This is a genomic window from Nocardia sp. NPDC050412, assembly GCF_044458825.1.
In the GTDB taxonomy this organism is placed as follows: domain Bacteria; phylum Actinomycetota; class Actinomycetes; order Mycobacteriales; family Mycobacteriaceae; genus Nocardia.
In genome coordinates this window covers 287,272-402,614 of sequence record NZ_JBITIJ010000003.1, presented here as the reverse complement: position 1 = coordinate 402,614, position 115,343 = coordinate 287,272, and the positions used below count along the sequence as shown (strand labels likewise).

Below are 115,343 nucleotides of genomic sequence, written 5' to 3'. Positions count from 1 at the left end.
CGGCAGTACCCCGGACAACAGCTGATACAGCATGGTCGCCAGCGCGTAGACATCGGTGGCGGGCGAAAGCGGCTGTCCGCGTGCTTGTTCCGGCGCTATATAGGACGGAGTCCCGACGATCTCACCGGTCCTGGTAACCAATGTCTCATCGCCACCGACGATCTTGGCGATCCCGAAATCGGTCAGCTTTATCGCACCGCCGGTACCGAACATGAGGTTCGACGGCTTGACGTCGCGGTGCAGAATCTTGTGCCGGTGTGCCGCTTCCAGCCCCGCGGCACAGGCCAGCCCGACCGCGACCGCGGTAGCCGCGTCGTATCCCTCGGTCGCGAACCGACTCCCAACGGTCCCACCGGGCAGATACTCCATAACCAACAGACACAGCTCATCGGCCTCGATGTAGTCGAAAACCCGCACCACGTGTGGATGATCGATTGCCGCAAGCAACCGCGCCTCGGCGACGAACCGACGCCGCACCTGCTCGTCATGCGCGAACTGCGGTGGAATCTGTTTGATGGCAACCGGCCGCCCCAACTGACGGTGCGTACCCGCGAGCACCACACCGCATCCGCCCCTGCCGACCTGCGCACCGATGTCATACGCGGGCAGCACGGCCCGCATTCGGCCGGTTTCAGATGTCAAGATGTCGCCCCATCCGGGAAGCGCACGGTTTCCACATCGGCGACTTCGTCGACCTCCTCGGTCGGCGGCAGATCCCCGACTTCCGGTGTCGGCGAACAGTATCCGAGTAGGAAGCCGACCGACGCCGCCACACCGGCAACCGTGAGCCACAGCCCGGTATCCGGAACCCACCACCGCAGTGCCGACGCGGTGAACCCGAATATCAAGCCGATGCCGATACCCGGCGCCAGTAACCGCAAGCCGCGCTGCCACCGGTTAGTGGACAGCCGGTGCCGGGCAATGGCCAACGTCGCGTCGGCAATGGCGAGCATGGTCAGCACCGCCAGCGCAATCCCGAACAGTCCGTATACCGAATACAACGAGCCGCGCACATCGGTGTCCATCGGTATCGAGGCGACCTGCGCGCCATCCTCGCCGATCACCGCCAAATCCGCGACGATCAGTCCGGTCGCCTGACCTTCGAGTCCGGTCAGATCGAGCCGATACTTCAGTGCCTCGGATTTTCCTGGTGCGATGGTCAATTCGACGGCGGTCGAGTACGAGAAGAAGGTCAGTCCGAGCACATGCCCGGCCAGGTCGACCTGCCGAATATGCAACGCCCCATCGCTGTTGTTGGTCAACGCGATAGCCACCCGAATGATGCTGTTCGGTTGCAGCCGTAGCGGTTCGGTGGCGGAGGTTTCGGCGATATCGCGATCGTCGATGGTCGCCGACATATCGACACCCTGCGGTTCGGCCGCTGCCGGTGCCACCGACAGCCCGACGAGCACAAGCGCGAACACACTGGGCAGCAGGATAATTCGCGTCGCCGCCGAGACACGGACTCGCATCATGGTTCCCTCCGCGCGGGTAGGTGCGAGACGAGCCGATGCCCGTAGAACCAGGCACCGATCAACAAGAAGAACAGAATCAGCGTCAATGTCGAAGTGGCGGAACTGATCCGGCTGACCAGCACAACATCCAACGGCGCGGTCAGCGTGCGCCCGCAGCGCGCCGTCACCTCATATCGCCCGACTTCGATCGACGTCAACGCCAGCGGTGCCCGAAAACCACCATCGGCCCCGGCGACGGCATTACCCACCGGCGTCTGCCCGACCAGCAAGCTGACCTGTGACTGCGGATCACACCCCGATCCGGCCGCGGTGACATCGCCACCGAGTCCGATCGCTGTGGGCGTGAGCTCGAGCGCGGCGGGTTGCGGCGCAATCGAGGGCGCCGGTGCCGTAGCGGCGGGCGTCGGCGGATCCGCAGGCCGAACGGTCGGCACAACCACCGTGGGCTGCCTCTTCGACGGATTTTCCGGTGGCCGTGGATCCGCCGGTATCTGCTGCTGCGGCGGCACCGTGGACGAATTCGCAGGTGGGTCCGCCGGGATCGGCGGCTGTGGATTCGGCGGCAAGGTGATGGTGATCGGCGGCAGCACAATATCGGGCAGCCGCGGTTGTTCGGGAGTGGAAGTCGGTCCGGAGCACCCATCCGACGTCCGTCCGGCGCACGGATCAGTCGGCACCGGACTGGTCGTCGTCTGCGTCCCGGTGCCGTCGTGCGTCCCGGTACCGTCACGCGTCCCACCACCGTCCGAATTGTCATTCGGCACCGCCGTGCTGGTCTGTGCCCCGGCCCCATCCCGCGTCCCCGGCCCGTGGTGTCCGGGCGCGGGTGCCGGCGAAACCACCGACGAAGTCGGCTCTTCCGACGCCGGAACCCCGAAAGCCGCTACCCTGCCGAACCCGACCGGCGCCGCCGCGACCAATAGCGCGGCGGAACAGAGAATCCCCCACCGCACACGCCGAGACGTCGCGTGTCGACGCTCCCCGCCGGCACGCGTCGGAATAGCCGCCAGCGTCCCCATCGCACATGCCTCAGATCAGCGATTTGATCAGTAGTTATGGTAAGCCGACAGCCGCCGACGCGGAGCCTTCTGGCTGAGCTCGAACCCAGCTAAAACCGCCGGCTACCAGGTAGCGTCACCGCTGTACCCGGCAATGCGCAAACCCTGCCGAACCGGCCACGAGTGCATACGATCCGAACCGGATGGCACCCCTCGGGCAGGGACCCCACCACCGCGACGGGAGCGTCCGGAATCAGGACAAACGGGTAGGTCCGCGACAAACTTCGCGGGGAGAGGACAATATCGGGCATGCACCGCAATGGGCCGACACAGGACATCGACGAGTCCGAATTGACCGTCACCCAGCCGAAGGAGCAGGCCGCGGGTGTGACGGCCGTTGCCGTTGCGCTCAAACGCGGGGTCGAGGAGATGGGTGTGCTGCGCACCGCGCGCACGCTGGCCCGCCTCAACCAGGTGCACGGCTTCGACTGCCCGGGCTGTGCCTGGCCGGAGCCGACGGGGCATCGCCGACCGGCCGAATTCTGTGAGAACGGCGCCAAGGCCGTCGCCGAGGAGGCGACGCTGCGCACCGTGACCCCCGAATTCTTCGCGCAGCATTCGATCGAGGAACTGGCGAGCAAATCCGGTTATTGGCTCGGCCAGCAGGGTCGGCTGACCCATCCGATGGTGCTGCGCCCAGGCGCGACCCATTACTTGCCCATCGAGTGGGACGAGGCCTACCAGCTCATCGTCGAGCACCTGCGCGCGCTGGAATCCCCCGACGAAGCGGTGTTCTACACATCCGGCCGCACCGCCAACGAGACCGCATTCCTCTACCAGCTGCTGGTCCGCAGCTTCGGCACGAACAATCTGCCGGACTGTTCGAATATGTGCCACGAATCCTCCGGCGCCGCACTGACCAGTTCCATCGGCATCGGCAAAGGTTCGGTCTCGATCGACGACTTCGGCAAGGCCGATCTGATCATTGTCGCGGGCCAGAATCCGGGCACCAATCATCCGCGCATGCTCAGCGCGCTGGCGGGCGCGAAGGCTAACGGCGCCAAGGTCATCGCGGTCAACCCGCTGCCGGAGACCGGACTGCTCGGCTTCCGCGACCCACAGACGCTCACGGGTTTCACCAGCGGTGTCGCCATTGCCGACGACTTCCTGCAGATCCGGCTCGGCGGCGATATGGCGCTGTTCCAGGGGTTGGGCAAACTGCTTTTCGAGGCCGAGGACCGCGCACCGGGCACGGTGGTCGACCGCGAGTTCGTCGATGCGCACTGCGCTGGCTTCGCGGAGTACGAAAAGAATGTGCGCGCGGTCGATCTCGGCACGGTGCGCGCGGCAACCGGACTCACCGACGACGATTTGTACCGCACCGCAACACTTTTGGCCGAATCCAAGAACATCATCATCTGCTGGGCAATGGGCCTGACCCAGCAGAAGCACGGCGTCGCCACCATCGAGGAAGCGACCAATCTGCTATTGCTGCGCGGCATGATCGGCAAGCCCGGCGCGGGCGTGTGCCCGGTGCGCGGCCACTCCAACGTGCAGGGCGACCGCACCATGGGCATCTGGGAGAAGATGCCCGATACCTTCCTCGACGCACTCGACCGCGAACTCGGCATCGCCAGCCCGCGCAAACACGGCTACGACACCGTTGATGCGATCCGCGCCATGCGCGCGGGCGCGGCGCGGGTGTTCTTCGGCATGGGCGGCAATTTCGTCTCCGCCACCCCTGATACCGGGGTGACCGAGGCCGCGCTGCGCAGTTGCGCGCTGACCGTGCAGGTCTCCACCAAGCTCAACCGCAGCCACGTCGTGCACGGCACGACCGCGCTCATCCTGCCCACCCTCGGCCGCACCGATCTCGACCTACAGAATGGTGCGAAACAGCAAGTTTCGGTGGAGGATTCGATGTCGATGGTGCATCTATCAACCGGTCGGCTGAAGCCGGTGAGCGAGCATTTGCGCAGTGAAGTCGCCATCGTCTGCGAACTCGCGCAGACGCTGCTCGGCGCGGATCATCCGGTGCCGTGGGCGCAGTATCAACTCGACTACGACAAGATCCGCGATGCGATCGCCCGTGTGGTGCCCGGCTGCGACGACTACAACAAGCGGGTGCGTGATCGCAACGGCTTCGTACTGCCGCATCCACCGCGCGACTCCCGCGAATTCCGCACTGCCACCGGCAAAGCCAATTTCGCGGTGAACGAATTGACCTGGACACCAGTCCCCGCGGGACGGTTGATCCTGCAGACCCTGCGCAGCCACGACCAATACAACACCACCATCTACGGCCTGGACGACCGCTATCGCGGGGTGCATGGCGGCCGCAAAGTTGTCCTGATGAATATCGACGACATCACCGAATTCGGTTTCGTAGACGGCGATCTGGTGGATCTGGTCTCCGAATGGACCGACGGCACCGAACGCAAGGTGACCGGTTTCCGCATCGTCGAATACTCGACCCCGCGCGGCAATGCCGCCGCCTACTATCCGGAGACCAATCCCCTCGTTCCGCTCGATCACGTTGCGGCACGGTCGAATACACCAGTTTCCAAGGCTGTGACCATCCGGTTGGAGCCGCACGTTCATGTGGGGCAGGACCCGAGCGCCAGCGAGGCGCGGTCGTGAGCAGAGTGACCGCGCGCCGCAAGACACGCCGCATCTCACCGAACGGCGTGATCGAACGCCCGGATTCCGTTGCGGTAGAAGAACCATTGGAGCTGCGCCTGGACGGACAATCACTCACCGTCACCATGCGCACCCCGGGCAGCGATATCGAACTGGTGCACGGCTTCCTCTTGGGCGAGGGCATCATTCAAGCCGCCGAGGATGTGGTGAGCGCCCGCTATTGCGCGGGCGCCGACGAGAACGGCCAGAACACCTACAACGTGCTGGATGTCCAACTGCGCACCCCTATCCCGGTGCACGGCCGCAACTTCCTCACCACCGGCGCATGCGGACTCTGCGGTAAGACTGCGCTCGACGAGGTCCGCACCCGCACCAGATTCCCGCTGCCGACAACCTCGATCACGGTCGACACCGAGACCCTCGCCGCCATGCCGGACCAATTGCGCACCCGTCAAACGGTTTTCGACGCCACCGGCGGTCTGCACGCTGCGGGACTGTTCACCCCCGACGGCACCGCACTCGCTGTGCGCGAGGACATCGGACGACACAACGCTGTCGACAAGGTGCTCGGCTGGGCGGTACTCGAAAACCGTATCCCCGCAAACGATCTCGTGCTCATTGTCAGCGGCCGGGCCTCCTTCGAGCTGGTTCAGAAGGCCGTGATGGCGGGCATCCCGATGCTCGGCGCCGTCTCGGCCCCCAGCTCGTTGGCCATCGATCTGGCCGCCGAATCCGGCCTCACCCTGGTCGGCTTCCTGCGCGGGGACACCATGAACATCTATTCCCGCTCCGACCGGCTGACCGTCAGCGACGAGGTCGCCGCCTATTGATCGTGACCCGAGGTCCGACTTACGGTTGCAGCACCAGATCCCTGGTTCGGCGATGAACGGAGAGACCGATGCGGATCACGGTAGATGGCAAATCCGGCGGGCTACGTGTGCGGATGCGGTTCCAACAGCAGCGCAATCGCTGGCTCGCCGTGCGAATCATATTGGGGGTGTTGGCATTTCAGGGCGCGGTCGTCGGACTGTGGGCGGTCTTCGCGCCGCACTCCTGGTACACCAGCTTCCCGGGTTTCGGTATGCAGTGGATCGGCGCGGACGGCCCGTACAACCACCATCTCGCCTCCGATGTCGGCTCGTTCTTCCTGGCGCTGACCGCGGTGACACTGGCCGCGCTATTCCTCGGCGGCAGCGCACTTGCCCAGGTCGCGGGCCTCGGCTGGCTGGTCTTCGGCGTGCCACACCTGATCTATCACGCCTTTCACAAACCCGCCGACATGGGTGGGGGCAGTTTCACCCTCAGCGTCATCGGTGCGGCATTGATCGTCGCCCTCGGCTTGGCCCTGATCCTGGTCACCCCGCGTGGGCCGCAGTTGCGCGATCCCGCCCCGATCAACTTCCAACGCCCCCGCCGCCGTACGAACCGCTAGACCGCCGAAACAGTAACGCCCCACAGCGCATGCTGTGGGGCGTTCTCCGTGCGAAGTGAGCGTTCAGGCCGCGTGCCACCCACCAACCTCGGTCAAATGGTTGAGGGCCTGCACAACGGCCGGCGCGCACAGGTGTCCGTCGTCCGGCCCGAGCCACGCCATCTCGGCGATCTCCGCCGCCGGAGCCGGCGCGCCGTGACCGGGTGCGCGGAAGCAGTGCATCTCGACCAGCGTTCCGGGACGCCCGTGGGCTGGGGCCGTAATGGTCACCACGGGCGTTATCCGGTGCGCCTCCAATTCGACGCCGACTTCCTCGCGAACCTCCCGAACGAGCGCTCCCGCCAGGGTTTCTCCGGGTTCGGGCTTGCCGCCCGGCAGATAGAAGGCGTCGCGTCCCTCGGTCCGGACCGCGAGCAAGCGGCCGTTCTCGACGCACAGCCACGCCACCGACGTGAGCGTTCGTTTCCTGAGCATGGTCCTGCTGACCCTTTCGAGCGACCTGCAAGCAATCGCTACGGACGACGTGTCAGTCCTTCAGCGCTTCGAGCAACGCCGCACGCTGGCGCGCGCCAAGTCCACCGATGCGGCGGTCCTCGGGAATTTCCGCCTGGTCCATCAGCTTGGCCGCCTTGACCGGTCCGACACCGGGCAGCGCCTTGATCACGGCAGCGACCTTGGTCTTCTTGACCAGGTCGTCGCTGTCCGCCTTCTTCAACAGGTCGGCCACCGAAACCTTGCCGGCCTTCACCTTGCCGATCAGTTCGGAGCGCGCCTTGCGGACCGCAGCCGCCTTGGCCAACGCCTCAGTGCGCTGTTCCGCGGTCATGGTAGGCAGTGCCATGTCTCCTCCGCTTTCACTCGTCACTCGAACATCTGGTTGACCGGACCGAGTAAACAGCACGACGAGCACCACACAAGCTCGACACACCGGGTTCCGACAGCGAGAAATGGCGACAAGTTTTCTGAACCACCCGGGCCCCACCAGGCTCCAGACCCACCCGGACCAGGCGAAAAGGACAAAATGAATCCGGTCATGAACCCCGCGGCGGCATTCAGCGAGGCCGCCGTCGGCCCCTGAGGCTTCACCAACAGTGATCGGACCGGACCGAGCGCACCGCCTTCGGGCACAGAAAAAGGCGGCGGCGCGGTAACACATGGAGGGTGAATAGCGACACCAAAAGCAGACGCACAAGTGCGGGACAGAAGGTTCAACGGCGAACCAGGGAGTCAATGGGGACTCCGAGTCCGGGCGCGATCGGCAACCTCAGTGATGCGGAATCCGACCGTCACCGTATCCCACATCACTAGCGCGCCAACAAGATATCCGAGGGGTATCGATCGACGAGTACTGGCGCGGGGGGCCATCTGCGCCAGTACGTCTGCCCCGCCCAACGGGATTCCATGCCACGCGATCACCGGACACTGCTACGCTCCGAATTAGAACACGTTTCAATTCGTGAGAGGTTTCCATGGCAGCCAAGATCCGCGATGTGATCGAACAGTACGTCAAGCTGGTCGGTTCCGGCCCGACCGAGGCGATCGTCGACCTCTACGCACCCGATGCGGTGGTGGAAGATCCGATCGGCACCGAACCCAAGCGCGGCCACGACGCCATTCGCGAGTTCTACGAGGTGCTCGGAAACCTCGATCGGGAAACGCAGCTGCACGCGGATTCGGTTCGAATCGCGGGCAACCACGCCGCCTTCATGTTCACTCTCGTCACCAAGTTCGGCGATCAGCGCTTCACACTCTCGCCCATCGATGCGATGGACTTCGACGACGAGGGCAAAATCGTCGCCATGCGCGCCTACTGGAGCCAGGACGATATGCGCAACGAAGCGTCCTGAAGCCACCGCACGGGTCCATACAGACCGCGGGTGCGGCAGCCGAATTCGACTGCCGCACCCGCGTTTTCGGTATCAGGCGCTCGCGCGAGCCAACTCCAGCGGTTTCGGCCGCGCAACCGCGGCCAGGCTCGGGATGACATCGAAGACCGCGGCATGCCCCGCGACCTCGAGTAGCCGATCCACGCAGCGCGGACCCGTGATCAACTGGAGTTGCCGGCCGCTGTGGCCGAGCCAGGATCGGGCCTCCATCAACGCCCGCAGCCCGGCAACGCCGAAGAACGTCACCTGCGATAGATCGATAACGACCACCGCGCCCGCCGTAGGTAACGCTTCCAGCAGGGACTGCCGAAAGGTCTCGGCCGTCAGGTAATCCATTTCGCCGCCGACGGCACACAAGGTGACCGAATCCACCGGCGGTGACACGACTACGCACAGACGGTCGGCAGACCGCTGGGGTCCGGATCCGTCTGCGGCAGCGATACTTTGATCTGAAGAAACTAGAACTGTCGACATGAGGACCTCGGTCCGTCGAATCCGCCGGGCAGACACCTTGCGGCGGGAAACTTTTCGCCCCGATCATCCAGGACCAGGACTGGGCTGGTTACTCAACCGTGCCCTACGGATACCCAAACCGCCGGCCCGATACACATCGAGTGGGCCGGAAATTTCTCCGGCCCACTCGCGAGGTATGCGTACTGCGGTGCTACGCCGACTTCTCCCGGCGCTCGGCGCGCTGTGCCTTGCGCGGCACGATGGTCGGCAGCACATTGTCGTTGACGGTGTCGGCGTTCACGACCACCTTGGCGACGTCGTCACGGCTGGGGATGTCGAACATCGCCAGCTGCAGGACCTCCTCCATGATGGCGCGCAGACCGCGGGCGCCGGTGCCGCGCAGGATCGCCTGATCGGCGATCGCCTCCAGCGCGTCATCGGTGAATTCCAGGTCGACGCCGTCCATCTCGAACAGCCGTACGTACTGCTTCACCAATGCGTTCTTCGGCTCGGAGAGAATCTTGACCAACGAATCCTTGTCCAGATTCGTCACCGAGGCGACGACCGGGAGGCGGCCGATGAATTCGGGGATCAGACCGAATTTGATCAGATCCTCCGGCATTACCTCAGCGAAGTGGTCATCGGTATCGATATCGGCCTTGGAGCGCACCTCTGCGCCGAAGCCGATGCCGCGGTGGCCGGTGCGATCGGAGATGATCTTCTCCAGCCCCGCGAACGCACCCGCAACGATGAAAAGCACGTTGGTGGTGTCGATTTGGATGAATTCCTGGTGCGGATGCTTGCGCCCGCCCTGCGGCGGCACACTCGCCTGCGTACCCTCCAGGATCTTCAACAGCGCCTGCTGCACACCCTCACCGGAGACATCGCGGGTGATCGACGGGTTCTCGCTCTTGCGGGCGATCTTGTCGACCTCATCGATGTAGATGATCCCGGTCTCGGCGCGCTTGACGTCGTAGTCCGCGGCCTGGATCAGCTTCAGCAGGATGTTCTCGACATCCTCACCGACATATCCGGCCTCGGTCAGCGCCGTCGCGTCGGCGATGGCGAACGGGACGTTGAGCATCTTGGCCAGCGTCTGCGCCAGGTAGGTCTTGCCGCAGCCGGTGGGGCCGAGCATGAGGATATTGGACTTGGCCAGTTCGACGGTCTCGCCGCGGCTGTCGCGACCCTTGTCACCCGCCTGGATGCGCTTGTAGTGGTTGTAGACGGCCACCGCGAGGGTGCGCTTGGCGGTGTCCTGCCCGATCACGTAGTTCTCCAGGAAGTCCCGGATCTCGGCGGGCTTGGGCAGCTCATCGAGTTTGACCTCACTGGACTCGGCCAGCTCTTCCTCGATGATCTCGTTGCATAGATCGATGCACTCGTCGCAGATGTACACCCCTGGTCCCGCAATGAGCTTCTTGACCTGCTTCTGGCTCTTTCCGCAGAACGAGCACTTCAGCAGATCGCCGCCATCTCCGATGCGCGCCATCTCGTGGGTCCCTACTTCCTTGTCCGCCTGCAACCGTCTATCCAGGTTGCCAGCAATCCGCCACCCTCGGGTGTATTCACGAACACCTCGAGCGATTCCGACGGTTCGAGCACTGCCGTCAACCGGGAGCAAAGGTCCCTAGGTCGACCGTACCCGGTGTGTGCGACGGAGGTCGACAACTCGAGCATGTTTCTCACGGGGGTCGTCCGAGTTCTTACCACTATGGAACACGTTCACCCCGATCGACGGCCATCCGACACTCCTGGCCGCCCGCCTCGGAAACCCTTCCGCCCGACACCCTTCCGGCCGGTCGGCTCCCCTGAAGCAGTCCGGCCGGGGCACATGCCGAGCGGCATGCGGCCCGGCCGGATTTTCCTGACATAGAGCAACTTACGAGCGATCAACGCGCCGCGTCCGGCGCGTCCGCCCTACTTCTGTCCGCACTACTTCTGGGCGCACTACTTCTGGGCGCTGAGCTTGCGGTAATCGAAGACCGTGTCGATAATCCCGTATTCCTTGGCCTCCTCGGCCGTCAGGATCTTGTCGCGGTCGGTGTCCTTGCGGATGGTGTCGGCATCCCTACCGGTGTGGCGCGCCAGCGTGGTCTCCATCAGGCGACGCATCCGCTCGATCTCGGCGGCCTGGATCTCCAGGTCCGAAACCTGCCCCTGAATGCCACCCTCCAGCGACGGCTGGTGGATCAGCACGCGGGCATTGGGCAGGCACGCGCGCTTGCCGGGGGTACCGGCGGCGAGCAGCACGGCCGCGGCGGAAGCGGCCTGCCCCAGGCAGACGGTGGCCACATCGGCGCGCACGTACTGCATGGTGTCGTAGATCGCCATCAACGAGGTGAACGAACCACCGGGCGAGTTGATGTACATGGTGATGTCGCGATCGGGATCCAGCGACTCCAGCACCAGCAGCTGCGCCATGACGTCGTTCGCCGAGGCATCGTCGACCTGCACGCCGAGGAAGATGATGCGCTCCTCGAACAGCTTGTTGTACGGGTTGGACTCCTTGACACCGAAGCTCGAGTGCTCGATGAACGAGGGCAGGATATAGCGCGACTGCGGGCTCGCCGGGGCGGTGCCGCCGAGACCGGCGCGCGGGTCGAACAGATTGGCCATCTTCGTCTCCAAAGTCTGGGTGGGTGAGCGGTCTGCGGCGCCGACTTACTTCGCGCCGTTGGCCTGATCCGCGTGGCTGATCACGTGGTCGATGAAGCCGTACTCGAGGGCCTGCTTCGCCGTGAACCAGCGGTCGCGGTCAGCGTCGACGGTCACCTGCTCGATGGATTTACCGGTGTGCATCGCCTGCAGCTCGTTCAGCTCCCGCTTGGTGTGTGCGAACTGTTCGGCCATAATCGCGATATCGGCCGCGGAACCACCGATGCCCGCCGACGGCTGGTGCATCATGATGCGCGCGTGCGGCAGGGCGTAGCGCTTGCCCTTGGTGCCCGCGGTGAGCAGGAACTGGCCCATCGATGCGGCCAGACCCATGCCGTAGGTGGCGATATCGCACTCGGCGAACTGCATCGTGTCGTAGATGGCCATACCCGCGGTGACCGAACCACCGGGCGAGTTGATGTAGAGCGAGATGTCCTTGGTCGGATCCTCCGCCGACAGCAGCAGGATCTGCGCGCACAGCTTGTTGGCGATGTCGTCGTCGACCTGGGTGCCGAGGAAGATGATGCGCTCACGCAGCAGGCGCTCGTATACCGAATCACTGAGGTTGAGACCAGCAGTGGGGGAACTCATGACGACCCCTGCCTTGTTCATTGTCACGGATACCTGCCTTCTCTTCTCACCGGCTCTGATTGCTACACAGCCATCACTGGTTCGCTGTCACAAACATTAACGAAGCCGGGCGGCACCGAACTCCCGGTACCGCCCGTCTTCGCTCACAGCGCAATCTCGCTGACGCTCGATTGCGCTGTGCGCGAGAGCGCGCTGTGCTTCTGGTTCACTCGCTACGCTCCTTCACAGCGCAATCACACAACCACACGGCAGTCGATCGCGCTGTCCTTCCATGGAATTATTCGGCGCTCGCGGCGGCGGTCTCTTCGTTGCCGTCGGACTCGGAACCCTCAGGGGCACCGAACATTTCGGCGGTGTCGACGGCGTTGCCGTCGGAGTCGGTGACCTTCACCTTGCCGACCACACCGGCCAGCGCCTTACCGCGACGCACGTCCGCGAAGACCGCGCCGAGCTGGCCCGCCTGCTGCACCTGCTGGATGAACTGTTCGGGCGAGAGGCCGTAGCGCTGCGCCTGGAACAGGATCCGCTCGGTGAGCTCCTCCTGGCCGACCTGGGTGTTGTCCGCCTCGGCGATGGCATCCAGCAGCAGCTGGGTCTTCACCGACTTCTCGGCGGACTCCTTGGTGTCCTTGTCGAATTCCTCGCGGCTCGAGCCCTGGGCCTCGAGCGCCTCGGCGAGCTTGGCCTCGTCGTGGTCGAAGCCGTGCACGGCATCGTGCACCACGGCGTCGATCTCGGCCTGCACGACCGCCTCCGGCAGCGGCACCTCGACCTGCTCGAGCAGGGTCTCGAGCACCTTGTCGCGGATCTGACCGGCCTGCTCGACCTTCTTGACGCGCTCGACCCGGTTGCGCAGGTCTTCCTTCAGCTCGTCGAGGGTGTCGAATTCGCTGGCCAGCTGGGCGAACTCGTCATCGGCCTCGGGCAGCTCGCGCTCCTTGACCGAGCGCACGGTGACGGTGATGACCGCTTCCTTGCCCGCGTGCTCACCGGCGACCAGGGTCGAGGTGAACTCCTTGGACTCGTCCACCGAAAGGCCGATAAGCGCCTCGTCCAGGCCCTCGATCAGCTGGCCGGAGCCGACCTCGTGGGACAGGCCGGTGGTGGCCGCCTCGGGCACGTCCTCGCCGTCGACGGTGGCCGAGAGATCGATGGAGACGAAGTCGCCTTCCTGGACCGGACGCTCGACACCGGTCAGGGTGCCGAAGCGCTGGCGCAGCGACTGCAGCTGCTCCTCGATGTCCTCGTCGCCGATGGTGAACGAGTCGACGGTCACCTCGATGCCGTCGTAGGCGGGCAGGGCGATCTCCGGGCGCACGTCGACCTCGGCCGTGAAGGCCAGCTCCTGGCCGTCCTCGATCTTGGTGATCTCGATCTCGGGCTGGCCGATGACCTTGACTTCGGAGGTGGTGACGGCCTCGCTGTAGCGGCCGGGCAGCACATCGTTGACGACCTGCTCGAGGATCGCGCCGCGGCCCAGGCGGGCCTCGATGAGCTTGGCCGGGGCCTTACCCGGACGGAAGCCGGGGATGCGCACCTGGTTCGCCAGCGCCTTGTAGGCCTTGTCGAAGTCCGGCTTCAGCTCCTCGAAAGGCACCTCGACGTTGATCCGGACCCGGGTCGGGCTCAGCTGCTCGACGGTGCTCTTCACGGACATGCTCCTTGTTCGTTGGTCCTGGTCGACTTGCTTGTGGCCGACTTGCTTGGGGTTATCACGAGCGAAATCGCCGCACGGCTTAACGTGCGTATCTCGACCAGGTTAGTTGACCCGTCGCGACGGGCTGCAGGCAGCACCGCCGCGGCGAGATTACTTGCCGACGGCGACCGCGTCGGTGACGAAGACCAGCGTTTCGTTGGGCTTGATGCCATTGCCACCCGCGCCGTAACCGAGGTTCGGCGGGATGATCAGCAGCCGCCGCGCACCCGCCTGCACGCCGACCAGGCCCTGCTCCCAACCCGGAATGACCTTTCCGGCACCAAGGGTCAGCTGAAACGGCTTGCCGCGGTCGAACGAGCTGTCCAGCTTCTTCTTATCCGACCAGGTGATCAGCGTGTAGTTCATGGTCAGCGGCTGACCGGCGACCGCGCCGGGCCCGGTGCCGGGGACCAGATCCTTGACGACGAGCTGGGTCGGCGGGGTGCAAGTGTCCGGGATGGTGATCTTCGGCGTGGCGCCGAAACCGCCGACCACCACGATGTCGTCGGCGGTGCATTCGGCGCCGGTGTTCTGCGCGGGCAGCTGACCGAAGGTGGGCTGCGCCGACGCCGCGGCCGATGACGTGGCCGCAGACGTGGTGGTGCTCGAGCCCTTGTCGTCGTCCGAGCCACAGGCGGCCAGCGCGAATGTCGCGGCGGCGATGGTGCCGATACCGATGATCCTGCGCAGTGTTTGCATGCGGCGGACCATAATCCACCGCTGCTCGCCCCACCCAGCCACCCGCCGATAGTGCGACGACCGACGGCATCCGATCAGGTGACTTCCGGCACCAGACGCCCCCCGCCTCGACGCGAGACCGTGAGAACCGATTGACACGGACACACGTGGGTAGGCTGGCTGTGAATTCTCCATCCGGCGTTATCAATCCAACGTCGGCAACCGTGCAGGACCTGGTAACCGGCGGTCCCTCCAGGTGCCGCCGCCGATGCCCGAGTGAGGAGAGTCGGCGCATGACCCAGATGGCCAGTGTCGGGGGCGATACCTCGGCCGACAATGTCGAAAGCGGCGGCGGTGCGACCGTCGCGCCGCAACCGTATCGGCTCGCGGAAGTGCCAGGGCCGCTCGAGCGCGCGGAACTGGAAACACTCGACGCGTGGTGGCGGGCCGCGAACTATCTGGCGGTGGGCCAGATCTATCTGATGAGCAATCCGCTGCTGCGCGAACCGCTGCGGGCCGAGCACATCAAACCGCGGTTGCTCGGACATTTCGGCACCGTGCCCGGCCTGAATCTGGTCTGGGTGCACGCCAATCGGGCGATTCGGCAACGCGATCTCGACGCGGTCTTCGTGGCCGGGCCAGGTCACGGCGGGCCGGGACCGAATGCCTGCGCCTGGTTGGAGGGGACGTACTCCGAGCTGTACAGCCATGTGCCGCAGGACGAGCCGGGGATGGGCGCGCTGTTCGCACAGTTCTCCTTCCCCGGCGGAGTGCCGAGTCACTGTGCGCCGGAGACGCCGGGTTCCTTCCACGAGGGCGGCGAGCTCGGTTATTCGCTGTTGCACGCGTTCGGGGCGGCGCTGGACAATCCGGATCTGACGGTGTTCTGTGTGGTCGGCGACGGTGAGGCGGAGACCGGACCGCTGGCCACCAGCTGGCACGCCAATAAATTCCTCAACCCGATGCGCGACGGCGCGGTGCTGCCGATTCTCGCGTTGAATCAGTACAAGATCGCCAATCCGACCATCCTTGCGCGCATTCCGGAATCCGAATTGCTGTCGCTGATGCGCGGATACGGCTACGAGCCGATCGTCGTCTCGGGCAGCGACCCCGCGGCCGTCCATCAGGAGATGGCCACTGCCGTGGACACCGCCCTGGATCGCATCACCGAGATTCAGCGGGCCGCACGCACAGGGACCGATGGGGTGCGCCCGAGCTGGCCGATGATCGTGCTGCGCACACCGAAGGGGTGGACCTGCCCGCCGATGGTCGACGGCGATCCGGTCGAGGGCACTTTCCGAGCACATCAGGTGCCATTGGCGGGTGCGCGCACCGATGATGGGCATCGGGCCGTGCTCGAACAGTGGTTGCGGTCCTATCAGCCGGAACAGCTCTTCGATGAGTCGGGCAGGCCGGTCACGGAGCTGCTCGACCTGGTGCCGGACGGCGATCGACGCCTGAGCGCGAATCCAATTGCCAACGGGGGCATGCTCGTTCGGGATCTGCGGCTGCCCGATTGGCGGTCCTACGGCGTCGAGGTGCGCGAGCCGGGAGCGACCCAGCACGAGGCGACCCGGGTGCTCGGCGCCTGGCTGCGCGACGTCACCGCGCGCAATGCGAACAACTTCCTGACCTTCGCCCCCGACGAATTGGCCAGCAATCGACTGCAGGACATTCTGCAGGTCACCGGCCGTAACTGGCAGGCCGAAATCGGCGAATTCGATGTGGATCTCGACCGCACCGGGCGGGTGATCGAGGTGCTGTCCGAGCATATGTGCCAAGGGCTGCTCGAGGGCTATCTGCTGACCGGCAGGCACGGGGTGTTCACCTGCTACGAGGCATTCATCCACATCATCGACGCGATGTTCAACCAGCATGCCAAATGGTTGGACGCGAGTGCGGCGGTACCGTGGCGGCGCCCCATCGCGAGCTTGAATTACCTTCTGTCATCACATGTTTGGCGACAGGACCACAATGGATTCACCCATCAGGATCCCGGGTTCCTCGATGTGGTGCTGAACAAGAAACCATCGATCGTGCGAGTGTATCTGCCGCCGGACGCGAATACGCTGCTGTCGACCTACGATCACTGTCTGCGTTCACGGCACTACGTCAATGTGGTGGTCGCCGGGAAACAGCCACAAGCGGACTGGCTTTCGGTTTCCGATGCCGCCGTGCACTGCGCGCGCGGCGCCGGAATCTGGGGCTGGGCCGGACAGAACGACGATCCGGGCACCACGCCCGATGTCGTGCTCGCCTGTGCCGGGGATGTACCGACGCTGGAAACGCTCGCGGCGGCGGCGATTCTGCGTGCGCGTCTGCCGGAACTGCGTATGCGAGTGGTGAATGTGGTCGACCTGATGCGGCTGCAACCATCCGACGAACATCCGCACGGCCTGTCCGACAGCGAGTTCGACTCGCTGTTCACCCGGGACCGACCGGTGATCTTCGCATTCCACGGATACCCGTGGTTGATCCATCGACTCACCTACCGGCGCACCAACCACAGTGAGCTGCATGTGCGCGGATACAAAGAAAAGGGCACCACGACAACACCTTTCGATATGGTGATGCTCAACGATCTGGACCGATACCACCTGGTCATGGATGTGATCGATCGGGTGCCGACCCTGCGGGAGAAGGCGGCGGGACTGCGGCAGGAGATGGTCGACGCACGCTGGAATGCCCGTGCCTGGACTCGAGAACACGGCGAGGACATTCCGGCGGTCGCGAACTGGACCTGGCCGAACCTCAGTCTCTGATAAGGCCCGCGAAACTTCCTTGCGTGCGGTGTGCGGCTCGGCGACGATCGCAAGATGCTGTTGACGATCACCTGCACACCGCCGGAAGGCGCGGCTTGGCCCGCGACCGATCTGGGCTTCTTGCTGCATAAGAACCCGGACCGAGTGCAGGCGTTCGAGCAGTCCTACGGCACCGCGCATGTGATGTACTCGGAGGCGACCGCGGCGCGCTGTACCGCGGCGCTGCTCTTGGAGGTGGATCCGATCCGATTGGTGCGCGGGCGCTCGCGCAGCACACCGGATTTCAGTCTCGGACAGTATGTCAACGATCGGCCGTATGCGGCGTCGTCGCTGCTGTCGGTGGCGCTCGGCGCGGTATTCCGCACCGCACTGCACGGACGCTGCGATCAACGGCCGGGATTGGCGCAGACCGCGCTGCCGTTGCGGATCGCATTGCCCGCGGTGCCGTGCAAGGGCGGCCCGGAAGCGGCCGAGCGGGTCTTCGCACCGCTGGGCTGGACCGTGATCGCTGAACCACTCCCCCTCGATCCGGCCTTTCCGGAGTGGGGCGATTCGCATTACGTACGACTGGAACTCACCGGAACCATCCGCCTTGCCGACGCACTCGCGCACCTGTATGTGCTGCTGCCGGTGCTCGATGGGGCCAAGCACTACTGGCTGGCCGCAGACGAGGTCGACAAGCTGATTCGCGCGGGGGCCGGGTGGTTGGCCGAGCATCCGGAACGGAGCTGGATCACGCGGCGGTACTTAGCGCGCCGTCAGTCGCTGGTGCGGACCGCGCTGGCGCGGTTGGCCGAGGTGGACGATGTCGAGGCCGAGGAGCTCGATGCGGTCGAGGAGGGGGTCGACGGGGCGGACGAGCCCGCTGAAAATGGCGCGGCCGTAGCAACCGAGATCGCCGTGGAATCCCCCGCGTCGACGGAGGCTGCGCCGGTAGCCGATAGCGAAGAGCGTGCACCGTCGTTGGCGGTGATGCGGCGGGCGGCGGTCCTGGCCGCGCTGCGGGAGGTCGGGGCACATCGGGTGCTCGATCTGGGCTGCGGCGAGGGGGCATTGTTGCGAGAACTACTGGTCGACAAGGCCTTTACCGAAGTCGTCGGTGTCGACGTATCGATGCGAGCGTTGAATATCACCAAGCGGCGGTTGCGGCTGGATCGGATGCCGGAGCGGGTGGCGCAGCGGTTGACGTTGCTGCAGGGGGCGTTGACGTATACCGATGCGCGCCTGCGCGGCTATGACGCTGCCGTACTGATGGAGGTCGTCGAGCACATCGACGAGCCGCGGTTGGGTGCGCTCGAATCCTCCGTATTCGGTTCGGCCGCACCGGGTTCCGTGGTAGTAACGACGCCGAATGCGGAGCACAATGTGGTGTACGAGACGCTGCCCGCGGGCAAATTCCGGCACTCCGATCACCGATTCGAGTGGACCCGTGCGGAATTCGCGGACTGGGGGTCTCGCGTGGCCGAACGGTACGGGTACACGGTGCGCTTGGTGCCCGTCGGTGTCGAACATCCCGAATTCGGCCCGCCCACCCAGCTGGCCCTGTTCACGAAGGCCGCGACCGATAGCAGTACGAGAGGAGCCGCGTAATGACCGAGCTATCCGTCCCGGAGCTCTCCCTCGTCGTGCTGATCGGCAGTACCGGATCGGGCAAATCGACGTTCGCACGCAAGCACTTTCGGCAGACCGCGATCGTGTCCTCGGATGCGTGTCGCGGGATTGTCAGCGATGACGAGAACGATCAGTCGTCGACGCCGGACGCCTTCGCATTGCTGCACCACATCGCCGGTATCCGGCTGCGGCGCGGCCTACGCACCGTTATCGACGCCACCAATGTGCAGCCCAAGGCGCGTCAGGAGCTGATCGCGGTGGCGCGAGCGCACGATGTGCTGCCGGTAGCGATCGTGCTCGACGTCCCGGATGGCGTGTGCTTCGAACGCAATACGCAACGTCCCGACCGGTCGCACCTGCCCAGGCACGTGGTGTCCCGGCAGCAGCGCGAACTGCGCCGGGGCATGCGCGGTCTGGAACGCGAGGGCTTCCGGAAGGTGTACATACTGCGCGGTGTCGAGGAGATCGACTCGGCGACCATCGTCGACGAAAAGGCATGGAACGACAAGCGTGAGCTCACGGGGCCGTTCGATGTGATCGGCGACGTGCACGGCTGCCGCACCGAATTGGAAACGCTGCTGGGCGAACTCGGCTACGACCTAGCGCGTGACGACGCCGGCCGGGCCGTCGGCGCGAGTCACCCGGCCGGGCGAACCGCGGTATTCGTCGGCGATCTGGTCGATCGCGGGCCGGATACGCCGGGTGTGCTCCGACTCGTCATGGGGATGGTGCGCGCGGGAACCGCGATGTGCGTCACCGGAAATCATGAGAACAAGCTGGTGCGCGCACTCGACGGCCAGAAGGTGCGTATCGCGCACGGACTCGCGGAATCACTGGCCCAATTGGAGGCCGAGGACGAGGATTTTCGCAAGGCGGCGCTGGACTTCTGCCGTGGCCTGATCAGCCACTATGTGCTCGACGACGGCCGACTGGTGGTCGCGCACGCCGGGCTCAAGCAGGAGTACCACGGGCGCGCTTCGGGGCGGGTTCGCGCCTTCGCGATGTACGGCGAATCCACCGGGGAGACAGACGAATACGGTCTGCCGGTGCGTTATCCATGGGCCGAGGATTATCGCGGTCGCGCCACCGTGCTGTACGGCCACACGCCGGTCACCGATCTGCGCTGGGTGAACAACACTCTGTGCCTGGATACCGGGGTCGTCTTCGGTGGCAAGCTCTCGGCTCTGCGGTATCCGGAGCGCGTGCCGGTTTCGGTTCCGGCCGAACGGGTTTGGTACGAACCGGTACGTCCGCTGCAGGCCACTACCATCGCGACGCCCGACGGTGTGGTGCATCGCGATCCCGGCGTGCTCGATCTGGACGATGTGATGGGCCGCCGCGTGGTGGAAACCCGGCAGCACGGCCGCGTCGGCGTGCAGGAGGAAAACGCCGGGGCCGCATTGGAAGTGATGAGCCGCTTCGCCGTCGACCCGCGCTGGCTGGTGTACCTACCGCCGACCATGGCGCCTTGTGCGACCACCCAGCTGGACGGCTACCTCGAACATCCCGCCGAAGCCTTCGACTACTACCGGTCCGAAGGTGTGCGGCGCGTGGTGTGCGAGGAGAAGCATATGGGCTCGCGCGCAATCGTCCTCGTGACACGCTCAGCGCAGGCCGCGGCCGATCGGTTCGGTGTCGATGACGGCAGCACCGGCGCGCTCTACACCCGCACCGGGCGTCCGTTCTTCGACGACACCGCGCGGACCGAGGAGCTGCTCGCCCGGGTTCGTACCGCGGCCGAAACGGCGGGCCTGTTCGATGAACTGAACACCGAATGGCTGCTGCTCGATACCGAGCTGATGCCGTGGTCGGCCAAAGCCGTTGGCTTGCTGCGTAATCAGTACGCCGCCGTCGGTGCGGCCGCCCGTGCGGCACTCGGCACCGCGGCCGATCTGCTTGCCGACGTCGCAGCCCGCGGCTTGGATGTAACCGATCTCGCGAACCGCACCGCCGCGCGCAAGACCGACGCGGTGGCCTTCACCACCGCCTACGGCCGCTACTGCTGGCAAGTCGACGGCTTGGCCGGTCTGCGCATCGCACCGTTCCATATCCTGGCGGGCTCGGGAATCAATTATGCAGTGCGCGATCATGATTGGCATTTATCGACGGCCGACCGGCTGGTCGCCGCCGATCCCGACCTGTTCACCCCGACCGGCCGAACGATCGTCGATCTGACCGATCCGGACAGCGAAGCCGCCGCCACCAGCTGGTGGACCGAGCTGACCACGGCGGGCGGCGAGGGCATGGTGGTGAAGCCGTACGCCGCGATGGTCCGTAACGAAGGCGACCACCTGGTTCAGCCGGGCGTGAAATGCCGAGGCCCCGAATACCTCCGGATCATTTACGGCCCGGAGTACCTGCGCGACAACAACCTACACAGGTTGCGCACCCGCGGTCTGGGCCGCAAGCGCTCAATGGCGCTGCGCGAGTACGCGCTTGGCCTGGAAGCGCTGGACCGTTTCGTCGCAGGTGAACCGCTGTGGCGCGTGCACGAAGCGGTGTTCGCGGTCCTCGCCCTCGAATCGGAGCCGGTCGACCCACGCCTGTGAAGGATCACCCCCACGGCCGGTACCTGGTCATGGCTCGACCACCCGGCCGTGGGCAGATCCCTCGATCAGCTCCACATAGGCCCGGACAACATCGGCCACCGGAGTGCCCGCAGAACCGTTACGCCCGAGTGCGGTGAGGGTCTCCGAGATCCAGCCCGGACTCACCGAATTCAAGCGGATTCCGCGCGGCAGTTCCAGCGCCGCCGCGGGCACGAAGCCGCCGAGACCCGCATTGACCGCAGCCGCGAAGGACAGGCCCGGCTCGGAGAAGGTCGAGATGCCATTGGTCAGCGTGATGGATCCGGAGTCATTGAGGTGCCGGATAGCGTGGCGGACCAGGTGAATTTGGCCTAGGAATTTGCCTTCCAGGCCGAGGAAGTACTCGTTGTCGGTCGAGTCGGCGAGTTCTGCGAGTTGGCCGCTGGCGGCTACGGCGACGACCGCGTCGATATTGTCCACGGCATCGAACAACGCGGCGATCGACCCCGGGTCGGCCAGGTCGATCTGGACCGGTCCGCGCCGCGAAGCGCGAACAACCTGATGATCCGGGTTCGCCTCGAGGGCGTCGACGAGGGCCGAGCCGATGGTTCCGGTAGCACCGATCACAACAATCTTCACGGGTCAGCCAAACCTCGTCGGGCCGCGCGCTATTCCGCCCACCGGTGCTTGCCATTGCATCTATCGCGTAACGCTGGTTACAGTAAGTTAGCAGGCTGCTTGCAACTGTTAGCAGCAGCCTGTGTGGCGTTATCTGACAGACAAAGGAGTCTGACCATGCCAGCTGCGAGCACCGATGGCGCGGGCGTGCCCGGCCACATGCTGGTCGACGATCGATTCACCGCCGTCGCGGCCAAGTTCCTTTCGATGTTCCGGCGGAAGAGCCAGGGCGGCGGCGCGCTGGCGGTGTACCTCCACGGAGAGCCGGTGCTCGATATCTGGGCAGGGTGGGCAGATAGCGACCGGCGGTGGCGAGCCGATTCCATGGCACTGTCCTATTCGACCGGTAAGGGTGTCACCGCGACGGTCGCGCATCGGCTGATCGAGCGTGGTGTGCTCGAGTTGGACGCGGCGGTGGCGGACTATTGGCCGGCATTCGCGGCGCAGGGCAAGGGCAATATTACGATCCGCGAGGTGCTGAACCATCGCGCCGGAATGCAGCGCACCCGCGGTCTGGTCGCCGATTCGGACGATCTGCTCGACCACGATGCCGTGGCCACCGCGATGGCCGCATCCGCGCCGGATCCATTGCGGCGGCGGGCTTCCGGATATCACGGCCTGACCTTCGGCACCCTGGTCGCGGAAATCGCGCAGCGCGCCACCGGCCGCGACTTCATCGACCTCGTCCGCAGCGAACTTCGAGATCCACTGGGCGACAATGATTTCTGGTTCGGCGTACCCGAGAATCAGCGGCAGCGACTTGCTCGACTCTCGCCTCGCCTCGGCATCGCCAGGGTCCCGTTCGACACGCTCATCGCACCGTTCGCCCCAGTGAAGATGATGAACTCCGCCCGCGGCGCGGTCTACGACGGCTGGGCCGATATGACCCTCGGCATGCGACCCTACGATGCGATGATGCCGGGCTGGAACGGCGTGTTCACCGCCCGTGCCATCGCCAAGATGTACGGCGCAATCGCCAATGACGGCTTGGTCGGCCACCGCCGCCTGCTCCGTCCCGAAACCACGCGGCGCATCGCGGAAATGCCGCCGAACAGCCGCTACGACTACGTCCTCGGCGCACCACCGCATTTCGCACTCGGCTACCACCGCGCCATCGTCGGAACCCGCCTCACCCGCCAAGCCCTCGGTCACTTCGGCATCGGCGGCTCTGGCGGTATCGCCAATCCCGGTCTCGGCCTGGGCATCGGTTTCGTCACCAACCATTTGGGCAACCACGCCATGTCCCTCGGCGACGCCCGCCTCCCCTTCCTCGCCGCGCTCAGCGAGCGCGCCGCCCGCGTGGCCATCGGCGATCCGGCTGCCGACACGCTGAACGGCACTCGCGCCGCCAGTTGATACCGCACCAGCGAGCGCCGGCGATCGGTCCGCGGGCTCGACACCGATGCGAAGCCACGCGCCTACACCTCGCGGATCGCCGCGGCCACCGCGACAACACAGAACGCAACGGTCGGCCGAATAGTCCAGTCCGTATGTCCGACTGGCAGCGCGAGCCGATCAGGAAGGCCGCCAGAAACGGCAGCACAACCGTGTCGGCGCCCAGCAGCCCGGAGCCACGACCGGGCTCAATGCTCGGGTGGCCGCAATCCCAGTGAACGGATGAGGTGGCGGATTTCGTTGCGGTAGAGCTTTTCCGGATCGGTGGTCTGGGAGCGCAGATGTCCGAGGATTTCCAGGGAGACCAGGCCGTGCAGGTGGCCCCAGATGCGCAGGGCGATCGCGACGGCGGCGGGAGGTAGGCCGGGGAACTCCGCCTTGACCTCTTCGACGAGTTTCGGTTCGAAGTCCGACCACTCGAAACCATTGTCCGCGTAGAAGTTTTCGGCGTGCGGCCACGCGCCTGCGGCCAAGCCGGTCAGACCGGCGCACACTCGGTGTTCCGCGTCCGGGGCCGCACCGCCCTCAGGAGCCTGGTAGTTGGGCACGGGATCGCCGTAGATGAGGCGGAAACCAGCCGGATTCGCCACGGACCAATCGCGAAATGCACAGGCCCACGCGAGGATTCGCCCCGAAGCGTCGGCGGCGGGTCGGGCATCGCGGGCAGCCTCGACCGCATCGGCCAGTTCGGAGTACACATCGTTGATCAGCGCGGTGATCAGGTCGTCGCGGGTCGGGAAGTAGCTGTAGACCGCGTTGGCGGTCATGCCCATTTCGCGCGCGATCGCCCGCAGTGTGATAGCGCCCGGTCCGCCCTCGGCCATCAACCGGAGCGCGACCTGCTTGATCTCCGCTGTCGTCTCGGAGCGTCGTAACTCCCGCCGGCTCGGCGTCGCAGTGCCCACGGCGGCAACTCTACAGCGGCGTGAGAAAACTAGACGTTGCTCAAAAACTTCACGCCGTATAGTTTATACACACCGTATCAATCAGTAGGAGGAGAACCATGTTCATCGGAGTAGTCGGCGCGACCGGCAATATCGGCCAGCGAGTACTCACCGAGGCGGTCGCCCGCGGCCACCACGTCACGGCGTTCACCAGGGACGCCGGCCAGATCACCACCAGCCAGCCGAACGTCAACTGGCGCAGCCTCGACATCTTCGACAGCGCGGCCATTGCCGCGGCCCTCCCCGGCATGGACGTCCTTATCAGCTGCTACCAACCCGGAAACGCGGCAGCCGATTTCGATGACACCGTCGCACGCTCCATCGCCGATCCGACGGTCTACGCGAGTGCCGCGCGTTCACTGCTCGATGCGCTGCATACGCACCCGCGCACGCGGCTGATCGTGGTCGGCGGCGCGGGGAGCCTGGAGTACGAGCCCGGCCGGATCACCGCCGATGACGACCGGCGCCTGGCCGATACCCTCGATGGACTCGGCCTGCCCCGTGAATACGCCGCAGCCGTACGCGGCCACCGCGCCGCTCTCGATATCCTGCGCACCTCGAACCGACTCTGGACCTACCTCAGCCCGGCCGAATTGATCGCAGCCGGCGAACGCACCGGCCGCTACCGGGTCGGCGGCGACCAGCCGATCCGCGATACCGACGGCAACAGCCGCATCTCCATCGAGGACGCCGCTGTCGCCCTACTCGATGAGGTCGAACTACCGCGATTCATCCAGCGGCGCTTCACAATCGGCTATTGACGGATGCTTCCGCACCGATGATCGGTGCGGAAGTTCAGCTTTCGCGTTTCAACTTGCGCCAACCACCCGCGCGGTTATTGGCGATGATCTGCTCGAACATTGCGAGCAGAGCTGGGGCATTGAGCTTTTCGCCCTCGTGGATGGCCACGGTGCGCCCGGTCTTGTTTTCGTGGCCGCCGGTGATGATGCCCTCGGGGTCCGGCACGATGCCGCCGTCGTAGAGGAAGACATTCACATGGGTCTTGGCCGCGAGCAGGGCGCAGATATTGCCGTCGAGCACGAAGTACGGCTGGACGGTGCGTTTGATGGTCTCGACGACCTCGGGATCGGCGGCGTGCACCAACTCGCGCACCTCATGACAGATCGCCTGCTGCCACTGGGGGAGCGGCTCGATGTAGGCGTCGACGCGCGGGTCCTTCCGATCGGACATGCGACCGATCCAAGCACAACCCGTACCTGATCACGGCCGATTTCTGCCGATCCGATGATCAACTCGGTTCGACACCCACGTGGTCGCCTACCTGATCCATCCCGAACACGGTGCCAGCGCAATCGCTCCGGGGCGCTATGTGATTCGCCGCCAACGCGAATGCGGCACCTCACGCCTCGGCCGCCCCGTGAACCACCTCATCGCCGACTGAGTTTCATCGGCGACTGCCGCGCCCGACGACTGCCGGGTTGGTCTTACACCGCCTCCACAGGCAGCGACCGCCGGTGCGGTGCAACGACATCGTCTCCTACCCGAAACCAGAACAATCATTAACTTAACCCGTTCGCGCCGAACCCGCCGATGATCAGGAAACGGCGAAAAGGATCCGGAAAGTCGCACCCGCGCCGGGTGTGCGCAACAGCTGGATCCGCGCACCGTGCGCCCCCAGGATCGCATCCGCAATCGCGAGACCGAGTCCCGAACCGCCGGTGCGGGAACGCGATTCGGCGGCCCGGTAGAAGCGATCGAAGATGCGCGGTGCGTTCTCCGGCGCGATGCCGGGTCCGTCGTCGTGCACATCGAGTACCGCGAATTCGGCCCCATCGGGCAGTTCCGCACCCGCTTCGGCGGCGACCGGATCGATCAACGCCGTCGCGGCTCTGATCCCGACGGTGACGGTGATCGCCGCCTCGACGGGCGTATGCACCAACGCATTGGTGACCAGATTCGTCACGACCTGCCGCAACCGATGCTCGTCACCGACGATCCGAACCGGGTCATCCGGACTCTCCAGACCGATATCCCGATCCGGAGCTCGGGTGGCGGCATCGCGCACCACTTCCATCGCGAGCATCACCAGATCGACCTCCGCCAGATCCAGCGCCCGTTCCTGATCGGATTTGGCCAGCAGCAACAGGTCGTCGACGAGCACACCCATTCGGATCGCCTCGCCCTCGATCCGGCTCATCATCTCCCGCACGCCAACCTCGTCCGACGCACCACCGCGCCGATACAGCTCGGCATAACCGCGCACCGAGGTCAGCGGGGTGCGCAGTTCGTGGGAGGCGTCGGCGATGAACGCCCGCATCCGCTGCTCGGAATCGGCGAGCTGACGTAGTGCCGTGGACAGCCGGGTGACCATCACATTGAACGCGGTGCCGAGCCTGCCGACCTCAGTATGCGGATCGGTCTGTGCGACACGGCGGTCCAGATCCCCGCCCGCGATCGCCTCGGCCGTGTGCTCGATCCTGGTCAGCGGTCGCAGGCCGATTCGCACCAGGACCGCCGCGATCACGCAGATGGCGAGCAGCAGCGTGGCCCCCGCCACCAACTCGATCGTGCGGAGGTTGCCGGTGGTCGCCTCGGTGGTCGCCAGCGACATCGCGATCGCGACGGTGCCCCCATCGGGCTGCCATTCGGTCGCCGGCTGCACGACAGTGCGCACCCGCCAACGGATATCGCTGTTCTGGTCACCGACCGTGAACGCACTGTTGGGGCGGGCGCGTACCGATGCCGCGTCCATCGCGGGCAATCCGGGCACGGTGCTCACCTGGGCCGGTGCGCCGAGCTTGCCGATCTGACGCCCTTCGACATCGAAGAACATCAGCCGGAAATCCGACGGCAACTGCTCGTACTCCGGCGGGCCGGATGGCGGGGGCGGCGGCGGCCGCTTGGTCGAAGTCATATCGCTGGCAACGTGATTCAGCTGGTCGTCTACTCGGCCGAGCAGCGCGCGATCCAACATGGTCACGCTGAGCAGGCCGAAGGCAGCCATTCCGATACCGGCGATCGCGACCAAGGCCAGCAGCAGCCGGGTGCGTAAGGTCAACCGGCGAGCCCGATTCCACACCCGCCGCTCGTTCATGACTGCGCCTCGCTGGCGCTCGGCTCCGCCATGACCGAGCGATGCCCGGCAGTGTTGATTGCTCGCTCGCCGCGCTCACTCATGACTGCGCCTCACTGGCGCTCGGCTCCGCCATGACCGAGCGATGCCCGGCAGTGTTGATTGCTCGCTCGCCGCGCTCACTCACGAACGTCCGCCGCCGAGCCGCAGCGTGTAGCCGACACCGCGAATCGTGTGAATCAGCGGCGGATTCCGGGCATCGACCTTGCGGCGGAGCTGGCTGATGAATGTCTCCACGACACGTCCGTCGCGGCCGGTCTCCGCACTCCACACCCGATCGATGATCTGCTGCTTGCTGACCACCTTCTCGGCGTTGACCACCAGATACTGCAGCAGGCTGAATTCGGTGGCCGACAGCCAGATCTCGGTGCCCGCACGATATGCCGCATGCGCATCGACATCCAGTTCCAGGTCCGCGTACCTGAGCACCCGATCGTCGCCGGACTCCGGGCCGAGGGTGCGCCGCAGAATCGCGCGCAGCCGAAGCAGGACCTCCTCGATGCTGAACGGCTTGGTCACATAGTCGTCGCCACCGGCGGCCAGCCCGGCGATCCGATCCTCGACCGCGTCCCGGGACGTCAGGAACAGCACCGGTACCCGACTGTCGGTCTCCCGCAGCCGCCGCGCCACCGCATAGCCGTCCAGATCCGGAAGCATCACGTCCAGCACCACGATGTCCGGCGGATGCGCCGCCGCTTCGGCGAGCGCCGCGTACCCGCTGCCGGCGGTATGCACATCGAAGCCGCTCATCCGCAGCGCGGCGGAGAGCAGGTCCAGAATGTTGGGCTCATCATCGACCACGAGAACGGTCGCGGCCGGTGACGTGTCACGGTCGGGCACGGCTACACACTATGCCGCACCGCCCAACGGGCCGGGGAAGCGATCGGATCGTAGGAATTTCACCCCGAACCGGCGATGCCAGCTACCTTGCCGCATCCCGCCAGCACCTTGCCGAGCTACCTCCGAGGGTGACACGCGAAACGCGGAACGTGGCCCACCGCAACCGAACCCGGTCCGTGGACACTGGCACTCTTGTCGGGGTGACAGGATTTGAACCTGCGACCCTCCGCTCCCAAAGCGGATGCGCTACCAAGCTGCGCTACACCCCGTGGCCTCGCGGCGAAAGACGGTGCCGACGAGGATGAATCCTGCGTGGAGCGGGTGACGGGAATCGAACCCGCACCATCAGCTTGGAAGGCTGAGGTTCTACCATTGAACTACACCCGCAGGCATACGACATCTGATGGGATCGCCACGATGTCGTGTGCGAACCGACTGTACCGAATCGGGCGGCGGAAACGCCAATCAGCCCCCATTAAAGCGCTCAGCGCGGCCGCTGTCCGCCGAATCCCCGCCGTCGACGGTAGCCGATCGCTATCACTGAGCCGGAAACATCCCTTTCGGCATGCTGTCGGCGTGTCGGTCCGCGACTTCCCGGCGAACAAAATTGATGTGTAACGCCGGCGGTGCGACAGCGATGACATACCCGATCGCCATTCGCGAGGGACCGATAACTCGTTATAAAACGGCGTTTTTCAGTGCCGAGTGGCTTGCTAGGATCCTTTTTGCCGGACGGGGGTATCTGGAAAGGGGGCGGTGAGCGTGCACCAAGTGAGGTGGACACAACCGCGTAGCAGTGGGAACGATCGGGGTGACGCCGGCACCTGTGTGGGAACAGGGCACCCGGGTACCGACATCACCCGTGGCGGGTGAGTGCGATGTCTGCGGATGTCGAACCACCAGTAGCGCAGATGGCAGGCGCGTGGGCGCGTGCGGTCTGCGCGGAACCGGGATCACACGCGTCACCACAACAGTTGCAGCCGGTATTGGTCGAGATCATCGGGCGGCTACTTTCGCTGGCCAGGTCCGAGCCCTTCCCGGTGCCCGCGGCGCGGGACTTGGGGGCGCGGCTGGTCGAGGCTCCGTTCGAACGGACCAGAATGCTGGCCCAGGCCACCCGCTGGCTGCTCGGCTTCCCGGCGGGGGCGCCCGGGTCGCTGGTCGCCACGCGCTGGCCGCTGGTGGCCAGTCAGGCCATCGACAGCTATGCCCAGGCGCTGCAGGAGCGGGCGCTGGCCCAGCAGGAGCAACACATTTCGGCCGCGGTGTCGTTGCGGGTGCAGGAGATCGCCGCGCTGCAGCATCGGCTGCGGCACGAAGCCACCCATGACGCGCTGACCGATCTGGCCAACCGGACGCTGCTGCAGGACAAGGTGCGGCTGATGACGGCCGACCCGAACCGCGGCGTCGGCCTGCTGCTGATCGACCTGGACCGGTTCAAGCAGATCAACGACAACTACGGACATGCCGTCGGCGACGAGGTGCTCGTCGAACTGGCCCGCAGACTGCGCGAGATCTGCCCGCCGGATACGGTCATTTGCCGTTACGGCGGTGACGAATTCGTGCTCGCCACCAACCCGTTGCACAAGACCGTCGGCGAAATCGCAGGTCAGATCGTGGCCGCGCTGAAGGATCCGGTGTGGACGACGGCCGGTCCGGTGCCGGTCTCGGCCAGTGTCGGCACCGCCTACTGTCCCCCGGGCGACTCCTGTGATTTCACCGATCTGCTGCGTAGCGCCGATCGCGCGATGTATTCGGCGAAGACCGCGGGCGGACGCCGCTTCGCCCTCGCCGACTCCGATAAACCCGAAATCAAGGCCGTCGCAGGCTGATCCGATACCGGCCCTCTGGTCACCCCCAGAGGGCCGGTCCAGTCAGCTGGCCGGGTGCAGGAAACCTTGTACAAGCGACACGAGTTCGGCTGGCTTCTCGAAGAACACCACATGGCCGCTATCGATTTCGGCGTATCGACTGTTCGGGATCGCGGCATGCAGGTCGCGGGCATGGGTGACCGGCACCAGCTGGTCCTGGGTGCATCCGATCACCAACGTCGGTGCGGCGATACGACTGAGCTCGTCCCGGATGTCCACTTCGAGGTTCACCTCGATCTGCCGCAGCGTTCCCGGTTCGGGTTTCGTGGCGCGCAATTGCGCCAGACCCGCGTGGCCGAGTCCGCTCAGGAACGCCGGGCTGAACGCCAGCAGCGGACCGAATGCGGAGGCCATTTCCGGACCGGCCTCCAGCGACGCCGCCCAGCCGTGCAGGACGAGCAGTTGCCGGGGATCCTCGGTCACCGCCCAACCCGCCACCAGGACGAGGCTGCGCACCAGATCTGGACGCCGTCCCGCGACCGCTGCCGCGACAACCGCGCCGAGGGAGAAACCCACCAGGTCGACCTGGCCGGTCGAGGAGTCCTCGATGGCCGCGATGATCTGCTGGACCAGCAGGTCAAGGGTCAGTCGGCCCTCGGGTGCAGTGGTACCGCCGCTGCCCGCGTAGTCGGGTGTGACAACGGTGTTGCGGTCGCTGAACCCGGCGATGAGGTGCCCGAAATTGGATTCGGCACTCATGCTGGTGCCATGGACGAGGACCAATCCTGGTCCGGCACCGGCCACGGAGTAGTGGACATCAGTATCTGAGACTCTGACGACGGGCATAACGGGAACCTTTCGATAGTCGGACTAGATGTCCAGGACGAGAAGCGGGGTGTGGGCGCGTGAGCGGCAGATCATCATCACGTCGGTGTCCTGTGGGGTGAGGATGCTGTCGCGATGGTCCGGAATACCGTCCAGGACAACGGTCTCGCAGGTGCCGCAGGTGCCTTCGCGACAGGAGGACAAGACCGCGATGCCGGCCTGTTCGACAGCGTCGAGGATGGAGGTGTTCGCCGGGATGTGCACGGTGACACCGGATTGCGCGCATTCGACATCGAAGGCGGAATCGACAGTAACTTCGGTCGGCTTCGGTGCGAACCGCTCGAGGTGCAGGGCATCGGCGGGCCAGGTTGCGGCGCAGCGGCTTTCGACGGCCGCCAGCAGTGACTCCGGGCCGCAGCAATACACCAGGGTTCCCGGATCCGGATTGGACAGGATGGCGTCGAGATCGAGCGGGCCGGTCTCGCTCTGCGGCCACACCTCGATCGGCCCGAGCGCCGACAGTTCGGGTAGGTAGGCCATGCTCGCGCGGGTACGGCCGCCGTAATGCAGGCTCCATTCGCCACCGCGGGCCGCGACGGTGCGGATCATCGGCAGCAGCGGTGTGATACCGACACCACCGGCGATGAACCGATAGCGCTGCGCGTCTCGAAGCGGGAAGTTGTTGCGGGGGCTTCGGATTCGCACGCGCTCGCCCACGGTCAGCCGGTCGTGGACGTAGGCCGATCCACCACGGCTGTTCGGCTCACGTAGGACCGCGACCGTCAATCGGTCGTGGTCGTCGGGATCGCCGCACAGCGAATACTGGCGCACCAGGTCCGGGCGCAGAATCAGGTCGATGTGTGCGCCCGGTTGCCATTTCGGGACGTGCCCCTCGGTTACGGAGAGGGTGAGTTCGACGATGCCGTCGGCGAGGGTGCGGCGGTCGGCGACGGTGACGGCGAATTCCGGTTCGGCGGTCATGCTCCGGTTCCGATCAGAGTCATGGGCTGCGGATCGGCAACGCGGGTGTGATGACCGTCGGGGTGGGCGAGCAACCACTGCCAGATCTCGATCGGGTCATCGGCGATATGGGTTGCACCGCAATGGCATCGACCGAATAGTTGATCGCTGCCCGGGTACCACTGCACGCGGTGACAGGCGGTCATGCTCGGGTCGTTTCGGTCCGGGCGAGCTCGGCGATGAGCCGACGTGCCGCCAGCGCGCCGGTGTCGATATTGATCGACAGCTCCTGGTAGGCGCCTCCGGCGCGTTCCTCCGCGGCGATGACCTCCTCGACCAGGTTCAGCGCCACCACGTCCTGCATGACCACGGTGTGATTGCTCTTGTGCAGGTAATCGGTCACGTCCTGGTCGTCGATCGCGAAATCCCTTGCCACCATCCAGAAGTCGTGTACCGAATGCGCGGTTTCCGGAGTGAGGGCGTACACGATTTCGGTGTGGAACGCGCCGAGATCGGCGTCGGCGCCGTGACCGGGCAGATAGCCGTCGGGTGGATAGTGGCCCTGCGGCGCGACGCGACTATGCAGCCGGTACAGGCACGGTGGCTGGAACTCGATGTCCTGCCAGCGGGTGATGCGCCCGGTGATGCCGGTCGAATTGGCATAGAAAGGCGGGCATTCGGCATCGTCCATGTGCCGGCTCACCCGCACCACACCGGCGGCCTGGTCGACCTCGGTGGTGATCGGCGTCTCCGCGACCTCTGGGGTGCCGATATAGCCGCCGTGCAAATAGGTTTCGTGGGACAGGTCCATCAGATTGTCCATCAGCAGCGCATGCCTGGCCCGGATGGTCTCCAGGCCGCGGATAGTGGTCCAGCCGTCCTGTACCAGCCACGGTGCGCGCGGTATCGCCCCCGGGTCGGCCAACTCGCGGTCGCCGATCCACACCCAGACGAACGAATCCTGTTCCACCACAGGGTAAGAGGCGACTCGGGCGCTGCGGGGAATGCGGGTCTGCGCGGGCACCGCGACACAGCTGCCGGTGCGGTCGTAGGTGAAGCCGTGATAGCCGCAGACGACACGGTCACCGACCAGCCGCGACTGCGACAGCGGGTAGCGGCGGTGGATGCAGCGGTCGGATAGTGCCGCCACCGCGCCGTCCTCGGTCCGGTAGAACACCAGTGGCTCGTTGCAGATGGTGCGCGCGAACAAGTCGCGACCGATCTCCTGACCGTAGGCGGCCACATACCACTGGTTGCGGACAATTGCGGTTGTCGGGCTCATCGGAATGCTCCTGAGTGTGATCCCCGGGGGCGGGCTGTGCGGTCCATCGTGTGGGCCGCGCGATGCGTGAGCCAAGACACACTTCCGTCGAACGGAAGTCAGCGCCCGCCACCCAACTGCCGGGTGATGCCGTGGGCCGCGGTGCGCACCGCCGGAGCCCACATGCCCCGGCGGGCATCCCCGGCCGGTATGACAATCGACAGCGCCGCCGCGACCTGGCCGTCCGAACCGAAAATCGGTGCGGCGACGGAATATCCGTCGAGAGTCACCTGTCCATCGCTGATCGCGACCCCGGTGCGGCGCACCTCGGCCAGTGTCCGCCGCAGCACCTCGGGCGTACTGATCGTCTTCGTGGTGAATACCGCCAGCGGCCGGTCGGCGATCTTGGCCACGACCTCGGCGGGAGTGTAGGCCAGGATGGCCAGCCCGACGCCGGTCGCGTGCATCGGCCAGCGTGCGCCCACACGTGTGCGCACGAATACGGCGTCGCGGCCGGCGAGGAATTCGACATAGACCACTTCGGTGCCATCACGGACCGCCAGCTGCACATTCTGGTGCGTCGCCTCGTACAGGTCCTCCATGAACGGCAGCGCGACATCACGGATCGGCCTGGCGCGCGGACAGTAGGAGGCGATCTCCACCATGCGCAGACCGATCTGATATCCGCCACTCGCGGCGCGATCCAGCGCACCCCACTGCACGAGATCGACAACGTGGCGGTAGACCGTCGTCTGCGGAAGACCGGTGCGCTCGGCGAGTTCCGACAGCTTCAACACCGGGTGGGCGTTATCGAACGCCTCCAGCAGAACCAGTGCGCGGGCCAGGACCGACGACTGGGTCATTGCGGAGGCCTGTCAGGACAGCGCATGCCAAGCCCGGACCAACGCCGAGCGGAAATCGTCGGCCTGCTCGGCCGTCATACCGCTGATCATCTGCTGTTCCACCGCGTCGACCTCGTCGGCGACATCGGCAAGCAACCGCCGCCCCGCCTCGGTGAGGTGGATCAGCAGCTCGCGCCGATTGCGTGAGTTGCGTTCGCGCGCAATGAGTCCACGACTTTCCAGCGCGCGGACCACATCCGCGACCGACTGTGCCGTGACGAACGAATCCCGCGCCAGCTGCGCGGCCGGTAAGCCATCGTGCCGCTCGAGCACGGTCAGCGCGGTGTACTGCAATGTGGTGATCCCGATCGGGCGCAACAGCTCGTCCAAGCGCGCCCGCACCGCCAGCTCGACCCTTTTCACCGCGTACAGCAGCGAGGTCTGACTGCCCGGCAGTCGGCTTACGGTCGGCTTCGCCTCCGAAATCGTCACCAGCATTCTCCTCACCGCTGCGTCGTCACGGGCGCCGAACCGAGATGTTCGGCGAAATCGAGGATAGACCATTGACAGGAATCCTGTTAGTGGCGAATAGTGGCTGACATCACTTAAACCATCAGGTTTCCTGTTGATAAGAGCAGGCGCATCTCGGCCGAGCGGCCGAATCGTCGGGACGGGACCAAGGAAGCATGAGCACGAACGACAAAATCGACGGACAGCTGTTCATCGACGGCAAATGGCGCAACTCCGCATCGGGTGGCCGCAGCGATGTCGACGACCCCTCGACCGGTCAGGTCATCGGCACCGTCGCCGAGGCCGACCGCAGCGATGTCGACGACGCGGTGAACGCCGCGCGCGCGGCATTCACCGGTGCCGAATGGGCGGGCCGCAGCGGTCGGGAACGGGCTCGCATCCTGCTCCGGATCGCCGAGCTGGTGCGCGAAAACGCCGACGAGCTGGTCCGACTGGAAAGTCTCGATGTCGGCAAGCCCGTCACCCTGTGCCGATCGGTGGACGTCGCGACCACCATCGAACAATACGAGTACTGCGCCGCGCTCGCCCAGACCATCGACGGCGCCACCCGCCGCACGCCGCTGCCCGCCTTCGCCTACACCCGCCGCGACCCACTCGGTGTGGTCGCCGCCATTACTCCGTTCAACTTTCCGCTGATCCTGTCGACCTCCAAAATCGCGCCCGCGCTCGCCGCGGGCAATTCCATCGTCCACAAACCGGCCGAGGAAACGCCGCTCAGCGCGCTGTTCATGGCGACACTGTTCGAACGGGCCGGTGTGCCATCGGGGGTGGTCAATGTGATCACCGGCCCAGGGCCGGTCGTCGGTGCGGCACTGCTCGAGCACCCAGGTGTCGACAAGATCGCGTTCACCGGATCCACCGAGATCGGTCGGCGCGCGGCGAGCGCGGCGGGTGCGGCCTTGAAGCCGGTGACCATGGAACTCGGCGGCAATGCCGCGCACATCGTGTTCGCCGACGCCGATATCGAGAAGGCAATCGGCGCGATCATCAAGGGTTTCGTCTTCAATACCGGGCAGTTCTGCATGGGCGGTCCCCGACTGCTGGTCGCGCGGCCACTCTACGAGACCATCGTCGGCATCCTCGCCGAAGCCGTCGCGGGCGTACCTGTCGGCGACCCCCGTGATCCGGCGACCGTGGTGGGACCGATGGCCGCGCGACGGCATGTCACGAAGGTCGAGGAATATGTCGCGCTGGCCCGCCGGGAGGGCGGCCGGGTGGTGTGCGGCGGCGAACGCCTCGAGCTGGACGGCGGGTATTACTACAAGCCAACCGTGATCGCGGACCTCGCCAACGATTCCCGGGTAGTGCAGGAAGAAATCTTCGGACCGGTGCTCACGGTGCAGGCATTCGATACCGAGGACGAAGCGGTCGCGCTGGCCAACGGCACGCGCTACGGACTCGCGTCCGGCCTGCACACCAGCGATCTCGCCCGCGCGCACCGCGTCGCCGACAAATTGCAGGCCGGAATCGTCTGGGTCAACGACTGGGCCATGCTCGACCCGGCCATGCCGTTCGGCGGTGTCAAGGACTCCGGCTTCGGACGCGAATACGGACCGGAGGCCCTGGCGTCCTACACCAAGGTCAAATCCGTTGTCATCGCCCTCGATTGAATCCGCAAGGACCCCCCTCATGACCACCACCACTCGGGCAGCCGTCGTCGAATCCGGCGGTGCGCCTTTCACCCTCACCCCGATCGAACTCGATGAACCACGACCGCACGAGGCGATCGTGCGCATGGTCGCTGCCGGTGTCTGCCACACCGACCTCGGCGTCGCCAGCGGTGGGCTGCCGTTTCCGCTCCCCGGCGTCCTCGGTCACGAAGGCGCGGGCATTGTCGAACGCGTCGGATCCGATGTCACCGGCGTCGTACCCGGCGATCACGTACTGCTGTCGTTCACGTCGTGTGGAGCATGCGCGAACTGTCGCGACGGACACCCTGCCTATTGCGCAACCTGGTTGCCGCTCAACCTGATCGGCGGTGCGCGAGCGGACGACAGCCACACCATCACCCGCAATGACACACCCCTGGGCGGGCATTTCTTCGGGCAGTCGTCGTTCAGCCGACTCGCGCTCGTCGACGAGCGCAGCATGATCGTCGTCGACCCCGACGTACCGCTGGAAACGATTGCACCGCTCGGGTGCGGCGTCCAGACCGGTGTCGGCGCGATCTGGAATGTCGTGCGGCCGCGCCCGGGATCGAGCATTGTCGTACTCGGTGCCGGTGCGGTCGGATTGTCCGCGATCATGGCGGCCACGCTGTCACCGGCCACGACGATCATCGCCGTCGACCAGGTCGCCGAACGCCTCGAACTGGCCTGGGAACTCGGCGCCACGCACATCATCGATGCGACGACGACCGATGTCGCCGCGGCGATCACCGAGATCACCGGTGGCGCGGACGCCGTTGTGGAAACCACCGGCAGTACCGCCGTACTGCGCACCGGCGCGGATGTCCTTGCCGCACGCGGCACGCTGGTCATTGTCGGCGCCCCACCATTCGGTGCCGAGGTGGCGCTCGACGTCAACGCCATGCTGCCAGGCCGAAGGGTCGTCGGACTCACCCTGGGCGACAACGAAACTCACACTGTCATACCGGCTTTGGTGTCGCTGGTGCGCAACGGGCGGCTCCCGATCGACAGGCTGATCACCCGGTACCCGTTCGACGATATCGGGCAAGCCGTGGCGGATATGACCTCCGGCAAGACGATCAAACCCGTCCTCATCTTCTGACGCTCACCGATAAGGAGCACTGCATATGGATCTCACCGGCAAAGTCGCCATCGTCACCGGCAGCGGCCAAGGTCTCGGCCTCGCCTACGCCAAGGCTTTGGCCGCCGCGGGCGCGGCGGTCGTGGTCAACGACGTGGCCGCCGACCGCGCTGAGAAGGCCGCCGCCGAAATCGCCGAAGCGGGCGGTCGAGCACTCGCGGTACCGGTCGCAGTCGGCACCACCGAGGCCGCGCAAACACTCGTCGCGGCGGCCGTCGACGCGTTCGGGCGACTGGATGCGATGGTGACCAATGCGGGCATCCTGCGCGACAAAGTGCTGTGGAATATGTCCGACGACGACTTCGACGCCGTCATCCACGTCCATCTGCGCGGCACCTTCACCTGTGTTCGGGAAGCGGTCAAGCACTTCCGTCAGGCCGGTCACGGCGGGCGGGTCGTGCTCGCCGGATCCCCGGCCGGTCAACGCGGCAATTTCGGTCAAACCAACTATGCGGCAGCCAAAGCCGGTATCGCGGCAATGGCGCGTACGTGGGCGATGGAATGTGCGAAGGCGGGAGTCACGGTAAACGCGATCATCCCGAATGCGGCGACCGCGATGACCGAAACCATTCCTTTCCTCGCTCCCTACGTCGAGGGAATGAAGAATGGGGAGCCGATCCCGTCGGTAGTGCGCCGCGCCGCCTCCTTCGGCACTCCGGAGGACGTCGCCGGACTGGTGGTTTTCCTGGCCTCCGAGGCGTCCGCCCATATCACCGGCCAATGCGTAGGCATCGGCGGCGACCGGCTGTCGCTCTGGTCGCATCCGAGCGAAATCCGCAGTGCCTTCCTCGACGGCGGCTGGACCGCCGACGCGATCGCCGAGGCATTCGACTCCTCGATCGGTGAGCAGCTCGAAACCTACGGCATCCCGCTGCCCAAGATCCCGACCACCGCGCCGCAGCTGTCATGAGTCTGGATCTCGACCAACTCGTCGCGATCGACGTGCACACACACGCCGAAACCGATGGCTGCGGCCACTATTCGCTACCGGACCCGCTCCGGGCGGGTGCCGACGCCTACTTCGGCGCCGAGTCGGGACCGCCCACCATCGACGAGATGGCCGCCTACTATCGGCAGCGCCGCATGGCCGCGGTGGTATTCACCGTCGACGCCGAAGCCGCACTGGGCCACCGGCGGATCAGCAATGAAGACATCGCCACCGCTGCCGCCGCACACAGCGACGTCCTCATCCCGTTCGCCAGTATCGATCCGGCCAGAGGAAAGGCGGGACTGGCCGAAGCCCGGCGACTGGTCGTCGAGCACGGGGTCCGCGGCTTCAAATTCCATCCGAGCGTGCAGGCTTTCCGGCCCGACGATCGTGCAGTCTACCCGCTCTACGAGACCATCAGCGAACTCGGGGTGCCCGCCCTGTTCCACTCCGGCCAGACCGGAATCGGATCGGGGCTCCCCGGTGGCGGCGGCATCCGGCTCAAATACTCCAATCCGATGCTGCTCGACGATGTGGCCGTCGACTTTCCGGATCTGACGATCATCATCGCGCACCCATCGTTTCCCTGGCAGGACGAAGCGTTGGCCGTGGCCACCCACAAACCCAATGTCTATATCGATCTGTCCGGGTGGTCACCGAAATACTTTCCGCCGCAACTGGTCAAGTACGCCAACAGCCTGCTCAAACGAAAGGTGTTGTTCGGCTCGGACTTTCCGCTCATCTCACCGGATCGGTGGATGAAGGACTTCGAGCAACTCGATATCAAGGACGAGGTCCGGCCGCTGATCCTGCGTGAGAACGCCATCACCGCACTGGGATTGAGGTCGAGATGATGGATCAGGGAATAGGCTCGTGGCCGCGTCGGCGCGCCCGGATGGAGCCCCATGCCATCGCTTTGATCCAGGAGGACCGCCGCGTCGACTACGCCACCCTCGCCGATCGCGTGGATGCTCTCGCCGCAGCCTTCGCCGACTTCGGCGTCGGGCCGGGCGACCGGGTCGCCTACCTCGGGCACAACGATATCGCGACCTTCGAAACGCTTTTCGCCACAATGCATCTCGGAGCCATCTTCGTCGCACTCAATACTCGGCTGGCGGCGGCTGAGATCGCCGGTCTGCTCGACGATGCCGACCCCACGGTGTTCGTCACCGGTGCCGACACCGGCATCGATGCGCTCGCACGAAGCTCCGCCAATGCCCAACTGCTGCACCTGGGCGAGCAGTACGAGAACGCGATCATCGAGCACACCGGCCGAACACCGCCCGCCAACGCGGTCGGACTCGACGATCCCGCATTGATCCTCTACACCTCCGGCACCACCGGCCGCCCCAAGGGCGCTGTGCTCACTCACAGCAATATCGTCTGGAACACCCTCAACCAGTTCGCTCATTTCAGTCTCGGCCGCGACGATGTCAGCTTGTGTTCCGCGCCGCTGTTCCACGTACTCGGCCTGGGGCAGATCACACTGCCCACCCTGTACGCGGGCGGAACCGTCGTTGTCATACCGAAATTCGATCCCAGTGAGTTCCTCGCCACCATCGAGCGCTGCCGGGCCACGGTTTTCCCGCTCGCCCCGACCATGTTGAAAATGCTGTGCGAAGCGCCGGAATGGGAGACCACCGATCTGTCGAGCGTCCGCTGTATCGCCTTCGGTGGCTCCCCCGTCCTCGAACATGTAGCCAAGGCGTGGCTGGCCCGCGGCATCCAGGCCCTACAGGGCTACGGCATGACCGAGGCGGCGCCCGGCGTGCTCATGGCACTGCGCCACGGCGCCGACGCGCATCCGGTATCCGCGGGTGTTCCGCACTTTTTCACCGATGTCGCGCTGCTCACCCCGTCCGGCGAGATCATCGAAGGACCCGGCCAGGGCGAACTACTCGTCAAGGGCCCCAATGTCTTTGCCGGATACTGGAATCGACCCGACGCCACCGAAGAGGCATTCATCGACGGCTGGTTCCGCACCGGCGATATCGTCCGCATCGACGATGACGGCTGGTCGCACATTGTCGACCGCGTCAAAGACATGATCATCTCCGGTGGCGAGAACATCTACCCCGCCGAGGTCGAAGCAGCCATCGCGGGTCTGGAGGGCGTCGACGACTGCGCTGTGGTCGCCGTGCCGGACGAGCGTTGGGGTGAGGTCGGATTGGCGTACATTGTCGTCCGCGCCGGTCACGTCATCGATGAAGACGCGATTCGCACCCATCTCGAGGCAAACCTCGCCCGATACAAAATCCCGAAATATTTCATCTTCCGCGAGCAGCTGCCGCGCAACGCCCTCGGCAAGCTCCAACGCCTACTGCTCCGCGACGACGCTCGCCAAATGCGCAGGCCGACACCGTAAATCCGCAACAACCGAAGGAGCGCGCCACATGGCGACCACCGTCGACAACCCCACCGACCTACTCGACCTCATCGGCACCGACCTGGGCACCAGCGACTGGCTCGAGATCCCACAACGCGATATCGACATGTTCGCCGAAGCGACCCACGACGAGCAGTGGATCCACGTCGATGTCGAACGCTCGAAAACCGGCCCCTTCGGCAGCACCATCGCCCACGGCTACCTGACCCTGTCGCTACTCATTCCACTCTGGTCGGAAATCCTCGTCATCGAAAACCGTGGGATGGCAATCAATTACGGCCTCAACAAGGTCCGCTTCCCATCCCCCGTCCCCGCGGGCTCGAAGGTCCGCCTCAGCGCCACCCTCGCCGACGCCACCGACCTCGGCGACGGCGCGGTCCAAGTCACCGTCGACGCGGTCATGGAACGCGAAGGCGCCGACAAACCGGTATGCATCGCCCAGATGGTGCACCGCTACTTCCGGTAGAGCAGACCTGTCAGCTGGCCTGGCAGGTGGGGCACCAGAAGAGGTTTCGGCCCTCCAGCACGCTGTGTGCGACCGACGTGCCGCAGAGGCGGCAGGGCGCGCCGGCGCGGCGGTAGACATAGGTGCGTGGGCGGTCGGCCGCGTAGGACGGTTCGCCGTGGTCGTGTTCGGGGCGGACGACCACCATCTTGCCGACCCGCACGCCCACCCGCATCAGCGCGACCAGGTCGGTCCACATCGCGTCCCACTCGTCGGCGGTCAGCGCGGTGCCCGGTCGGTGTGGCGAAATGCCGTGCCGGAATAGTAGTTCCGCGCGATACACATTGCCGACACCGGCGAGCACCTGCTGGTCCATCAGTAGTGCGCCGATGGGCCTGCGCGAGCGATGAATTCTGCGCCAGGCCCGTTCGGGATCGGCGCCGCGGCGCAGCGGATCCGGGCCGAGCCGCTCGGTCAGCGCCGCCACCTCCGCACGGGTGTACACCTCGCAGGCGGTCGGGCCGCGTAAATCGGTGCCGTACAGGCGATCATCGGCCGACGCGTCACCGACGATCCGCATCCGCACCTGCCCGACCGGCTCCCCCATCGGCAGCGGCACCTCGGTGAACACCCCGTACAGGCCGAGGTGCACATGTACGACCAGACCCGACTCGTAGTGGTGCAGAAGGTGTTTGCCCCATGCCTCGGTCTTGATGAGCACCTGACCGTCGACCCGCGCGGCCCCGGCGGCGAACTTGCCCTGCGGGCTGGAAACCCGCACCACACCCCCGCCGAAGCGCCGCTGATGTAGTCGGGCGAGCCGATGCAGCGTGTGCCCTTCAGGCATCGAAGCTCGAAATCCTCTCCGGTCCGCCGATGCGCGCGGCAGGGGCGGCGACCCCCTGCCGCGAGTTCGAAACGCACACCACACTGCTCGCGAAGCGCGATTGCCACAGCCGCGCAAGCCGGTGCAGCGCATAGCCCTCAGGCATCGAAAGTAGAGATCCTATCCGGTCTGCCTCGCATCGCCGCTCGGCCTACCTTGCGCGACGACGGATTACGCGCTCAGTTGGCCGGAACCGCCGGTGCCACACCGGTCTTCTCGTACTCGGCCAGGATGTCGATGCGGCGCTGGTGGCGCGGCTCCTCGGACCATTTGGTCGAGACGAACGCGTCCACGATCGCCAGCGCCTCCTCGGTGGAGTGCATGCGGCCGCCGATGCCGATCAGCTGGGCATTGTTGTGCTCGCGGGCCAGCTGCGCGGTCTCCACGCTCCAGGCCAGCGCGCAGCGGGCGCCGGGCACCTTGTTCGCGGCGATCTGCTCACCGTTGCCGCTGCCGCCGAAGACCAGCCCCAGGCTGCCCGGATCGGCGACGGTGCGACGGGCCGCCTCGATGCAGAAAGCGGGGTAGTCGTCGAGTGCGTCGTATTCGAGGGCGCCGCAGTCGACGACCTCGTGGCCCGCCTGCTCCAGATGGGCCTTGACGTGATTCTTCAGTTCGAAACCGGCATGGTCGGCACCCAGGTATACGCGCATGGCTGCGATTGTGTCAGGCGTGTTTCGCAGTGCCGCGAGAGGGGACATGCGACGCCGCGCCACCGCGATTAACACTGTTAGGGGCCGCGGCGAATCGACAGATGCGCCACCCCTGGTGTCCGCAACGCCAACGGCGCCGAACCCCGTCCCCGGCAAATGAATAGAGTTCTCAGCATGCAGCCGCCCGAATCCAAGCCGCCCCAGCAGGCGGGCCAACCCGCCGACCCCTATCCCGCATTGGGCGGGTGGGCGCAGGCTCAGGACGCGACCGCCACCTCGGCCGGGCACGTTTCCGCCCAGCACGATTCGCCCCAGTACCCATCGACATCGCAGTACCCGTCGACACCCCAGTACCCAACGACACCCCAGCCCTATCCCGGTTCGCCCTACCCGACACCCCAATACGGTCCGACGACATACGCCCAAGGTCCCTACGGTGTGGCTCCGGTCCCACCCGGTACGCCCCCGCAGCGGCAGCCGCGCGGCCTGTCCCCGTACGGCATGCCCGCACGGCACCCATGGGAGATTCCGCTGCTCGTCGTGGTCTGTGTGATCACCACGCTCGCGATGCTGATCGCGCTGGCGGCGTGCATCGATCTCGTGCTGGATGGGAAGCAGCCGAATATCTACCTGGTCATCCTGGTCTTCGCGCCGATCGTGGTGTGGTTCCTGCGCGGTATGAGCTACGCGTCCATGCGAGTCAATGGCGTCAAGATGTCGCCGACCCAGTTTCCGGAGGGCTACCAGCTGGTGGTCGAGGCGGCGGCCCGATTCGGGATGGCCAAAGTGCCGGATGCCTACGTCGTGCTCGGCAACGGCCAGATCAATGCCTTCGCCTCCGGTCACGGGTTTCGGCGCTATGTCGCGGTCTACAGTGATCTATTCGAAATCGGCGGCGCCGCACGCGAACCCGAGGCGCTCGCCTTCATCATCGGTCACGAGGTCGGACATATCGCGGCCGGGCACACCTCGTACTGGCGTCAGCTCGGCATGTTCGTGGCGCCGTCACTGCCGATCATCGGCAGCTCGCTGATCCGGTCCCAGGAGTACACCGCCGACAACCACGGCTACTGCAACCGGCATGGCGGCGCACCTAGGGCCATGGGCACCCTCGCCGCGGGTAAGTATCTGAACAAACTCGTCGGCTTCGACGAAATGGCCGACCGGGCCGCGGTGGAGAAGGGCTTCTTCGTCTGGATCAGCAATGCCATGTCCTCGCATCCAGTGCTGACCTGGCGGATGTGGGCACTGCGGGACCGCAGCAGGCACGGCAAGCTGTTCTGGCGACCGCGCCGACCGGCCGGTGCGCCACCGGCCGGTCCGTATCCGAGCAGCTACGGCGAGGTTCCGGCATTGCCGCCGAAACCCGTGCCGTAGGTCCGCGTTCAGTCGAAGGACGGATCCTCGGTCCTGGTCCGCTTCAACTCGAAGAAGTGCGGGTAGTCGGCCAAGGTGACCGCCGCATCCCACAGCTTCCCGGCCTCCTCACCGCGCGGAATCCGCGACAGCACCGGACCGAAGAAGGCATTGCCATTGATATGGATGGTCGGGGTACCGACATCCGGACCGACCTTATCCATGCCGGCGTGATGGCTCTTGCGCAGCGCCTCGTCGAATTCGGTGCCCTCGGCGGCCGCGGCGAGTTCGGCGGGCAGGCCCACCTCGGCGAGCGAATCCGCGATCACCGCGGCGAGGGATTCCTTGCGGGACTCGCGCGAGTACTCCTCGCGACGGTTGTGGATGCGGGTGCCCATCGCGGTGTAGAGCGGGGAGAGCACCTTGTCACCGTGCTCCTTCGCGGCGGCGATGGCGACCCGGACCGGGCCCCAGCCGGTAGCGAGCAGCTCCTCGTACTGCGGCGGCAGCCCCTCCTTGCCTTCGTTCAGCACCGACAGGCTCATGACGTGGAACCGGGCCTCTATATCGCGGACCTGCTCGACCTCGAGGATCCAGCGGGAGGTGATCCAACACCAGGGGCACAGCGGGTCGAACCAGAAATCGGCAACGTTCTTGGTGGTCGTCTCGCTCACAGACCAGTTCCTCTCCATCGCACGCTCGTAACGCACGGATTCGCCGCGCCACTATCCGTGGCCAACCACACGGGCGCGCGATTCGTTCCCGGACCGGAGGCCCGATTTTCTCCAAAGGTGGCCTCTGGTCCCAGTAGGGTGACACGCAGGCGTCCGGTTCCCTCCCGAAAAGGAGTCCGTTATGACCTCCGATCAGCATTTCGTCATCGTCGGCGGCGGGTTGGCCGCGGCCAAACTGGCGGAAGCACTGCGCGCCAACGATTTCCCCGGAACCGTCACGCTGATCAGCGCCGAGAACTACCTGCCCTACGAGCGACCACCGTTGTCCAAGGAACATCTGGCCGGTAAGAAATCGCTGGAGGAATTCACCGTCGACCCGGGCCAGTGGTACCGCGATCACCATATCGACGTCCGGCTCGGCACCGAAGTCGGCGCGATCGATCCGAGCGCGAAAACCGTGACGCTGCCCGATGGTTCGACACTCGGCTACGACAAGCTCGCACTCGCGACCGGCTCGACACCGCGCCGCCTGCCGATTCCGGGCATGGATGCGCGGGAGGTGTACACGCTGCGCACCATCGGCGACTCCGACAGTCTGATCGAGCTGTTCGGCTCGGCCCGGCGGCTGGTCATCATCGGGGCGGGCTGGATCGGGCTCGAGGTCGCCTCGGCCGCGCGCGCCGCCCAGGTCGAGGTCACCATTGTCGAATCCGCCGAACTGCCGCTGCTGGCGGCGCTCGGACCCGAGATGGGTCGGGTCTTCGCGGATCTGCACCGCGACCACGGCGTCGACCTGCGATTCGGAGCCCAGGTCGAGGCGATCACCACTCATCAGGCCGGGGCAATCACCGCTGGTCAGGGCGGGGTGGATCTGGCGAGCGGCGTCCGACTCGCCGACGGCACCGTGATCGAGGGCGATGCGGTACTCGTCGCGATCGGCGCGCGACCGAATATCGAACTGGCCGCCAACGCAGGTCTCGCGACCGACGGCGGCGTACTCGTCGACGCGAGCCTGGCCACCAGTGACCCGGACATCGTGGCGGTCGGCGATATCGCCGACGCGCAGCATCCGGTGCTCGGGCGTCGAATTCGGGTGGAGCACTGGGCGAATGCGCTCAATCAGCCCGCCGTCGCGGCGCAGACCATGCTCGGCAAGTCGGCTTCCTACGAACGCCTTCCGTACTTCTTCACCGACCAATACGACCTGGGCATGGAGTACACCGGATATGCCGCCACCGGTGAGTACGCGCAGGTGGTCGTGCGCGGTGATATGGCGAAGCGCGAGTTCGTCGCGTTCTGGCTCGATGCCGAGAACCGGGTGCTGGCGGGGATGAATGTGAACGTCTGGGATGTGACCGACCGGATCAAGGAGTTGATCGGCCAGCAGGTCGATCCGGAACGGCTCGCCGACACCTCGACATCGCTGTGATGCAGATCACTATCAAGGTTGCGTCGAATCGGCGCATCCAGCTCCGACCTCATCGCGAGCGCGCCGCTCGGGCGCACCGCAGGCTAGGAGACCGGAAATGAAGTACATGCTGCTCAAGACCTATGGGCCCGCCGCCAGCTGCGACGTCCCGATCACCGAGTGGACGCCGGAGGAGATCAAGGCGCATATAGACTTCCAGCGGGCGCTCGGCGCGGAGCTGGCCAAGACCGGTGAACTGGTCGATGCGCAGGGCCTGGCCGGGCCGGACGAGGCACGACTGGTCAGTTCGGACGGACGATCGGCGCCGGTTGTCACCGATGGACCGTTCCCGGAGACCAAGGAATTCCTGGCCGGATATTGGCTTGTCGATGTGGAAAGTCCGGAACGTGCGCTGGAGATCGCCGCACAGGCTTCGGCGGGCCCCGGCCCCGGCGGTAAGCCGATCGGTGAGTACATCGAGGTGCGCGCGGTGATGGGTGCCCCGGCGACCGAACAATAGTTACCCATGCACGAAGCGCTGCCCATCGAGGAACTGTTGCGCGAACTCGCGCCGCAGGTCCTCGGCACGTTGGTACGCCGATTCGGCGATTTCGACACCGCCGAGGACGCGCTACAGGAGGCGATGCTCGCGGCGGCGACCCAATGGCCCGCCGATGGGTTGCCGGATAATCCGCGAGCGTGGTTGACCCAGGTCGCGCAGCGGCGAATGGCCGATGTGGTGCGCGCCGAGGTGGCCCGGCGACATAGGGAGACAACGGTTTTCGAGCGCGATGTGCCCGATGCCGAGGCCGTCGATCGTGACGATACGCTTGCCATGTTCTTCCTCTGCTGCCATCCGGCCCTGTCCTCCGCTAGTGCCATCGCGCTGACATTGCGTGCGGTCGGCGGGCTCGGCACAGCAGAGATCGCCAATGCCTTCCTGCTGCCGGAAGCGACCATGGCGCAACGGATTACGCGTGCGAAGAAGAAACTGGCCACCCTCGACCGCCCGTTCGCCCGGCCCGGTGATGCGCAATGGCATGAGCGGCTCGATGCGGTGCTGCATGTGCTGTACCTGATCTTCAACGAGGGGCACACCACCACAGCGGGACCCGACCTACAGCGGACCGACCTCTCGAACGAGGCGATCCGCCTGACCAAGTCGATCCATCGACTGCTGCCCGACGACACCGAAGTCACCGGGCTGCTCGCGCTCATGTTGCTCACCGACTCCCGGCGCGCCGCACGCACCGGAGCGCACGGTGAATTGATTCCGCTCGCCGAACAGAACCGCGCACTGTGGGACCGCAAGCTGATCACCGAGGGCATCACCTTGACGACCAGCACCCTCGCCTCGGGCCTCACCGGCCCCTACCAGATCCAGGCCACGATCGCCGTACTGCACGCGCAGGCGCTGCGTGCCGAGGACACCGACTGGCGTCGAATCCTGGCCCTGTACAACATGATCGAACGCATCTCGAAGAACCCGATGGTCACCCTCAACCGCGCCGTCGCCACCGCCATGGTGCACGGCCCCGCCGCCGGACTCGAACTCGCCGACACCCTCGAAGACCAACTCGCGGGCAACCACCGCCTCGACGCCGTCCGCGGGCATCTATACGAAATGGCAAGCGATTTCGCCGCCGCCATCACCTGCTACACCTCCGCCGCCAACCACACCACCAGTACCCCCGAACGCGACTACCTGACCCTCCGCGCCGCCCACCTCCGTCTGGACGCCGGCACGACGACAGACTGACAGTGGCTGGTCCAGTAGCCGCATTCGACCTCACCTATTTCGAAAACCGCCGAACCGACTGAAAGTCGGTGAAATCACCTCACTAGAGCCCGGTAGCTTCGTGGAATTTCTGAACGACCTCATCGAGCGGAGCGTCCGCCTCGATCACCGTGCCGTCGGGGTTGATCAGATCAATACGGGTACGGGTGAGCTTGGAATATTGCTCCACCCAGTGGCCGTCGGTGTTTGTATAGCACTCCCAGTAGTGGCCGTAACCGTGCACCCCGAACGTATTGCCCCAGACAAGTACGTCATCCATCGTCCACACACCCGCGGCAGTCGTCGCGGACGTCATCTTGATTTGCGGGTCGTAGCCTTGGTGGTGTGTAGTAGCGCTACCGAGCGTGAGTTTCAGGAAGGCGATGAACGAATCCCTGTCGGGAAAGATGGGGCCGCCGCTGCCGGTGGTGTCCACTATGACGTCAGGCGCGAGGTGTGTGCTCAGGTCGGACCAGTTCTTGGTATCGATGGCATGGAAATAGTCTTGCTTGAGCTGCTGGACCGCCTCGATGCCGGGCGCCGAGACGGCAGGTTGCGAATAGCACGAGGGAAGCGGGCCCGATGACTCTGCGTTGGCGGTCGGGATACCGATGGTACCGAGCATTGTCGCCGCACTGAACGCCACAGCGGCGCACAGTATGCCGGACCGCTTCCGCCCACCCGCTCCGGCCCGGAACCGACCGCGATTTTCTACGGACATTTCTTCTCCTCTTCTAGCAGCAGGGCGCGAAGACCCCGGTTGTTTGCGACGACAGCCCCGCCAAAGGCATTGGCTAGAGCGCCATCTCCAGTGACGTTGCGTGCGTGCCGCGGCAATGTACTGCTGGCAATCGCTAGCGAAGGCGGTGGTCCGAAAGGCGGAAGAGGTCGAGCGAAACCCGATCCCCGGAGAGGATTCGCGCGTTGCCGTCCCGGTCATCGGAATGCGATTTGACTGTGCCGCATCGACATCGCGAAGCGGGACAGAATTCACCCTCGCACTAAGGTGATCTCAGCAATGTAGCAACGGGTTTCGCGTGCCGTCACGGAAGTCCTTGGGTGACGAATCGATTGGATGCTGGATATGGCCGTGGAGTCCCTGGTAGATGGGGCTCACCACAAGATCCATCTGTACCAAAGGGACTCCACGTGATCGCTTGTCCTGCCATGCTCGATGTTCCCCAGGACTGCTGGATCCGCCGTGTCTTGTACGCGCCAGGGCGGCGCTAGGCGGCAGACTGCTCGGTGTGGCAGGCAAATTCAGTGCTGGGATTCTGTTGTTCCGTCGGACCGCCGGTGATACCGAGGTGCTGATCGGGCATATGGGTGGGCCGTTCTGGGCGCGTAAGGATGCGGGGGCGTGGTCGATCCCGAAAGGTGAGTACGAGCCGGAATACGAGAGTGCCGAGGTGGCCGCGGCGCGTGAGTTCCTCGAGGAACTCGGGCTGCCGGTGCCCGAGGGCGAGCGGGTGCCGTTGGGCGAGGTCCGCTACGGCAGCGGCAAATCCAGCAAGAACCTCACCGTCTGGGCCGTCGAGGGCGATCTGGACCCATCCGCCGTTGTCCCCGGCACCTTCGAAATGGAGTGGCCGCCCAAATCCGGTCGCCTCGCCACCTTCCCGGAAATCGACCGCGTCGAATGGTTCGACCTCGCCACCGCGCACGACAAACTGGGCGCAGGTCAGCGACCCTACCTCACCCGGCTGGCCGAACACCTCGCCTGACCGACCCTTGCCCACCGAACACCGGCACCCACTCACCCCGAACAAATTCGCACCATCCGCCTGGCCTGGCAGATGCCGCAGCGCGATTGCGAAACACGAGAGTTCCACAGTCTGATCGAAAGGCATTCACGGCAGTCGCCGGGTCAGTCCTGCGGAGTGAGCAGGACGATCGGGATTTCGCGGTCGGTCTTCTGTGCGTACTCGTCGTACAGCGGGAAAATGCGCGCCATCTGGAGCCAGAGGGGCGCACGTTCGGCCGTGGACGCGACCCGGGCGCGAGCGGTGAACCGACGGCCGCCGACCTGCACTCCGACGCTCGGGTCCGCTTGGAGGTTCTTGTACCACGCCGGATCCTCGTCGGCACCACCTTTGGAGGCGACGACGACGAAGTCCTCGCCTGCGGTGCCGTAGATCAGGCACGTGCGGCGCGGAATGCCGGACCTGCGTCCGGTCGTGGCGAGCACGAGCGTGTAGACGCCGTTCGACTCGTGTCCCTCGGTGCCACCCGAGGCCAGATACGTACGAGTCTGCTCAGCGACCCAGTCCCACTGCGAGTCGGTGGCGTGGTCAAGGTCATCGGCGACAGCCATGACGGAAAGTCCTTCCTGGAACGGAATTCTGGTACGGAACATGCTGACTGGCGATCTACTTCAGTTGAGCTCCTCGACCAGCCCGACGATGATGCCCTCGGGGCCGCGGACGTAGCAGTACCGGTAGATGTCCCCGTACCGTGCCACCGCGCCCACGAGTTCGGCGCCGTGGGCGCGCAGACGGTCGAGGACGTCCTCGACAGCGTCGACGACGAACGTGAGTCGAGGGATGCCCGGGGTGTTCACCGGCGCCCTCGGTGCAGTGCTGGTGGCCACCGGCGTATGGAACGTCGACAGCTCGACCCGGCCGTGGCCATCCGGGGTCCGCACGACGGCGATATCCGCTCGAACGCCGTCCAACCCGAGGAGCTGATCCGCCCATTCACCCCCGACTGCTGCCTCGCCCTCCAGTTCCAGGCCCAATTCCACGAAGAACGCGATAGCAGCCGCGAGATCCTCGACCACAACGCCGATGTGATCCATCCGATAGATCATCGTTCCTCCTGTGCTACGCGGCCCCGTCGTGGCCGCTCGTGCCCCTGGGACGGAGCTGGCGCAATGTTCTCGACACGGCGAGGTCTGTGATGGTCGTCACAGTCCCGGCAGCGCTTTCTCGCCCCTTCGAGAAAGGGACTCGACCGACCAACGCCGCAGCATCCATCAGCTCCGGATCCACACCGCTCTTACCCTGCACCACACGTTTGTCCCGGTCGGCCCGCAGATTGACCGGGGACAGCACACGGTCATTCAGCAGACTCCTAGGTGGACGTGGCGTCGGCGCGTGTGTCGTATTCGGCACGGGCGGCGTCGATGTGTGCCAGGTGCGTAATGCTCCACTCCAACAGGGGTAGGGCCGCTGCGCGGAGACTCGTGCCCATCGGGGTGAGTTCGTAACTGACGTGGGGCGGCATGACGTTGCGCACGGTCCGGGTCAGGATGCCGTCGCGTTCCAGGGCGCGCAGGGTGACGGTGAGCATGCGCTGGCTTATGCCGTCGATGGCGCGCTTGAGTTCGGTAAACCGGCGTGGTCCCTGGCTGAGATGTCGCACGACCAGCAGTGACCACTTGTCCCCGACGATGTCCAGCACTTCCCGTGTTCGGCACGCATCGTCGTGGCTCTGTGGCGGCTCGCCCGCTGTGGCGGTCATGGTTACCTCCCAGGAACCGGGGCACCGAAATGTGCCTTATTGCGCGATCTATATCGCGCGCACCACACTGATTGTGGTTCCTAAAGTGTACCGAGGCAAGAAAAGTAACCACCAATGTCGGTGCACTACCGCACATCGAAAAGGACGATCATGTCTGTATTTCTGCTGGTCCACGGCGCCTGGCACAGCGGCCTGTGCTGGCAGCGAGTGGTACCGCTGCTGGAATCGGCCGGGCATCAGGTGCACGCGCCCTCGCTGACCGGCTACGGCGACAAGGCGCATCTACTGGGCCCCGAAGTGGGGCTCGACACCCACGTCGCCGACGTCATCGAGCTGATCAAAGAAAAGGACCTCACCGACGTCGTCCTCGTGGGGCACAGCTATGCGGGATTGGTCATCTCGTCGGCGGCCAACCAGATTCCGGACCGGATCGCGCACCTGGTGTATCTCGACGCGATGGTCCCGGAGGACGGCGAGACCGCGATCGACGTCCAACCCATAAGCCAGCGCCTGATCGACCTCGCCGCAAGCTCGGGCAGCGGCTGGCGCATTCCCCCGCTGCCCGAGCAACCGTCACCTTTCGGCCTGTTCGGTGTCACCGACCCGGCCGACATCGCCTGGCTGCGCACGATGCTCTCAGATCAGCCGGTGCGTTGCCTGCAGCAACCGGTCCGCTTGGACAACCCGTTCGTGAACGCGATCCCGCGCACGCACATCCACTGCGTCGGCGCAACGCCGGAGGGCATCACCCGGCGACCCGTTGCCTCGATCCAGCCCAACGGTTCCGCTGCGCAGGTGTGGGAGTTGCCGACCGGCCACGACTGCATGATCACCATGCCGGCCGAACTCAGCGAACTGCTGCTCGGGCTCGGCCGTTAGCAACTGGTCGTCAGCGATGACCGAGGACAGGGCCGCAGTCCGGTCATCGGCAATACCGCCTGAAAGTGGTGGCCCCACAACGGGTTGCAAACGACATCGAGACGCAGTGCCGGGTAGCTAGCGAGCCGGCCCGAGTCGCCCTGATGATCAGCGGGACTCTCCGCCCCAACTCTGCCCCGTGATGAGTTCGTATGCCTCGATGTACTTCTGCCGAGTGGCATCGACGATTTCGGCGGGGACCTCTGGCCCCGGGTACTCCTTGTTCCAGCCCGTGGAGGTGGACCAATCGCGGACGAACTGCTTGTCGAAGGAGCGCTGCGGACGCCCCGGTTCCCATTCGGCGCCGGGCCAGAAGCGCGAGGAGTCAGAGGTCAGTACCTCGTCGCCGAGGGTGAGAACGTCACCGTCCCAACCGAATTCGACCTTGGTGTCGGCGACGATGACACCGCGCACTGCGGCGTGCGCGGCACCGCGGGTGTAGATCCGCAAGGTCAGCTCGCGCAACTGCTCAGCGACCTCGCGGCCCTCCTGATTCACCACATCCGCAAAGGTGATGGGCTCGTCGTGCCCTTCGGAGGCCTTGCTGGTCGGAGTGAAGATCGGCTCGGGCAGTATGTCGCCATCGCGCAGTCCGGGCGGCAGTGCGACGCCGGAAACCGTCCCGGTGCGCTCGTACTCCTTCAGCCCCGACCCGGTCAGATAGCCGCGCGCGATGCATTCGACCTGCAGCATCTTCAGCGGCTTGACGCGGATGCCGCGACCGGCGAATTCCGCGGGCACATCGGTCGCGGAGACCACATGGTTGGGCACATCGGTGAAGTATTCGAACCACCAGTTCGACAGCTGGGTCAACAGTGCGCCCTTATCCGGGATCGGCGTCGGCAGCACCACGTCGTAGACCGATACCCGGTCCGACGCCACGAGCAGCAGCGTGTCGCCGTCCTCGTAGAGGTCGCGCACCTTTCCGGCGTGGATGTGCTTCACGTCGCAGCTCCGATCCTGGTCGATAGGGTTTATGGGAAAAAGTCCCGCGCGGGCAACCTTACCGAGGTGGCATTGTGGTGAGTGCTGTGCCCGCCGGGGGCCGCCCGTGCATGTTCTTCGAACCACGAAGGAGTCCAATGTCCGCACCGAACCTGACTCGCGACCAGGCGATCGAACGCGCCTCGACAGTGCAGGTCGAGAACTATCGCATCGAGCTCGACCTGACCGACGGGGCGGGGCAGCCGGGCGAGCAGACCTTCTTCTCCCGCAGCACGGTCACTTTCACCGCGTCCGCGGGTGCGAGCACGTTCATCGATATCGTTGCCCGCGGGGTCCGCTCCGCCGTGCTCAACGGCACGCCGATCGACATCGCCGACTACGACGAAGCCAAGGGCATCACCCTCACCGGGTTGGCCGAGCGCAACGAACTCGTCGTCGAGGCCGACTGCGAATACTCCAATACCGGCGAAGGCCTGCACCGCTTCGTCGACCCCACCGATGACTCGGTCTACCTGTACTCGCAGTTCGAAACCGCCGATGCCAAGCGGATGTTCGCCTGCTTCGATCAGCCGGATCTCAAGGCCACCTTCGATATCAGCGTCACCGCCGCACCGAGCTGGAAGGTCATCTCGAACGCAGCCGCGGTCGATACGCTCATCGCCGATCCCGGCAAGCACCTGTTCCGTACCACCCCGCGGATGAGCACCTATCTGGTCGCGCTCATCGCGGGCCCGTACGCGGAATGGACCGACGCCTACACCGACGATCACGGCACAGTTCCGCTCGGCATCTACTGCCGCGCCTCGCTCGCCGAGCACATGGACGCGGAGCGCCTGTTCACCGAGACCAAGCAGGGATTCGGCTTCTACCACAACAACTTCGGTGTGCCGTATGCCTTCGGCAAGTACGACCAGCTGTTCGTCCCGGAGTTCAATGCGGGCGCGATGGAGAACGCCGGTGCCGTTACGTTCTTGGAGGACTACGTCTTCCGGTCCAAGGTGACCCGCGCCTCCTACGAGCGACGCGCCGAGACCGTACTGCACGAGATGGCGCATATGTGGTTCGGCGATCTGGTCACCATGAAGTGGTGGGACGACCTGTGGTTGAACGAGTCGTTCGCGACCTTCGCCTCGGTGCTGTGCCAGTCCGAAGCAACCGAATACACAAGTGCCTGGACCACTTTCGCGAATGTGGAGAAGTCCTGGGCCTACCGGCAGGACCAGCTGCCCTCCACCCATCCCATTGCCGCAGACATCCCGGACCTGCACGCGGTGGAAGTCAACTTCGACGGAATCACCTATGCCAAGGGCGCTTCCGTGCTCAAACAGCTCGTCGCTTATGTCGGTCTGGAGCCGTTCCTCGCCGGTCTGCGCGCCTACTTCACCGAACACGCCTACGGCAATGCCACTTTCGACGATCTGCTCTCGGCGCTGGAGCAGTCCTCTGGCCGTGATCTGTCCGGCTGGGGCGCGCAGTGGCTCAAGACCACCGGCCTGAATATCCTGCGCCCGGATTTCGAGGTCGACGCCGAGGGCAAGTTCACCTCGTTCGCCGTGGTACAGGAGGGCGCCGCACCCGGGGCGGGCGAACGTCGCGTCCATCGCCTCGCCGTCGGCGTCTACGACGACCAGGACGGAAAGCTGGTGCGCACCAAGCGCGTCGAGCTCGATCTCGCTGCCGCCGAGCGCACCGACGTCCCCGAACTCGTCGGTGTGCCACGCGGCAAGTTCGTGCTGGTCAACGATGACGACCTCACCTACTGCTCGGTGCGCCTGGATGCCGACTCGCTCGACGTGCTGGTGAACCGCATCGCCGATATCGCCGAACCGCTCCCTCGCACGCTGGCCTGGTCTGCCGCCTGGGAGATGACCAGGCAGGCCGAATTGCGGGCCCGCGATTTCGTCGCTCTGGTCCAGCGCGGCATCGGCGCCGAATCCGAAATCGGTGTGGTGCAACGACTCCTGATGCAGGCGAACACCGCGATCGGCAGCTACGCCGATCCGGAATGGGCCGCCATCACGGGCTGGCCCGAATACGCCAACCGGGTGCTGGAGCTCGCCCGCGAGGCCGTGGCGGGTTCGGACCACCAACTCGCCTTCGTCAACGCGCTGACCGGCGCCAAGCTGTCGGCCTGGCATACCGAGGTGCTACGTGAACTGCTCGACGGCGATCCGGCTAAGGTCGGCCTCCCCGGTCTGATCGTCGATACCGATCTGCGCTGGCGGCTCGTCACCGCGCTGGCCGCGGGCGGTGAGATCGACGTCGACGGTCTGGCCACGCCCACGATCGATCAAGAGTTGTCCAACGATCCGACCGCCGCCGGTAAGCGCCATGCCGCGGCCGCAGCGACGGCCCGTCCGATCGCCGAGGTGAAGGAGCAGGCCTGGACGACGGTGATGTCCGACGATTCGGTCCCGAATATCACCGCCCGCTCGATCGTCGGCGGCTTCGCGCCCAATGGCCAGGGTGAGCTGCTGACGCCGTACGTGGAGCGCTATTTCGCCGATGTTCCCGGCGTCTGGGAGCGCCGCTCCAGCGAGGTCGCACAGACCGTGGTCGTCGGGCTCTACCCGGCCTGGGCGATCAGCGAGGAAGCGGTCGCGGCGGCGGACAAATTCCTCGCCGATGACCATCCGCCGGCCCTGCGCCGCCTGGTGAGCGAGGGCAAGGCGGGTATCGAACGCTCGCTGCGCACCCGCGCCTTCGATGCCCAGAACTGAATGCCCTCGCGACACTGAGACGGGGCGTGCCATCCAGTGCGCACGCCCCTTTCACGTTTCGACAGCCGAAACGCAACTGGCGCGTCCACCTCATCGGTGAACGCGCCAGAGCACGCGGAATACAACTACTGAATCAGCGACCGATGGCCGCGGCCATCACGCGAACCGCGGAGACCAGACCGTCGATGAGCTCGCCCTGCCGGAACGAGCTCAGTGCGGCGGTGACGCCGAGCTGGCAGACGCGGTCATTGGCGCGATCGGCGACCTCGCGGCCGGAGCGCACCTCGATGGCCTTGTCATTGGGCGAAACCGCGATGAGCACCGAATGCGCGGCCTCGGGGGTCGTGGGGAAGACCGCGTCTGCACCGGCGGCCGGATCCGCCCCGAGATCGCCGATGTAGATGTTGAAGCGCACCTTGGTCGCGCGCGTCGCCTCGGTGAGTACGTTGTCCATCGTGAGCCGCTCGTCATCGCTGAACGGGGCTTCCTTGAACACCGCGCCGGCCTCGTGCACACCAGAGACGCGACCGCTGCTGGTGATCACCGAACCGTGCGGCAGTTCGGATTCGATTACCGCAGGCCAATTAGAACTTGCCACTTGCCCGGCCTCCGATCAGCTCCACCTCGGCGGATTCGATTGCCACATGGTGCCCATGCGACGAGTCAGCGTGGTGGCCCGATCCGGTCACCTCGTCGGTAGCACTCCACAGCACGGCAGGCTGGGTCCACTTCTGACCGAGGTCGAAGTGGACCGGCTTCTCGCCGGGCAGTGGCTTGCCGAGAAACGACAATCCGGCGATCGCGCCGTAGATCACCAGCGGGATGCCGAGGAAGATCAGCACTGTCTCGAGAACGCTCATGACTGCGCCTCGCTGACGCTCGGCTCCGTCATACGCATGGCGCGCTGGCACATGGTTCGCTCGCTTCGCTCACTCACGGGACTTACGGTAGACGATCCTCTGTAGTAGTTCGCGTTCTGGTCGGACTCGTGTTGTCCGCGCACGACTGTGCCTCGCTGGCGATCGGCTCCGTCGTGCGCGATGCAGGCTGTGACTTCCGTCGGCTCGCTGCGCTCGTTCACACCAGCCAGGCGGCGGCATTCGCGGGCAATTGTCCGTTCACCGGTGGGGCGCTGGCGAGCAGCACATCACCCGGTGGCAGCGGGATCGGCTCGGGCGAGGTATTCAGTACGCAGACCAGTCCACCCGGTCGCCGGAAGGCGAGACAACCCGCCGGACTGCCGTACCACTCGATCCGCGGTCCCGCGAATTCCGGTCGGACACCGCGTAATTCGATTGCCAAGCGGTACAGCGACAGCGTGGAGCCCAGCGCCTCCAACTGTGCCTCGACCGACGACGACGCCCACTCCGGCGGTATCGGCAGCCAGGACTGCGCGGCCGTGGTGAAGCCGAACGGTGGCGCCGCACCCTCCCACGGAATCGGGACCCGGCAGCCGTCGCGTCCGCGCTCGGTATGTCCGGAGCGCTCCCAGACCGGATCCTGCAGCACCGCCTCCGGCAGATCGTCCACATTCGGCAGTCCGAGTTCGGCACCGTTGTAGATGAAGACCGCACCGGGCAGCGCCAACTCCACCAGCATCATCGCCCGGGCCCGCGCGACCCCGACCGGACCATCGCCGTATCGGGTGACCTCGCGCTCGATGTCGTGGTTGGACAGGGTCCAGGTGGGCGAGGCGCCCACCGGCGCGACGGCCGCGAGCGAATTGTCGATGGCCGCCCGCACTGTGTCGGCGTGGAATTCCGCTTCGGCGAGGCGGAAGTTGAAGGCCAAGTGCAGTTCGTCCGGTCGGACGTACTCGCCGAAGCGGGTGTTGTCGTCGACCCACACCTCACCGATCGAGACCGCGTTCGGATACTCGTCGAGCACCTTGCGGATGCGGCGGTGGATCTCGTGCACATTGGGATTGTTGAAGCGCGGATCGCTGTCATCGTGCACGAGCATCTTGGTCTCGACGCGCTCCATATCGGGCAGGCCGTCCGGTTTGGCCATGCCGTGTGCGACATCGAGGCGGAAGCCGTCGATGCCGCGGTCGAGCCAGAACCGCAGCGTCTGCTCGAAATCCGCGGCGACCTCGGGATTCTGCCAGTTCAGATCGGGTTGCTCACGCGCGAAGATGTGCAGGTACCACTGGCCCGGGGTTCCGTCGGGCTCGGTGACGCGCGTCCAGGCAGGTCCGCCGAAGATGCTCGGCCAATTGTTCGGCGGCGCGGCGCCGTCGGGACCGCGGCCGTCGCGGAAGATGTAGCGCTCACGTTCGTGGCTGCCGGGCGCGGCGGCCAGCGCCGCGACGAACCACGGATGCTGGTCACTGGTGTGGTTCGGCACCAGGTCCATGGTGACCCTGAGATTGCGGTCGTGCGCCTCGGCGATCAACTCGTCCATCGCCGCCATGCCACCGAACAGCGCGTCGATATCGCGCGGATCGGCGACGTCGTAGCCGCCGTCGGCCATCGGCGAACGCATCACCGGACAGATCCAGAGCGCGTCCACCCCGAGTAGTTCGAGGTAGCCGAGCTTCTCGCGAACTCCGCCGAGATCGCCGATCCCGTCACCGTCGGAGTCCGCGAAGGATCTCGGATAGACCTGGTAGAACACGGCCGACCGCCACCAAGGTTGGGCGGTGCGATCCACCGACGCCGGCGCGGTAGGTGTATCAGTCACATCCGCAATAGTGCCAAAGATTTTCGGTAAATTCGCCCAGGCTCAACTGTGTTCTGCGACATTCGGCAAATTTTCAGCGTTGCACAACATGAGCCGAAACCCTGGTCCTGACCCCGAACTGGACGAAAGCATCTCACCAAGCCGCATTCATCAGCGAATTTGCCGCCATCTCCAAATAGTCGAGCAACGCCTTGCGATGTTCATCGTCCAGAATTTCCGGTTCGATTTCCGCCACGCCGATGTGCATGCAGCGCAGCCATGCGTCGCGCTCCACCGGACCGATTTTGAACGGCATATGCCGCATCCGCAGCCGCGGGTGCCCGCGTTCGTCGGAGTAGGTGCGCGGCCCGCCCCAGTACTGCTCCAGGAACATGCGCAGGCGCCGCTCGGCCGGACCGAGGTCCTGCTCCGGATACAGCGGGCGCAGCACCTCATCGTCGGCCACCTCGCGATAGAACGCCGCGACGATTCGCTGGAACGTCTCCGCCCCGCCGATCGCCTCGTAGAACGACGTGGCTGTCTGCTCGCCGGAAGTCATCGAATCCTCTCGATCGGGGCCAGGCTGTGTTGTTTCGAGCGACCCGCAAGCGATCGCTACTGATCCTTTCGAGCGACCCGCAAGCGATCGCTACGGCCCGCCGTCCATTGTGCCCGCGTCACAAACGGGCTGCCCTTCAACCACAGTTCATCCGACATTGTGCGAAATCACCGTGCAATAGCAGGCGTTCCATGGTCAACTGGGTGGCAGTCTCTGCCGAGATACCACATGATCTTGATTACGAAGAAACCGGGGTCACCATGAAGCAGCGGCACGGCCGATCACATGAGGCCAGGACGCACCGACAACTCCAGCCCGCCGACGTCCACAATCGTGGGTCGGGGGCTACTCCGCTGCACATCTTGTCCGACCACCATCCGGGTGCCCATCGCACCGGTGAGCTTGCTCACCACATTCCACACCTCACGCAGGTCCAGAACGACGCCGCCAACTGGTTGAAGCGCCGGGTGTTGCTTCTGAATGCCACCTACGAGCCGCTCACCGCCTTGTCCGCGCGCCGGGCCGTCGTTCTTCTCATCTGCGATAAAGCCGACACCGTCCACCACGACGCCGAGGGTTCGGTGGTGCATTCCGCCGAATCCGCCGTCACGATTCCCTCTGTCATCCGGCTGCGCAGCTATGTGCATGTGCCCTATCGGGCGCGCGTCCCGATGACCCGCGCCGCCCTCATGCACCGCGACCGCTACCGCTGCGGCTATTGCGGTGGCAAGGCAGAGACCATCGACCACGTCATCCCGCGCAGCCGCGGCGGCGAACATTCCTGGGAGAACTGCGTCGCGAGCTGCGCGCCGTGCAATCACCGCAAGGCCGACAAGCTGCTCAGCGAACTGGGGTGGACGTTGCGTTCGCCACTGGTATCGCCGAAGGGGCCGCATTGGCGGCTGTTGTCCACGACCACCGAGCTGGATCCGGTGTGGTTGCAGTATCTCGGTGAGGGTGCGGCCTAGTCCCTTGCCCGGAGTGGTTCCGTCGTCAGCTCGGGCGGGATTCATTTTCCTGCCGCGCATGTTCTTCGCATCCGCAGAGAGTCCATCGCTGCGCATCAGCGGGTGCGTCGCAGCCGTGGCCGAAGGGCTGAGCGAACCGAGGACCGCGCTGCGGCTGTCGGCTGCGAGCGCGACACCCTGACCGGTGGCGAGCATGGCGCCGAGCGCGTCGTTGAGCGTCGAGGATCGTGCGACGAGGTTCCGGCTAGGTGTATTCGACGACTAACGCTGCCCATGTATCAGGGGCGAGCGCCTCGAAGACGTGCGGGGCATCGCCCGGGTAGGAGATGTAGTCGCCTGGGCCGAGTTCGACGGGCGCGTCGATCGGACCGATGAGGGCGCGACCGGTGGCTAGCAGTACATGCTCGATCACGCCCGGGATATGCGGATCGGATTTGCGGGCATGACCGGGTTCGGCCGTGATTCGGAACAGATCGCGGCGCGAGTTGGCCGGACCGGCTGCCAACAGCGTGGCGCGGTACTCGGACTCCGCGGCTGCGACCACCGGGCCCTCCCCTGCGCGGACCACCTGAACGGTCGGGCGTGGCGGGTCGAGCAGCCGCGAGAAGGGAATGTCCAGGGCGACGCACAGCGCCCACAAGGTCTCCAGGCTCGGATTACCGGTACCGGATTCCAGTTGGGACAGTGTGGATTTAGCCACACCCGCCCGGTTGGCGACCTCGGTGAGCGATAGCCCGGCGCGGGTGCGCTCGCGGCGCAGGGCAGCGGCGATCACCGCCTGTGGCGTCGTCGGACTCTGCTCCATTTCCGCTCCCGTCGACTAGAGGGATGGCAGGCCGGGGAAGCCGGCCGGGGTCGGTGAGTACAGCTGACCGCCCAACAGAGAACCATATTGACGAATCGTCCCGCCATGTTCACTATAAGCTACATGCGTTCGATATGGCGAACACTCGATCGGGACACACTCTCCGGGATCGCGGCGGTACTGCTCGCGGTAGGGCTGATCGGTGTTTCCTACGGCGCGACCGCTGTCACCTCGGGTTTTCCACTGTGGGTACCGATTGTGCTCGGGATCGTGGTGCTCGCGGGAGGCGCGGAATTCCTGTTCATCGGGATCATGGCCGCCGGTGGCAGCCCGATCGCGGCGGTACTGGCCGGACTGCTGGTCAATGCGCGGCATCTGCCGTATGGCCTGTCGGTGCCCGATGTGGTCGGTACCGGATGGCGGCGGCGTATCGGCGTGCATGTGATGAACGACGAATCCGTCGCACTGGCACTGGCCCAACCCAATGTGGCGCGTCGGCGGGCCGCGTATTGGGTGAGCGGGTTGGGTGTGCTCGTTGCGTGGCCCGGCGGTGCGGCGATCGGTGCGCTGATCGGGACGATGGTGCCCGATACCGGTGCGATCGGGTTGGATGCGGTGTTCCCGGCGGTGTTGTTATCGCTGATCATGCCTGCCTTGCGAGCGCGTGGCACTTTGCGCGCGGCTTTGATCGGAGCGATCGCGGCCGTGGCGAGTGCTCCGTTCCTCCCCGCAGGAATGCCTGTGCTGGTTGCGCTTTCGGGGCTGTTCTTCGCTATCTCGAGGGAAGGCGACGGCAAGGCCGAATCTGAAGAAACGCAGGCGGCATGAGCAAGCGATTCATCGGCGGAGCACATCCGACCGGACCGAGGATTGCGGAGGCGCAGCCGTGAGTACTCCGGTCTTGCTGGTGGCCATGTTCGCGCTGTCCGCCGGAACATATGCCTTCCGTTCATCGGGCCCGGCACTGCGCAACCGCATCCGGTTCCCAGCGCGAGCAACAAAACTGCTGGAGATCGGCGCGGTCGTCCTGCTCGCGGCGATGGTCGCCATCACCACTGTGCCCATAGGCTCCGGCAACCTCGGATTCGCCCTGCCCGCAGGGGTTTTGGTCGGCGGCCTCCTGGCATGGCGCAACCAACCGATGCTGGTGGTCATTCTTGCCGCGGCAGGTACGACCGCTCTGCTGCGTTTAGTCGGCATCACCTAACTCGGGTAGTGGCTGCACTCCGATACACACGGTGTGTAGCCGCTACAACGGGTGCGGCACACCCCTTTTAGGCTGCTCCACACGACGGGATCCCGAAAACCCGAGCAGGCGAGCGGGATAGCGCTGCCTGGCGTGGACACCACAGGTCGATGGTCGGTCAGCTGGGAGTAAGGGGGATTCCGCCGCCTAGGCGGCGCGCCACGGAGCCGTAGCGGGCATCCAACCGGAGCCAGGTTCTGGTGGCGCGGACCCGGACGATTTCGGCGGGCGGGATGCGGCGGGAGTCGGCCTTGTCACCGGAGTGTGGAATGAAATCCATTGCGGTCAGGGCGAATACGACGCGCATCGGAACCTGCACCCGAACCTCGGCCGCGGATACCGTGAGCACCGTCTGGTCCAGCAGGGAGGCGGGTGGGCCGTGATTACTGCCGTGCTCCTTGGCCAGCGCCACACCCTGTTCGGCGAGTTCGACGAGGGTGCGCGCGGGCACATCATCGACGTGTTCGAAGCCGGCATCCGGCGGCAGCGCACCGCGCCAAGCCGAATCCATCGAGTAGCCGAGATCAATCGGACTCCCGGACGGCAAACCGGCCAGCACCAGATCGGCGCCGACGGTGACATCGTCGACGCCGAGTTCGGCGACCACGGTACGCACCGCGAGCGCCTCGAAACCCGTTGCCACCCACGCGGATACATACCGTTCCCCGCGGCGGCGCATACGCACCACCGCCGCGGGGTCCAGTCGAATGGCCCGGCTCAGAAAAGTCGCCAGATTCTCCCGCTCGGCCGGATCGGCAACCTCCAGGACGCGCTGTCCCGACATCAGTGCTCCCACATCACCACATCGCGGCCGCCGCGCGACAACCGCTGTCCGCCACCACCGCTACTCAACCGGCTGCAGCCATCACCATACGAGCCGACGCGGACGACCGCTGCTCGACGGCCGACGCCAGCCATTACCGCCCAGCGATCCGAGTCCACCACCCGAACTATCCGGGCAGTCGCTCACTCTTTCCACTCGGCGAGGTAATCCCGTTCGCTATCGGTGAGCCGACGCAGGCGCTGCGAGCGCATATCGAAGGCCGCGATCTGGGTCGAGGCGATCACCGCGGGCGGCGAGTCCGGGGCCGCGCCATTGGCCCGGACCTCGTAACCGATGGTGAAGTCGACCGCACGCAGCTGCTCGATCCACATGGCGATGTCGAGCGGGGTGTCCTCGTGACGCAGTTGGCCGCGGTAGCGGACCCGAAGGTCCGCCAGCACACAGCCAGACCGCAACGGCGCGGTCGGGCGTCCATCCTCGAACAGCCATGGAATCCGTGCCTCCTCCAGCAGCGTCACCATGCGGGCATGGTTGACGTGCTGGAACACGTCCATGTCCGACCACCTGACGTCTACCTTGGCGTGGAAGCGCTTGGGCAGCAGCAGGCTGCCACCAAGCGCCCTCCCATTACCGTTCATCGAACTGGTCAACGCGGTACCTCCGATTGGGCGCCCACCCCGCTCACCATGCTTCGCACTTGCCGCGCTGCAACCGACAGCGTGGCGAGATCGTGGGTTCCGGACTCGAACAACTCCGACAGCGCGGCCCGAGCGCGCCCGAGCCGGGACTGGTTTTTCGACTCCCAGTATGCAATCTTCTCGTCCGCTGTCTCCTCCGGGTCGCCCCCGGAGAGCACGTCGAGGGTCAGCGAGCGCAGCGATCCGTACATATCGTCGCGCAGTGCGAGCCGGGCCAGCGAATGCCAGCGATCGCCGCGTTCCAGGTGGCTGACCGCCTGCAACAGCCAATCGATCTTGAGGTGATCGTTGAGCGCGTAGTACAGCGAACCGACCTCCTCACCGCTGCGATCGGTGATATCTGCGATATCCAACACATCGAGCAGCGGGAACAGATTCAGCAGCCCGAAGACCTCGGTGGCGAGGTCGGTCGGCGCGCCGCGGGCGATCACTTCGGCGGACTGATCGGTCAGCGTGGAGACGTGATGTCCGCGCAGCCAGCCGGGCACCTTCGGCGCCAGCTCCCGCACGCCCCGGCTGTACCGATTGATCTCCGCGCCGACCGCGATCGGCTGCGGGCGGTTGCTCAGCAACCAGCGCGAGGCGCGGTCCAGCGTCCGCTTGGTCTCCAGTTCGAGTTCGTCGCGCACCGACACCGCGGCGTCGGTGGCCCGGATCCGCTCCCACATATCGTGCAGATCGAAGATCTCGCTGGCCGCCGCGAATGCGCGCACGGCGTCGGTCGAGCTGGCGCCGATCTCCTCGTTCAGCCGATGGGCGTAGGAAATGCCGCCGTAGTCGATCATCTCGTTCACCACCATGGTGGTGGTGATCTCGCGACGCAGGCGGTGCCGCTTGATGGCGGTGCCGAAGCGCTCGCGCAGCGGTGTCGGGAAGTACTCCGGCAGCCGGGTGGCGAAGTAGGCGATATCCGGGAGATCGGTTTCGAGCAGATCGGCCTTGAGCGAAAGCTTCACGTGCGCCATGAGATTGGACAATTCTGGCGAGGCGAGCCCCGTGCCCTCTTCGAGCCTGCGCTTGATCTCCACCTCCGATGGCAGCGCTTCCAGCTCACGATCCACCCCGCGACGGGCCTCCAGATCCTCGATGAGCCGCTGGTGCACATGCAGCATCCTGGGCGCCTCGGCCCGGGAAATACCCATCAGGAAGTTCTGGGAGACGTTGTCCTGCAACACCATCTGGGCGACCTCATCGGTCATCGAGGCGAGCAGCGGATTGCGTTCGGCCTCGGGCAATACACCCGCACTGACCACACCGTCGAGCAGCACCTTGATATTGACCTCGTGGTCGGAGCAGTCGACACCGGCCGAGTTGTCCAGTGCGTCGGTGTTCATCTTGCCGCCATCGCGGCAGAACTCGATTCGGCCGAGCGCGGTCGCACCCAGATTGCCGCCTTCGCCGATCACCTTGACCCGCAACTGATTTCCATTGACGCGCACCGCGTCATTGGACTTGTCGCCGACCTCGGCATTGGTCTCGGTACTCGCCTTGATGTAGGTGCCGATGCCGCCGTTCCACAGCAGTTGCGCAGGCGCGAGCAGGATCGCACGCACCAGTTCCGGCGGTGACAGCGCGACCACATCGTCGGCCAACCCCAACGCCTTTCGCGCCTGCGGGCTGATCGGCACCGACTTGACGGTGCGATCCCAGACGCCACCGCCGGTGCTGATCAGCGAGGTGTCGTAATCGGCCCAGGACGAGCGCGGCAATGCGAACATCCGCTGCCGCTCCCGGTACGAGGTGGCCGCATCGGGATCAGGATCCAGGAAGATGTGCCGGTGGTCGAAGGCGGCGACCAAGCGGATGTGCTCGGACAGCAGCATGCCGTTGCCGAAGACGTCGCCGCTCATGTCGCCGACGCCGACCACGGTGAAATCGGTGGTCTGCGTGTCGATATCCATCTCCTGGAAGTGGCGTTTCACGCTCTCCCACGCGCCCTTGGCGGTGATGCCCATCGCCTTGTGGTCGTAACCCGCCGAACCACCGGAGGCGAATGCGTCACCGAGCCAGAACCCGTAGCGCTGCGCCACACCGTTGGCGATATCAGAGAAGGTCGCAGTGCCCTTATCGGCGGCGACCACCAGGTAGGTGTCGTCGCTATCGCGACGGATCACCCGCTCGGGCGGCAGTACCGCACCGGTCGCGCGGTCGACATTGTCGGTGACATCGAGCAGCCCGGAGATGAAGGTCCGATAGCATTCGACGCCCTCAGCGCCGAGTGCCTGCCGATCCGCGGTCGGATCACCGGTGGCCGCGGGCGGCTGCTTCACCACGAATCCGCCCTTGGCGCCGACCGGCACGATCACCGCATTCTTCACCGCCTGTGCCTTCACCAAGCCGAGGATCTCGGTGCGGAAATCCTCCAACCGGTCCGACCAGCGCAACCCGCCACGGGCCACCGGACCGAAGCGCAGATGGACGCCCTCGACCCGCGGCGAGTACACGAAGATCTCGAATTGCGGCCTCGGCTTGGGCAATTCGGCGATTTCGCGCGGTTCCACCTTCACCGAGATGTACCCGCGCGAATTGCCCTGGGCGTCGGTCACGTAGTAGTTCGTCCGCAGCGTCGCCTTGACCAGCGACAGGATCGCCCGCAGGATCCGGTCGGCGTCCAAGCTGACGACCTCGTCGACGCGTCCGCGGACCCGGGTCTCCAATTCGGCGGCGTGCTCAGCCGATTCGGTATCCGGATCGAACCGCGCCGCGAACAGATCGACGAACAGCCGCGCGATATCCGGGTAGGCGAGCAGCACCCTGGTGATATTCGCCTGGCTGTAGGGGAAGTCGGCCTGCTGCAGGTACTTCGCGTACATCCGCAGGATCGATACCGCCCGCCACGTCAGCCGGGCGCGCAGCACGAGTTCATTGAGCCCGTCGGCCTCGGCACGCCCGAACCAGACCGCCTCGAAGGCCTCGGTGAACCGGTCGTGCAGACCACGCTCCTCCGATTCCAGCGCATCGGCTCTGGCCGATGACTCCAGCAGTTCGGCGTCCAGATCCCGGTCCAGCGAACTACGCAGCAGTTCCGGGCGAGCCAGCAGGCCGAAGTCGTAGATCCAGCGTTCCCCGCCGTCATCGCCGGGCACCGGATCCAACAGAATCTGATATGGCCGCTCGTCGACCACCTCGACACCGAGACTCTGCAGCACCGGCAGCACCTGGCTCAGCGAGATGCCGCTACCGCCGATGTAGAGGGTGAACCGCCACGAACCCGGCACCGAATCCGCGCGACGATACAAGTATTGGTCGATGGAGCCCGCGGCAAGGCCCTCCAGCCGGACCACGTCGCCCAGTGCGCGCTCGGCGGCGAAATCCTGTTTGTACGCCTCCGGGAAGGACTCGGCGTAGCGCTGCACGACGCCGGGATCCACCACGGTCGAGGTACTCACCGCATCGTTGAGGCGGTCGTCCCAGGTATTCGTCGCCTCGGCGAGCAGGTTCTGGATGCGCAGCCGATTAGCCTCGGAGGTGTCGGCCTGGGCCATCGATTCGCGCGGCAACCCGAGATCGGACTCCGGCATGCGCACCGTGAAATACACACTGGCCAGCTCGCTTTCGCTGACCCGCGCGGAGTAGTCGATGGAGACACCGCCCAGTTCGCGCACCAGGATTTCCTGCATCTCCAACCGCACCCGCGTGGTGTAGCGATCCCGAGGCAGATAGACCAGGCACGCGACGAACCGTCCGTAGCCGTCCGAGCGCAGGAACAGCCGAACCTGTCGGCGCAGACCGACATTCAGCACCGCGGTCGCGGTGCGACGCATGGTCTCGACATCGGAGGAGAACAGTTCGGTGCGCGGGAACGACTGGATGACCTCGAGCATGGCCTGCCCGGAGAACGAATCCAGGTCGAAGCCGCTCTCCTCGATCACCGAACGCACCCGGCGCTCGATCACCGGAATATCCAGGACGTTCTCGTGTACGGCGGTCACGGTGAAAACACCGATGAACAGGTGCTCGCCGACAATCGTGCCGGACTCGTCGAAGTCGGCGACGCCGACGAAATACGGGTACACCGAGCGGTGCACGGTGGCAGGCACCAGGCCCTGGGTGAGCATGAGCAGCTGGCGGTCACCCGCGTTGATCGGCACCCGGAAGTCGGTGCCGACATCGGGGCGCAGCACGCCGAGGCAGGTGCCGGGCAGCGGGTTCGAGATCGTCTGTCCCTGGTCGGCGCTGAGCTGGTAGCGGGCATAGCCGAGCACGGTGAAATTGCCACTGGCCAACCAGCGCAACAGGTTCGCGGTATCGACCAGATCGATATCGGAGAACGGCGCATGGCCGGATTTCGCCGCCACCTCCAGCTCGTCGGCCAGGTTGCTCTGCACCTGTTTGATGGCCTCGGTATCGCCGATGACCTGACGCACATCCGCGACCACATCCGGCATCGACTGCTCGATCCGGTCCAGCAGGGCCGGACTGGTCGACGGGTGCAGTTGCAGGTGCATCCATGATTCGCGCAGGCCGTCGGTCCCGTTGCTGTCGACCTCGTGCGGTGCGGCGCTGGTCAGCCGTCCGTCCGGATCGCGCGTCACCTCGAAGATCGGGTGGATCACCTCGCTCACGCTGACGCCCATCCGGCTCAGCGACGAGGTGATCGACTCCACCAGTAGCGACATATCGTCGGTGACCAGCTGCACCGCGGCGCCGAGGCCGGAGCCGTCGTCGGGGTGGTAGACCCGCACCAGCGCCCGCCCGACGGGGCGGGTCATCGCGAGTTCCATATGCCGCCGGAAGATCTGAGTGATCCCGGTGATCGCACAGTCCACATCGCCCGCATCGACGTGGCGGAAATACGCCTCCTCGAGGGTTGCGAGCTCGCCGCGCAGCGACTGCGGCAAACTCGCGGCCCACGCCGCTGTGTTCACCCGCCCCGCCGGCTGCGCCGGCTGCCGTCCTCCATCGGACAATTCGGACGAGACCGTCATTTTTTTCGCCAACTCCTCGGATTCGGTTCCGCAACAAAGTGACGCCGGTCCGAGAGTAGCTGTGCCATGCTGACGCGTGGGTGAAATCCCTTCTAAATGCAGGGTGTTCACCGATACCGCAGCGTTCGCCGCTTGATAGCCGAGGTCGATGGTCTCGGCACAGCTTCCGATCGGACCGGCGACGTCAGGTAGACGCGATCGCGGTGGTAGCGACCCAATGCCCGGACTGCGCCTGCGCATGCACGGTCCCCACCATAGTCAGATCTTTGGAACGGCGTGTGTCGACCGTATTTCCTTCGATGAAGACACTGCGCGGTGCGTGTTCGCCGCAAATCCTTCGGCAGAACGCCCCTTCGAGGTCGTCATGCACAAATGTGATCGCCTCCGTGCCGGTCCGCAACCCGCCGCGGCGACTGGGCACCGAAGGGTCTTCGGCAATAGGGATTCCTGGATTGCTCGGCCTGCGCCTGCTACCTACGCGACAGCGTGCGAACCGGAACGCGCATGCCGCTTCAGCCTGGCCGAAACATGGTGTGGCGGCTCGATTGAGCCGCACCCGGCTCGTCCGACAGGGCAGTGCACACCGCAACCGCCCCGCCGGACACCAAACTCAGTCGCGGGTGAGCTTGCGGTGCGTCACCCGGTGCGGGCGGGCCGCCTCCAGACCGAGGCGCTCGATCTTGTTGGCCTCATAGGCCTCGAAGTTACCCTCGAACCAGAACCATTTTGCCTCGTTGTCGTTGTCACCCTCCCACGCCAGGATGTGGGTGCAGGTGCGGTCGAGGAACCAGCGGTCGTGGGAGATGACCACGGCACAGCCCGGGAACTGCTCGAGCGCGTTCTCCAGTGAACCCAGCGTTTCCACGTCGAGGTCATTGGTCGGCTCGTCGAGCAGGATCAGGTTGCCGCCCTGCTTGAGGGTGAGCGCGAGGTTCAGGCGGTTGCGCTCACCACCGGAGAGCACCCCGGCCGGCTTCTGCTGATCCGGACCCTTGAACCCGAACGCGCTGACGTAGGCGCGCGAGGGCATCTCCTGGTTGCCGACCTCGATGAAGTCCAGCCCTTCGGAAACGACCTGCCAGACATTCTTCTTCGGGTCGATGCCTGCGCGGTTCTGGTCGACATAGCTCAGCTTGACCGTCTCGCCGACCTTTACCTCGCCGCTGTCGGGCGACTCGAGCCCGACGATCGTCTTGAACAGCGTGGTCTTACCGACACCGTTCGGACCGATGACACCGACAATGCCGTTGCGCGGCAAGGTGAACGACAGATCCTTGATCAGCTGACGATCGCCGAAGCCTTTGTCCAGATGCGCGACCTCGACAACCACACTGCCCAGGCGCGGACCCGCCGGGATCTGGATCTCCTCGAAGTCCAACTTCCTGTGCTTCTCGGCCTCGGCCGCCATCTCCTCGTACCGACCGAGACGAGCCTTGTTCTTGGCCTGGCGGGCCTTGGCGCCGGAACGCACCCAGGCCAACTCCTCCTTGAGCCGCTTCTGCAGCTTCTGGTCCTTCTTGCCCTGGACCTCGAGACGCTGGGCCTTCTTCTCCAGGTAGGTGGAGTAGTTGCCCTCATACGGGTAGGCGCGACCGCGGTCGAGTTCGAGGATCCACTCGGCGACATTGTCGAGGAAGTACCGGTCATGCGTGACGGCGAGGACGGCGCCCTGGTAGGAGGCCAGGTGCTGCTCGAGCCACAGCACGCTCTCGGCATCGAGGTGGTTGGTCGGTTCGTCGAGCAGCAGCAGGTCGGGCTTGCTGAGCAGCAGCTTGCACAGTGCGACGCGGCGGCGCTCACCCCCGGAGAGGTTGGTGACCGGCTCGTCCGGCGGCGGGCAGCGCAGTGCGTCCATGGCCTGCTCGAGCTGGGAGTCGACATCCCAGGCATCGGCGTGATCGAGGTACTCCTGCAGTTTGCCCATTTCGTCCATGAGCTCGTCGGAGTAGTCGGTGGCCATGAGTTCGGCGATCTCGTTGAAGCGATCCAGCTTCACCTTGACCTCGCCGAGGCCCTCCTCGACATTGCCGCGAACCGTCTTCTCCTCGTTCAGCGGCGGTTCCTGCTGCAGGATGCCCACCGTGGCGCCCGGCGCGATGAAGGCATCTCCGTTGTTCGGCTGGTCCAGTCCGGCCATGATCTTCAGCACGCTGGACTTACCCGCGCCATTGGGGCCGACGACGCCGATCTTCGCGCCGGGAAGGAAGTTCAAGGTGACATCGTCGAGCACGACCTTGTCGCCGTGCGCCTTGCGAACCTTCTTCATTTGGTAGATGAACTCAGCCATAAAGGAAAGCCTATCGGTGTGGGTATCGATGGAATGCAGCAGAGCCACCACTGTCGCCGGGGTATCCGGCCGTGCGGTCAAGCGTCGACGGGCTCGGTATCCGCGAGCCGGGGCGGTGCGGAAGTCAGGGACGTCGCGTCCTCCCCCGGTCCCTCCCCATCGACGCGTGCACGGTCATCAGCGCTGGATCGGTCACAACTATTCCGTGCCAGGGTACTGGGTCCGGACGCCGCGCTCGAAACCGCGCGCCGGACCACCTGCGCGGTGCAGCGGGACAGGTCCGGTCCGATCGAGGTGGCGCGCATCTCGATATCACGCCGTTCCACGCCGTCCTTGGCTCGGTACTCGTGGGTGCGCAGCTGGCCGTAGGCGATGACCGGATCGCCGCGCCGCAACGAGGCATCGACACCGACCACAAGACGACGCCAGCAGCTGACGGTGAGGTAAAGAGTCCCGCTGTCGACCCATTCACTCGTCTCCGGATTGAACCGCCGCGAATTGCTCGCCATCCGAAAGGTCACGACCTGCTCGCCGTTGGTCAGATCACGCTTGACCGGGTGGGTGACCACGGTCCCGATCACGGTAACCATCGATTCATACATCGTTGCGCCCCTTTATATTTCGATCCGTCAGGCTCTCACCCCTCACTGAGAGGCCCTTTCAGCCTGACGGTTTCGAACCCCTCCGGCCGCCCCGATTCCCGAATGTGGACAACTTCGCGACATGTGGACAGTCGCCGCTTCACACACCCGAGTCAGAAGACCGCCAGATCGGTATTGGCCCCACACAGCACGATCACCGGGCGCTCCCCTTCGGCAGGCACATAAGCACCGCTCTGCACGGCGGCCAATGCCGTCGCCCCCGCAAGTTCCACCACAACCCGGAACTCGCGCCACAGATATTCGCGCGCGGTCGAGATGGCGTCATCGGTCACCAGCAGCGATCGGACTTCATAGCGTCGCGCGATATCCAGCGCGATATCCCCGATTCGATTGGCGCCCAAAGAATCCGCCGCGATGCTGCGCACATTCACATCTACCGGCCGGTCCGCGAGCAGCGCGGCGTTCAGCGTCGGAATGCCCTCCGGTTCGATCCCGACCACCTGCTGTCGCCGCCCCAACGCCGCCGCGATACCGGCGACCAACCCGCCGCCACCGACCGCGACCAGCACCGGCGGCCGCCCGCGCACCTGCTCTTCCAGCTCCAGCCCGACAACACCCGCACCGGCAACCACGGCAGGCAGGTCGTAGGCATGCAGCTGCAGCGCGCCCCGCTCTTCGGCCAGCTCGGTCGCGTACCTGTAGGCCTCGCCGTAAGTCGTTCCGTGCCAGAGCACTTCGGCACCGTAGGACCACATCGCGGCCACCTTGGTATGCGGCGCCGACTCGGGAACCACCACCGTGCACGTCTTACTGAGACGAGCCGAGGCGAGCGCGGCCGCGATCCCGGCATTCCCACCTGAGGCGATCACCACGTGGTCGACCTGAGCCGAGGACTCCAACAGTGCGTTGAAACTGCCGCGCACCTTGAATGTCCCGCCGTGCTGCAGGTACTCGAGTTTCAGCGTGACCGGAACCGGCCCGTTCGGGCCGATGATCGAGGTATGGAAGACCGGCGTCTTGCGCACCTGGCCGGCCAGCCGTCTGCGGGCCGCCCGCACATCGGACCGATATACCCGTCGGGCGTGCCTGTTCTCCACCACCGCGGTACCCCGCTCACTCACGCTTGCACCTCGATGGGAGCTCAATGACGTATTCCTCGATCACGTTTGGCCAGTTCGGCGAACATGGCATTGTGCGCGGCCAGCTCGGCGTCGTGGTCGCGGTCGGCGGCCCGGTCGGTCCGCTTCGCGAGTTTCGCGTCGCTGCGTGACCACTGGATGAGCAGCGCCAACATCACCACGACCAACGGCACCTCACCACTGGCCCACGCCAGGCTACCGCCGGTGCGCTGATCACCGAGCAGGTCGTTATTCCAGCCGAGGGCAAGACTGCGGAAGAACCATCCGCCCATCACGGTGGTCATGCTCATCAGCGCTATACCGAAGAAGGCGTGGAAGGGCAGGGAACCGAACACCATGCCCAGCTTGGTCAGCGGCTGCACCTGGCGCGGTTTGGGGTCGATGCCGATGACAACCCAGTAGAACAGATAGCCGCTGAGCAGGAAATGCAGATTCATCAGCAGATGCGCCGCATGGGAATCGACGAACGAGTCGTAGATACCGCCCATGTACAGGGCATAGAACCCGCCGACGAAGATCACCGACGCGACGATCGGATGGGTCAGAAATCGCGAGACCGGATTGTGCACCGCGGCCAGAATCCACTCACGCGGCCCGGGCACGCCGCCGCGCCCGGCCGCTGGCAACGCCCGCAGCGCGAGGGTGACGGCACCGCCGAGCGCGAACAGAATCGGCGCGAGCATAGATAACGCCATGTGTTGTCCCATGTGCACGCTGAAGACCGCGGGCGAATACCGTCCGACCCCGGACGAGGTGGCGAAAAGCAGGATTGCGCAGGCCGAGAGCCAGGCGATGGTGCGCCCTATCGGCCAGGCATCGCCCCGCGCGCGCAACCGCCGCACCCCCAGCAGGTACAGCACGGCAAGCACGATGGCCAGCGTGCCGAAGATCAAGTCGAAGCGCCAGTCGAAAAGAATGCGCGAGGCGGTCGGCGGGCCGTCGAGGTTGTAACCGAGTTCCACCTCGGCGGGTGTCGGCACGCTGGTCGGCGGCGGTGGCGGCGTGCGCCCCAACCCGACGGCCAGACCCATGGTCGCCGCGAAGATCAGCACCTCCAGCCCGCCGAATCGAATCAGTGCGGCGCGGTCACGCGGATTCGCGGCGAGTGCGGGCAGGCTGGCGCGGCGCTGCAGATACCCGAAGAGGCCGAGCACGGCGAGCGCGCAGGCCTTGGCGATCACGAGTCGGCCGTAGTTGGTGGTGAACAGATCGCTCCACGGCACCCGCACCCAGGAATTGATCACACCGCTGACGCCGATCACGACGAAGGCGATCGTGGCGGTGAGTGAGAACCGCCTGGCCGCGGTATCTGTGTGCTCGCCGTCGCGCATCGCATGCGCGAGCACCGCGAACAATCCACCGACCCATACCGCGGCCGAAACCAGATGCAGGATCAGGCTGTTCGTGGCCAGGTCGTGCGCGCCACCCGCGGAGGAATGTCCGGTCAGTGCCAGCGGCATCATGGTCACGATCGCGCCGCCGAACAACACCGGGGCCCATCCCCAACGCAGCGCGAGTCGGCAACCCACCGCGACGATCAGCGCGAACACCACCGTCGTGCGCCACGCCTGGGCCAGCTCCACTTGGTCGATCGCGTGCCACAACTGCTCCGGCCGCCAGATCTGCCGCACCGGCTGCCCGGTGGTGTCGGACACCGTCAGCGGTATGAGCAGTGCCGCACAGCACGCCCAGGCCAACGCGAAGTTCGAAGCGCGTCGCATCGCCCGATATCCGCCGACATCGAGCAGCCCATTGGCCTGCGGCGGCACCAGGAATGCGGCGAGCAGCAGTGAGCCGACGGTCAGCGCGGCGGACAGATCGGCGAGTGCGCGCACCGCGGGCAGGCCATAGGTTGTCAATGATCCCGGATCCGGAATGCCGAGCAGACTCAGCGCCTGCGCCGCCGAGAGCCCGACGATCATCGCGGCGACCACCGCCGCGATCGCACCGGCCAGCACGGTCAATATCGCGAAGGTCGCCCCGTAGCCCGGCTTACCCGCTGTGAGCTCGGGTGCGACGGACGGGTCCCGCGGTGACGACATGGCACTGAGCGTAGTCGGCCCTTAATGCGTGGCCCGGCGGGGTTTGGGCCGATATGGTGGCTAACGGATCGGAGGTGCGATGTCGATCATCCCGCGACTCGCTTGGCCCGCACACCCAAGTGCTGAAATGTTGCTGACGCTAAGAAGCTAGCCATCTGGACGGTCGCTATACTTGGCGCGCTGGACAGCACGGCCAATGTCGGCCATGGTGGAACCCACTGCCTCCGTAGCTCAGTTGGATAGAGCAAGGGCCTTCTAATCCCTAGGTCGCAGGTTCGATTCCTGCCGGGGGCGCCACGCAGCCCGTCCGTTCGCGTTTACGCGGGCAGACGGGTACCGCGCACGTCGTCTCACCCTCTGTCGACCGTACGCGGATCCAGGTTCGAGGGCTCGTCCCGAGGCCCGCCCAGGAACTCACCGATTCAGTTGTCACATCTGTGACCGATTTCCCATCCGAGTAGCCCGAAGTAAGCAGAGTTCACGGCCTGCCGTCGGATAGGTACCACCCCAGACCACCCTTTAAACGAGAAAATCAGACTTCTTCAACGACTCGCCGAGACCCGATCAGCGTTTCTACGAGACGATTCGGAGCCCGCGGCCATCTGGACGCCAGACGAAGCCGACAACCTCACCAGGCGGCAAGTGACCTCGCCGCCAGCCAGGCCGACCGACATCGCCGGTCGAGATGCCGCATGATCGACTAACGTGCGAGGTGTGGAAGAAACTCGAAATGAGATGACTCGAAATGAGATGACACAGCGTCCTTTTCGGTTCGCCGTCGGTTTCTCCGCCGCGGGCTCGCGCGCCGAGTGGCGGGACAAGGCACGGCAAGCCGAAGACCTGGGCTACGACGTGATCCAGGTTCCCGACCATCTGGGTATGACTTCACCTTTCCCCACGGTGGTCACCATGGCGGAGGCGACGAACCGTGTGCACGTCGGCACGATGGTATTGAATGCGGGCTTCTACCGGCCTGCTCTGCTGGCTCGTGACGTCGCCAGCGTGGATCAGCTCACCGATGGGCGCTTCGAGTTCGGACTCGGTGCCGGACCGGATTTCGCGAAACCCGAGTTCGAAGCGGCCGGGCTGCCGTTCCCGAGCGGGCGGCAGCGTATCGACTACCTGCGTGACACCATCGGCGAAATCCGGACACTGTTCGGGAACGGTCACCAACCACCCGTCCACCGCCGGATTCCGCTGCTGGTGGCCGGGCTCGGGGACCGTCTGGTGAGGGTTGCCGCCGAACACGCCGACACGGTGTCGCTGGCCGGGGTGCCCGTCAGCGCCGACATCGATTCCGAGAAAGCCGGAACCGTCGCGCTCGCCCAGCGCGTCGAGTTCGTCCGGGCCGCGGCCGGAGAACGCTTTCCGCACCTCGAGTTGGGCCTGATGTTGCAGGCAGTGGACGTGCAGGGCCACGCCGAGACCGATCTGTGGCTGCCCCGCAGGTTCAATCCGGACCTGTCCGATGCCCAGTTGCGTTATCTGCCCGGCGTACTGCACGGATCCGCACACCACATCGCCGACACCCTGCGGCATTACCGCGACGCATACTCGATCACCCATTACTCGGTCTCCGAGACGGATATGACCGCTCTAGCAAAAGTGATCGAACAGCTTCGGTGAGCGTGTCGCAAGGACCGCACTGGTCACGGCGATTCCGGCGGCCGCAGTGCCGATCGACACCGGAGGCGTGACCGCACTCGCGGCTGCGGATCTGTACCGCGCGACCGCCGTCTCGTTGACTCCGAAGTCATGTGCACCGCCGACGCCCAGGTAATGCAATCGGCATTCTTCACCAGCCAGGGCTACCCGACCGGCACCCGCGACGCCGCCGATCCGTCCTACCAACCCACGCTGCGTCAATAGCCGAGGTACGCTGCGGCCCAGGATATTCCGTAATGCCAATTCGAGCGCTCTCGGCTGGACCCTCCACCATGATCGAATAGCTCGATAGCCGTAGCGTGCTAATGAGACGATTCGGAGTCCGCCGCAGGCTGGACGGCCTCGGTGGTTCGTCGTCTGAGGAACCAGCCACCGACCAGCACTGGGACCATGATCAACGGGACGGCGACGATTGCGCTGCGCTGTTCGGTGCTTCCACTGCTCGCCATCAGAGCTACTACACCGGCGAGGAAGACCAGGGTGGCAATGCTGGTGTAGGGGGTGCCGATCAGGCGGAAAGTGGGGCGGGTTGCGCGGCCGTCGCGCCACCAACGCCAGAGTTGCAATTGGCACAGGACGATTGCCGCCCAGGCGGTTATGACGCCGAGGGCCGACATGTTCAGAACTATCTCGTATGCCTGCTCGGGGACTACCGCGTTGAGTCCGACGCCGGTCAGGGCGATCGCGCCGGTGGCCAGAACCCCAACGTAGGGAACGCCATTCGCTGACAGCTTGGCTGCGCGGGCGGGGGCACTGCCGTTCATAGCCATGGAGCGCAGGATTCGGCCGGTCGAGTACAGGCCCGCATTGAGGCTGGAGAATGCCGCCGTCAGCACGACCAGGTTCATGACGGAATCCGCACCATCCACACCGATTTTGGCGAAGAACGTGACGAATGGGCTCTGCCCGCCACGGAAGGCTGTGTAGGGCAGCAGCAGACTGAGCAGCACCAGCGAACCGACATAGAACACGGCGATGCGTGCGATTACCGAGTTGATGGCGCGCGGCATGATCTTCTCGGGATTTTCGGCCTCACCGGCGGCGGTGCCCACCAATTCGACTGCGGAGTAGGCGAATACGACACCGGTCGTGACGACGACCAGCGGAAGCAGCCCGGTCGGGAACAGCCCGCCGTGATCGCGCAGGACACCGGGCCCGGTACTCTCGCCCGCTATCCGGAAGCGTCCGACGAGGAAGACCGTACCGATCACCAAAAAGCTTACCAGCGCAACAACTTTGATCAGTGCGGCCCAGAATTCCAGCTCACCGAACCAGCGCACCGACACCAGATTGATGGCCACCACCACGGCCAGCGCGATCAGCGCGATGACCCACTGCGGAATCGCGCCGAACGCCGACCAGTAGTGGACGTAGGTGGCGATGGCGGTGATATCCACGATGCCGCTCATGCACCAGTGGAAGAAATACATCCAGCCGACGGCATACGCCAGTTTCTCGCCGTAGAACTCGCGAGCGTAGGAGACGAACGATCCCGACGACGGACGGTGCAATACCAACTCGCCCAGCGCGCGGAGCACGAAGAAGACGAACACCCCGCACACGGCGTACACCAGCACCAGCCCGGGACCGGCGCTGGCCAACCGACCGCCCGCACCGAGGAACAACCCGGTCCCGATGGCACCGCCGATCGCGATCATCTGTAGCTGACGTGGGCGGAGACTCTTCTGATACCCGACGTCCTCGTCGTGCAATACGTCAGTCACAGTGCCTCCCGCGCTCCCGAATCGTATCGCTGATTAATGTATCGTCAAATAACGGCACACTCAATGGTGTTAAAATAATCGGCGTGCGAGCGGTGATAGTCGGATCCGGGATCGTCGGCCTGTCAACGGCATTCGAGCTGCTGCGCGGCGGGCACCATGTCGTGTTAGTAAGCGCGGAGCCCATCGACTCGACGACATCGTTTCTCGCCGCCGCGGTATGGTTTCCCACCGCAGCCGGGCCGATCGATCGGGTGGCTGCTTGGAGCGTCGAAACGTTCACCCATCTGGAACGACTCGCGCACGCCGGTACACCTGGTGCGCGCATGTGCGAGTCGCTCGCCGTATATCGCGACGAACCAGCGACGCCGTCCTGGTCCGAGGCCGTCCAAGCGTTCCGGCTGGCGCGACCGGACGAACTACCGCCGACCTACCGATTCGGGTTCCGATTCGCCGTTCCGCTGCTCGAGATGCCGATCTTCCTGCCGTGGTTGGCTGCTCAGGTTCGCCAGGCGGGCGCGTACTGGGTTCGGCGGACGATCCGGAGTCTGGACGAGCTCGACGATCTGGCGCCCGATGTGATCGTGAACTGTGCGGGTCTGCGTGCCGGCCCGCTGGCCGACGACGCCGAGGTCTACCCGATCCGCGGCCAGATCGTGCGCATCACCAATCCGGGCATCTCGGTCTCGGTGCGTGACGAAGCGCATCCCCTCGGGCGCGCCTATGTCCATCCCCGCACCCACGACTGCATCCTCGGTGGCTCACTGGAGACCGGAGCATGGGATCGCACCCCCGATCCGCGACTGACACAGTCGATCCTGCGTCGATGCCGAGATCTCGTACCGCAGCTGATGGGTGCCGAGGTCATCGAAACACTTGTCGGACTGCGCCCGGGGCGCGCCGAAGTCCGCCTGGAGATCGCCCAGGCCGACGCGTCATCGGTGCCCGTGATCCACAACTACGGCCACGGTGGCTCCGGCATAACTATCGCCCACGGTTGCGCCCGCGAGGTGTCGGCGCTCATCGATACGCTGTGAGCAGAGCCGGATCCGGACGGCTCATCGGCGCAACTGGGCCAGCTGATCGGCACCACGCCCGAATCCACTGTGAGCTAGCGAACACCACGACTGTGGCGGATCGGGTGAACCAAATGCTTGCGGTCGCTCGTGGTACGGGGACGAGATGCGTTGTGCACCTTGTCGAAGAACGACGAAGGGTTCCAAAGATGAGTTCAGCCAAACGTTTTCAGCGTGTCACCGTGCCGGTCGCGGCTGCCGCTGTCATGCTCGCCGGCCTGCTCAGCGCCTGTGGCGGCGAGAAGGGTGCCGAGGCGGTGGCGCGGACGTCGACCGCCGCGGCAGCGGTACCCGCCGCGGCACAGGCGCCCGCGGTGGCGAAAACGCAAGGCTGGCTGAAGATCTACGACGGCACGGCTGCGACCGGGACCACTAATGCGGTGCAGCTCAAAGTGACCAGCAATCCTGCTGTCGGACAGTATGTTTCGGACGGATCGGGCCGATCGCTGTACCGGTTCGACAAAGATACGGCGGCACCGTCGGTATCCAACTGCGCCGGGCAGTGCGCCGTGACCTGGCCGCCGCTGACCGTGACCCGCGATCAAGTGCTCTATGCCGCGGGCGTCGATCCCCAACTCGTCGGATTCATCGAACGTGCCGACGGCACATGCCAAATCACCATCGGCGGTTGGCCTGTGTACTACTTCTCGAAAGACATCAAGCCGGGTGATCTGCTCGGCCAGGGTGTCGGCGGAACGTGGTTCGCGGTGGCTCCGAATGGCGGCAAGACGCTGAGCAAGTGATCACAACGGCCCCGGCGCGGAACCCGGGGCCGTTCGGGTCGCAATTCGCTGCCGGAGCTCCGAGTACATCATTGGCTGCCCTGACCGGTGGGGTGGCTGAATTGACGCCACTCCCGGTCCAAACGGATGTGTCGGCGGTGGTTCAGCGCCCATGTGGTGGCCCAGACGACCGCTGCTACACCGCAACCGATTTCGAGTAGAACGGCGACACCCACACCGATGCCGTGCACGGCGGCGGCACTGGATTGTTCGGGAGGGGCGGTCGGTTTGCCGTCCGGGCCCAGCCAGACAGAAGCGGGCTGGCCGGGTTCGGCGGCATCGGGGACGCCGACGGTCGCGGTGCCGGACTTGCCGTCGTGGATCCAGGACACCTGCGCCTCGAAGTGGTCGCGGACCGTTGCGTTGCGGTCCGCTATGGGTGCGGTGACCCGGGCGGGGGTGCCGATAATGGTCCCTGTCACAACGACTTTCGTCGCATTCTCAGTGTGGATTCGTGCGGATGCCGAGCTATAGGCCGCGGTACCGGCCGCCGCCGCGGTCGGCACGGCGATCAGCAGCATCAGGACGGCCAGAATGCGGACGAACCCCTCCACCCGATCAGAGACCCGCATCAGCGGACTGGGATTCCAGGGCTGCATCCGCCAGCTCCGCACCGGCCACATCGGCGGCTCCGACACCTTCATCACCTCCTACGACGAAGCCACGGTCCGCTCCAGACCGCGACTCCTACCCGGGGCATTCCCCCGACTCGCCGGTTGATGCATCGGCGGAACCGGAATATGGACAAACCCCGCTGGGCCGCATCCAAGCGGGATTCATCGACTCGTAGCTATTGAATCGACGGACGCGGATGCCCGGTTATGCCTCGTCGGCTGCCCGACCAACCGAGCGCCGCCCCGACGGCGACCATGCCGACGCCGAGGGCGAAGTGCAGCCAGTTGTCGGCGGTGTTCACCGGGACGAAGTTCGCATCGCTGTGCTGGTCGATGACCAGCCCGTACAACCACAGCACCAAGTAGATAAGACCGCCGCCGAGCAGGAACGCCCGGGATGCGAGCACTGTGCGCGATGCCAGCAGGCCGGCTACGCCGAATACCAGGTGGACGATGTTGTGCAGGATCGAGACGTTGAACAGCCCGAGAAGTTGGGCGTCGGAGCTGTGTCCGGCCCATTCCATGCTGTCGTAATTCGTGGTGACGCCCGGAATGAAGCCGAGCACGCCGACCACCAGGAACACCGCACCGACCGCCGCCGCCGCGATGCGCAGCGGCGTCCAATGCGCGGAGGTTTGCGCGTGATGCGCGGCCATGGTGACTGCCTCTCCCGAACCAGGCGTCCGGACGGGCGCCCGCTTCGTGCGACTTGATTTCAGCGACTGCCGGTGGCGGCAGTCACCTGCGTCATACCCACGCGCCGCGTGGACAAACGGACAAACCCGCAGGTCCAGCGCTCAGGAGCGCCGATGCAGCCAGATGAGGCAGAAGGTGTGTCCGACTGGATCGGCATAGACACGGAACTGCTCGTCGTCATTGGCCTGCACCAACCGCGCGCCGAGCGCGAGCGCCTTCGGCTCGGCCTCCGCGATATCGTCCACCAGCACGTCGAAATGTATCTGCTGGGATGCTTCCGGATCCGGAAAGCGCGGTGGTCGATACTGCGGCGCGTATTGGAAGGCCAAGCGCCTGCCGCCGGGTTCTTCGATGACAACCCACGTGTCATCCGAGGTGTAGGTCGGTTCGGCGCCGAGCAGGCGGGCGTAGAATTCGGCGAGCTTGGGCGGATCCGGACAATCCAACACGACTGTGCGCAGACTCCCGACCTTGCCTTCCGTCATCGTTCGACCTCCTATTTGTCGCGGCAATGCTCATCGCGTACCCGCGCGGGGACACTCGAACCCGCCTGCCATGGCAAGGGCGGAATCTGCATTAGGGTCGAGGCCCGTCGGGAGGTTGCAATTGTCGAAACGCATAGTGCTGCTCGTGGTTCTGCTGGCCGGCATCGCCGCGTGCACCAGCACATCGAAGTCCGATCTACCCCTGCCGTACCACGGCGACGCCGACCAAGTCGTCACCGTGGTCACCGAGCACGCCGCTGACACCACCGCGACGTTGACTGCGTGGCAACGTATTTCAGGCGGCTGGCGCGCCGAGATCGGTCCGCTCCTGGCCTATGTCGGGCGCGACGGCATCGGCCGAGCCAGCGAGGATTCGGCGCACACTCCCGCCGGGGTGTGGACGCTGAGCGAGGCGTTCGGGATCGCGCCGAACGACGGGACCCGGCTGCCTTATCGCCAGGTCGGCACGCAGGACTGGTGGGTCTCCGATAGCAGCTCGCCGAATTACAACCGCTATGCGCAATGTGCCACTGGCACTTGTGAATTCAATGAAAACGCGAGCGAGAACCTCGGCCGGGCGGGAGCGGCGTACGAACACGCCGTCGTGATCGACTACAACCGTCAGCCCGTCGTCGCGGGCGCGGGTTCGGCGTTCTTCCTCCATGTCGAGACCGGAGGCCCGACCGCCGGATGCGTGTCGATCCCGGCTGCCGACCTCAGCGCCGTTATGCGATGGCTGGATCCGAGCGCGCACCCGGTGATCAATATCGGCAGCAGGTGACTATCCGCAGATCGCCTCCACCGCGCCGGCGAGCAACGTCAATCCGCGATCCAATTCGTCCTGGCTGATCGTCAACGGCGGCATCAGCTTTACCACCTCGTCGACCGAACCGGAGGTCTCCACGAGCAGCCCGCGCTCGAAGGCGAGTTGGCACACCTTGCCCGCGCGTGAGGCTTCCTCGAACACGATGCCGTGCACCAGCCCGCGACCGCGCGTCGAGACACCGGGAAATGCCGCTGCGATGTCGGCGAGCGCGCGTGCCGTGCGCTCCCCTTTGGCCACCGTCGAAATCTCCAGCGCACTATCTGACCAATAGTGCTCGAGCGCGACCCGCGCGGTGACGAATGCCGCATTGTTGCCGCGAAAGGTCCCGTTGTGCTCACCGGGCGCCCACTGATCGAGTTCGGGCTTGAAAAGCACCAGAGCCATGGGCAACCCGTAACCGCCGATGGATTTCGACAGCGCCACGATGTCGGGAGTGATGCCCGCGAACTCGAATGAGAAAAACCCGCCGGTCCGTCCGCAACCCATCTGCACATCGTCGACGATCAGCAGAATTCCGCGCGCCCTGCACAATTCGGCCAGCTGCCGCAGCCATTGCGAGCGGGCGACATTCACCCCGCCCTCGCCCTGCACCGTCTCCACGATCACCGCGGCGGGCTTGTCCACCCCCGAGGACGAATCGTCCAGGGCCCGCCGCATCCAGCGCAGATCGTCGGCCACATCGAGGAACCCGTCGTAGGGCATGGGCATCGTATGCGGCAGTGGTACACCGGCAGCCGCGCGTTTGGCGGCATTTCCGGTCACCGATAGGGCGCCGAGCGACATACCGTGGAAGGCGTTGGTGAAGTTGAGAACGGTCTGACGTCCGGTGACCTTGCGAGCCAACTTCAGCGCGGCCTCGACCGCATTTGCGCCGGTCGGACCGGGAAACTGCACCTTGTAGTCGAGGCCGCGCGGCTCGAAGATCGTGTCCCGCAAGGCCTCCAGCAGCCGTCGCTTGGCGACGGTCGACATGTCAAGGCTATGTGTGATGCCATCGCCGACGATGTAGTCCAGCAGTGCCCGCTTCAGCACCGGATTGTTGTGGCCGTAGTTGAGTGCGCCCGCACCCGCGAAGAAGTCCAGGTAGTCCTTGCCGTTCTCATCACGCAACCAGGACCCGCTGCCGGTGTCGAAGACGGTCGGCCAGGCCCGGCAGTACCCGCGCACATTCGACTCGAGCGTCTCGAAAACGGTCAATGCGGTGCTGTTTCGAGCGACCTGCGAGCAGTCGCTAGCGGCGACAGTCATCGACGATCCTTCCTGTCGTGCGCGAGCGCCCACGAGGCAAATCTGAAGTGACTGTGTTTCTAACATTGGTGCAGCAGGTTTGTCGCACTTTTCCAAAAATCGCGCGCTTACCTACCGCGCGTCCCCCGACGCACCGTAGAGTTAGCTTTTTGTGCGCGGCAGAGTGGAGGGCAACAGTTCGCAGCTCGCCGTAGCGCACCCACTCCGGACCGCGCGGCTGTACCTCTACCTCGTACGAGCCGGTTTCCGACGCCAATCCCAATACAAACTCGCGATGTTCGCGGGCCTGTTCACCAACTGCGTGTTCGGATTCGTGCGCGCGGCGGTGATGATGTCGGCGGTGCGCGCCTCCGGCGGCTTCGGTGGTTACGACGTCGGATCGATCGGCGCCTACGTCTGGCTGTCACAGGGACTGCTCGGTGCGACTCAATTCATGGGGCCACCACTGGAATTGGTGGATCGAGTCAAGAACGGCGATATCGCGATCGACTTCTTGCGTCCGGTCGATGTCCAGTTCAGTTATCTCGCCATGGATCTCGGCCGCGCGTCCTGCACGATCCTGCCGCGCGGGGTGCCGAGCGTACTGGTCGGCGTGCTTACTTTCGGGCTCCTCATGCCCGGCACGCCCGGACCCTACGTGCTGGGGCTGGTCAGCGTGGTACTGGCCGTCGCGTTGTCATTTCTATGCCTTTTCGCCGTCGGATTGATCGGATTCTGGGTAGTGGAAACCCGCGGCCTGCGAGTGCTATACCAGATCTGCGGCACGTTTCTGGCCGGGTTGTTCGTGCCGGTCCACATGTTCCCGGCATGGCTGCGCACCGTCGCGCAGGCCACTCCGTTCCCGTCGATCCTGCAGTCGCCGATCGACATCCTGTCGGGTCGGGTCATCGGGATGGACGCCGTGACGGTCGTTGCCGCACAAGTGTTCTGGGTACTCGCGGTCGGTGCGGTGGGCCGGGCACTATTGATGGCCGGACGCCGCAGGCTGGAGGTGCAGGGTGGTTGAGCCCCCGTATACGCCCGTACCGGCCGGTACCTGGTTCACCCCGTATGCGGCGGTGCTGCGGTCGCGGATGCGAGCCCAGCGCGCATATCGATTGTCCTTCGCCAGTGAGGTATTCAGCGCCTTCCTGATCGGCATCGTCGAATTCGCCGAGGTTTGGGTCATCTACCACAATGTCCAGGTGCTCGGCGGCCTCGATCTGGACGGCGCACTGCTGCTGTTCGGCCTGAGCAATTCCGCATTCGCACTGGCCCAAGTCCTGTTCGGCCACCTTGATTCACTGCCGACACTCATCCGGCTCGGCGTGCTCGACGCCTACCACCTGCGCCCCCAACCACTTCTGTTGCAGCTCATCACCAGCGACATCTCGCTGCGCCGATTCGCCCGCGCCTCGGTGGCGATCATCGTGCTCGGACTCGGTCTCGTTCGCAACGATCTCGACTGGGGTCCGCGAACTCTCGTACTGCTGGTGACCACCCTGCTCAGTGGCATCGCACTGTTCGGCGGAGTGTTCGTCTGCGCCGCCGGCGCGCAGTTCTATCTGATCGACGGTGCGGAATTGACCAACAGCTTCACCTACGGCGGCTCCTTCGCGGCCATGCAACCGGCTTCGGTGTTTCCGACGTCGCTGAGGCTGGTATTCGGCTTCGCCATTCCGGTCGCGTTCACGGCGTATCTACCGACCATCGCACTGCTACACCTACCCGGCCCGCCGCTGCTGCCGCCCTGGCTGGCCTGGTGCGCACCGCTGGCCGCGCTGTGGGTGTGGCTGCTTGCGTTTGGTTTGTGGCGACTAGGCACTCGGCACTATCAGGGAGGCGGCGGATAAGCGTGGCGGACAGCGAGTTATCGGACTCGATCATCGAGATCGAGAACCTGACAAGACAATTCATTCTGTACCGCAAGAACGGGCATCGCTGGCGACGCAGCCGCGAAACACTCACCGCGGTGGACCGGATGACATTTCGCATCGAACGCGGTTCGGCGGTGGGATATATCGGCGCGAACGGGGCGGGCAAGTCGACCACGATCAAAATGCTGACCGGCATCCTGGTCCCCACCTCGGGCACCGTGCGCACCTGCGGCCTGGACCCGGTGCGACGGCGTCGTGAACTCGCCGCCCGAATCGGTGTGGTGTTCGGGCAGCGCTCCCAGCTGTGGTGGGACCTACCACTGCGCGAATCGTTCTCGATTCTAGCAGCGATCCACCGCTTGGAATCCGATGTCGCGCAAAAACGTACCTACGAGTTGGTCGAACAACTGGAGATGGCCGAGACACTGGACACCCCGGTGCGCCAGCTCTCGCTCGGCCAGCGCATGCGGGCGGAGGTAGCCGCGGCACTGTTGCACTCTCCGGAATTGGTCATTCTCGACGAACCGACCATCGGCCTCGATGTGCTGTCGAAACAGCGACTACGCGAATTCCTGCGCGCCGAACGCACCGAGCGCGGCACCACCCTGTTGCTGACCACCCACGATATGGGTGATATCGAGCGGCTCTGTGATCGGGTGCTTGTCGTCGACCGCGGCACTCTGGTGTACGACGGTTCACTGACCGGTCTGGCGGTGCGGGTTGGCGCGCGGCGGGTGCTGGTCGTCGACCTGGCCGAACCGACCCGCGATCTCGACGATCTGCCGAGCGCCGAACTGTTGACCAGCGAGGGCGGGGGCATGCGACAGCGTTTGGCCTTCGATGCCGAATCCACCACCGCCGCACAGGTTCTGGCGGCGGTCGCCGATCGCGCCGAGGTGCGCGACCTGTCGATAGAGGAGCCGGACATCGAGGACGTGGTCCGGCGGATCTATGAATCCGCCTGGTGACCGACCCGCGGTCCGGCTCCGGATTCGGTTGACATTCAGTTGTTTTCGAGTGCGCGGGCGTCCTGGTCGAGTCGGAACGGCGGATATTCGTCACGCATCGGCGAGGCGTAGGCAACCCCGGATGGACCACCGGTGCAGGCCGAGCAGTAGGCGTAGAAGCCGACCCGCCAACGCCAGCGCATGACGCCGACCTTGAAGTCGAACAGTGCGCGCGGAAAGTTACCGATGATCAGAATCGCGAAGAATGCGACCACCGGGCCTCAGCCCGGCGCCTGCCCCTGGGCCGAGTACAGACTGACCTCCCCCTCCTCACCGAGGAAGGCGTTCACCAGCATGATCTGTCCGGCCTCCAACTCGTCCGGGTCCGGGGCGCTGGTGGTGATCGAGATCTGCGGAATCACCGCCCAGTTCACGACATAGCGTTCGGGCGGCCCGTCGTCGTCGGACAGGCGCGCGAGTCGGAACACCGACACCGTCTTGCGGAGGATGAGCGTGCGCACCACCTCGGCGATTCGCTCCGGATCTTCCAGCGCGAACATGAACCCGAACGTCAGCTCGGGCGAAGACACATAGGCGGGCACGAACACCGAGGCTAGTCGATCGAACGAGGTCTCGCTCGCACCTCGCCGGAAGTGGTTGCTGCTCATGCGCTCAGCGATTTCACGAAGGTAGGAAAGTCGGCGGTTATGTGACCGATCCGTAACGGATCATAACGATTTCCCGGCAGCTCATCTGTTTCTACACCATTCTATTGCGCCGATTCGACTATCGCGCTTTCCTGAAAAGGTCCCGATTATCTCGGGCCGTCTTCCTCATCGCATCGTCGCGGATTTCCCGGTTTCTTTGCCGTGTTGGTGGACTGTATGGAGGGCGATCCGAGTGCGGGGCTGCGCCGGAGCCGAGGGGTGCCCCTCCCCGAAATCCTCCTCGGCCCTGGCGCATCCAAAGACACACCCATCGCCACCGCAGGGGCGTGCATCATGCATACCGAATACGCAGCGGGTCGTATCGAAGCCGACGAGCTGCCATCGCCATCGGCGCTACTGCGCGCATTTCGCGATCCGCACGATCCGAATCGACACCGGCACCGTGTCCTGGCCGCTGGACGCGCACTGGTCGAATGTCATGAACGCAGGCGCAATGCCCTGCAGGCGGCACATGCGCCGGACACGCCGAGCGGCCGCGTAGCACAGTACCTACAGCTCGTCGATGACCTCGACGCACACCGAACCGAACTGGTCGGCCATATCGACAATTGGGTTGCCGGCAATGTGGAGCACCGTGCCGGCGCCTCGCTGCACACCGAGACCCTGGGTGCCGTTATCGATCGAATGGCGGCGAAATGGGTTGCGGCACAACATGCATTGGGCATTTCGGCACCCGTGGGGCCACCGCATCCACTGCAGCTGGACGATTACGCCCAACTGCAGTGGAGCCGATTGGCCGAACTGGCCGACGGGTACAAGGACCTGATCACCGATGTGATCGAGCACCGGCGCAGGCTGCCGGTGTGGTGATCACCGGGGCTTGTCCATCTCCGACTCGACCACTTCCGCCTCGACGAACGGCGCGCTCGGCTCGACCTCCGCGTCATAGGACACATCGGCCTCATCGACGAAATCGTTCGTATCCTGCGCCGCGGCATCCTTACGCGCGGCGTCCGCGGCCTCGTTCATCTCGATGGCGTCGGTGATCCACTCACCGATCTCCCGGGTGACCTCCGCGACGGTGCCGGTGATGATATTCGCAATATTTCCGACATGTCGCGCACCAGAGGAAGTCAATTCTTGAATTAGATCCTTGTTGCTTTCGAATTTCCCGATCATTCACACGCCCACTTCGGTTGTGTTCCGCTGTCGCATTACGATAACACCGGGCGTGGACTCCTTCCCGACCAAGAACGGCGGCAGTGCCAGCTTGAAAATCTTCAGCCACACCGATCCGACTTGCTCACCGAGCGAACCGGTGTTGTAGGGCAATCCATACTTCTCGCACAGATCCCGAACCTCCGGCGCGATCTGCGGATAGCGGTTCGCGGGCAGATCCGGGAACAGGTGGTGCTCGATCTGGTGCGACAAATTGCCGGACATGATGTGGAAGAGCCTGCTGCCGGTGATGTTGGCCGAGCCGAGCATCTGCCGGACATACCATTCACCACGGGTCTCCTCGGCGGTCTCCGCTTCGGTGAACGTCTGTACGCCCGTGGGGAAGTGGCCGCAGAAAATGATGGAGAAGGCCCAGAGATTGCGCACCAGATTCGCGGCGGTGTTTCCGGCGAGTGTGCTGACGAACAGCGGACCGGTCAGCGCTGGGAAGACGAGGTAGTCCTTGAGCACCTGCCGACCGGCCTTGCGCCACTGGCCCTTCACCAATCGCTTGATGTCCGACCAGCTCTTCTTGCCCCGGATGATGTTCTCCACCTCCAGGTCATGGCCCATCACACCCCACTCGAACAGCACCATCAGCGCGAAAGCGTAGAGCGGCTGGCCCAGTCGCAGCGGATTCCACTGCTGGGCTTCGTCCATGCGCAGGATGCCGTAGCCGATATCGCGATCCATGCCGTGGATATTGGTGAAGGTGTGGTGCATGTAGTTGTGCGAATGCTTCCACTGATCCGCCGGGCAGACCGTATCCCATTCGAACTCACGGGAATTCAGGCCGCGCTCACGCATCCAGTCGTACTGGCCGTGCATGACATTATGGCCGATCTCCATATTGTCCAGGATCTTCGACACACTCAGCGCGGCCACCGCGGCCAGCCAGAACGGCGGCAGGAAGCCGAGATACATCAGGCTGCGTCCGGCGATCTCGAAACCGCGCTGCGCCTTGATGATCGAGTAGATGTATTCGCGATCGGCGTCGCCGAGATCGGCGACGACCCGGGCACGCAGCTCGTCGAGGGCCCGGCCGAGTTCCTCGACCTGGTCCGGGCTCAGTACCAGCGGGCCGTCTTTCGTTTCGGTCAGAATTGTCATTGCTCAGTCCCCTTTGTCAGATATCGATGTCGACGTCGCCGACGGGCGCGTTGATGCAGAGCTGGATGGGCTGATCCGGGTCGCTGTCGGTTTCGCCGGTGCGCACATTGCGGGTGCAGCCGGAGCGGCGAACCGCGGTGCAGGAGAAGCAGATGCCCATCCGGCAGCCATATTCCGGTGTCAGCCCCGCGGCCTCGGCCTGCTCCAGCAGGACGGCACCGTTGTTCTCAGCGCTGCGGCCGCTGGCCGAGAAGTTGACCGTGCCGAAGGCCTCGTCGGCGTCGACGGGGGTGGCGGACAGGGTGAATTCCTCGGTATGCAGCCGCTCCTCCAACTGCTCGGCCTCGAAGATCTTGCGCACCGCGTCCATCAGGCCCGGTGGACCGCAGACGTAGGTCTCGCCGTCAGCGAACCAAGGTGCGACTCGTTCGAGTTGGTCGTAGTCGAAATGGCCTGAACCGTCACCGGGATAACGCAGTTCGATGCGGAAGTTCTTGTGCGCCTGCGCAATCGACTCCAGCTCGGCCCGATGCGGCACCGTCTCCGGTGATTTCGCATAGTGCAGGAAGGCGAGATCACCCGGATAGCCCTCATCTGCCAGCGTGCGCAGCATGGACAACACCGGGGTGATGCCGCTGCCGCCGCTGATCAACAGCACTCGTTCGGGACGCGGTTCAGGCAGTCGGAAGACACCAGCGGCCGGTTCCAGGCTGACCACCATGCCGGGTACGGCATTGCGGTAGAGATATTGCGATACCAGGCCGCCCGGATGCGCCTTGACCGTCAGTTGCAGGTGGCGGTCGCGCCGCCCCGCCGAATTTACCGGTGAATAGCATCTGGTGTGCCGGACGCCGTCGATCACGACGCCGATCTGTACATACTGCCCCGCGACGTGGCCGCGCCACTGCCGGGTGGGGCGCAGGGTCAGCGTCACCGAACCCGGAACCGAGCGGCGGACGTGGGTGATCTGCGCCCGCAACTCCCGAACCGTCAGCGTGGGGCGGACGAGTTCCAGGTAGCGGTCGAGCGGGTGCGGTGTGGTCAGGGTTTGCACCAAGTCGATGAGTCCCACCATGTGGTTGCCTCTGCTTTCGGGCTGCGACGTACTCCTGAACCCTCATCGGTGAAGAATTCAGTGCACGTCTGTACACTCAACTAGTGTGACCGATGGACCGGGTCCAGTGTCAACCAGGAACTGATGTGACCCGAACTACATCCTTGGAATGGACGAATGGTGAACGGCTGTATGCTCACTGTGATGACCGAGACCACAGCTACCCGGGGCGAGCGCAAGGAGCGCACCAGGCAGGCCCTACTCGACGGCACGCTCGCGCTGGCCGCCGAGCGTGGCTTCGGCGCGCTGAGCCTGCGTGAGATCGCCCGCTCCGCGGGCATTGTGCCGACCGCGTTCTACCGGCATTTCGCCTCACTCGACGATCTCGGCGCGGCCCTGGTCGACGAGGGCATCCGAGCGCTGCGCCTGGCCTTGCGTCAACTGCGTCGCACGCCCGATGCCCGACTATCGGAGACCGTGCGGTTTGTTTTCGATCAGGTCGCCACCAAACGCGAACTCTTCGGCTTCATCACCCGCGAACGCCGCGGCGGCTCGGCCGCCCTGCAACATGCCATCGCGCTCGAACTGCAATTGATCGTGCGCGAACTGGTCGTCGACCTGTCCCGCGTCCCCGCCCTGGACTCCTGGTCCCCCGACGACCTCGAATTGGCCGCCGACCTGATCGTCTCCACGGTCGCCGACTGCATTGCCGACTACGTCGCCGCCACCCCGCGCGACCAACCCGCCATCATCGACCGCACCATCCGCCAGGTCCGCCTCATCGCACTCGGCATGGCCGCCTGGTGGCCGAGCAAGGAGCGCTAGCCGGCTTCCGGATCGAGTGCGAGCACCGAGCGGCCACCGTCCACCGGGACCACCGCCCCGTTGATGAAGCTCGCATCCGCCGATAAGAGAAAGGCAACCGCTGCCGCGACTTCACCCGTCGTGGCCACACGCCCGATCGGATGCAGCACCGCCATTTCCCGCTGCACCTTCGCCGATGCCGAAGGAGTCAGTCCGGCCAGGAATTCGGCATACCTTTCGGTATCCACCGAGCCCGGAGCGACCGCATTGCACCGAATATCGTTGCGCCCATATTCGACCGCGATGGCCCGGGTCAGCCCTTCGATCGCCGCCTTCGCCGTGCTGTAGGGCAGTGCACCCGGCACCGCCCGCTGTGCTTGGTGCGAGCTGACATTCACGATCGCGCCCCCGGCTCCCGCCGCGAGGAACCGGCGCACCGCGGTCGTGCAGCCGATGACGGCGGGTGACAGGTTGGCATTGATCAACTCGAGCACCTGCGGCGCGGGCGCGGTATGCACCACGGCATCCCGGAAAACCGCCGCATTGTTCACCCATCCGACCAGCGGGCCTACCGCCTGCGCGAGATCCGCGGCGCGCTCGGCGGTCTCGACCGACGATGCGTCGCCGATCACGGCGAGCACACGGTCGCCCGCCCATGCCAGCGCCGCAGCGTCACGCTCGATGGCCACCACCGTGTTCTCGGTGCTGAGCAGGCTTTGCACGATGGCCCGCCCGATCCCCCGGCCACCGCCGGTCACCACATACGAAACAGCCACAATCCGATGCTAGGCGGCCGACCTCGCGGCACGACTCTATTCGGCGGGATCAATGGCGCGATCCGGCTTGTGGACCGGGAGCAACGCCACCAAACCGACGGCGAGGACTACCACAATGCCGACAATGCCCGCGCGGTCGGCGTCGAACGCCCAGACGAAGAACCCGAAAAGCGCTGGAGCGAGGAAGGATACGGCGCGGCCGGTAGTGGTGTAGAGGCCGAACATCTGGCCCTCGCGACCGGGTGGGGCCAGGCGGGTGAGGAAGGAGCGGGCGGCGGATTGGGCGGGGCCGACGAAGATGGTGAGCAGCAGGCCGAAGATCCAGAACATGACCGGGCCGGACACGATCAACAGCGCGATGCCACAGATCACCATGGCGACCAGCGAGATCACGATCACGATCTTCGGACCGAGACGATCGTCGAATCGACCAGCGGTGATCGCACCAAGTGCCGCAACAACATTCGCGGCGATGCCGAACAGCAGCACATCGGAGTCGGCGATGCCGTAGACCCGCACCGCCAGGATGGCACCGAAGGTGAATACCCCGGCAAGACCGTCGCGGAAGATAGCGCTGGCGATCAGGAAACCGACGGTGCGTCGGTCCACGGACCACAGCTCGCGCAGATCCCGCCACAGCACCCGGTACGAACCGAAGAATCCAGCCTTGTCCGCACCGGGATCGGCATTGGTATGCGGTAATTCGGGTACGGCGAACAGCACCGGCAGCGCGAAGGCGGCGAACCAGACCGCGGCCAGCATCGCGACCAATCGGATATTCGTACCGTCATCGATGGGTACGCCGAGTAGACCGCGATTGTCGCCGTGGCCGGAGATGAAGCCGAAGTAGCTGATCAGCAGGATGAATATCCCGCCGAAATAGCCCATGGCCCAACCGAATCCGGAGACCCGACCGACATCGGCCGGGGTGGAGACCTGGCGCAGCATGGCGTTGTAGGGCACGCCCGCCAATTCGAAGAATGCGGAACCGAAGCCGAGCAGGACCAGACCGAACCAGAAGTGGTGGTAGTCGTCGTGCACGAAAAACATCAACGCCATCGTCAGGATGGTCAGCGCGGTCAACATTCCAAGTGAGCGTTTACGTTTCGCGCTCGCATCGAAGCGCTGACCGCTGATCGGCGCGGTGAGCGCGACCACGAAACCCGCGGTGCCCAGAGCCCAGCCGAGCCACGCGCTCGGTGAAACTCCACCCGGTAGATCGTCGCCGACCTTATCGGTGAGGTACACCGAGAAGACGAAGGTCAGGATGACGGCATTGAATGCCGAGGAGCCCCAGTCCCACAACCCCCACGCCACCACTTGTCCGCGCCCGGCTGACTGCCCGACAGTCGCCCGCGCGTCAACTTCCGACTCACCCGTCACCCGGCCACCACCCTCATCGAATCGCTGCGCGATGCGGCGCTCATGGGCGCAGCCTAGTGCGGATTTCCTCGGCGGGCGGGCCAACACTCGATACCGCCTCGGCTATGCACCCAGTTGCATAGTACCGGGTGTAACGATAACCTGGCGTCATGGCACTCGAACATGCGCTGCTGGTATCGCTGACCGAGCGCGCCGGTTCGGGTTATGAGTTGGCGCGCCGCTTCGACAAGTCGATCGGCTTCTTCTGGCGGGCCACCCATCAGCAGATCTATCGCGTGCTCAAGCGCATGGAGGAAGCCGGCTGGCTCAGCAGCGAGGCGGTGGCCCAGGAGGGCAGGCCGGATAAGAAGGTCTACTCGGTGAACGAGGCCGGCCGGACAGAACTGGCGCGCTGGATCGCCGCGCCGACCGATACCTCGATGCCGCGCAACGAACTCGGCGTGAAGATTCGCGCCGCCGCGCACGGCGATATCGGCGCGCTCTGCGACGAGGTCGTCCGGCATCGCGAGCAGCACAGTCAGCGCCTCGAACTGTTCCGACTCATCGAGAAACGTGACTTCCCCGCTGGGGATCAGCTCTCCGGTACCCCACTGCACCAGTACCTCGTGCTGCGCGCGGGCATCCGCGTGGAGTCCGGATTCGTCGAATGGTGCGACGAAGTACTGCAAGCCCTGCAACCTCGTGCAACAGCCCCGCACGCGGACCCGAAGAAAGGTGAGACTCAGCGATGAGTTCGTTCCCCCATCTTTTCGAGCCCCTCGATCTCGGCTTCACCACACTGCGCAATCGCGTGATCATGGGGTCGATGCATACCGGCCTGGAGGATCGTGCCTGGGATACCAACCGGCTCGCCGCCTATTTCGCCGAGCGCGCCCGCGGCGGTGTAGGTCTCATCATCACCGGCGGCTACGCCCCGAACCGCACCGGCTGGCTGCTGCCGTTCGGCGCGAAACTCACCAATAAGTCCGAGGCCTACCGGCACCGGGTGATCACCAAGGCCGTACACAAAGAGGGCGGCAAGATCGCCATCCAGATCCTGCACGCGGGCCGTTATTCCTATATGCCAGGCAGTGTTTCGGCATCCTCGATCAAGGCACCGATCAATCCGTTCCGGCCGCGCAAGCTCTCCGCGCGGGGGGTCGAGCAAACCATCGACGACTACGCCCGCTGTGCGAAGCTGGCCCAGTTCGCGGGCTACGACGGTTGCGAAATCATGGGCGGTGAAGGCTATTTCATCAACCAGTTCCTCGCGCCGCGCACGAATAAGCGCACCGACAAGTGGGGCGGTACGCCGGAGAACCGACGCCGGCTGGCGGTGGAGATCGTGCGTCGCACCCGCGCCGCGGTCGGGCCCGACTTCATCATCGTATTCCGTTTATCCATGGCCGAATTGGTCGAGAACGGTCAGACTTTCGACGAAATCGTCGCGCTGGCAAAGGAACTCGAAGCCGCGGGTGCCAGCATTCTGAATACCGATATCGGCTGGCACGAGGCGCGGGTGCCAACCATCGTCACCTCGGTACCGCGGGCCGCCTTCGTCGAATTCACCGCGAAGATCACCGAGCAGGTGAACATTCCGGTCTGCGCGTCCAACCGGATCAATATGCCCGAGATCGCCGAGGAGATCCTCACCCGCGGTGACGCGCAACTGGTTTCGCTGGCGCGACCTTTCCTCACCGATCCGGAATGGGTGAACAAGGCTGCCGCCGACCGGGTCGACGAGATCAACACCTGCATCGCCTGCAACCAGGCCTGCCTGGACCACGCGTTCCAGCGCAAGACCGTGTCCTGCCTGCTGAACCCGCGCGCCGGCCACGAGACCGAGCTGAAGCTGCTCCCGACTCGGCGCACCAAGCGCGTCGCGGTGGTCGGGGCGGGCCCGGCCGGACTGTCGGCGGCGGTGAATCTCGCCGAACGTGGGCACCAAGTCGATCTTTTCGAGGCCGACGACAAGATCGGCGGACAGTTCGATATCGCGCGCCGCATTCCGGGCAAGGAAGAGTTCAACGAGTCGATCCGCTACTACACCAGGATGCTGGAGGTCACCGGTGTGACCCTGCACCTGAACAAGCGGGTCACCGCGGCACAGTTGCTCGAGGCGCGCTACGACGAGATCGTGCTGGCCACCGGCGTGCGCCCGCGCATTCCGAACATCCCTGGCATCGACCACCCGATGGTGCTGTCCTATGCCGAACTGGTGCGCGAGGAGCGGCCGGTCGGCAAGCGCGTCGCCGTCATCGGCGCGGGCGGCATCGGCTACGACATAAGCGAATTCCTCACCGTCGACGGACACCCCACACTCAAGCTCGACGAGTGGAAGGAAGAGTGGGGCGTCGACTCGGCGGATGAACAGGCCCGCGGCCAGCTCACCAAACCCAAGCCCGCACCGGCAGCCCGCGAAGTCGTTCTGCTGCAACGCAAGTCGACCTCATTCGGCAAGGATCTCGGCAAGACTTCAGGTTGGGTGCACCGCGCGGCACTCCAGGCGAAGGGCGTCGAGCACGTCGGCGGCGTCAACTACGAACGCATCGACGACAACGGCCTACACATCAGCTTCGGCGAGAAACGCCAACGCCCCCAATTGATTCCGGTCGACAACGTCATCATCTGCGCAGGCCAGGAATCCGTCCGCGAACTCGAAGAACCGCTACGCGCCGCCGGGGCCAACATCCACCTGATCGGCGGCGCCGACCTAGCCGCCGAACTCGACGCCAAGCGCGCCATCGACCAGGGCACCCGCCTAGCAGCCCGCCTGTAACGCAGACCTGGACCGTTGATCACCATGCGCTGGTAGCGGCAGACGCCCGAAGGCACCCCTCCACCAGCGCATTCTCGACGCCAGGGCTAATGCGGGCTTGGCGGGGGCGAGGTGTCGGACCAGGCAGCGGCAGGTGCCGACGTAGGCGCCGAGCGAGCGTGTCCCTCCCCACTGTGCCCTGCGGTCGGGTCCTGGGCCGTTGAACGCCATGCGTGGGGAGGCAAACGTCGAGAGCGCCCCTCCAGGGTTGCATTCTCGATCCGACTCGGTGGAGGTGCGGCGTGGCCTGGGCGGTTGAGGTTGGGTGGATCGCCTAGGCTCTTCTCGTGAGTTTGCCCTCTCCTACGTCTGAGAACCGTGCGGTTGTTACTGGTGCCTCTTCAGGTATCGGGACTGCACTTGCTGCTGAGCTTGCTGCGCGCGGGTATTCGTTGATCCTGGTTGCGCGGCGGGGGGAGGTATTGACCGAGCTTGCGCAGCGGTTGACGTTGGCGCATGGGATTACCGCGGAGGTGCGGGCGGTTGATCTGGCCGATCGGACGGCGCGGGGAGCGCTGGTCGAGGAGTTGGCGGCGCGCGATATTTCGATACTCTGCAATAACGCCGGTATCGCGACGTTCGGTGCGGTCGCCGAATTGGATCCGGCTTATGAGCGGGACCAGATGGAGCTCAATGCCGTTGCGGTGCACGATCTCACCCTGGCCGTGCTGCCCGGCATGATCGCAAGGGGTGGCGGTGGCATCCTGATCAGCGGTTCGGCGGCGGGCAACATGCCGATTCCGAACAATGCGACCTATGCGGCGAGCAAGGCCTTCGCCAACACCTTCTCCGAATCGCTGCGCGGCGAATTGAAGGGCTCCGGCGTGCACGTCACCCTGCTCGCCCCCGGCCCGGTCCGCACCGAAACTCCCGATCCGGCCGAGGCCTCCATCGTCGACCGAATGGTGCCCGACTTCATGTGGGTCACCTCCGAATACACAGCCAAAATCTCCATCGACGCCTTGGCACGCAACAAGATGCGCGTCGTTCCCGGCCTCATCAGCAAGGGCATGAGCGTGGCAGGCCAATACGGCCCTCGCGCCCTCACCGCCCCCGTCGCCGGTGCGTTCTACAAGAAGCTCGGCGGCTGAGAAGCGCGAACTCGGCCGTTGCCGCGCAATTCTCGCGGGCACACAGCACCGTGGTGGCCGAACCATCCATCGACCACAAACGCCGGCATCGGTCCGGTTCAGCGCGAGCGTGGACCGCAAAACAGTGTCGGTCAGCAACCCGTCAGGAAACGTTTCGGGTGCGTCAAGGATCCGTCAGCATCGCCCATGAGCAGTAGGAACCGGCGTAGTCCTGATATCGGCCCCGCATGCCGAGAAAGCGGGGGCGCACCCAGGAGAACCACGTGACGCTGCTCGAAATCTTCCCGTCGCTGCGATCGGGAATGCCTTCGCGCCTCGACTCCGCGGTCTGGCCGCGAGATACCCACTACGACGGCGACGGCAGAATCACCCTCGGCGGAGTCGCCCTCGCCGATATTGCCGACCAGTACGGCACCGCCACCTATGTGCTCGACGAGCACGAGGTCCGCACCCGCTGCCGCGCCTACAAGAAGGCCTTCCCGGAGGCCGAGATCATCTACGCGGGCAAGGCGCTGATGATCCGCGCGGTCACGGAATGGGTTACCCAGGAAGGACTTTCGGTAGACGTATGCTCGGCGGGTGAACTCGCCATCGCCATCGCGGCCGGTGTCGACCCGAAGCGAATCGTATTGCACGGCAACGGCAAATCCTTCGACGAACTCGAAGCCGCCCTGAAATGCGGCGTCGGCCGGATCGTGGTCGATTCACCGACCGAGATCACTTTGCTCTCGGCCCTGGCTACCCGACCGCAGCAAGTCCTGCTCCGACTCTCGCCCGGCATCGACGTGCACGGGCATCCGGCCGTGAAAACCGGTGTGTTGGATCAGAAATTCGGTTTTCCGCTCGGCAGCGTTATGGCCGCCGAGGCGGTCGAACGCATCATGCGCCAACCGAACCTCGAATTGATCGGCTTCCACTGCCACCTGGGCTCGCAAATCCACGATCCGGATCACTACGGCGAGGCGGTGCGCCGGATGATCGGCGAAATGGCCAGGGTCCGTGCGGAACACGGTCGTATCCTCACTGATCTCGACCTCGGCGGCGGACATTCGGTTGCCTACCGCAGCGGCGATGCCGAGATGAATCTGACCGAACTCGCCGACATCATCGACGACGCCCTGGACGCGGCCTGCGCGCGAAACCACTTCCCACGCCCGAATATCGCCTTGGAGCCGGGGCGCGCCATCGTCGCACGCGCAGGCGTGACGTTGTATCGCGTGCTCTCGGTCAAGCACATCGACGGCGGACGCACCTACGTCACAGTCGACGGCGGCATGGGCGACAACGCCCGCGTCGCGCTATACGGAGCGAATTACGAAGTGGTCGTTGCCAATCGGCATCCCTGCGGCCCACAGATGACCGCCACGGTGGCGGGTCGCTACTGCGAGGCGGGCGATGTGCTGGCCACCGATATCCGACTCCCGGCAGACCTGCGCCCCGGCGAGGTGCTCGCGGTGCCGTGCACCGGCGCCTACCACCACAGCCTCGCTTCGTCCTACAACAGCGTCGGTCGGCCACCGGTCATCGCGGTCCGCGACGGACGCGCCCGCCAGCTGATCCGCCGCGAAACCACCGACGATCTACTCGCCCGCGATATCGGCAACTGATGGGCCGATCTCAGGCTTGTCCGGCGGCGTGCTCGATGAACCGGCCGAGCAGTTCGTGCAACTGGCGGCGTTCGGCCTCCGAGAACGGCGCGAGCAATTCGACCACCACCGCGTCGGCGGTGCGATTTGCGGCCGCTAGGCGCTCCCGCCCGCTAGAGGTGATGTGCACGGCATAGCTACGCCGATCCCGCTCGTCCTTGCGGCGCTCCGCCAGCCCCTGCCGCTCCAGCTCATCGATGATGTAGACCATCGACGACTTGTCCAGCTGCAGCCGATCGACCAATGCGCGCTGACTTAGCGGCCCTACGGCGGCCAGACAGCTGAGCACCCCGAGATGACGAAGCTCGAGCCGCTGTTCCCGCAGTGCTTGATTGGCCGCCGCGCGCGCATAGCGGTGCGCCAGATAGAGCTGACCACCGATCTGGGCGCCGAGCTGCTCCGAAGTGTCCGCCACAGACAAAACTATAACCGATGACAGATCGTCTGAATTCAGATAGTTTTGATTCATGAATATTTCTATTGTGGGAGCCGGGCTGGCAGGCCCCCTGCTCGCACAGGGCCTGCGCCGAGCCGGAATCACCGTCGAACTCTACGAACGCGAAGCCGCGGGCCACCACAGCCAGGGCTATCGCATCCACCTCGATCCGGAGGGAGACCTCGCATTGCGTGCGTGTTTGCCGTCGGACCGCTACGAACGAATCGTCGCCACCGCGGGCAAGCGCGGGACGGGCGTGCGGTTCCTCGACCCGCAACTGCACGTCGTCCGGGAAATACTGGTTCCGCCGTCGGCGGAGGAGGATGTGCACGGGCGACACCTGACCGTCGACCGACTCACGCTGCGCAAGCTCCTACTCACCGGCATCGATGTCCACCACGGCGCATCCTTCCAACGCTTCGAATTGCTCGACGACGGCCGGGTCCGCGCCTACTTCGACGACGGCACGGTCACCGATGCGGATCTACTCGTCGCCGCCGACGGCACGCATTCCCGTATCCGGGCCCAATGGCTGCCGGAGGCGGAGGTAGTCGAAACCGGCCAAGCGAAGATCTACGGCAAGACAGCGCTGACCGACGAGATCCGCGCGCTCACCCCGGAGGCAGCACTGGACGGATTCAGCGTCGTCTCCGGTACCGACGGACGATTCATGTCGCTGGCCGCCCACGAATTCGCCTCCGGCGACGGCGACGACTACGTCATGTGGGTGGTCGCCGCGCCGACCACACTGATTCCGGGCGACCTGTCCGCAATGGACAAGCAGCAACTGCAGAAGATCGCCACCGAGCTGATCGACGACTGGCCCGACAATCTCGCCGCACTCGTGCGCCATGCCGATCCGGAATCCGTCCACAACACCACCATCCGGACCGCAAAACCGTTGCGGCACTGGGAAACCGGGCCGGTCACACTGATGGGCGACGCCATCCACACCATGATCCCCGCCGGGAGCAGCGCGGCGACAGCCCTGCGGGATGCCGCCCTGCTCTGTCGCCGCATTACCGAGCGGACCGGTTCACTGCGCGATGCGGTGCATGCCTACGAAACCGAAATGCTCGATTACGGTTTCGCGATGGTGGAACGCTCGCTGCGCAGCGTCACCTGAACTTCACTGCGGCCCCCGCAGCTTCTTGGCCGTCTGCACCGCGGTCAGCGCATTGAGACGGCCGAAGCCGTACTTGTCACTGCGCCCGTCCGCACCGTACGCGCCGTGTTGCGGATCGATCATGTCGCACGACTGCTTCAACAAGTCCTTGACCTCGCTCGACGTGAGATCCGGATGCACCGACAACACCAACGCCACAACACCGGCCGCCCCTGGGCAGGCGCTCGAAGTGCCACCGAAGCTATTGGTGAAATTGCCCGCGGCATCGCCGTCATCGGTCGTGCCCACGTTGTATCCGGCGCGACCGTGCCGATCGACAGTCCAGATGCCGGCGGTCAGGGCATCGGGATGATGGAACGCCGGATGTCCGATGTCGTTACTAGGGAAAGCGCACCAGACGGCCTTGCCGAAATCGCTGTAGACACTGCGCTTTCCGGTGTCATTGCAGGCCGCGACCGCGATGACCTTCGAGAAACTCGCGTATCCGTCGTTGTCGACGGGCTCATTGCCATTGCCCGCCGCGAAGAGCACGACACACCCCTTGCCATTGCGTCCGTTCGTCACCGCGTGCTCGATCGCCAGGCGGGTGCTCGCCGGCAGCGGCACAACCTGACTGTGCGCCGGATCGCCCGGCTGGAACCAGAGCCCGTCGGCCGGACCCCAACTGCACGATATGACGTCGGCGCCGTGGTCGGCGGCCCACTTGAAGGCGCTCGCCTCTGCCTGCGATCCGAGATCGGAGGCGAGCCGAATCGGCATCAACCGGGCCTCGGGAGCCACTCCGGAGGCGCCGAGGGTGCCATTGGCACAGGCGACACCCGCGCATGCGGTTCCGTGATTATCTCCTCTTTCGGCGCCGGTTCCGTGCGTATCGCGCGGACGCGGATCGTTGGTCTGTCGGGTCGCATCGCGCGGTGCGACGACCTTGCCTGTCCCGCCGAACTCGGGGTGGTCGATATCGACACCGTCGTCGATCAGCGCGATCGTCGCTCCACCGCCACGCGTAATCGCGTGGGCCGCTTCGACATTCGCGTGTGCATTGATCGTGGCGCCGCCGATGGTCGTCGCCTTCAGATGCCACTGCTGCGGGAAGATCGTCTTGCGGGCACGCCGCCGGATCAACTCGGGATGGCAGTACTCGACATCGTCGCGGCTGAGTAGCCCGTTCGCGATATCGAATACCTGCTGGCCGGTCCCCTCGGGCGCGGCGGTGAAGTACGCGTTGACGGCGTAGTCCACCGTCTCCTTGATCCGCAGACCGGCCTCGCCGAGCACCGCCCGACACCGTTCGGGGTCCGCGTCATCGGTGAACTTCACGAAGACGTTCTCCGTGTACAGCACGGGCTCGCCGCTCACCGGATCCACGAGTACATGACCAGCGAAACGCACCTCCGGCGCGGCGGCGAGCACGGACTTGCGCTGGGCGACCGAGCGCGTATCGGGCGGCACCCGAAACACCTCGACGCCCGCCTCCGGATAGGACACCACCAGTGCCGTGTCATCCAGCTCACCGCTCAGCGGGATGCGAACCGATCCGATGGAGCGGGGCAGCGGACGTCTGTCCTGGGTTCGGACCGCGATCAGGTCCGGGCTTTGTTCCAACACAAAACCAGGATCATTCTTTGTCCCGAAATTTGCGGTAGGCATGACGACTCCTTATCTGTGACCGCCCGAACACCATCGCAAAATTAGCGCCGACCTGCGACGATGTATCGAGTACCGACTACTCGAAAACAATCGGACCCACCAATTGCCCGTTCGGTGAGTCGGGGGCTATCACTCGTATTCAGCGCTTGCGGGTACCGAAAATGCTACGGCTGATCTCGCGCCCCGCGGCGGTTGCGGCCGAACGCAGAAAGCTCTTCACCGCCGGATTCTTCATAATGCGCTCGGCGGCGGATTCCTCCTCTGGGGCGGCCTTCGAGCGCCCCGGCGCCCGAGCTGCCTCCGGTTCCTGCTGTGCCGCAGCGGCTTTCGCGGCCATGATCTCATAGGCAGACTCGCGATCGATGGTCTGGCCGTACTTTGCCGCCAACGCGCTGGATAGCGCCCGTGACTTGATCTGATCCTCGCCGATGGTGTCCATCAGCGAGCGCGGCGGCTGAATCCTGGTCCACGCCACGGGAGTTGGCGCACCCTTCTCCGAGAGCACCGTCACGATCGCCTCACCCGTCCCCAGTGAGGTGAGCGCCTGCTCCAGGTCGTAGACACCAGTCTTCGGGTAGGTGCGCACCGTCTTGGACAGCGCCTTCTGATCGTCGGGAGTGAAGGCACGCAGTGCGTGTTGAATGCGCGCACCCAGTTGGGAGAGCACCGAATTCGGGATATCGGTGGGCAGCTGTGTGCAGAAGAAGACGCCCACGCCCTTGGACCGGATCAACTTGACCGTCTGCTCCACCTGCTCCAGGAATGCCTTCGAGGCATCCGCGAACAACAGATGCGCCTCGTCGAAAATGAAGACCAGCTCGGGCTTTTCGACATCGCCGACCTCGGGCAGTGTCTGGAACAGATCGGCGAGCACCCACATCAGGAAGGTCGAGAACATCACCGGCCGCGCCGCCTGCGCACCGAGTTCGAACAGCGTGATAACGCCCTGACCGCCCTCGGTCCGCAACAGATCGCCCGGATCCAGTTCGGGCTCACCGAAGAATGTGTCACCGCCGTCGGCCTCGAGATTCACCAGCGCGCGCAGGATCACACCTGCCGTCGCGCCCGAAACCCCGCCGATGCCCTCGAGATCCTCCTTGCCCGCCGGGCTGGTGAGATGGGTGATGACCGCGCGCAGATCTTTCAGATCCAGCAGACCGAGGCCCGCCTTATCCGCCCAGTGGAAAATCAGCCCGAGGGTGGACTCTTGAGTTTCATTGAGCCCCAACACTTTACTGAGCAGCACCGGACCGAATGCGGTAATGGTCGCGCGGATCGGCACCCCGACACCACCGGTACCGAGCGAGACGAATTCGGTCGGATAGCCGCTCGGCGCCCAGTCCTGCGCACCGGTCTCGGTGGCCCTGGCGCTGAGCTTTTCACCACCGCGCCCCTGCTGCGCGAGGCCCGACAGGTCACCCTTGATATCGGCGAGCACCACCGGAACCCCAGCCCGAGATAGCTGTTCGGCAATGCCCTGCAGTGTCTTCGTCTTACCCGTACCGGTCGCGCCTGCGACCAACCCGTGCCGGTTCATGGTGCGCATCGGAATCCGCACGCGCGCAGTCGGATCCACTGCGCCATCCACGACAACAGTGCCCAATTCCAGTGCTGCCCCGTCGAACGCATACCCGGCCGCGATCTGCTGCGCCACCGACTGCTGCGCGTCCTGCGCGGTCTTGTTCGCCGCCAACTGCGCGGATTCCGCCGCGGCAGCGCTGGCCGCCGCGGTCTCCACGGTCGCGGCGACCTTGGATTGCGCGGCCTCGGCCTGCGCCACGGCATTCACCGCATTCGGATCCGCGCTCGCGGCAGCGGCCTCCTGCTCGGCCAACTCGCGTTCGGCGGCCTCGGCCGCAGCGGCGGCTTCCTCGGCCACGCGCGCCGCTTCCTCGGCTGCTTTCCGAGCCGCGACCACCTTCTCCTGAGGGGTGGGCCCACCCGTCTCCCGACCGCCGCCCCCCGTCGAATCGCTTCGCGATCCTGCGTCCATCGCGTCCTCCGTCTGGTCTGACCCTGACTGCTTTCGCAGTGTTAGCTGTCGTGCCGAAACGCATACGCCGATCTTCCGCAAACTCTATCGCCGCTACTCCCACTGAGACGGTTCGACCCAGTGGGGATATGCACTGCCGAAGGCTCGCCAATAAATACAGCTGATGTTGCCGGGGTGTCCGACAAATACGTGGTGTCGAATTCGGAGCTTTTGATACACGGCCTACGCTGCGGCAACGCAGCCGGGTGAGCCCCGTCGGTCACGACCAAACGGCTACTGTGTGTCCAGTGAGCGACAAATACGTGGTGTGGATGGATTGCGAGATGACCGGTCTGCGCCTCGACAGCGACAAGCTGATCGAGGTGGCCGCGCTCGTGACCGACAGCGACCTCAATATTCTCGGTGACGGCGTGGATATCGTCATTCACGCCGACGATGCGGCCCTGGCCGCCATGCCGCAGGTGGTCGCCGACATGCACGCACGTTCGGGCCTGACCGAGGAAGTGCGCCGCTCCACGGTCACCCTCGCCGAAGCCGAGCAGCAGGTACTCGACTACATCCGGGCATACGCCCCGACCGCGGGCACGGTTCCGCTGGCCGGCAATTCCATCGCAACCGACCGCGGTTTCATCGCCCGCGATATGCCCGCACTCGATGCGCATCTGCACTACCGGATGATCGATGTGAGCTCCATCAAGGAGCTGTGCCGACGCTGGTACCCGCGCATCTACTTCGGCCAGCCGGAGAAGGGCCTGACCCACCGCGCCCTGGCCGATATCAAGGAATCCATCCGCGAACTGGAGTACTACCGGCGCACGGCCTTCGTCGCCGCACCGGGCCCGTCGACCGCGGAGATCACCGCCGTCGCGAACGAACTCAGCGGCGGCGACAAGGAGACCGCGCAAAACGCCACGTCAGAAACCGATTAGGGACTCGAGGGGTTGACACGCTAATATCGACCGCGCTGGTGATTCACCGGCGATGGTGGCTGTAGTTCAGTTGGTAGAGCACCAGGTTGTGATCCTGGCTGTCGCGGGTTCGAGTCCCGTCAGCCACCCGTTTGACTCGGTGCGCGAACCGCCTCATATGAGGCGGTTCGCGCACCGAGTCATGTCTATACTCCAGATTTGAATCACATTGCGCTGCAACATATTGCCGTGAATTCGAGACTCCGGAAGCCGTCGAACACGATGCAGACACGACCAAAGGGCTCAACGTCGGAGGCACCTGATGATGCGCTGACCGGCACTTTCTCTTTGGTTCGCATGCTGGGGCATTAGGAATCGACTGTCTCATTGCGCGAACGTGCAGCCAACTTCTCGAACAGCAACATACCCCATGACCTGCGACAACGCGCCCGGTGCGCGTCAGACCCGGAGCCGAAGGCCCGGGCACCCCGATCCTTGCACAGAGGCCCTGGCCGGCGATTTTCGTCGGCCAGGGCCTGGCTTGTTGCTGCGGTCACCTCCCGGCAGGCAGGAGGTTGCGGGAGTGGATTTACTGTCCCACCACAGGTGTCCACTGCACGGCGGGTGAGACGCCGGGGATCGGCTTGCCGATGACGGCCACCGGGACGAAGAAGTTCACCTGCCCGATTGCCATCGCCAGGGTAGCCAGGGCCTTGTCGTCGTAATGGGCACTCGCCTGCGCGTACAGCTCGTCGGACACCCGCGCGCCCCCCGGTGACGGTTGCAGGACGGCCTCGGCAAGGGCGAGCGCGGCGCGCTCGGCCTCGCTGAAGTAGGGGGCGTCCTGCCAGGTCGCCACGGCCGCGATGCGCTCCTCGGACTCGCCTGCCTTGCGCAGGCCTCCGACATGCTGCAGCACCAAATAGGTGCTCCCGACGATCTGACCGGCGCGCAACTGGATCAGGCCGATCGTGGTCCGCGGCACCGCGCCGTTACCGGTAGCCTTGAACAACGCCTTGGTGACCTCGCCCATTTCCGGGACGAGCTGTAGTGGGTTGGGCAGCCGCGAGCCGGTCGATTCCAGTGTGGTGGTCGCATCGGTTGACATGATGATTTCCGTTCTCCTGCTATCACTTTGGTGTGGATATCCCGTCAGTGGATCTGCATTTCCGGCACCCGGGTCGCGAGGAATCGGACAATGAGTTCCGCTGTGGCATCGGGCTTTTCCGAATGCAGGTAGTGGCCGCCCGCTATGGTCGCGAGCTGCCCGATACCTGGCGGCATCGCGGAGATGACCGCTTCGCCCTCGGCTGTCGGATCGGCGAAATCCGGGTCAAGCGTGCCCATGATCACCAGCGCTGGGCAGGCGACATTGGGCAACTGCGCGTGCGCATCGGCCGGCGTGGACTCGGTCTTCATGAATTCCGCCATCCGCCCCGGTTCCCGCAAAGTGGAAGCCAACGCCGCCATAGACGCGGAATAGTCGGCCGGCTTACTCGCGTAGGCCACGTCGAGGTAGCGAAGCCACCATCGCAGGCTTCCCGTCGCGGCCATCCCGAGCCGCACCATCCCCTGCCGGTACCGGCGAACCCTGATGAAACCCGGCACGCTGAACTTTTGGAGCAGCGTGAAAGGGTTGATCTCCACAATGCCCGTGACGAGCTCCGGCGCGGTGGCAGCGGCGATCGTCGCCGCGCCCCCGGAAATTGAATGTCCGACGATCACCGCCGGGCCGCCGAAGTGCCGGATCACCCCGACCATGTCCCGCGCCACATCGGTCCGGCTGATGACTGCCCGCCCGGTCTGCGACACCCAGTCCATCGACGACTCGCCATGCCCTCGAATGTCCATATTGACAACCCGGTAGCCCGCCGCCGCCAGCCGGGGCGCCACGGCTCGGTACGCCTGGCGATGGTCACCGATGCCGTGCGCCAACAACACGAGCGGACCCTCCCCAAACACCTCGCAGGCAATCCGACCACCGGTCAATTCCACAAATTCGGTCACTGCATCGCCTCTCCTGAAGTCCCTGCAGGTCAGGGACACACTGTGATGACCGAAATTGAACGGCAGAACGCAGCCGAGATCGAGGACGGCGGCAGACTCGGTCACCGAGCTGGCAGGGATCGTCACCAGGCAGCCATAATGTCGACGTGTTTACTCGGACTGTCGTGTTCGTCGTCTACGACGGTTTCCAGCTGCTCGACCTGGCAGGTCCGCTGGATGTGTTCGCCGCGGCCAACCACGCAGTGGGCGCTCCGGCCTATCGACTGATCACGGCGTCGCCGGGCGGCCGGGCGATCGAACTCGCGGGCGGGGCGAGTTTCGCTGTCGACCGAGCATTGGAGGAGGTAGCTGCCGCCGACGAGGCGATCGACACCATGCTCGTAGTCGGGGGCATGGGGGCGTTCGTGCCGAAGACGTCGTCGGAGGTGGCGCGGCAACTGCCCGCACTCGCGCGGCGGTCCCGGCGGATCACCTCGGTGTGCGCGGGCGCGTTGGTGCTGGCCGCCGCAAAGCTGCTGGACGGGTATCGAGCCACCACGCACTGGGGGGCCATGGATCATCTGGCCCGCGCATTTCCACTGGTAAGGGTGGAGCCAGACCGGATTTTCGTCCACGACCGCAATCGGTGGACGTCGGCCGGGGTCACTGCGGGCATCGATATGGCGCTGGATTTGGTGGGTGCCGATCTGGGCACCGAGCTCGCGCAGCTCGTCGCCCGGCAACTGGTCATTTACGTCCAGCGGGCGGGCGGCCAGGAGCAGGTCAGCGCGCAGCTGCGAAGCCGGCCCGCCCGAACGCCGTCGATCCGCGCGGTACAGCAATGGCTGCCCGAGCACCTGACCGAGGATCTGACGATCGCCGCGCTGGCCAGTGGAGCGGGTATGAGCGAACGCACCTTTGCGCGAACATTCCGCGCCGAGACGGGTACCACTCCTGCACAGTTCATCGAGACCTTGCGGCTGGAGGCGGCTCGTAGACTGCTGGAGAGCACCGACCTCACCGTCGACGCGATCGCGCGCACGGTCGGCTACAAGCACGGTAAGACACTGCACCGGGTGATCGCGCGGCGGCTGTCCACCACCCCTGATGGCTACCGGCAGCTTTTTGCCTCAACCACCGCTCATCCCCAGCTCCACTCTGCGTGACTCGAGGCACTGTAGGGCATCGACCCGTCCGGACCTTTCGGCGTTCCTCGGACTGTTCTCAATGGTTAGGCCATCAGTTCCACTGGATCTCGGCGTGAGGCCAGCAGCCCCACAACAGTCCCGACCTGCCGGATCACGATCTGCTGCCCCCTGACCAGGATTTCCCGGTTCGTATGCCGGGACCTCCGGGACCCGAACGTCGCGGTGCGCGAACCGTCCCCAGAGGACGGTTCGCGCACTATGACCAGCAGATCCTTCACTGTCGACGATATCGTCCACCGGAATTCGGAAGACCGGGACCAGCCGATCTGGGGCAGTAATCATTACCCGAGCAACAGCTCTTCGGCTAGTTACAGGAACCAGCTGCCGCGCAAGGTATTTCGGAATCGAATGCTCGTCCGCCGGCGCTGAGCGTGACTGTTCACGTCACTGGCCCTCACGGGCCCATTCTCGTTCGGGCCGGGCAGATTCGGCGGCATAGTCCTTGGCGAATGCTGCGCAGTGCTCTTGTGCTGATCGGGTGCGGGGAATGCGGTGGCATTGCATCGGGAGCCGGTCGCTGAGCACAAGTCCGGTGGCCCGCCGGTGTCGGATCTGCGGACGGTGCAGCGAGCGATCAACCGCACGCGTCAATTCTTGTCGGGCCGGATAATGGCGCCGTTGAGGATCCGTAGCAAAAACCGCATGATCGACGCGGAGACATGCACTGGCCGCCCCCATGTGGCCTCCATCGCGTGGAGGCCACGACGGCCGACTGGCGCGGCCGGGATCAACCACGCGGTTCATATCGGCGACAACCATTCCTTGCTCGTCGTTGCCGCCTCCAGCGCATCCGGCAACGGGTCTACACCGAGGCCGGACCCGTCAGGCACGGTGATGTATCCGGCTTCCAGCCGGAGCGGTTCGATGATGTCTTGTTCGTAATAGCGATCCGAGGCCACGATGTCCGCGGGCAACGTGCAACCGGGTAGCGCCGCTACCGCCAGATTCGCCGCCTGACCGAGCCCGGTTTCCAGCATTCCGCCGCAAAAAGCCGGTACGCCGTGTGCCACACAGACATCGTGGGTCGAGCGCGCCTCGAGATAGCCGCCGACACGTCCGGCTTTGATATTCACCACCGAGCACGCCCCCAGCTCGATCGCATCGGCAGCGCCCCGGGCCGAGAGAATCGATTCGTCCAGGCAGATCGGCGTACGCAGGCGAAGGGCGAGCATGATGTGATCGCGGCAGCAGTCCTCGGCAAGAGGCTGTTCCAGCAGTTCGAGGCCGAACTCGTCGAGACCAGCGAGGTGGTCGGTATCGGCCGATGTATAGGCGCCGTTCGCGTCGACCTGCAGCTTAAGAGCGTCGCCGAACCGCTCCCGTACCGCCCGCACGGGCGCGACATCCCATCCTGGCTCGATCTTGAGCTTGATCCGCTGGTAGCCCTGTTCCAGATATTCCATGACGGTATCCAGCAGTTCGGGTATCTCGTCCATGATCCCGATCGAGACACCCGCGGCCACCGATGTGCGAGTCGCGCCGAGATATCCGGCGTAAGAACGTCGTCGGGCGCGCAGCCAGGCGTCGAGGATCGCCATCTCCAACGCGGCCTTGGCCATTCGATGACCAGGAAACCGCGCAAGCGTGGGCGCTACATCATCCGGGTCGAGATCTCGGCCGGCCAGCGCCGGCAACAGAAACCGGCGGATGACGTCGGCGGCGCCATCGATGTACTCGGAGGAAAAACTCGGAGAGGGCAGTGCTACGCACTCGCCCCAACCCTGGGCGTCCGAGGCAACCACCCGCAGCAGGAGAATGTCGCGCGACAATTCGACCCCGAACGAAGTCCGAAATGGGCTGCGTAGCGGAAGGCCCAGCCGACGCAGCTCAACGCCCTCGAGCCGCACCTTCACAGCTTGGCATATCAGCCTCTTGCCGATAGCCGCTTACTATCACCAATTATCTGACAGATCACTGTTTCACTCCGTAGACTGCGGGCATCAGGGGCGGTGTCACCGGGACGCTACCCCGGCTGATCAGAAAGACACCAAGTTCGTGATGCGTTCGGCGGTAATCGCAGCTTTCCTCGGCACAACCCTGCTCGCAGGCGCCACCGGTACCGCGACCGCGGATATCGTGGTCGAACCGGGCACCGGATCCAGTACGGGTTCGAGCTCGACCACCACCGGATCGGCCGGCGGTCTCACCACCACCGGCTCCTCGGGCACCGGCTCGGCCGGTGCCGCGATGTCCGGGTTCGAGAATCTGCTGTTCGGCGGGCCGCTACTGTGCGCCGCGCTCGGGAGCGCCGTCGGAGCGACGCTCACTTGCGCGTCGGGCTAGCTGTTGTCGGCGTTGCCCGCCCTCCACTCCGACCACGGGATGTTCCAGTCCCCGAGGCCGTCCACACCCGAAAGCGTGCCGCCCACGGTGTTCCTGACGATGGTGATATCGCCGCGCTTGGCGTTCTGCAAAACCCACAGCGCGTTGGCGGGGCTCAGGTTCAGGCAGCCATGGCTGGTGTTCGAGTAGCCCTGCGCACCGACCGACCACGGCGCGGAGTGAAAGAAGATGCCCGAGTAGGAAAGCCGGGTCGCGTAGTCGACCGGCGTCTTGTAGCCGTTCGCCGAACTCACCGCGACGCCGTAGGTCGAGGAGTCCATGATGATGCGGTCGAAACGATCGCCGACGATGTAGATGCCGTTATCGGTGGGCGTGCTGTCCTTACCCATCGAGGTCGGCATGGTCCGCACCACCTCGCCGTTCATCTCCACTGTCACCTGCTTGGTGTTGTCATCCGCAGTGAAGATCGTCGGATCGCCGATGGTAAAGAACGAGTGGATATTGTCCTGACCGAACAGTCCGTTGCCGAGATCACGGCCGTAGACGTTCACATCGATGGTGACCTTGGTGCCCGGCGCCCAGAAATGCTCCGGCCGCCACCGGACTTCGCGATTGTTCACCCAGTAGAAGGCGCCCTCGACCGGCGGCTCAGTGGTGATCTTGATCGCGTTCTGCACGGACTTGCGATCCGGAATGTTCTCGTCGAACTGCACGGCCACCGGCTGACCGATGCCGACCACCTCGCCCTCGCCCGGCAACAGATACGGCTTGGTCTGACTGCCCGGAGAACTGGTGGTGAAGCTCAATACGGTGGAGTTCGCGCCGCCCAGCCCGATCGCGTCGGCCTTCAGCCTGTAATTCTTGCCGTAGCCGAGTACTTCGGTGGTCTCCCAGGTCCGCCCGTCCGCGGCCAGCTTGCCCGCGACCGGAACACCCTGTGAGTTGGTCAATGTCACGGTGGTGAACTTGCCGTCGTCGACCTTGAAGGTCAGCGGCACGCCTGGCGAAACCCCCATGTCACCGTCCTTGACCGGCGACAACAGCTTGGGCTTCATCAGCTCGGTGATCGGATTACGGTCGATGGCCACCGTCGAGTTGTCAGCGGCGTTGGACGACGAACACGCCGTCAAGGCCAGCGCTAACACCGCGCATACGATTACCGGTCCCGTGATCTTTCTCATCGACCGATGTCGACCCAGACCAACGCTCATAACCAAACCCCGTTTCAAGTCCCGATGCACCAGGGCACCGATGGCTCGGAATCCAACCCGACCACGCTCCTCCCGCAACGCCGACGGAGTTCGGTTCGGACCACGCTCCAGACATTCTGCCAGCGCAACGGGTCCGGTCCAATGTGAAATCACTCCGCCTCAGGCGAGTTCCATCGGTTAGATCATCCGCGCCCCACCGGGTGTTAACACCCATCGCGAACTCGCCCATCGCCCCCGGTCAGAAACCGATTTCACTTCTGGGTACTCGGCCTGTTAATGTTTGTCCCGCACCGGAACACGGAGCGCAGCAAGACACGCGCCATTAGCTCAATTGGCAGAGCAGCTGACTCTTAATCAGCGGGTTCGGGGTTCGAGTCCCTGATGGCGCACTTAAATTAGCAGGTCAGGCCCGATTTCATGATCGGGCTTGTTTCGCTGTACCGGACCGTCACCAAAAGAACACCAAAAAGTCACCACCAATGACCAATGGTTCCTCAGCTGGCGGTACTACCCCAGCTCCAGCACAGCCGATGAGTCCGGTGCCTGCTCCGGCGAGACGATGTAACGCCGCTCCGTGATGCCCTCACGAGAATCCCCCAACTCTGTGTGCAGATCGCGCAGCACTCCACCGCAGCCGGGAAACACGAGCGCCCGTAAGGCCAGCGCTGCCAAGCGCCGACGACTGAGCGAATAGCTGGACAGACCCTTTTTCGCGCCGTCGGGTGGCGCTGATGACGAGGGATTCAGCCTCGGGACGCGGGGCCTATAATTGTTTGGTATGGATGTCAGGCACCGGGATGGTGCAGGCAGCCTACCCGCTGTCACCTACAGCTTTGTCGGTCGAGACCGCGAGCTGGAAAAGATCAGCACCCTACTGCTGGGCCCAGCCCGGTTGATCACCCTCATCGGCCCCGGTGGCATCGGGAAGACTCGTCTGGCCGTCGAAGCGGTGCGCCGTTGCGGTAAAGCCGAAGCCAGGAAAACACGAGCGTACTGGGCTCGATTGGCTCGATTGACTCCGGATTCGGATTCGACCGCGGTCGCGGAAGAAGTCGCCCATGCAGTGATCAAGGCGGATTTCTCCGGGCGATCGGCGTGGGACGCCTTGGTCGACACCCTCACCCCGACCGATACCACCGGACGTGCCCCGCACTCCGTGCTGGTGCTCGACAACTGCGAGCACGTACTCTCCGGTGTCGGGCCCCTGATCGCCGACCTCATCGAGACGGTACCGGGGCTGAGCATCGTGGCCACCAGCCGAGAACCCATCGGCTGGATCGACGAACACCTGATCACCGTTCCGCCGCTATCGCAGCGCGAGGCCCTGGCCCTATTTCGGCAACGCGCCGAACTCACCGAACATCCCGTCACCGGTAAAGACCAGACCACCACCGCCGCCGAGATCTGCCGCCACGTCCACAACCATCCCCTCTACATCCAATTGGCGGCCGCACGCCTGCTTCGCCAACCGATGGCCGCCATTCTGCACGGGCTCACCGGCCACGCTGATGACACTCGACTGAGTTGGTCGCATGGCCCCCGCGTGGGCGCCGACCCGCGCCATCGAGGAGTCGTCGACGTCATCTCCTGGTCCTACGAGCTGTGCAGCGACAAGGAACGTCTGCTCTTCGACCGCCTGTCGGTGTTCGCCGCCGGCTACGACACCAATCCCGACGACACCACAGCGGCTGCACCGGATGTGGGTGCCGAGCTGGACGCCATCGAGACAATCTGCTGCGACGACGAAACCAGCGATACCCGAGTGACCCTGACCCGGCCGGAAATCGAGGGCCTGCTCGAGCGGCTTGTCGATCAATCGTTGGTCACGACGCACAGGACGGCGACCACGGTGCGGTATTCACTAGTGGAGAGCCTGCGGGTATTCGCCCAACAGCGACTGCGCCAGCGCTCCACCGCCGCGGTGGACGAACCCACCCGCTTGGCCCAGCGGCACTGCAGCTACTACCACGACAGGATCGCCTACGCCGCAGCCAACTGGTTCGATCCCGAAGGGCAAGCCCTGGTGGACTGGGCCCGGACGGTCTGGGCCAACACCCTCACCGCGATCGAAACCAGCATCACCACCCCGGGCCGAGCCGGAGACGGTCTGGAGATCTGTCTCGGGCTGATCACACTGCAGGTGTGCTTCACCAGCGGCTCCGTACGAGAAATTCGCCAGTGGACCCTACGCTGCCTCGACGCCACCCGGGCAGCAACCCCGCAACCCTTCGAACTCCAGATCGGGGCCATGGCCACCATCGCATGGCTCGCCACGCTCCAAGGCACCCACGAGGATGCCGAACAGCTGCTCGATGACTGCGTTTCCGCCTGCATCCCCGACCCAGACATCATTCGGAACTGGCGAGACACCGCCGAGACCGACATCGGGCTGCCCGCTCCAGTCGAATTCGCATGGGGTGCGGAGCTCATATTCGCGCGCCGTGACGCCCGCGCCATCACCGTCCTGAGCCGAGCCAGGGATAAATTCGAGGCCTACGGCGACCACGGCGCTGCCTCAATGAACGAGCTGTTCGCTGCCCTGGCCGCTGGCATGCTGGGAACCGCGCAGCAAGCCCACGAGATTACGCAGCATTACCTAGAGCGCGCGTCCATTTCCGGAATTCCATGGGAAAAGGCTTGCGCCGACCTCACCAGGGCGGCAGCCTTGACGCTGCACGGCAACCCCACCGATGCACTGGCTCTCGAACGATCCTCGCTGGCGTATCACCTCGCCACCAACGAGCAATGGGCCGCGGTGTGGTTGGTGCAATACCGCACCTGGTCATTGGCGCACATCATCACCGACTCGATCGTCGCCGGAAAACCCGACCGCAAGAAACTGATTGCCTTGGCCACCGAAATCGCCCACTTGGCCGGCGGCACCACCACCCTACGAGCCAAGCTCGGCATCGACTTCAAGGCGTCTGGTCCCCTCTTCGACGAATCCGAAAAAGCTATCGCTGTCGCCCGCCGGGTACTGGGGCCCGACGCCTTCACTACGGCAGAAGCCCGAGGCATGCGCCTGCGTCCGGAACGAAACGAAGTGCAACGGCTGGCACTGGGCACACTGACCATCGATACTCCAGCGGACGCGGGCGCCACATCGCACTGGTACGAATTGACCCGGACCGAACAACAGGTCGCGATCCTGGCCGCGGCCGGGTGGACCAACGTCGACATTGCCTTCCGCCGTGGAAAGTCGTCCCGAACTGTCGACGCCCAAATCGCGGCGATTTTCAATAAACTGGCCATCACTTCACGTGCCGACATATCCGAGCACATCCCCAGTAGATTCACCGACCAGGTCCGAGGCGAAACCGCCCGACGACCGCGCTGACAGCAGGGACTGTCTGAAAGACCCGCGCATCCGATCTCGGTCTGACCTACCCGATCCTTGTGGTCAGCGAACTCGCCCCCTCCCCTCCCCTGGCACGAACATATCGGCGA

General features: G+C 65.1%; 103 protein-coding genes, 5 tRNA genes and 1 pseudogene (1 of these 109 running past the window's edge). 47 read left to right on the top strand and 62 right to left on the bottom strand.

Annotated features, from left to right (window positions below):
• The 3 genes in view from ACIBI6_RS09760 to ACIBI6_RS09750 are tightly spaced (each overlapping or abutting the next) and all read right to left on the bottom strand, a layout consistent with a single transcriptional unit that may run on beyond the window.
• Positions 1–642, bottom strand: the 5' end (the start) of a protein-coding gene (locus ACIBI6_RS09760) for a protein kinase (RefSeq protein ID WP_396955762.1). It extends 1,755 nt beyond the left edge of the window; the window shows 642 of its 2,397 coding nt (coding positions 1–642); it begins with the start codon at positions 640–642; its stop codon lies beyond the left edge, outside the window.
• Positions 639–1,475 carry a hypothetical protein gene (locus ACIBI6_RS09755; protein WP_364338996.1) on the bottom strand — a complete coding sequence of 279 codons (837 nt, stop codon included), beginning with the start codon at positions 1,473–1,475 and terminating at the stop codon, positions 639–641. The genes ACIBI6_RS09760 and ACIBI6_RS09755 overlap by 4 nt, the downstream gene beginning before the upstream one ends.
• Positions 1,472–2,317 (bottom strand): hypothetical protein, encoded by an 846-nt coding sequence (locus tag ACIBI6_RS09750; RefSeq protein WP_364338994.1) that lies wholly within the window; start codon positions 2,315–2,317, stop codon positions 1,472–1,474. Before ACIBI6_RS09750 ends, ACIBI6_RS09755 begins: the two co-directional genes overlap by 4 nt.
• Positions 2,318–2,782: 465 nt before the next feature.
• On the opposite strand from ACIBI6_RS09750, the gene ACIBI6_RS09745 reads away from it, so the two are divergent.
• From ACIBI6_RS09745 to ACIBI6_RS09735, 3 genes are all read left to right on the top strand, one after another.
• Positions 2,783–5,113, top strand: coding sequence for an FdhF/YdeP family oxidoreductase (locus tag ACIBI6_RS09745; RefSeq protein ID WP_396955761.1), 2,331 nt, complete (start codon positions 2,783–2,785; stop codon positions 5,111–5,113).
• On the top strand, positions 5,110–5,943 hold the full coding sequence (gene fdhD / locus ACIBI6_RS09740; protein ID WP_396955760.1) for a formate dehydrogenase accessory sulfurtransferase FdhD: 834 nt from the start codon (positions 5,110–5,112) through the stop codon (positions 5,941–5,943). The genes ACIBI6_RS09745 and fdhD overlap by 4 nt, the downstream gene beginning before the upstream one ends.
• Positions 5,944–6,011: 68 nt before the next feature.
• Positions 6,012–6,545, top strand: coding sequence for a hypothetical protein (locus ACIBI6_RS09735; protein WP_396955759.1), 534 nt, complete (start codon positions 6,012–6,014; stop codon positions 6,543–6,545).
• 63 nt (positions 6,546–6,608) lie between these two features.
• On the opposite strand, the gene ACIBI6_RS09730 is transcribed toward ACIBI6_RS09735, so the two are convergent.
• Positions 6,609–7,019, bottom strand: a complete 411-nt coding sequence (locus ACIBI6_RS09730; protein WP_364338986.1) for an NUDIX domain-containing protein — start codon at positions 7,017–7,019, stop codon at positions 6,609–6,611.
• A 52-nt stretch (positions 7,020–7,071) separates the two neighbouring features.
• Entirely contained in the window at positions 7,072–7,386 is a 315-nt protein-coding gene (gene mihF / locus ACIBI6_RS09725; RefSeq protein ID WP_040687687.1) for an integration host factor, actinobacterial type, read from the bottom strand.
• 628 nt (positions 7,387–8,014) lie between these two features.
• Between mihF and ACIBI6_RS09720 the strand changes: the two genes are divergently transcribed.
• Entirely contained in the window at positions 8,015–8,392 is a 378-nt protein-coding gene (locus ACIBI6_RS09720; protein WP_364338985.1) for a nuclear transport factor 2 family protein, read from the top strand.
• Positions 8,393–8,464: 72 nt separating this feature from the next.
• On the opposite strand, the gene ACIBI6_RS09715 is transcribed toward ACIBI6_RS09720, so the two are convergent.
• The 6 genes from ACIBI6_RS09715 to ACIBI6_RS09690 all read right to left on the bottom strand — a co-directional run bounded on the left by ACIBI6_RS09715 (position 8,465) and on the right by ACIBI6_RS09690 (position 14,528).
• A complete protein-coding gene (locus ACIBI6_RS09715; RefSeq protein ID WP_396955758.1) occupies positions 8,465–8,803 on the bottom strand; it encodes an STAS domain-containing protein in 339 nt (112 codons plus the stop codon).
• Positions 8,804–9,095: 292 nt separating this feature from the next.
• Positions 9,096–10,376 carry an ATP-dependent Clp protease ATP-binding subunit ClpX gene (clpX, locus tag ACIBI6_RS09710; RefSeq protein WP_364338981.1) on the bottom strand — a complete coding sequence of 427 codons (1,281 nt, stop codon included), beginning with the start codon at positions 10,374–10,376 and terminating at the stop codon, positions 9,096–9,098.
• Positions 10,377–10,834: 458 nt separating this feature from the next.
• Positions 10,835–11,503: an ATP-dependent Clp protease proteolytic subunit gene (locus ACIBI6_RS09705; RefSeq protein WP_364338979.1), complete on the bottom strand. Its 669-nt coding sequence runs from the start codon at positions 11,501–11,503 to the stop codon at positions 10,835–10,837.
• Between the two features lie 45 nt (positions 11,504–11,548).
• Positions 11,549–12,133 carry an ATP-dependent Clp protease proteolytic subunit gene (locus tag ACIBI6_RS09700; RefSeq protein WP_364338977.1) on the bottom strand — a complete coding sequence of 195 codons (585 nt, stop codon included), beginning with the start codon at positions 12,131–12,133 and terminating at the stop codon, positions 11,549–11,551.
• Between the two features lie 277 nt (positions 12,134–12,410).
• Positions 12,411–13,784, bottom strand: a complete 1,374-nt coding sequence (gene tig / locus ACIBI6_RS09695; RefSeq protein ID WP_364338975.1) for a trigger factor — start codon at positions 13,782–13,784, stop codon at positions 12,411–12,413.
• A gap of 156 nt (positions 13,785–13,940) precedes the next feature.
• Positions 13,941–14,528 carry an FKBP-type peptidyl-prolyl cis-trans isomerase gene (locus tag ACIBI6_RS09690; protein ID WP_364338973.1) on the bottom strand — a complete coding sequence of 196 codons (588 nt, stop codon included), beginning with the start codon at positions 14,526–14,528 and terminating at the stop codon, positions 13,941–13,943.
• 272 nt (positions 14,529–14,800) lie between these two features.
• Between ACIBI6_RS09690 and ACIBI6_RS09685 the strand changes: the two genes are divergently transcribed.
• The 3 genes from ACIBI6_RS09685 to ACIBI6_RS09675 are packed head-to-tail and all read left to right on the top strand — an operon-like array spanning position 14,801 to position 21,429.
• The gene (locus ACIBI6_RS09685; RefSeq protein WP_396955757.1) at positions 14,801–17,269 is read left to right on the top strand and encodes a phosphoketolase; all 2,469 of its coding nucleotides are present in this window, start codon (positions 14,801–14,803) and stop codon (positions 17,267–17,269) included.
• A 54-nt stretch (positions 17,270–17,323) separates the two neighbouring features.
• Positions 17,324–18,859, top strand: a complete 1,536-nt coding sequence (locus ACIBI6_RS09680; RefSeq protein WP_364338969.1) for a 3' terminal RNA ribose 2'-O-methyltransferase Hen1 — start codon at positions 17,324–17,326, stop codon at positions 18,857–18,859.
• Positions 18,859–21,429 carry a polynucleotide kinase-phosphatase gene (locus tag ACIBI6_RS09675; protein ID WP_396955756.1) on the top strand — a complete coding sequence of 857 codons (2,571 nt, stop codon included), beginning with the start codon at positions 18,859–18,861 and terminating at the stop codon, positions 21,427–21,429. Before ACIBI6_RS09680 ends, ACIBI6_RS09675 begins: the two co-directional genes overlap by 1 nt.
• A gap of 27 nt (positions 21,430–21,456) precedes the next feature.
• On the opposite strand, the gene ACIBI6_RS09670 is transcribed toward ACIBI6_RS09675, so the two are convergent.
• Positions 21,457–22,047 carry a short chain dehydrogenase gene (locus tag ACIBI6_RS09670; protein ID WP_396955755.1) on the bottom strand — a complete coding sequence of 197 codons (591 nt, stop codon included), beginning with the start codon at positions 22,045–22,047 and terminating at the stop codon, positions 21,457–21,459.
• Positions 22,048–22,203: 156 nt separating this feature from the next.
• Between ACIBI6_RS09670 and ACIBI6_RS09665 the strand changes: the two genes are divergently transcribed.
• Positions 22,204–23,442, top strand: a complete 1,239-nt coding sequence (locus tag ACIBI6_RS09665) for a serine hydrolase domain-containing protein (protein WP_396955754.1) — start codon at positions 22,204–22,206, stop codon at positions 23,440–23,442.
• A gap of 227 nt (positions 23,443–23,669) precedes the next feature.
• Here the strand turns inward: ACIBI6_RS09665 and ACIBI6_RS09660 are convergent, their stop codons facing one another.
• A complete protein-coding gene (locus ACIBI6_RS09660; RefSeq protein ID WP_364338961.1) occupies positions 23,670–24,386 on the bottom strand; it encodes a TetR/AcrR family transcriptional regulator in 717 nt (238 codons plus the stop codon).
• A gap of 98 nt (positions 24,387–24,484) precedes the next feature.
• Between ACIBI6_RS09660 and ACIBI6_RS09655 the strand changes: the two genes are divergently transcribed.
• Positions 24,485–25,186, top strand: a complete 702-nt coding sequence (locus tag ACIBI6_RS09655; RefSeq protein ID WP_364338959.1) for an NAD(P)H-binding protein — start codon at positions 24,485–24,487, stop codon at positions 25,184–25,186.
• A 34-nt stretch (positions 25,187–25,220) separates the two neighbouring features.
• On the opposite strand, the gene ACIBI6_RS09650 is transcribed toward ACIBI6_RS09655, so the two are convergent.
• From ACIBI6_RS09650 to ACIBI6_RS09630, 5 genes are all read right to left on the bottom strand, one after another.
• The gene (locus ACIBI6_RS09650) at positions 25,221–25,616 is read right to left on the bottom strand and encodes a DUF1801 domain-containing protein (RefSeq protein WP_364338957.1); all 396 of its coding nucleotides are present in this window, start codon (positions 25,614–25,616) and stop codon (positions 25,221–25,223) included.
• Between the two features lie 364 nt (positions 25,617–25,980).
• The gene (locus ACIBI6_RS09645) at positions 25,981–27,480 is read right to left on the bottom strand and encodes a sensor histidine kinase (RefSeq protein WP_396955753.1); all 1,500 of its coding nucleotides are present in this window, start codon (positions 27,478–27,480) and stop codon (positions 25,981–25,983) included.
• A 162-nt stretch (positions 27,481–27,642) separates the two neighbouring features.
• Positions 27,643–28,359: a response regulator transcription factor gene (locus tag ACIBI6_RS09640; protein ID WP_364338953.1), complete on the bottom strand. Its 717-nt coding sequence runs from the start codon at positions 28,357–28,359 to the stop codon at positions 27,643–27,645.
• A 195-nt stretch (positions 28,360–28,554) separates the two neighbouring features.
• A tRNA-Pro gene (locus ACIBI6_RS09635) sits at positions 28,555–28,628 on the bottom strand.
• A gap of 44 nt (positions 28,629–28,672) precedes the next feature.
• Positions 28,673–28,746, bottom strand: a tRNA-Gly gene (locus tag ACIBI6_RS09630).
• 491 nt (positions 28,747–29,237) lie between these two features.
• On the opposite strand from ACIBI6_RS09630, the gene ACIBI6_RS09625 reads away from it, so the two are divergent.
• A complete protein-coding gene (locus ACIBI6_RS09625; RefSeq protein WP_364338951.1) occupies positions 29,238–30,191 on the top strand; it encodes a GGDEF domain-containing protein in 954 nt (317 codons plus the stop codon).
• Positions 30,192–30,233: 42 nt separating this feature from the next.
• On the opposite strand, the gene ACIBI6_RS09620 is transcribed toward ACIBI6_RS09625, so the two are convergent.
• The 5 genes from ACIBI6_RS09620 to ACIBI6_RS09600 form a co-directional block, all read right to left on the bottom strand.
• Positions 30,234–31,016: an alpha/beta fold hydrolase gene (locus ACIBI6_RS09620; RefSeq protein WP_396955752.1), complete on the bottom strand. Its 783-nt coding sequence runs from the start codon at positions 31,014–31,016 to the stop codon at positions 30,234–30,236.
• A gap of 24 nt (positions 31,017–31,040) precedes the next feature.
• Positions 31,041–31,976: a PDR/VanB family oxidoreductase gene (locus ACIBI6_RS09615; RefSeq protein WP_396955751.1), complete on the bottom strand. Its 936-nt coding sequence runs from the start codon at positions 31,974–31,976 to the stop codon at positions 31,041–31,043.
• 181 nt (positions 31,977–32,157) lie between these two features.
• Entirely contained in the window at positions 32,158–33,237 is a 1,080-nt protein-coding gene (locus tag ACIBI6_RS09610; RefSeq protein WP_396955750.1) for a Rieske 2Fe-2S domain-containing protein, read from the bottom strand.
• Positions 33,238–33,335: 98 nt separating this feature from the next.
• Positions 33,336–34,079 carry an IclR family transcriptional regulator gene (locus ACIBI6_RS09605; RefSeq protein WP_364338943.1) on the bottom strand — a complete coding sequence of 248 codons (744 nt, stop codon included), beginning with the start codon at positions 34,077–34,079 and terminating at the stop codon, positions 33,336–33,338.
• A 12-nt stretch (positions 34,080–34,091) separates the two neighbouring features.
• Positions 34,092–34,550 carry a MarR family transcriptional regulator gene (locus ACIBI6_RS09600; protein WP_364338941.1) on the bottom strand — a complete coding sequence of 153 codons (459 nt, stop codon included), beginning with the start codon at positions 34,548–34,550 and terminating at the stop codon, positions 34,092–34,094.
• 194 nt (positions 34,551–34,744) lie between these two features.
• Here ACIBI6_RS09600 and ACIBI6_RS09595 point away from each other — a divergent pair, with 194 nt between their 5' ends.
• From ACIBI6_RS09595 to ACIBI6_RS09570, 6 genes are read left to right on the top strand one after another with little or no spacing between them, the layout of a single operon-like run.
• Complete coding sequence (locus ACIBI6_RS09595; RefSeq protein ID WP_364338939.1) at positions 34,745–36,199, top strand: aldehyde dehydrogenase family protein; 1,455 nt, start codon at positions 34,745–34,747, stop codon at positions 36,197–36,199.
• Between the two features lie 19 nt (positions 36,200–36,218).
• Positions 36,219–37,319, top strand: coding sequence for an NAD(P)-dependent alcohol dehydrogenase (locus ACIBI6_RS09590; protein ID WP_364338937.1), 1,101 nt, complete (start codon positions 36,219–36,221; stop codon positions 37,317–37,319).
• A gap of 25 nt (positions 37,320–37,344) precedes the next feature.
• Positions 37,345–38,268, top strand: coding sequence for an SDR family NAD(P)-dependent oxidoreductase (locus ACIBI6_RS09585; RefSeq protein WP_364338935.1), 924 nt, complete (start codon positions 37,345–37,347; stop codon positions 38,266–38,268).
• Positions 38,265–39,140, top strand: coding sequence for an amidohydrolase family protein (locus tag ACIBI6_RS09580; RefSeq protein ID WP_364338933.1), 876 nt, complete (start codon positions 38,265–38,267; stop codon positions 39,138–39,140). The genes ACIBI6_RS09585 and ACIBI6_RS09580 overlap by 4 nt, the downstream gene beginning before the upstream one ends.
• A complete protein-coding gene (locus ACIBI6_RS09575; RefSeq protein ID WP_364338931.1) occupies positions 39,140–40,651 on the top strand; it encodes a long-chain fatty acid--CoA ligase in 1,512 nt (503 codons plus the stop codon). Before ACIBI6_RS09580 ends, ACIBI6_RS09575 begins: the two co-directional genes overlap by 1 nt.
• 28 nt (positions 40,652–40,679) lie before the next feature.
• Positions 40,680–41,138 (top strand): MaoC family dehydratase, encoded by a 459-nt coding sequence (locus ACIBI6_RS09570; RefSeq protein ID WP_364338929.1) that lies wholly within the window; start codon positions 40,680–40,682, stop codon positions 41,136–41,138.
• Positions 41,139–41,148: 10 nt separating this feature from the next.
• On the opposite strand, the gene ACIBI6_RS09565 is transcribed toward ACIBI6_RS09570, so the two are convergent.
• Complete coding sequence (locus ACIBI6_RS09565; protein ID WP_396955749.1) at positions 41,149–41,964, bottom strand: Fpg/Nei family DNA glycosylase; 816 nt, start codon at positions 41,962–41,964, stop codon at positions 41,149–41,151.
• A 218-nt stretch (positions 41,965–42,182) separates the two neighbouring features.
• Positions 42,183–42,656, bottom strand: coding sequence for a ribose-5-phosphate isomerase (locus ACIBI6_RS09560; RefSeq protein ID WP_364338925.1), 474 nt, complete (start codon positions 42,654–42,656; stop codon positions 42,183–42,185).
• A 174-nt stretch (positions 42,657–42,830) separates the two neighbouring features.
• On the opposite strand from ACIBI6_RS09560, the gene ACIBI6_RS09555 reads away from it, so the two are divergent.
• The gene (locus ACIBI6_RS09555) at positions 42,831–44,033 is read left to right on the top strand and encodes a M48 family metalloprotease (protein ID WP_364338923.1); all 1,203 of its coding nucleotides are present in this window, start codon (positions 42,831–42,833) and stop codon (positions 44,031–44,033) included.
• An 8-nt stretch (positions 44,034–44,041) separates the two neighbouring features.
• Here the strand turns inward: ACIBI6_RS09555 and ACIBI6_RS09550 are convergent, their stop codons facing one another.
• A complete protein-coding gene (locus ACIBI6_RS09550) occupies positions 44,042–44,704 on the bottom strand; it encodes a DsbA family protein (RefSeq protein ID WP_364338921.1) in 663 nt (220 codons plus the stop codon).
• Between the two features lie 163 nt (positions 44,705–44,867).
• Here ACIBI6_RS09550 and ACIBI6_RS09545 point away from each other — a divergent pair, with 163 nt between their 5' ends.
• The 3 genes from ACIBI6_RS09545 (at position 44,868) to ACIBI6_RS09535 (ending at position 47,853) form a co-directional block, all read left to right on the top strand.
• Positions 44,868–46,115, top strand: coding sequence for an FAD-dependent oxidoreductase (locus ACIBI6_RS09545; protein WP_364338919.1), 1,248 nt, complete (start codon positions 44,868–44,870; stop codon positions 46,113–46,115).
• A 97-nt stretch (positions 46,116–46,212) separates the two neighbouring features.
• A complete protein-coding gene (locus tag ACIBI6_RS09540; protein ID WP_364338917.1) occupies positions 46,213–46,614 on the top strand; it encodes a YciI family protein in 402 nt (133 codons plus the stop codon).
• Between the two features lie 6 nt (positions 46,615–46,620).
• On the top strand, positions 46,621–47,853 hold the full coding sequence (locus ACIBI6_RS09535; protein ID WP_364338915.1) for a DUF6596 domain-containing protein: 1,233 nt from the start codon (positions 46,621–46,623) through the stop codon (positions 47,851–47,853).
• An 82-nt stretch (positions 47,854–47,935) separates the two neighbouring features.
• Here the strand turns inward: ACIBI6_RS09535 and ACIBI6_RS09530 are convergent, their stop codons facing one another.
• Positions 47,936–48,517, bottom strand: a complete 582-nt coding sequence (locus ACIBI6_RS09530; protein WP_364338913.1) for a nuclear transport factor 2 family protein — start codon at positions 48,515–48,517, stop codon at positions 47,936–47,938.
• A gap of 601 nt (positions 48,518–49,118) precedes the next feature.
• Between ACIBI6_RS09530 and ACIBI6_RS09525 the strand changes: the two genes are divergently transcribed.
• Positions 49,119–49,595: an NUDIX domain-containing protein gene (locus tag ACIBI6_RS09525; RefSeq protein ID WP_364338911.1), complete on the top strand. Its 477-nt coding sequence runs from the start codon at positions 49,119–49,121 to the stop codon at positions 49,593–49,595.
• Positions 49,596–49,738: 143 nt separating this feature from the next.
• Here ACIBI6_RS09525 and ACIBI6_RS09520 read toward each other — a convergent pair whose 3' ends face one another.
• The 3 genes from ACIBI6_RS09520 to ACIBI6_RS09510 form a co-directional block, all read right to left on the bottom strand.
• Positions 49,739–50,185: a nitroreductase family deazaflavin-dependent oxidoreductase gene (locus ACIBI6_RS09520; RefSeq protein ID WP_364338909.1), complete on the bottom strand. Its 447-nt coding sequence runs from the start codon at positions 50,183–50,185 to the stop codon at positions 49,739–49,741.
• Positions 50,186–50,245: 60 nt separating this feature from the next.
• Positions 50,246–50,680, bottom strand: a complete 435-nt coding sequence (locus ACIBI6_RS09515) for a VOC family protein (RefSeq protein WP_364338906.1) — start codon at positions 50,678–50,680, stop codon at positions 50,246–50,248.
• 263 nt (positions 50,681–50,943) lie between these two features.
• Positions 50,944–51,333: a helix-turn-helix domain-containing protein gene (locus ACIBI6_RS09510; RefSeq protein WP_364338904.1), complete on the bottom strand. Its 390-nt coding sequence runs from the start codon at positions 51,331–51,333 to the stop codon at positions 50,944–50,946.
• Between the two features lie 150 nt (positions 51,334–51,483).
• Here ACIBI6_RS09510 and ACIBI6_RS09505 point away from each other — a divergent pair, with 150 nt between their 5' ends.
• Positions 51,484–52,212: an alpha/beta hydrolase family protein gene (locus ACIBI6_RS09505; protein WP_364338902.1), complete on the top strand. Its 729-nt coding sequence runs from the start codon at positions 51,484–51,486 to the stop codon at positions 52,210–52,212.
• A gap of 147 nt (positions 52,213–52,359) precedes the next feature.
• Here the strand turns inward: ACIBI6_RS09505 and ACIBI6_RS09500 are convergent, their stop codons facing one another.
• Positions 52,360–53,196: a phosphoribosylaminoimidazolesuccinocarboxamide synthase gene (locus ACIBI6_RS09500; RefSeq protein WP_364338900.1), complete on the bottom strand. Its 837-nt coding sequence runs from the start codon at positions 53,194–53,196 to the stop codon at positions 52,360–52,362.
• Positions 53,197–53,333: 137 nt separating this feature from the next.
• On the opposite strand from ACIBI6_RS09500, the gene pepN reads away from it, so the two are divergent.
• Positions 53,334–55,916, top strand: a complete 2,583-nt coding sequence (gene pepN, locus ACIBI6_RS09495) for an aminopeptidase N (protein ID WP_364338898.1) — start codon at positions 53,334–53,336, stop codon at positions 55,914–55,916.
• Between the two features lie 133 nt (positions 55,917–56,049).
• Here pepN and ACIBI6_RS09490 read toward each other — a convergent pair whose 3' ends face one another.
• From ACIBI6_RS09490 to ACIBI6_RS09475, 4 genes are all read right to left on the bottom strand, one after another.
• The gene (locus ACIBI6_RS09490) at positions 56,050–56,514 is read right to left on the bottom strand and encodes a DUF5130 domain-containing protein (protein WP_364338896.1); all 465 of its coding nucleotides are present in this window, start codon (positions 56,512–56,514) and stop codon (positions 56,050–56,052) included.
• Entirely contained in the window at positions 56,501–56,776 is a 276-nt protein-coding gene (locus ACIBI6_RS09485; RefSeq protein ID WP_364338894.1) for a hypothetical protein, read from the bottom strand. Before ACIBI6_RS09485 ends, ACIBI6_RS09490 begins: the two co-directional genes overlap by 14 nt.
• 217 nt (positions 56,777–56,993) lie before the next feature.
• The gene (locus ACIBI6_RS09480; protein WP_396955748.1) at positions 56,994–58,598 is read right to left on the bottom strand and encodes a glycoside hydrolase family 13 protein; all 1,605 of its coding nucleotides are present in this window, start codon (positions 58,596–58,598) and stop codon (positions 56,994–56,996) included.
• Between the two features lie 133 nt (positions 58,599–58,731).
• Entirely contained in the window at positions 58,732–59,136 is a 405-nt protein-coding gene (locus ACIBI6_RS09475; RefSeq protein ID WP_364338892.1) for a globin, read from the bottom strand.
• 260 nt (positions 59,137–59,396) lie between these two features.
• Here ACIBI6_RS09475 and ACIBI6_RS09470 point away from each other — a divergent pair, with 260 nt between their 5' ends.
• The gene (locus tag ACIBI6_RS09470) at positions 59,397–60,104 is read left to right on the top strand and encodes an HNH endonuclease (protein ID WP_364339754.1); all 708 of its coding nucleotides are present in this window, start codon (positions 59,397–59,399) and stop codon (positions 60,102–60,104) included.
• Between the two features lie 244 nt (positions 60,105–60,348).
• Here the strand turns inward: ACIBI6_RS09470 and ACIBI6_RS09465 are convergent, their stop codons facing one another.
• Complete coding sequence (locus tag ACIBI6_RS09465; protein ID WP_364338890.1) at positions 60,349–60,909, bottom strand: XRE family transcriptional regulator; 561 nt, start codon at positions 60,907–60,909, stop codon at positions 60,349–60,351.
• Between the two features lie 123 nt (positions 60,910–61,032).
• On the opposite strand from ACIBI6_RS09465, the gene ACIBI6_RS09460 reads away from it, so the two are divergent.
• Positions 61,033–61,737, top strand: a complete 705-nt coding sequence (locus tag ACIBI6_RS09460; RefSeq protein ID WP_364338888.1) for an AzlC family ABC transporter permease — start codon at positions 61,033–61,035, stop codon at positions 61,735–61,737.
• A 58-nt stretch (positions 61,738–61,795) separates the two neighbouring features.
• Entirely contained in the window at positions 61,796–62,116 is a 321-nt protein-coding gene (locus tag ACIBI6_RS09455; RefSeq protein ID WP_364338886.1) for an AzlD domain-containing protein, read from the top strand.
• A gap of 157 nt (positions 62,117–62,273) precedes the next feature.
• Here ACIBI6_RS09455 and ACIBI6_RS09450 read toward each other — a convergent pair whose 3' ends face one another.
• The 7 genes from ACIBI6_RS09450 to ACIBI6_RS09420 form a co-directional block, all read right to left on the bottom strand.
• Complete coding sequence (locus ACIBI6_RS09450; RefSeq protein WP_396955747.1) at positions 62,274–62,939, bottom strand: hypothetical protein; 666 nt, start codon at positions 62,937–62,939, stop codon at positions 62,274–62,276.
• A gap of 182 nt (positions 62,940–63,121) precedes the next feature.
• Positions 63,122–63,577 carry a thioesterase family protein gene (locus tag ACIBI6_RS09445; protein ID WP_364339752.1) on the bottom strand — a complete coding sequence of 152 codons (456 nt, stop codon included), beginning with the start codon at positions 63,575–63,577 and terminating at the stop codon, positions 63,122–63,124.
• An 8-nt stretch (positions 63,578–63,585) separates the two neighbouring features.
• A complete protein-coding gene (locus tag ACIBI6_RS09440; RefSeq protein WP_364338882.1) occupies positions 63,586–68,565 on the bottom strand; it encodes an NAD-glutamate dehydrogenase in 4,980 nt (1,659 codons plus the stop codon).
• 610 nt (positions 68,566–69,175) lie between these two features.
• Positions 69,176–70,852, bottom strand: a complete 1,677-nt coding sequence (gene ettA / locus ACIBI6_RS09435) for an energy-dependent translational throttle protein EttA (protein WP_364338880.1) — start codon at positions 70,850–70,852, stop codon at positions 69,176–69,178.
• 77 nt (positions 70,853–70,929) lie between these two features.
• The gene (locus tag ACIBI6_RS09430; protein ID WP_364338878.1) at positions 70,930–71,454 is read right to left on the bottom strand and encodes a single-stranded DNA-binding protein; all 525 of its coding nucleotides are present in this window, start codon (positions 71,452–71,454) and stop codon (positions 70,930–70,932) included.
• A 152-nt stretch (positions 71,455–71,606) separates the two neighbouring features.
• Complete coding sequence (locus tag ACIBI6_RS09425) at positions 71,607–72,575, bottom strand: threonine/serine dehydratase (protein WP_364338876.1); 969 nt, start codon at positions 72,573–72,575, stop codon at positions 71,607–71,609.
• A gap of 20 nt (positions 72,576–72,595) precedes the next feature.
• The gene (locus ACIBI6_RS09420; RefSeq protein ID WP_396955746.1) at positions 72,596–74,635 is read right to left on the bottom strand and encodes a cytochrome c oxidase assembly protein; all 2,040 of its coding nucleotides are present in this window, start codon (positions 74,633–74,635) and stop codon (positions 72,596–72,598) included.
• 220 nt (positions 74,636–74,855) lie between these two features.
• On the opposite strand from ACIBI6_RS09420, the gene ACIBI6_RS09415 reads away from it, so the two are divergent.
• Positions 74,856–74,932 (top strand) — tRNA-Arg (locus ACIBI6_RS09415).
• A 417-nt stretch (positions 74,933–75,349) separates the two neighbouring features.
• Positions 75,350–76,261: a TIGR03621 family F420-dependent LLM class oxidoreductase gene (locus tag ACIBI6_RS09410; protein ID WP_396955745.1), complete on the top strand. Its 912-nt coding sequence runs from the start codon at positions 75,350–75,352 to the stop codon at positions 76,259–76,261.
• Positions 76,262–76,602: 341 nt separating this feature from the next.
• Here ACIBI6_RS09410 and ACIBI6_RS09405 read toward each other — a convergent pair whose 3' ends face one another.
• The gene (locus ACIBI6_RS09405) at positions 76,603–78,024 is read right to left on the bottom strand and encodes an amino acid permease (protein ID WP_396955744.1); all 1,422 of its coding nucleotides are present in this window, start codon (positions 78,022–78,024) and stop codon (positions 76,603–76,605) included.
• Positions 78,025–78,107: 83 nt separating this feature from the next.
• Here ACIBI6_RS09405 and ACIBI6_RS09400 point away from each other — a divergent pair, with 83 nt between their 5' ends.
• Positions 78,108–79,058 (top strand): FAD-dependent oxidoreductase, encoded by a 951-nt coding sequence (locus ACIBI6_RS09400; protein WP_396955743.1) that lies wholly within the window; start codon positions 78,108–78,110, stop codon positions 79,056–79,058.
• Between the two features lie 188 nt (positions 79,059–79,246).
• Positions 79,247–79,840 carry a hypothetical protein gene (locus ACIBI6_RS09395; RefSeq protein WP_364338866.1) on the top strand — a complete coding sequence of 198 codons (594 nt, stop codon included), beginning with the start codon at positions 79,247–79,249 and terminating at the stop codon, positions 79,838–79,840.
• 68 nt (positions 79,841–79,908) lie between these two features.
• On the opposite strand, the gene ACIBI6_RS09390 is transcribed toward ACIBI6_RS09395, so the two are convergent.
• From ACIBI6_RS09390 to ACIBI6_RS09380, 3 genes are all read right to left on the bottom strand, one after another.
• On the bottom strand, positions 79,909–80,517 hold the full coding sequence (locus ACIBI6_RS09390) for a hypothetical protein (RefSeq protein WP_364338865.1): 609 nt from the start codon (positions 80,515–80,517) through the stop codon (positions 79,909–79,911).
• 152 nt (positions 80,518–80,669) lie between these two features.
• A complete protein-coding gene (locus tag ACIBI6_RS09385; protein ID WP_364338864.1) occupies positions 80,670–81,149 on the bottom strand; it encodes a DUF4383 domain-containing protein in 480 nt (159 codons plus the stop codon).
• Between the two features lie 141 nt (positions 81,150–81,290).
• Positions 81,291–81,674: a VOC family protein gene (locus ACIBI6_RS09380; protein WP_364338862.1), complete on the bottom strand. Its 384-nt coding sequence runs from the start codon at positions 81,672–81,674 to the stop codon at positions 81,291–81,293.
• 121 nt (positions 81,675–81,795) lie between these two features.
• Here ACIBI6_RS09380 and ACIBI6_RS09375 point away from each other — a divergent pair, with 121 nt between their 5' ends.
• On the top strand, positions 81,796–82,455 hold the full coding sequence (locus ACIBI6_RS09375) for a L,D-transpeptidase (protein ID WP_396955742.1): 660 nt from the start codon (positions 81,796–81,798) through the stop codon (positions 82,453–82,455).
• Here the strand turns inward: ACIBI6_RS09375 and ectB are convergent, their stop codons facing one another.
• Positions 82,456–83,748: a diaminobutyrate--2-oxoglutarate transaminase gene (ectB, locus tag ACIBI6_RS09370; protein WP_396955741.1), complete on the bottom strand. Its 1,293-nt coding sequence runs from the start codon at positions 83,746–83,748 to the stop codon at positions 82,456–82,458. It abuts the gene before it with no gap.
• A 151-nt stretch (positions 83,749–83,899) separates the two neighbouring features.
• On the opposite strand from ectB, the gene ACIBI6_RS09365 reads away from it, so the two are divergent.
• The 3 genes from ACIBI6_RS09365 (at position 83,900) to ACIBI6_RS09355 (ending at position 86,572) form a co-directional block, all read left to right on the top strand.
• Complete coding sequence (locus tag ACIBI6_RS09365) at positions 83,900–84,754, top strand: ABC-2 family transporter protein (RefSeq protein WP_364338855.1); 855 nt, start codon at positions 83,900–83,902, stop codon at positions 84,752–84,754.
• Positions 84,747–85,580 (top strand): ABC-2 family transporter protein, encoded by an 834-nt coding sequence (locus tag ACIBI6_RS09360; RefSeq protein ID WP_364338853.1) that lies wholly within the window; start codon positions 84,747–84,749, stop codon positions 85,578–85,580. The genes ACIBI6_RS09365 and ACIBI6_RS09360 overlap by 8 nt, the downstream gene beginning before the upstream one ends.
• A gap of 128 nt (positions 85,581–85,708) precedes the next feature.
• Positions 85,709–86,572 carry an ATP-binding cassette domain-containing protein gene (locus ACIBI6_RS09355; RefSeq protein WP_396955986.1) on the top strand — a complete coding sequence of 288 codons (864 nt, stop codon included), beginning with the start codon at positions 85,709–85,711 and terminating at the stop codon, positions 86,570–86,572.
• Between the two features lie 56 nt (positions 86,573–86,628).
• Here the strand turns inward: ACIBI6_RS09355 and ACIBI6_RS09350 are convergent.
• Positions 86,629–86,826: pseudogene (locus ACIBI6_RS09350) on the bottom strand (hypothetical protein); the annotation flags it as partial.
• A 6-nt stretch (positions 86,827–86,832) separates the two neighbouring features.
• Entirely contained in the window at positions 86,833–87,219 is a 387-nt protein-coding gene (locus tag ACIBI6_RS09345; RefSeq protein WP_364338848.1) for a hypothetical protein, read from the bottom strand.
• Positions 87,220–87,552: 333 nt separating this feature from the next.
• Here ACIBI6_RS09345 and ACIBI6_RS09340 point away from each other — a divergent pair, with 333 nt between their 5' ends.
• On the top strand, positions 87,553–88,089 hold the full coding sequence (locus ACIBI6_RS09340) for a DUF4254 domain-containing protein (RefSeq protein WP_364338846.1): 537 nt from the start codon (positions 87,553–87,555) through the stop codon (positions 88,087–88,089).
• On the opposite strand, the gene ACIBI6_RS09335 is transcribed toward ACIBI6_RS09340, so the two are convergent.
• From ACIBI6_RS09335 to ACIBI6_RS09325, 3 genes are read right to left on the bottom strand one after another with little or no spacing between them, the layout of a single operon-like run.
• Entirely contained in the window at positions 88,090–88,356 is a 267-nt protein-coding gene (locus tag ACIBI6_RS09335; RefSeq protein ID WP_364338844.1) for a hypothetical protein, read from the bottom strand. It abuts the gene before it with no gap.
• A 42-nt stretch (positions 88,357–88,398) separates the two neighbouring features.
• A complete protein-coding gene (locus ACIBI6_RS09330) occupies positions 88,399–89,547 on the bottom strand; it encodes a fatty acid desaturase family protein (RefSeq protein WP_396955740.1) in 1,149 nt (382 codons plus the stop codon).
• Positions 89,548–89,563: 16 nt separating this feature from the next.
• Positions 89,564–90,622 (bottom strand): FAD-binding oxidoreductase, encoded by a 1,059-nt coding sequence (locus tag ACIBI6_RS09325; RefSeq protein ID WP_364338840.1) that lies wholly within the window; start codon positions 90,620–90,622, stop codon positions 89,564–89,566.
• Between the two features lie 183 nt (positions 90,623–90,805).
• Between ACIBI6_RS09325 and ACIBI6_RS09320 the strand changes: the two genes are divergently transcribed.
• Complete coding sequence (locus tag ACIBI6_RS09320; RefSeq protein WP_364338838.1) at positions 90,806–91,426, top strand: TetR family transcriptional regulator; 621 nt, start codon at positions 90,806–90,808, stop codon at positions 91,424–91,426.
• On the opposite strand, the gene ACIBI6_RS09315 is transcribed toward ACIBI6_RS09320, so the two are convergent.
• Positions 91,423–92,181, bottom strand: coding sequence for an SDR family oxidoreductase (locus ACIBI6_RS09315; RefSeq protein ID WP_364338836.1), 759 nt, complete (start codon positions 92,179–92,181; stop codon positions 91,423–91,425). The genes ACIBI6_RS09320 and ACIBI6_RS09315 overlap by 4 nt on opposite strands.
• 36 nt (positions 92,182–92,217) lie before the next feature.
• Entirely contained in the window at positions 92,218–93,564 is a 1,347-nt protein-coding gene (locus ACIBI6_RS09310) for an MFS transporter (protein ID WP_364338834.1), read from the bottom strand.
• A 149-nt stretch (positions 93,565–93,713) separates the two neighbouring features.
• Here ACIBI6_RS09310 and ACIBI6_RS09305 point away from each other — a divergent pair, with 149 nt between their 5' ends.
• From ACIBI6_RS09305 to lysA, 4 genes are all read left to right on the top strand, one after another.
• Positions 93,714–94,295 (top strand): PadR family transcriptional regulator, encoded by a 582-nt coding sequence (locus ACIBI6_RS09305; protein ID WP_364338832.1) that lies wholly within the window; start codon positions 93,714–93,716, stop codon positions 94,293–94,295.
• Positions 94,292–96,322 (top strand): NADPH-dependent 2,4-dienoyl-CoA reductase, encoded by a 2,031-nt coding sequence (locus ACIBI6_RS09300; protein ID WP_364338830.1) that lies wholly within the window; start codon positions 94,292–94,294, stop codon positions 96,320–96,322. The genes ACIBI6_RS09305 and ACIBI6_RS09300 overlap by 4 nt, the downstream gene beginning before the upstream one ends.
• Positions 96,323–96,648: 326 nt before the next feature.
• Positions 96,649–97,452 carry a mycolate reductase gene (gene cmrA, locus ACIBI6_RS09295; RefSeq protein ID WP_364338828.1) on the top strand — a complete coding sequence of 268 codons (804 nt, stop codon included), beginning with the start codon at positions 96,649–96,651 and terminating at the stop codon, positions 97,450–97,452.
• 263 nt (positions 97,453–97,715) lie between these two features.
• A complete protein-coding gene (gene lysA / locus ACIBI6_RS09290) occupies positions 97,716–99,059 on the top strand; it encodes a diaminopimelate decarboxylase (RefSeq protein WP_396955739.1) in 1,344 nt (447 codons plus the stop codon).
• 10 nt (positions 99,060–99,069) lie between these two features.
• On the opposite strand, the gene ACIBI6_RS09285 is transcribed toward lysA, so the two are convergent.
• The gene (locus tag ACIBI6_RS09285) at positions 99,070–99,513 is read right to left on the bottom strand and encodes a MarR family transcriptional regulator (RefSeq protein WP_364338824.1); all 444 of its coding nucleotides are present in this window, start codon (positions 99,511–99,513) and stop codon (positions 99,070–99,072) included.
• Between the two features lie 52 nt (positions 99,514–99,565).
• Here ACIBI6_RS09285 and ACIBI6_RS09280 point away from each other — a divergent pair, with 52 nt between their 5' ends.
• Positions 99,566–100,660 (top strand): FAD-dependent oxidoreductase, encoded by a 1,095-nt coding sequence (locus tag ACIBI6_RS09280; RefSeq protein ID WP_396955738.1) that lies wholly within the window; start codon positions 99,566–99,568, stop codon positions 100,658–100,660.
• Between the two features lie 3 nt (positions 100,661–100,663).
• Here the strand turns inward: ACIBI6_RS09280 and ACIBI6_RS09275 are convergent, their stop codons facing one another.
• Both ACIBI6_RS09275 and ACIBI6_RS09270 read right to left on the bottom strand, forming a co-directional pair.
• Positions 100,664–102,307 (bottom strand): S8 family peptidase, encoded by a 1,644-nt coding sequence (locus ACIBI6_RS09275; RefSeq protein ID WP_396955737.1) that lies wholly within the window; start codon positions 102,305–102,307, stop codon positions 100,664–100,666.
• A 139-nt stretch (positions 102,308–102,446) separates the two neighbouring features.
• Positions 102,447–104,300, bottom strand: a complete 1,854-nt coding sequence (locus tag ACIBI6_RS09270) for a helicase HerA-like domain-containing protein (RefSeq protein ID WP_396955736.1) — start codon at positions 104,298–104,300, stop codon at positions 102,447–102,449.
• Between the two features lie 287 nt (positions 104,301–104,587).
• On the opposite strand from ACIBI6_RS09270, the gene orn reads away from it, so the two are divergent.
• Both orn and ACIBI6_RS09260 read left to right on the top strand, forming a co-directional pair.
• Positions 104,588–105,229, top strand: coding sequence for an oligoribonuclease (orn, locus tag ACIBI6_RS09265; RefSeq protein WP_364338818.1), 642 nt, complete (start codon positions 104,588–104,590; stop codon positions 105,227–105,229).
• Between the two features lie 55 nt (positions 105,230–105,284).
• A tRNA-His gene (locus tag ACIBI6_RS09260) sits at positions 105,285–105,357 on the top strand.
• A gap of 440 nt (positions 105,358–105,797) precedes the next feature.
• Here ACIBI6_RS09260 and ACIBI6_RS09255 read toward each other — a convergent pair.
• Both ACIBI6_RS09255 and ACIBI6_RS09250 read right to left on the bottom strand, forming a co-directional pair.
• Positions 105,798–106,316, bottom strand: coding sequence for a carboxymuconolactone decarboxylase family protein (locus tag ACIBI6_RS09255; protein WP_396955735.1), 519 nt, complete (start codon positions 106,314–106,316; stop codon positions 105,798–105,800).
• Between the two features lie 44 nt (positions 106,317–106,360).
• The gene (locus tag ACIBI6_RS09250; protein WP_396955734.1) at positions 106,361–107,341 is read right to left on the bottom strand and encodes an alpha/beta fold hydrolase; all 981 of its coding nucleotides are present in this window, start codon (positions 107,339–107,341) and stop codon (positions 106,361–106,363) included.
• 20 nt (positions 107,342–107,361) lie between these two features.
• Between ACIBI6_RS09250 and ACIBI6_RS09245 the strand changes: the two genes are divergently transcribed.
• Positions 107,362–108,360 (top strand): GlxA family transcriptional regulator, encoded by a 999-nt coding sequence (locus ACIBI6_RS09245; RefSeq protein WP_396955733.1) that lies wholly within the window; start codon positions 107,362–107,364, stop codon positions 108,358–108,360.
• A 782-nt stretch (positions 108,361–109,142) separates the two neighbouring features.
• Here ACIBI6_RS09245 and menC read toward each other — a convergent pair.
• On the bottom strand, positions 109,143–110,249 hold the full coding sequence (menC, locus tag ACIBI6_RS09240; RefSeq protein ID WP_364339748.1) for an o-succinylbenzoate synthase: 1,107 nt from the start codon (positions 110,247–110,249) through the stop codon (positions 109,143–109,145).
• A gap of 151 nt (positions 110,250–110,400) precedes the next feature.
• Here menC and ACIBI6_RS09235 point away from each other — a divergent pair, with 151 nt between their 5' ends.
• Entirely contained in the window at positions 110,401–110,685 is a 285-nt protein-coding gene (locus tag ACIBI6_RS09235; RefSeq protein WP_364338812.1) for a hypothetical protein, read from the top strand.
• Here the strand turns inward: ACIBI6_RS09235 and ACIBI6_RS09230 are convergent.
• On the bottom strand, positions 110,682–111,896 hold the full coding sequence (locus ACIBI6_RS09230; protein WP_396955732.1) for an Ig-like domain-containing protein: 1,215 nt from the start codon (positions 111,894–111,896) through the stop codon (positions 110,682–110,684). The two genes, ACIBI6_RS09235 and ACIBI6_RS09230, sit on opposite strands and share 4 nt — an antisense overlap.
• 316 nt (positions 111,897–112,212) lie before the next feature.
• Here ACIBI6_RS09230 and ACIBI6_RS09225 point away from each other — a divergent pair.
• Positions 112,213–112,285: transfer RNA gene (locus ACIBI6_RS09225), tRNA-Lys, on the top strand.
• A 389-nt stretch (positions 112,286–112,674) separates the two neighbouring features.
• Positions 112,675–115,233: a LuxR C-terminal-related transcriptional regulator gene (locus ACIBI6_RS09220; protein WP_396955731.1), complete on the top strand. Its 2,559-nt coding sequence runs from the start codon at positions 112,675–112,677 to the stop codon at positions 115,231–115,233.
• Positions 115,234–115,343 lie beyond the last annotated feature (110 nt).

What these genes read in the sequence shown, in the direction of transcription:
- ACIBI6_RS09570 (WP_364338929.1), top strand. Translation starts at nt 40,680, where the DNA reads ATGGCGACCACCGTCGACAACCCCACCGACCTACTCGACCTCATCGGC.
- ACIBI6_RS09345 (WP_364338848.1), bottom strand. Translation starts at nt 87,219, where the DNA reads ATGAGCAGCAACCACTTCCGGCGAGGTGCGAGCGAGACCTCGTTCGAT.
- ACIBI6_RS09655 (WP_364338959.1), top strand. Translation starts at nt 24,485, where the DNA reads ATGTTCATCGGAGTAGTCGGCGCGACCGGCAATATCGGCCAGCGAGTA.
- ACIBI6_RS09565 (WP_396955749.1), bottom strand. Translation starts at nt 41,964, where the DNA reads ATGCCTGAAGGGCACACGCTGCATCGGCTCGCCCGACTACATCAGCGG.
- ACIBI6_RS09440 (WP_364338882.1), bottom strand. Translation starts at nt 68,565, where the DNA reads ATGACGGTCTCGTCCGAATTGTCCGATGGAGGACGGCAGCCGGCGCAG.
- ACIBI6_RS09280 (WP_396955738.1), top strand. Translation starts at nt 99,566, where the DNA reads ATGAATATTTCTATTGTGGGAGCCGGGCTGGCAGGCCCCCTGCTCGCA.
- ACIBI6_RS09320 (WP_364338838.1), top strand. Translation starts at nt 90,806, where the DNA reads ATGACCGAGACCACAGCTACCCGGGGCGAGCGCAAGGAGCGCACCAGG.
- ACIBI6_RS09445 (WP_364339752.1), bottom strand. Translation starts at nt 63,577, where the DNA reads ATGAACGGTAATGGGAGGGCGCTTGGTGGCAGCCTGCTGCTGCCCAAG.
- ACIBI6_RS09720 (WP_364338985.1), top strand. Translation starts at nt 8,015, where the DNA reads ATGGCAGCCAAGATCCGCGATGTGATCGAACAGTACGTCAAGCTGGTC.
- ACIBI6_RS09340 (WP_364338846.1), top strand. Translation starts at nt 87,553, where the DNA reads ATGCATACCGAATACGCAGCGGGTCGTATCGAAGCCGACGAGCTGCCA.
- ACIBI6_RS09470 (WP_364339754.1), top strand. Translation starts at nt 59,397, where the DNA reads ATGAAGCAGCGGCACGGCCGATCACATGAGGCCAGGACGCACCGACAA.
- ACIBI6_RS09625 (WP_364338951.1), top strand. Translation starts at nt 29,238, where the DNA reads ATGTCTGCGGATGTCGAACCACCAGTAGCGCAGATGGCAGGCGCGTGG.
- ACIBI6_RS09380 (WP_364338862.1), bottom strand. Translation starts at nt 81,674, where the DNA reads ATGACGGAAGGCAAGGTCGGGAGTCTGCGCACAGTCGTGTTGGATTGT.
- ACIBI6_RS09700 (WP_364338977.1), bottom strand. Translation starts at nt 12,133, where the DNA reads ATGAGTTCCCCCACTGCTGGTCTCAACCTCAGTGATTCGGTATACGAG.
- ACIBI6_RS09560 (WP_364338925.1), bottom strand. Translation starts at nt 42,656, where the DNA reads ATGCGCGTATACCTGGGTGCCGACCATGCCGGTTTCGAACTGAAGAAT.
- ACIBI6_RS09585 (WP_364338935.1), top strand. Translation starts at nt 37,345, where the DNA reads ATGGATCTCACCGGCAAAGTCGCCATCGTCACCGGCAGCGGCCAAGGT.
- ACIBI6_RS09275 (WP_396955737.1), bottom strand. Translation starts at nt 102,307, where the DNA reads ATGCCTACCGCAAATTTCGGGACAAAGAATGATCCTGGTTTTGTGTTG.
- ACIBI6_RS09430 (WP_364338878.1), bottom strand. Translation starts at nt 71,454, where the DNA reads ATGTATGAATCGATGGTTACCGTGATCGGGACCGTGGTCACCCACCCG.
- ACIBI6_RS09665 (WP_396955754.1), top strand. Translation starts at nt 22,204, where the DNA reads ATGCCAGCTGCGAGCACCGATGGCGCGGGCGTGCCCGGCCACATGCTG.
- ACIBI6_RS09615 (WP_396955751.1), bottom strand. Translation starts at nt 31,976, where the DNA reads ATGACCGCCGAACCGGAATTCGCCGTCACCGTCGCCGACCGCCGCACC.
- ACIBI6_RS09330 (WP_396955740.1), bottom strand. Translation starts at nt 89,547, where the DNA reads ATGACAATTCTGACCGAAACGAAAGACGGCCCGCTGGTACTGAGCCCG.
- ACIBI6_RS09505 (WP_364338902.1), top strand. Translation starts at nt 51,484, where the DNA reads ATGTCTGTATTTCTGCTGGTCCACGGCGCCTGGCACAGCGGCCTGTGC.
- pepN (WP_364338898.1), top strand. Translation starts at nt 53,334, where the DNA reads ATGTCCGCACCGAACCTGACTCGCGACCAGGCGATCGAACGCGCCTCG.
- ACIBI6_RS09515 (WP_364338906.1), bottom strand. Translation starts at nt 50,680, where the DNA reads ATGATCTATCGGATGGATCACATCGGCGTTGTGGTCGAGGATCTCGCG.
- ectB (WP_396955741.1), bottom strand. Translation starts at nt 83,748, where the DNA reads ATGACTGTCGCCGCTAGCGACTGCTCGCAGGTCGCTCGAAACAGCACC.
- ACIBI6_RS09520 (WP_364338909.1), bottom strand. Translation starts at nt 50,185, where the DNA reads ATGGCTGTCGCCGATGACCTTGACCACGCCACCGACTCGCAGTGGGAC.
- ACIBI6_RS09605 (WP_364338943.1), bottom strand. Translation starts at nt 34,079, where the DNA reads ATGACCCAGTCGTCGGTCCTGGCCCGCGCACTGGTTCTGCTGGAGGCG.
- ACIBI6_RS09735 (WP_396955759.1), top strand. Translation starts at nt 6,012, where the DNA reads ATGCGGATCACGGTAGATGGCAAATCCGGCGGGCTACGTGTGCGGATG.
- ACIBI6_RS09590 (WP_364338937.1), top strand. Translation starts at nt 36,219, where the DNA reads ATGACCACCACCACTCGGGCAGCCGTCGTCGAATCCGGCGGTGCGCCT.
- ACIBI6_RS09755 (WP_364338996.1), bottom strand. Translation starts at nt 1,475, where the DNA reads ATGATGCGAGTCCGTGTCTCGGCGGCGACGCGAATTATCCTGCTGCCC.
- ACIBI6_RS09450 (WP_396955747.1), bottom strand. Translation starts at nt 62,939, where the DNA reads ATGTCGGGACAGCGCGTCCTGGAGGTTGCCGATCCGGCCGAGCGGGAG.
- ACIBI6_RS09645 (WP_396955753.1), bottom strand. Translation starts at nt 27,480, where the DNA reads ATGAACGAGCGGCGGGTGTGGAATCGGGCTCGCCGGTTGACCTTACGC.
- ACIBI6_RS09705 (WP_364338979.1), bottom strand. Translation starts at nt 11,503, where the DNA reads ATGGCCAATCTGTTCGACCCGCGCGCCGGTCTCGGCGGCACCGCCCCG.
- ACIBI6_RS09575 (WP_364338931.1), top strand. Translation starts at nt 39,140, where the DNA reads ATGGATCAGGGAATAGGCTCGTGGCCGCGTCGGCGCGCCCGGATGGAG.
- ACIBI6_RS09230 (WP_396955732.1), bottom strand. Translation starts at nt 111,896, where the DNA reads ATGAGCGTTGGTCTGGGTCGACATCGGTCGATGAGAAAGATCACGGGA.
- ACIBI6_RS09680 (WP_364338969.1), top strand. Translation starts at nt 17,324, where the DNA reads ATGCTGTTGACGATCACCTGCACACCGCCGGAAGGCGCGGCTTGGCCC.
- mihF (WP_040687687.1), bottom strand. Translation starts at nt 7,386, where the DNA reads ATGGCACTGCCTACCATGACCGCGGAACAGCGCACTGAGGCGTTGGCC.
- ACIBI6_RS09255 (WP_396955735.1), bottom strand. Translation starts at nt 106,316, where the DNA reads ATGTCAACCGATGCGACCACCACACTGGAATCGACCGGCTCGCGGCTG.
- ACIBI6_RS09300 (WP_364338830.1), top strand. Translation starts at nt 94,292, where the DNA reads ATGAGTTCGTTCCCCCATCTTTTCGAGCCCCTCGATCTCGGCTTCACC.
- ACIBI6_RS09485 (WP_364338894.1), bottom strand. Translation starts at nt 56,776, where the DNA reads ATGAGCGTTCTCGAGACAGTGCTGATCTTCCTCGGCATCCCGCTGGTG.
- ACIBI6_RS09595 (WP_364338939.1), top strand. Translation starts at nt 34,745, where the DNA reads ATGAGCACGAACGACAAAATCGACGGACAGCTGTTCATCGACGGCAAA.
- ACIBI6_RS09510 (WP_364338904.1), bottom strand. Translation starts at nt 51,333, where the DNA reads ATGACCGCCACAGCGGGCGAGCCGCCACAGAGCCACGACGATGCGTGC.
- ACIBI6_RS09465 (WP_364338890.1), bottom strand. Translation starts at nt 60,909, where the DNA reads ATGGAGCAGAGTCCGACGACGCCACAGGCGGTGATCGCCGCTGCCCTG.
- ettA (WP_364338880.1), bottom strand. Translation starts at nt 70,852, where the DNA reads ATGGCTGAGTTCATCTACCAAATGAAGAAGGTTCGCAAGGCGCACGGC.
- ACIBI6_RS09685 (WP_396955757.1), top strand. Translation starts at nt 14,801, where the DNA reads ATGACCCAGATGGCCAGTGTCGGGGGCGATACCTCGGCCGACAATGTC.
- ACIBI6_RS09650 (WP_364338957.1), bottom strand. Translation starts at nt 25,616, where the DNA reads ATGTCCGATCGGAAGGACCCGCGCGTCGACGCCTACATCGAGCCGCTC.
- ACIBI6_RS09395 (WP_364338866.1), top strand. Translation starts at nt 79,247, where the DNA reads ATGAGTTCAGCCAAACGTTTTCAGCGTGTCACCGTGCCGGTCGCGGCT.
- ACIBI6_RS09235 (WP_364338812.1), top strand. Translation starts at nt 110,401, where the DNA reads ATGCGTTCGGCGGTAATCGCAGCTTTCCTCGGCACAACCCTGCTCGCA.
- ACIBI6_RS09580 (WP_364338933.1), top strand. Translation starts at nt 38,265, where the DNA reads ATGAGTCTGGATCTCGACCAACTCGTCGCGATCGACGTGCACACACAC.
- ACIBI6_RS09385 (WP_364338864.1), bottom strand. Translation starts at nt 81,149, where the DNA reads ATGGCCGCGCATCACGCGCAAACCTCCGCGCATTGGACGCCGCTGCGC.
- ACIBI6_RS09535 (WP_364338915.1), top strand. Translation starts at nt 46,621, where the DNA reads ATGCACGAAGCGCTGCCCATCGAGGAACTGTTGCGCGAACTCGCGCCG.
- ACIBI6_RS09545 (WP_364338919.1), top strand. Translation starts at nt 44,868, where the DNA reads ATGACCTCCGATCAGCATTTCGTCATCGTCGGCGGCGGGTTGGCCGCG.
- ACIBI6_RS09475 (WP_364338892.1), bottom strand. Translation starts at nt 59,136, where the DNA reads ATGACTTCCGGCGAGCAGACAGCCACGTCGTTCTACGAGGCGATCGGC.
- ACIBI6_RS09270 (WP_396955736.1), bottom strand. Translation starts at nt 104,300, where the DNA reads ATGGACGCAGGATCGCGAAGCGATTCGACGGGGGGCGGCGGTCGGGAG.
- ACIBI6_RS09610 (WP_396955750.1), bottom strand. Translation starts at nt 33,237, where the DNA reads ATGAGCCCGACAACCGCAATTGTCCGCAACCAGTGGTATGTGGCCGCC.
- ACIBI6_RS09550 (WP_364338921.1), bottom strand. Translation starts at nt 44,704, where the DNA reads ATGGAGAGGAACTGGTCTGTGAGCGAGACGACCACCAAGAACGTTGCC.
- ACIBI6_RS09220 (WP_396955731.1), top strand. Translation starts at nt 112,675, where the DNA reads ATGGATGTCAGGCACCGGGATGGTGCAGGCAGCCTACCCGCTGTCACC.
- ACIBI6_RS09675 (WP_396955756.1), top strand. Translation starts at nt 18,859, where the DNA reads ATGACCGAGCTATCCGTCCCGGAGCTCTCCCTCGTCGTGCTGATCGGC.
- ACIBI6_RS09325 (WP_364338840.1), bottom strand. Translation starts at nt 90,622, where the DNA reads ATGGTGGGACTCATCGACTTGGTGCAAACCCTGACCACACCGCACCCG.
- clpX (WP_364338981.1), bottom strand. Translation starts at nt 10,376, where the DNA reads ATGGCGCGCATCGGAGATGGCGGCGATCTGCTGAAGTGCTCGTTCTGC.
- ACIBI6_RS09420 (WP_396955746.1), bottom strand. Translation starts at nt 74,635, where the DNA reads ATGTCGTCACCGCGGGACCCGTCCGTCGCACCCGAGCTCACAGCGGGT.
- ACIBI6_RS09305 (WP_364338832.1), top strand. Translation starts at nt 93,714, where the DNA reads ATGGCACTCGAACATGCGCTGCTGGTATCGCTGACCGAGCGCGCCGGT.
- ACIBI6_RS09355 (WP_396955986.1), top strand. Translation starts at nt 85,709, where the DNA reads ATGACATTTCGCATCGAACGCGGTTCGGCGGTGGGATATATCGGCGCG.
- ACIBI6_RS09540 (WP_364338917.1), top strand. Translation starts at nt 46,213, where the DNA reads ATGAAGTACATGCTGCTCAAGACCTATGGGCCCGCCGCCAGCTGCGAC.
- ACIBI6_RS09730 (WP_364338986.1), bottom strand. Translation starts at nt 7,019, where the DNA reads ATGCTCAGGAAACGAACGCTCACGTCGGTGGCGTGGCTGTGCGTCGAG.
- ACIBI6_RS09745 (WP_396955761.1), top strand. Translation starts at nt 2,783, where the DNA reads ATGCACCGCAATGGGCCGACACAGGACATCGACGAGTCCGAATTGACC.
- ACIBI6_RS09690 (WP_364338973.1), bottom strand. Translation starts at nt 14,528, where the DNA reads ATGCAAACACTGCGCAGGATCATCGGTATCGGCACCATCGCCGCCGCG.
- ACIBI6_RS09555 (WP_364338923.1), top strand. Translation starts at nt 42,831, where the DNA reads ATGCAGCCGCCCGAATCCAAGCCGCCCCAGCAGGCGGGCCAACCCGCC.
- ACIBI6_RS09460 (WP_364338888.1), top strand. Translation starts at nt 61,033, where the DNA reads ATGCGTTCGATATGGCGAACACTCGATCGGGACACACTCTCCGGGATC.
- ACIBI6_RS09620 (WP_396955752.1), bottom strand. Translation starts at nt 31,016, where the DNA reads ATGCCCGTCGTCAGAGTCTCAGATACTGATGTCCACTACTCCGTGGCC.